The organism is Variovorax paradoxus (assembly GCF_024734665.1).
Lineage (GTDB): Bacteria > Pseudomonadota > Gammaproteobacteria > Burkholderiales > Burkholderiaceae_C > Variovorax.
Window position 1 is genome coordinate 7,153,230 of sequence record NZ_CP102931.1, and the last position, 111,818, is coordinate 7,265,047.

Annotated in this window: 107 protein-coding genes (2 of these 107 cut by a window edge); 75 read left to right on the forward strand and 32 right to left on the reverse strand. The window is 66.6% G+C overall.

What is annotated here, in order from left to right; translation table 11 throughout:
• A protein-coding gene (locus NWF24_RS33470; protein ID WP_258352263.1) for a LysM peptidoglycan-binding domain-containing protein crosses the window boundary here: on the reverse strand, positions 1-742 show its 5' portion. 476 nt of this gene lie to the left of the window's left edge; the window shows 742 of its 1,218 coding nt (coding positions 1-742); the start codon lies at positions 740-742; its stop codon lies beyond the left edge, outside the window.
• Between the two features lie 159 nt (positions 743-901).
• On the opposite strand from NWF24_RS33470, the gene def reads away from it, so the two are divergent.
• From def to NWF24_RS33495, 5 genes are read left to right on the forward strand one after another with little or no spacing between them, the layout of a single operon-like run.
• On the forward strand, positions 902-1,420 hold the full coding sequence (gene def, locus NWF24_RS33475; protein WP_093055375.1) for a peptide deformylase: 519 nt from the start codon (positions 902-904) through the stop codon (positions 1,418-1,420).
• 5 nt (positions 1,421-1,425) lie between these two features.
• Positions 1,426-1,929, forward strand: coding sequence for a hypothetical protein (locus NWF24_RS33480; RefSeq protein ID WP_258352264.1), 504 nt, complete (start codon positions 1,426-1,428; stop codon positions 1,927-1,929).
• Entirely contained in the window at positions 1,926-2,885 is a 960-nt protein-coding gene (gene fmt, locus NWF24_RS33485) for a methionyl-tRNA formyltransferase (protein WP_258352265.1), read from the forward strand. Before NWF24_RS33480 ends, fmt begins: the two co-directional genes overlap by 4 nt.
• Complete coding sequence (locus NWF24_RS33490; RefSeq protein WP_258352266.1) at positions 2,885-3,625, forward strand: AzlC family ABC transporter permease; 741 nt, start codon at positions 2,885-2,887, stop codon at positions 3,623-3,625. The genes fmt and NWF24_RS33490 overlap by 1 nt, the downstream gene beginning before the upstream one ends.
• Positions 3,622-3,969, forward strand: coding sequence for an AzlD domain-containing protein (locus tag NWF24_RS33495; protein ID WP_258352267.1), 348 nt, complete (start codon positions 3,622-3,624; stop codon positions 3,967-3,969). The genes NWF24_RS33490 and NWF24_RS33495 overlap by 4 nt, the downstream gene beginning before the upstream one ends.
• 4 nt (positions 3,970-3,973) lie before the next feature.
• On the opposite strand, the gene NWF24_RS33500 is transcribed toward NWF24_RS33495, so the two are convergent.
• Genes NWF24_RS33500 through NWF24_RS33525 form a run of 6 tightly spaced genes read right to left on the reverse strand, consistent with a single transcriptional unit; the run spans position 3,974 to position 9,469 of the window.
• A complete protein-coding gene (locus NWF24_RS33500) occupies positions 3,974-4,948 on the reverse strand; it encodes a Bug family tripartite tricarboxylate transporter substrate binding protein (RefSeq protein WP_258352268.1) in 975 nt (324 codons plus the stop codon).
• A gap of 40 nt (positions 4,949-4,988) precedes the next feature.
• A complete protein-coding gene (locus NWF24_RS33505) occupies positions 4,989-5,954 on the reverse strand; it encodes an MBL fold metallo-hydrolase (RefSeq protein ID WP_258352269.1) in 966 nt (321 codons plus the stop codon).
• Positions 5,951-6,154 (reverse strand): DUF2783 domain-containing protein, encoded by a 204-nt coding sequence (locus NWF24_RS33510; RefSeq protein ID WP_258352270.1) that lies wholly within the window; start codon positions 6,152-6,154, stop codon positions 5,951-5,953. The genes NWF24_RS33505 and NWF24_RS33510 overlap by 4 nt, the downstream gene beginning before the upstream one ends.
• Complete coding sequence (locus NWF24_RS33515; RefSeq protein WP_258352271.1) at positions 6,151-7,800, reverse strand: FAD-dependent oxidoreductase; 1,650 nt, start codon at positions 7,798-7,800, stop codon at positions 6,151-6,153. Before NWF24_RS33515 ends, NWF24_RS33510 begins: the two co-directional genes overlap by 4 nt.
• A 12-nt stretch (positions 7,801-7,812) precedes the next feature.
• A complete protein-coding gene (locus NWF24_RS33520) occupies positions 7,813-8,934 on the reverse strand; it encodes an alpha/beta hydrolase family protein (protein WP_258352272.1) in 1,122 nt (373 codons plus the stop codon).
• Positions 8,927-9,469 carry a VOC family protein gene (locus NWF24_RS33525; protein ID WP_258352273.1) on the reverse strand — a complete coding sequence of 181 codons (543 nt, stop codon included), beginning with the start codon at positions 9,467-9,469 and terminating at the stop codon, positions 8,927-8,929. The genes NWF24_RS33520 and NWF24_RS33525 overlap by 8 nt, the downstream gene beginning before the upstream one ends.
• Before the next feature lie 91 nt (positions 9,470-9,560).
• On the opposite strand from NWF24_RS33525, the gene NWF24_RS33530 reads away from it, so the two are divergent.
• The 3 genes from NWF24_RS33530 (at position 9,561) to pyk (ending at position 13,298) form a co-directional block, all read left to right on the forward strand.
• Positions 9,561-10,466: a LysR family transcriptional regulator gene (locus NWF24_RS33530; protein ID WP_258352274.1), complete on the forward strand. Its 906-nt coding sequence runs from the start codon at positions 9,561-9,563 to the stop codon at positions 10,464-10,466.
• 91 nt (positions 10,467-10,557) lie between these two features.
• Positions 10,558-11,763: a phosphoglycerate kinase gene (locus tag NWF24_RS33535; protein WP_258352275.1), complete on the forward strand. Its 1,206-nt coding sequence runs from the start codon at positions 10,558-10,560 to the stop codon at positions 11,761-11,763.
• Positions 11,764-11,849: 86 nt separating this feature from the next.
• Positions 11,850-13,298, forward strand: a complete 1,449-nt coding sequence (gene pyk, locus NWF24_RS33540; protein ID WP_093055398.1) for a pyruvate kinase — start codon at positions 11,850-11,852, stop codon at positions 13,296-13,298.
• Positions 13,299-13,311: 13 nt separating this feature from the next.
• Here the strand turns inward: pyk and NWF24_RS33545 are convergent, their stop codons facing one another.
• Positions 13,312-14,328 carry a 1-aminocyclopropane-1-carboxylate deaminase gene (locus tag NWF24_RS33545; protein WP_258352276.1) on the reverse strand — a complete coding sequence of 339 codons (1,017 nt, stop codon included), beginning with the start codon at positions 14,326-14,328 and terminating at the stop codon, positions 13,312-13,314.
• Positions 14,329-14,464: 136 nt separating this feature from the next.
• Between NWF24_RS33545 and NWF24_RS33550 the strand changes: the two genes are divergently transcribed.
• From NWF24_RS33550 to NWF24_RS33570, 5 genes are all read left to right on the forward strand, one after another.
• A complete protein-coding gene (locus NWF24_RS33550; RefSeq protein ID WP_258352277.1) occupies positions 14,465-14,950 on the forward strand; it encodes an Lrp/AsnC family transcriptional regulator in 486 nt (161 codons plus the stop codon).
• A 35-nt stretch (positions 14,951-14,985) separates the two neighbouring features.
• Entirely contained in the window at positions 14,986-15,915 is a 930-nt protein-coding gene (locus NWF24_RS33555; protein ID WP_258352278.1) for an alpha/beta hydrolase, read from the forward strand.
• Between the two features lie 64 nt (positions 15,916-15,979).
• Positions 15,980-17,044 (forward strand): class II fructose-bisphosphate aldolase, encoded by a 1,065-nt coding sequence (gene fba, locus NWF24_RS33560; RefSeq protein ID WP_013544161.1) that lies wholly within the window; start codon positions 15,980-15,982, stop codon positions 17,042-17,044.
• A 99-nt stretch (positions 17,045-17,143) separates the two neighbouring features.
• Entirely contained in the window at positions 17,144-18,049 is a 906-nt protein-coding gene (locus NWF24_RS33565; protein WP_258352279.1) for a phosphoribosylaminoimidazolesuccinocarboxamide synthase, read from the forward strand.
• A 117-nt stretch (positions 18,050-18,166) separates the two neighbouring features.
• Positions 18,167-19,687 carry a hypothetical protein gene (locus NWF24_RS33570; RefSeq protein WP_258352280.1) on the forward strand — a complete coding sequence of 507 codons (1,521 nt, stop codon included), beginning with the start codon at positions 18,167-18,169 and terminating at the stop codon, positions 19,685-19,687.
• An 18-nt stretch (positions 19,688-19,705) separates the two neighbouring features.
• Here NWF24_RS33570 and NWF24_RS33575 read toward each other — a convergent pair whose 3' ends face one another.
• Together NWF24_RS33575 and NWF24_RS33580 are read right to left on the reverse strand one after the other, a co-directional pair.
• A complete protein-coding gene (locus NWF24_RS33575; RefSeq protein ID WP_258352281.1) occupies positions 19,706-20,149 on the reverse strand; it encodes an META domain-containing protein in 444 nt (147 codons plus the stop codon).
• A gap of 108 nt (positions 20,150-20,257) precedes the next feature.
• On the reverse strand, positions 20,258-21,178 hold the full coding sequence (locus NWF24_RS33580; protein WP_258352282.1) for a tetratricopeptide repeat protein: 921 nt from the start codon (positions 21,176-21,178) through the stop codon (positions 20,258-20,260).
• 36 nt (positions 21,179-21,214) lie between these two features.
• Here NWF24_RS33580 and purE point away from each other — a divergent pair, with 36 nt between their 5' ends.
• The 3 genes from purE to NWF24_RS33595 are packed head-to-tail and all read left to right on the forward strand — an operon-like array spanning position 21,215 to position 23,969.
• Entirely contained in the window at positions 21,215-21,775 is a 561-nt protein-coding gene (purE, locus tag NWF24_RS33585; RefSeq protein WP_258352283.1) for a 5-(carboxyamino)imidazole ribonucleotide mutase, read from the forward strand.
• Positions 21,772-22,971 (forward strand): 5-(carboxyamino)imidazole ribonucleotide synthase, encoded by a 1,200-nt coding sequence (locus NWF24_RS33590; RefSeq protein WP_258352284.1) that lies wholly within the window; start codon positions 21,772-21,774, stop codon positions 22,969-22,971. The genes purE and NWF24_RS33590 overlap by 4 nt, the downstream gene beginning before the upstream one ends.
• Positions 22,968-23,969, forward strand: a complete 1,002-nt coding sequence (locus tag NWF24_RS33595) for an L-threonylcarbamoyladenylate synthase (protein ID WP_258352285.1) — start codon at positions 22,968-22,970, stop codon at positions 23,967-23,969. Before NWF24_RS33590 ends, NWF24_RS33595 begins: the two co-directional genes overlap by 4 nt.
• Here NWF24_RS33595 and NWF24_RS33600 read toward each other — a convergent pair whose 3' ends face one another.
• From NWF24_RS33600 to NWF24_RS33610, 3 genes are all read right to left on the reverse strand, one after another.
• A complete protein-coding gene (locus NWF24_RS33600) occupies positions 23,970-25,571 on the reverse strand; it encodes an alpha/beta hydrolase family protein (protein ID WP_258352286.1) in 1,602 nt (533 codons plus the stop codon). It abuts the gene before it with no gap.
• 156 nt (positions 25,572-25,727) lie between these two features.
• Positions 25,728-27,149 (reverse strand): D-alanyl-D-alanine carboxypeptidase/D-alanyl-D-alanine endopeptidase, encoded by a 1,422-nt coding sequence (gene dacB, locus NWF24_RS33605; RefSeq protein ID WP_258352287.1) that lies wholly within the window; start codon positions 27,147-27,149, stop codon positions 25,728-25,730.
• Between the two features lie 7 nt (positions 27,150-27,156).
• The gene (locus NWF24_RS33610; protein ID WP_258352288.1) at positions 27,157-27,744 is read right to left on the reverse strand and encodes a GDP-mannose pyrophosphatase; all 588 of its coding nucleotides are present in this window, start codon (positions 27,742-27,744) and stop codon (positions 27,157-27,159) included.
• Between the two features lie 79 nt (positions 27,745-27,823).
• Here NWF24_RS33610 and NWF24_RS33615 point away from each other — a divergent pair, with 79 nt between their 5' ends.
• From NWF24_RS33615 to pyrF, 5 genes are read left to right on the forward strand one after another with little or no spacing between them, the layout of a single operon-like run.
• Positions 27,824-28,591, forward strand: coding sequence for a DeoR/GlpR family DNA-binding transcription regulator (locus NWF24_RS33615; RefSeq protein WP_258352289.1), 768 nt, complete (start codon positions 27,824-27,826; stop codon positions 28,589-28,591).
• A gap of 35 nt (positions 28,592-28,626) precedes the next feature.
• Positions 28,627-29,337 (forward strand): tRNA (adenosine(37)-N6)-threonylcarbamoyltransferase complex dimerization subunit type 1 TsaB, encoded by a 711-nt coding sequence (gene tsaB, locus NWF24_RS33620; protein WP_258352290.1) that lies wholly within the window; start codon positions 28,627-28,629, stop codon positions 29,335-29,337.
• A gap of 5 nt (positions 29,338-29,342) precedes the next feature.
• A complete protein-coding gene (gene rimI / locus NWF24_RS33625) occupies positions 29,343-29,885 on the forward strand; it encodes a ribosomal protein S18-alanine N-acetyltransferase (protein ID WP_258352291.1) in 543 nt (180 codons plus the stop codon).
• Positions 29,882-30,667, forward strand: coding sequence for a uracil-DNA glycosylase family protein (locus NWF24_RS33630; RefSeq protein ID WP_258352292.1), 786 nt, complete (start codon positions 29,882-29,884; stop codon positions 30,665-30,667). The genes rimI and NWF24_RS33630 overlap by 4 nt, the downstream gene beginning before the upstream one ends.
• Before the next feature lie 33 nt (positions 30,668-30,700).
• Positions 30,701-31,525, forward strand: a complete 825-nt coding sequence (pyrF, locus tag NWF24_RS33635; protein WP_258352293.1) for an orotidine-5'-phosphate decarboxylase — start codon at positions 30,701-30,703, stop codon at positions 31,523-31,525.
• 3 nt (positions 31,526-31,528) lie between these two features.
• Here pyrF and NWF24_RS33640 read toward each other — a convergent pair whose 3' ends face one another.
• Positions 31,529-32,263 (reverse strand): helix-turn-helix domain-containing protein, encoded by a 735-nt coding sequence (locus NWF24_RS33640; protein WP_258352294.1) that lies wholly within the window; start codon positions 32,261-32,263, stop codon positions 31,529-31,531.
• 149 nt (positions 32,264-32,412) lie between these two features.
• Here NWF24_RS33640 and NWF24_RS33645 point away from each other — a divergent pair, with 149 nt between their 5' ends.
• The 7 genes from NWF24_RS33645 (at position 32,413) to NWF24_RS33675 (ending at position 38,781) form a co-directional block, all read left to right on the forward strand.
• Complete coding sequence (locus tag NWF24_RS33645) at positions 32,413-33,267, forward strand: hypothetical protein (protein ID WP_258352295.1); 855 nt, start codon at positions 32,413-32,415, stop codon at positions 33,265-33,267.
• 14 nt (positions 33,268-33,281) lie between these two features.
• The gene (locus NWF24_RS33650; RefSeq protein WP_258352296.1) at positions 33,282-35,237 is read left to right on the forward strand and encodes an MFS transporter; all 1,956 of its coding nucleotides are present in this window, start codon (positions 33,282-33,284) and stop codon (positions 35,235-35,237) included.
• A gap of 126 nt (positions 35,238-35,363) precedes the next feature.
• Complete coding sequence (locus NWF24_RS33655; protein ID WP_258352297.1) at positions 35,364-35,870, forward strand: YiaA/YiaB family inner membrane protein; 507 nt, start codon at positions 35,364-35,366, stop codon at positions 35,868-35,870.
• 27 nt (positions 35,871-35,897) lie between these two features.
• On the forward strand, positions 35,898-36,356 hold the full coding sequence (locus NWF24_RS33660) for a hypothetical protein (RefSeq protein WP_258352298.1): 459 nt from the start codon (positions 35,898-35,900) through the stop codon (positions 36,354-36,356).
• Complete coding sequence (locus tag NWF24_RS33665) at positions 36,353-37,171, forward strand: DUF2145 domain-containing protein (protein WP_375338431.1); 819 nt, start codon at positions 36,353-36,355, stop codon at positions 37,169-37,171. The genes NWF24_RS33660 and NWF24_RS33665 overlap by 4 nt, the downstream gene beginning before the upstream one ends.
• Positions 37,172-37,192: 21 nt before the next feature.
• On the forward strand, positions 37,193-38,263 hold the full coding sequence (locus tag NWF24_RS33670) for a zinc ribbon domain-containing protein (protein ID WP_258352299.1): 1,071 nt from the start codon (positions 37,193-37,195) through the stop codon (positions 38,261-38,263).
• 137 nt (positions 38,264-38,400) lie between these two features.
• Positions 38,401-38,781 carry a DUF3597 domain-containing protein gene (locus NWF24_RS33675; RefSeq protein ID WP_093055446.1) on the forward strand — a complete coding sequence of 127 codons (381 nt, stop codon included), beginning with the start codon at positions 38,401-38,403 and terminating at the stop codon, positions 38,779-38,781.
• A 72-nt stretch (positions 38,782-38,853) separates the two neighbouring features.
• Here the strand turns inward: NWF24_RS33675 and NWF24_RS33680 are convergent, their stop codons facing one another.
• Entirely contained in the window at positions 38,854-39,636 is a 783-nt protein-coding gene (locus NWF24_RS33680) for an SDR family NAD(P)-dependent oxidoreductase (protein ID WP_258352300.1), read from the reverse strand.
• 136 nt (positions 39,637-39,772) lie between these two features.
• Here NWF24_RS33680 and NWF24_RS33685 point away from each other — a divergent pair, with 136 nt between their 5' ends.
• Entirely contained in the window at positions 39,773-40,141 is a 369-nt protein-coding gene (locus NWF24_RS33685) for a hypothetical protein (protein WP_258352301.1), read from the forward strand.
• Between the two features lie 21 nt (positions 40,142-40,162).
• Here the strand turns inward: NWF24_RS33685 and tgt are convergent, their stop codons facing one another.
• Both tgt and queA read right to left on the reverse strand, forming a co-directional pair.
• Positions 40,163-41,335 carry a tRNA guanosine(34) transglycosylase Tgt gene (gene tgt, locus NWF24_RS33690; protein ID WP_258352302.1) on the reverse strand — a complete coding sequence of 391 codons (1,173 nt, stop codon included), beginning with the start codon at positions 41,333-41,335 and terminating at the stop codon, positions 40,163-40,165.
• Between the two features lie 34 nt (positions 41,336-41,369).
• On the reverse strand, positions 41,370-42,482 hold the full coding sequence (gene queA, locus NWF24_RS33695; protein ID WP_258352303.1) for a tRNA preQ1(34) S-adenosylmethionine ribosyltransferase-isomerase QueA: 1,113 nt from the start codon (positions 42,480-42,482) through the stop codon (positions 41,370-41,372).
• 81 nt (positions 42,483-42,563) lie between these two features.
• Between queA and recG the strand changes: the two genes are divergently transcribed.
• Positions 42,564-44,690, forward strand: a complete 2,127-nt coding sequence (recG, locus tag NWF24_RS33700) for an ATP-dependent DNA helicase RecG (protein ID WP_258352304.1) — start codon at positions 42,564-42,566, stop codon at positions 44,688-44,690.
• A gap of 6 nt (positions 44,691-44,696) precedes the next feature.
• On the opposite strand, the gene NWF24_RS33705 is transcribed toward recG, so the two are convergent.
• Complete coding sequence (locus tag NWF24_RS33705; RefSeq protein WP_258352305.1) at positions 44,697-45,329, reverse strand: LysE family translocator; 633 nt, start codon at positions 45,327-45,329, stop codon at positions 44,697-44,699.
• A 74-nt stretch (positions 45,330-45,403) separates the two neighbouring features.
• Between NWF24_RS33705 and NWF24_RS33710 the strand changes: the two genes are divergently transcribed.
• Positions 45,404-45,874, forward strand: coding sequence for a GNAT family N-acetyltransferase (locus NWF24_RS33710; protein ID WP_258352306.1), 471 nt, complete (start codon positions 45,404-45,406; stop codon positions 45,872-45,874).
• On the opposite strand, the gene NWF24_RS33715 is transcribed toward NWF24_RS33710, so the two are convergent.
• Positions 45,871-46,575 carry a GntR family transcriptional regulator gene (locus NWF24_RS33715; RefSeq protein ID WP_258352307.1) on the reverse strand — a complete coding sequence of 235 codons (705 nt, stop codon included), beginning with the start codon at positions 46,573-46,575 and terminating at the stop codon, positions 45,871-45,873. The genes NWF24_RS33710 and NWF24_RS33715 overlap by 4 nt on opposite strands.
• Positions 46,576-46,879: 304 nt before the next feature.
• Between NWF24_RS33715 and NWF24_RS33720 the strand changes: the two genes are divergently transcribed.
• From NWF24_RS33720 to NWF24_RS33770, 11 genes are all read left to right on the forward strand, one after another.
• Positions 46,880-47,629 carry a DUF969 domain-containing protein gene (locus NWF24_RS33720; protein ID WP_258352308.1) on the forward strand — a complete coding sequence of 250 codons (750 nt, stop codon included), beginning with the start codon at positions 46,880-46,882 and terminating at the stop codon, positions 47,627-47,629.
• A 2-nt stretch (positions 47,630-47,631) separates the two neighbouring features.
• On the forward strand, positions 47,632-48,588 hold the full coding sequence (locus tag NWF24_RS33725) for a DUF979 domain-containing protein (protein WP_258352309.1): 957 nt from the start codon (positions 47,632-47,634) through the stop codon (positions 48,586-48,588).
• 10 nt (positions 48,589-48,598) lie between these two features.
• Positions 48,599-49,282 carry a pyroglutamyl-peptidase I gene (gene pcp, locus NWF24_RS33730; RefSeq protein WP_258352310.1) on the forward strand — a complete coding sequence of 228 codons (684 nt, stop codon included), beginning with the start codon at positions 48,599-48,601 and terminating at the stop codon, positions 49,280-49,282.
• 17 nt (positions 49,283-49,299) lie between these two features.
• Positions 49,300-50,067, forward strand: coding sequence for a LamB/YcsF family protein (locus NWF24_RS33735; protein ID WP_258352311.1), 768 nt, complete (start codon positions 49,300-49,302; stop codon positions 50,065-50,067).
• 2 nt (positions 50,068-50,069) lie between these two features.
• Positions 50,070-51,635, forward strand: coding sequence for a 5-oxoprolinase subunit B/C family protein (locus tag NWF24_RS33740; RefSeq protein ID WP_258355401.1), 1,566 nt, complete (start codon positions 50,070-50,072; stop codon positions 51,633-51,635).
• Positions 51,636-51,645: 10 nt separating this feature from the next.
• Positions 51,646-53,376, forward strand: coding sequence for an acetyl/propionyl/methylcrotonyl-CoA carboxylase subunit alpha (locus NWF24_RS33745; RefSeq protein ID WP_258352312.1), 1,731 nt, complete (start codon positions 51,646-51,648; stop codon positions 53,374-53,376).
• A gap of 4 nt (positions 53,377-53,380) precedes the next feature.
• The gene (locus tag NWF24_RS33750; RefSeq protein ID WP_258352313.1) at positions 53,381-54,382 is read left to right on the forward strand and encodes a TRAP transporter substrate-binding protein; all 1,002 of its coding nucleotides are present in this window, start codon (positions 53,381-53,383) and stop codon (positions 54,380-54,382) included.
• Positions 54,383-54,675: 293 nt separating this feature from the next.
• On the forward strand, positions 54,676-62,181 hold the full coding sequence (locus NWF24_RS33755; protein WP_258352314.1) for a non-ribosomal peptide synthetase: 7,506 nt from the start codon (positions 54,676-54,678) through the stop codon (positions 62,179-62,181).
• A gap of 10 nt (positions 62,182-62,191) precedes the next feature.
• Entirely contained in the window at positions 62,192-63,511 is a 1,320-nt protein-coding gene (locus NWF24_RS33760) for a glycosyltransferase (protein WP_258352315.1), read from the forward strand.
• A 29-nt stretch (positions 63,512-63,540) separates the two neighbouring features.
• Positions 63,541-63,762 carry an MbtH family protein gene (locus NWF24_RS33765; RefSeq protein WP_258352316.1) on the forward strand — a complete coding sequence of 74 codons (222 nt, stop codon included), beginning with the start codon at positions 63,541-63,543 and terminating at the stop codon, positions 63,760-63,762.
• 172 nt (positions 63,763-63,934) lie between these two features.
• Positions 63,935-65,194: an acyltransferase family protein gene (locus NWF24_RS33770; RefSeq protein ID WP_258352317.1), complete on the forward strand. Its 1,260-nt coding sequence runs from the start codon at positions 63,935-63,937 to the stop codon at positions 65,192-65,194.
• Between the two features lie 93 nt (positions 65,195-65,287).
• Here NWF24_RS33770 and NWF24_RS33780 read toward each other — a convergent pair whose 3' ends face one another.
• A complete protein-coding gene (locus NWF24_RS33780; RefSeq protein WP_258352318.1) occupies positions 65,288-66,088 on the reverse strand; it encodes an IclR family transcriptional regulator in 801 nt (266 codons plus the stop codon).
• A gap of 192 nt (positions 66,089-66,280) precedes the next feature.
• On the opposite strand from NWF24_RS33780, the gene NWF24_RS33785 reads away from it, so the two are divergent.
• From NWF24_RS33785 to NWF24_RS33800, 4 genes are read left to right on the forward strand one after another with little or no spacing between them, the layout of a single operon-like run.
• Positions 66,281-67,252, forward strand: a complete 972-nt coding sequence (locus tag NWF24_RS33785; protein WP_258352319.1) for a tripartite tricarboxylate transporter substrate binding protein — start codon at positions 66,281-66,283, stop codon at positions 67,250-67,252.
• A gap of 32 nt (positions 67,253-67,284) precedes the next feature.
• The gene (locus tag NWF24_RS33790; RefSeq protein WP_258352320.1) at positions 67,285-68,076 is read left to right on the forward strand and encodes an enoyl-CoA hydratase/isomerase family protein; all 792 of its coding nucleotides are present in this window, start codon (positions 67,285-67,287) and stop codon (positions 68,074-68,076) included.
• Between the two features lie 4 nt (positions 68,077-68,080).
• Complete coding sequence (locus NWF24_RS33795; protein ID WP_258352321.1) at positions 68,081-70,180, forward strand: acetate--CoA ligase family protein; 2,100 nt, start codon at positions 68,081-68,083, stop codon at positions 70,178-70,180.
• A 10-nt stretch (positions 70,181-70,190) separates the two neighbouring features.
• Positions 70,191-71,528 carry an MmgE/PrpD family protein gene (locus tag NWF24_RS33800; protein ID WP_258352322.1) on the forward strand — a complete coding sequence of 446 codons (1,338 nt, stop codon included), beginning with the start codon at positions 70,191-70,193 and terminating at the stop codon, positions 71,526-71,528.
• Between the two features lie 98 nt (positions 71,529-71,626).
• On the opposite strand, the gene NWF24_RS33805 is transcribed toward NWF24_RS33800, so the two are convergent.
• From NWF24_RS33805 to NWF24_RS33815, 3 genes are all read right to left on the reverse strand, one after another.
• On the reverse strand, positions 71,627-72,952 hold the full coding sequence (locus NWF24_RS33805; RefSeq protein ID WP_258352323.1) for an NAD(P)/FAD-dependent oxidoreductase: 1,326 nt from the start codon (positions 72,950-72,952) through the stop codon (positions 71,627-71,629).
• Positions 72,953-72,972: 20 nt separating this feature from the next.
• The gene (locus NWF24_RS33810; protein ID WP_258352324.1) at positions 72,973-73,692 is read right to left on the reverse strand and encodes a cupin domain-containing protein; all 720 of its coding nucleotides are present in this window, start codon (positions 73,690-73,692) and stop codon (positions 72,973-72,975) included.
• A gap of 256 nt (positions 73,693-73,948) precedes the next feature.
• Positions 73,949-75,337, reverse strand: a complete 1,389-nt coding sequence (locus tag NWF24_RS33815; RefSeq protein WP_258352325.1) for an efflux transporter outer membrane subunit — start codon at positions 75,335-75,337, stop codon at positions 73,949-73,951.
• A 77-nt stretch (positions 75,338-75,414) separates the two neighbouring features.
• Between NWF24_RS33815 and NWF24_RS33820 the strand changes: the two genes are divergently transcribed.
• The 4 genes from NWF24_RS33820 to NWF24_RS33835 all read left to right on the forward strand — a co-directional run bounded on the left by NWF24_RS33820 (position 75,415) and on the right by NWF24_RS33835 (position 82,204).
• Positions 75,415-75,969, forward strand: a complete 555-nt coding sequence (locus NWF24_RS33820; RefSeq protein WP_258352326.1) for a TetR/AcrR family transcriptional regulator — start codon at positions 75,415-75,417, stop codon at positions 75,967-75,969.
• Between the two features lie 19 nt (positions 75,970-75,988).
• Positions 75,989-77,101 carry an efflux RND transporter periplasmic adaptor subunit gene (locus NWF24_RS33825; protein ID WP_258352327.1) on the forward strand — a complete coding sequence of 371 codons (1,113 nt, stop codon included), beginning with the start codon at positions 75,989-75,991 and terminating at the stop codon, positions 77,099-77,101.
• The gene (locus NWF24_RS33830) at positions 77,098-80,238 is read left to right on the forward strand and encodes an efflux RND transporter permease subunit (RefSeq protein ID WP_258352328.1); all 3,141 of its coding nucleotides are present in this window, start codon (positions 77,098-77,100) and stop codon (positions 80,236-80,238) included. The genes NWF24_RS33825 and NWF24_RS33830 overlap by 4 nt, the downstream gene beginning before the upstream one ends.
• Before the next feature lie 772 nt (positions 80,239-81,010).
• On the forward strand, positions 81,011-82,204 hold the full coding sequence (locus NWF24_RS33835; protein WP_258352329.1) for a carbohydrate porin: 1,194 nt from the start codon (positions 81,011-81,013) through the stop codon (positions 82,202-82,204).
• A 120-nt stretch (positions 82,205-82,324) separates the two neighbouring features.
• On the opposite strand, the gene NWF24_RS33840 is transcribed toward NWF24_RS33835, so the two are convergent.
• Complete coding sequence (locus tag NWF24_RS33840) at positions 82,325-83,923, reverse strand: tetratricopeptide repeat protein (protein ID WP_258352330.1); 1,599 nt, start codon at positions 83,921-83,923, stop codon at positions 82,325-82,327.
• A 229-nt stretch (positions 83,924-84,152) separates the two neighbouring features.
• Here NWF24_RS33840 and NWF24_RS33845 point away from each other — a divergent pair, with 229 nt between their 5' ends.
• The 10 genes from NWF24_RS33845 (at position 84,153) to NWF24_RS33890 (ending at position 94,914) form a co-directional block, all read left to right on the forward strand.
• Positions 84,153-85,421, forward strand: a complete 1,269-nt coding sequence (locus tag NWF24_RS33845; protein WP_258352331.1) for an acyl-CoA dehydrogenase family protein — start codon at positions 84,153-84,155, stop codon at positions 85,419-85,421.
• A gap of 24 nt (positions 85,422-85,445) precedes the next feature.
• Entirely contained in the window at positions 85,446-86,048 is a 603-nt protein-coding gene (locus NWF24_RS33850) for a nitroreductase family protein (RefSeq protein ID WP_258352332.1), read from the forward strand.
• The gene (locus NWF24_RS33855; protein ID WP_258352333.1) at positions 86,045-86,656 is read left to right on the forward strand and encodes an NADPH-dependent FMN reductase; all 612 of its coding nucleotides are present in this window, start codon (positions 86,045-86,047) and stop codon (positions 86,654-86,656) included. The genes NWF24_RS33850 and NWF24_RS33855 overlap by 4 nt, the downstream gene beginning before the upstream one ends.
• Before the next feature lie 50 nt (positions 86,657-86,706).
• Positions 86,707-87,993, forward strand: a complete 1,287-nt coding sequence (locus NWF24_RS33860) for an acyl-CoA dehydrogenase family protein (protein ID WP_258352334.1) — start codon at positions 86,707-86,709, stop codon at positions 87,991-87,993.
• A complete protein-coding gene (locus tag NWF24_RS33865; RefSeq protein ID WP_258352335.1) occupies positions 87,990-88,511 on the forward strand; it encodes a nuclear transport factor 2 family protein in 522 nt (173 codons plus the stop codon). The genes NWF24_RS33860 and NWF24_RS33865 overlap by 4 nt, the downstream gene beginning before the upstream one ends.
• Positions 88,512-88,519: 8 nt before the next feature.
• Positions 88,520-89,833: an acyl-CoA dehydrogenase family protein gene (locus NWF24_RS33870; protein ID WP_258352336.1), complete on the forward strand. Its 1,314-nt coding sequence runs from the start codon at positions 88,520-88,522 to the stop codon at positions 89,831-89,833.
• An 80-nt stretch (positions 89,834-89,913) separates the two neighbouring features.
• Complete coding sequence (locus tag NWF24_RS33875) at positions 89,914-91,314, forward strand: MFS transporter (RefSeq protein ID WP_258352337.1); 1,401 nt, start codon at positions 89,914-89,916, stop codon at positions 91,312-91,314.
• Between the two features lie 96 nt (positions 91,315-91,410).
• On the forward strand, positions 91,411-92,835 hold the full coding sequence (locus tag NWF24_RS33880; protein ID WP_258352338.1) for a FadR/GntR family transcriptional regulator: 1,425 nt from the start codon (positions 91,411-91,413) through the stop codon (positions 92,833-92,835).
• Positions 92,832-94,361: a DHA2 family efflux MFS transporter permease subunit gene (locus NWF24_RS33885; protein WP_258352339.1), complete on the forward strand. Its 1,530-nt coding sequence runs from the start codon at positions 92,832-92,834 to the stop codon at positions 94,359-94,361. The genes NWF24_RS33880 and NWF24_RS33885 overlap by 4 nt, the downstream gene beginning before the upstream one ends.
• 130 nt (positions 94,362-94,491) lie before the next feature.
• Positions 94,492-94,914, forward strand: a complete 423-nt coding sequence (locus NWF24_RS33890) for a nuclear transport factor 2 family protein (RefSeq protein WP_258352340.1) — start codon at positions 94,492-94,494, stop codon at positions 94,912-94,914.
• 95 nt (positions 94,915-95,009) lie between these two features.
• Here NWF24_RS33890 and NWF24_RS33895 read toward each other — a convergent pair whose 3' ends face one another.
• From NWF24_RS33895 to NWF24_RS33920, 6 genes are read right to left on the reverse strand one after another with little or no spacing between them, the layout of a single operon-like run.
• Entirely contained in the window at positions 95,010-95,996 is a 987-nt protein-coding gene (locus NWF24_RS33895; protein WP_258352341.1) for a Bug family tripartite tricarboxylate transporter substrate binding protein, read from the reverse strand.
• 46 nt (positions 95,997-96,042) lie between these two features.
• Complete coding sequence (locus NWF24_RS33900; protein ID WP_258352342.1) at positions 96,043-96,933, reverse strand: acetoacetate decarboxylase family protein; 891 nt, start codon at positions 96,931-96,933, stop codon at positions 96,043-96,045.
• 15 nt (positions 96,934-96,948) lie between these two features.
• Complete coding sequence (locus NWF24_RS33905) at positions 96,949-98,403, reverse strand: aldehyde dehydrogenase (protein ID WP_258352343.1); 1,455 nt, start codon at positions 98,401-98,403, stop codon at positions 96,949-96,951.
• Between the two features lie 30 nt (positions 98,404-98,433).
• Entirely contained in the window at positions 98,434-98,667 is a 234-nt protein-coding gene (locus tag NWF24_RS33910; RefSeq protein WP_258352344.1) for a hypothetical protein, read from the reverse strand.
• Between the two features lie 55 nt (positions 98,668-98,722).
• Complete coding sequence (locus tag NWF24_RS33915; RefSeq protein ID WP_258352345.1) at positions 98,723-99,595, reverse strand: fumarylacetoacetate hydrolase family protein; 873 nt, start codon at positions 99,593-99,595, stop codon at positions 98,723-98,725.
• A 40-nt stretch (positions 99,596-99,635) separates the two neighbouring features.
• Positions 99,636-100,568: a VOC family protein gene (locus NWF24_RS33920; protein ID WP_258352346.1), complete on the reverse strand. Its 933-nt coding sequence runs from the start codon at positions 100,566-100,568 to the stop codon at positions 99,636-99,638.
• A 211-nt stretch (positions 100,569-100,779) separates the two neighbouring features.
• Between NWF24_RS33920 and NWF24_RS33925 the strand changes: the two genes are divergently transcribed.
• The 6 genes from NWF24_RS33925 to NWF24_RS33950 all read left to right on the forward strand — a co-directional run bounded on the left by NWF24_RS33925 (position 100,780) and on the right by NWF24_RS33950 (position 106,061).
• On the forward strand, positions 100,780-101,508 hold the full coding sequence (locus NWF24_RS33925; RefSeq protein WP_258352347.1) for a GntR family transcriptional regulator: 729 nt from the start codon (positions 100,780-100,782) through the stop codon (positions 101,506-101,508).
• 384 nt (positions 101,509-101,892) lie between these two features.
• Complete coding sequence (locus NWF24_RS33930) at positions 101,893-102,474, forward strand: TetR/AcrR family transcriptional regulator (protein WP_258352348.1); 582 nt, start codon at positions 101,893-101,895, stop codon at positions 102,472-102,474.
• Between the two features lie 584 nt (positions 102,475-103,058).
• The gene (locus NWF24_RS33935) at positions 103,059-104,024 is read left to right on the forward strand and encodes a LysR substrate-binding domain-containing protein (RefSeq protein WP_093059408.1); all 966 of its coding nucleotides are present in this window, start codon (positions 103,059-103,061) and stop codon (positions 104,022-104,024) included.
• Between the two features lie 93 nt (positions 104,025-104,117).
• Positions 104,118-104,693 (forward strand): Dps family protein, encoded by a 576-nt coding sequence (locus NWF24_RS33940; protein WP_309148853.1) that lies wholly within the window; start codon positions 104,118-104,120, stop codon positions 104,691-104,693.
• Complete coding sequence (ubiA, locus tag NWF24_RS33945) at positions 104,683-105,582, forward strand: 4-hydroxybenzoate octaprenyltransferase (protein ID WP_258352349.1); 900 nt, start codon at positions 104,683-104,685, stop codon at positions 105,580-105,582. Before NWF24_RS33940 ends, ubiA begins: the two co-directional genes overlap by 11 nt.
• 8 nt (positions 105,583-105,590) lie before the next feature.
• Complete coding sequence (locus tag NWF24_RS33950; RefSeq protein WP_258352350.1) at positions 105,591-106,061, forward strand: MaoC/PaaZ C-terminal domain-containing protein; 471 nt, start codon at positions 105,591-105,593, stop codon at positions 106,059-106,061.
• Between the two features lie 2 nt (positions 106,062-106,063).
• On the opposite strand, the gene proC is transcribed toward NWF24_RS33950, so the two are convergent.
• Positions 106,064-106,921 (reverse strand): pyrroline-5-carboxylate reductase, encoded by an 858-nt coding sequence (gene proC, locus NWF24_RS33955; protein WP_258352351.1) that lies wholly within the window; start codon positions 106,919-106,921, stop codon positions 106,064-106,066.
• Entirely contained in the window at positions 106,918-108,054 is a 1,137-nt protein-coding gene (locus tag NWF24_RS33960; RefSeq protein ID WP_258352352.1) for an esterase-like activity of phytase family protein, read from the reverse strand. Before NWF24_RS33960 ends, proC begins: the two co-directional genes overlap by 4 nt.
• Positions 108,055-108,305: 251 nt before the next feature.
• On the opposite strand from NWF24_RS33960, the gene rplN reads away from it, so the two are divergent.
• The 9 genes in view from rplN to rpmD are tightly spaced (at most 25 nt apart) and all read left to right on the forward strand, a layout consistent with a single transcriptional unit that may run on beyond the window.
• Entirely contained in the window at positions 108,306-108,674 is a 369-nt protein-coding gene (gene rplN / locus NWF24_RS33965; RefSeq protein WP_009124801.1) for a 50S ribosomal protein L14, read from the forward strand.
• 13 nt (positions 108,675-108,687) lie between these two features.
• On the forward strand, positions 108,688-109,020 hold the full coding sequence (gene rplX / locus NWF24_RS33970) for a 50S ribosomal protein L24 (RefSeq protein WP_093059397.1): 333 nt from the start codon (positions 108,688-108,690) through the stop codon (positions 109,018-109,020).
• Between the two features lie 11 nt (positions 109,021-109,031).
• Complete coding sequence (rplE, locus tag NWF24_RS33975; RefSeq protein ID WP_013544114.1) at positions 109,032-109,571, forward strand: 50S ribosomal protein L5; 540 nt, start codon at positions 109,032-109,034, stop codon at positions 109,569-109,571.
• A gap of 8 nt (positions 109,572-109,579) precedes the next feature.
• The gene (gene rpsN / locus NWF24_RS33980; protein WP_258352353.1) at positions 109,580-109,885 is read left to right on the forward strand and encodes a 30S ribosomal protein S14; all 306 of its coding nucleotides are present in this window, start codon (positions 109,580-109,582) and stop codon (positions 109,883-109,885) included.
• Between the two features lie 20 nt (positions 109,886-109,905).
• On the forward strand, positions 109,906-110,301 hold the full coding sequence (gene rpsH, locus NWF24_RS33985) for a 30S ribosomal protein S8 (RefSeq protein WP_093059395.1): 396 nt from the start codon (positions 109,906-109,908) through the stop codon (positions 110,299-110,301).
• A 24-nt stretch (positions 110,302-110,325) separates the two neighbouring features.
• Complete coding sequence (gene rplF / locus NWF24_RS33990; RefSeq protein ID WP_258352354.1) at positions 110,326-110,859, forward strand: 50S ribosomal protein L6; 534 nt, start codon at positions 110,326-110,328, stop codon at positions 110,857-110,859.
• A 14-nt stretch (positions 110,860-110,873) separates the two neighbouring features.
• A complete protein-coding gene (gene rplR, locus NWF24_RS33995) occupies positions 110,874-111,239 on the forward strand; it encodes a 50S ribosomal protein L18 (protein ID WP_042672913.1) in 366 nt (121 codons plus the stop codon).
• An 18-nt stretch (positions 111,240-111,257) separates the two neighbouring features.
• Positions 111,258-111,776 carry a 30S ribosomal protein S5 gene (gene rpsE / locus NWF24_RS34000; protein ID WP_013544109.1) on the forward strand — a complete coding sequence of 173 codons (519 nt, stop codon included), beginning with the start codon at positions 111,258-111,260 and terminating at the stop codon, positions 111,774-111,776.
• A gap of 25 nt (positions 111,777-111,801) precedes the next feature.
• A protein-coding gene (gene rpmD / locus NWF24_RS34005; RefSeq protein ID WP_009124818.1) for a 50S ribosomal protein L30 crosses the window boundary here: on the forward strand, positions 111,802-111,818 show its beginning. 169 nt of this gene lie beyond the right edge of the window; only the first 17 of its 186 coding nucleotides appear in the window; it begins with the start codon at positions 111,802-111,804; the stop codon falls past the right edge of the window.

Below are 111,818 nucleotides of genomic sequence, written 5' to 3' on the forward strand. Positions count from 1 at the left end.
GGGCCTTGCCCAGGTACTGCGCCTCGTAGCCGAGGATTTCGCCCGTGCCCGGGTCCTTCAGCGGCGTGGCGTTGCGGAAGATGCGGAAGTTCTGCACCGGGCCCGGTGTCTCGACCAGCGGTGATTCGGCGTTGCCGCGGGCATAGGCCCGGTCGCCGCGCGACAGCAGCACGCGGCTGTCGTTGCCCGCAACGATGCGCGGGGCGCTTTCCAGCGTGCCGGCGTCCACCACGATGGGTTCGCTGAGGAAGGGCTCGATGATGCTCGGGTTGAGCGTGGGCAGTGCCATGCCGGCCAGCGAGTCGAAACGGGTGCGAGGTGACAGCTTGATGGTTCCGCCGTCGCCACTGAAGCCGCCGCGGCGGGTGGTCAGGCGGGCGCGGCCACCGCTCTTGTCCAGGTAGAGCACCTGGCCCGGATAGATCCGGTGCGGGTTGGCGATTTCATTGATGTTCATGCCCCACAGCTCCGGCCAGCGCCAGGGGTGCAGCAGGTAGAGGCGGGAGATGGCCCAGAGCGTGTCGCCGGACTTGACGGTGTATTCGTCGGGCGCCTTGGGCGACAGTTCGTTCAGCGGCACGCCGGCCTGGGCGGTCTGCTGGGCGGTGGCGCGCTGCTGCGGCGTGACGGGGTAGTTCTGAGCCCAGGCTGTCGTGGCGCCGCAACTGCCGATCACCGCCAGGGCTGTCAGCGTGGCAAGGAGGGAGGGGCGCTGGCGGTCGGTGAGTCTGAGCTTTTTCATGTCTGGATGGGTGAGCGCGCGACGTATCGCTGCGCATACGAATCTCACAATTTGCTACGAATTCTGCGCTGAACCCCTTGGGAGGGCAACGTTTTCGGGGCCAGATGGCGCGTCACGTCGCGGAATTGGCGAAAATAGCCACAACTTTCCCCCGATTTCATGGCCAAACGAATCATTCTGAGTTACCCGGACAAACGCCTGCACACCGTGGCCAAGCCGGTGCAGGGCGTCGACGCACGCATCAAGACCCTGGTCGCCGACATGCTGGAAACCATGTACGACGCCAACGGCATCGGTCTGGCAGCGACCCAGGTCGACGTGCACGAGCGCCTCGTCGTCATCGACGTGTCCGAGGAGCGTAACCAGCCGATCGTGCTGATCAACCCCGAAATCACCTGGGCCAGCGACGAAAAGGTGCTGAACGAAGAAGGCTGCCTCTCGGTGCCCGGCATCTACGACGGCGTGATGCGCTCCACTTCGGTCAAGGTGCAGGCGCTCGACGAGAACGGCGAATCGCGCAGCATCGAGGCTGACGGCCTGCTGGCCGTGTGCATCCAGCACGAGCTCGACCACCTGCTGGGCAAGGTGTTCGTCGAATACCTCTCCCCCCTGAAGCGCAACCGCATCAAGAGCAAGCTGCTGAAGCAGCAGCGCGAAGACATGCGGGAACGGGCTTGAACGCCATGGCGGCACGGCGCCTCGGCTGCCTTGCGGCACTGGCGGTCGCCGGGCTGGGGCTCATTGCCGGCTGCGCCAACGAACCCACGCGCGTGCAACCCGGTGCCACCGCCGCCGACACCCTGCAGCGTTTGGGCGCCCCCACCGGCCGCTACCCGCTCACTGGTGGTGGCGAGCGGCTGCAGTACTCGCGCATGCCGGCCGGCTTCGAGGTCACCGACATCGACGTCGACGCCTCGGGCAAGGTCGTCTCGGTGACGCAGGTGCTCAGCGAAGCGCGCTTCGGCTACGACATCAAGGTCAACCAGTGGCGCCAGAACGACGTGATGGCCTTCTACGGCCGTCCTTATGAAATCACCCGCGTCAGCTCCTTCGACGGTGCGGTCTGGACCTGGCGCTACAAGGCCGTGAACGAGCGCCGCATGCTGTACATCTACATCGATCCGACCGGCGTGGTCCGGCGCTATCACACGGGGGACGATCTCGATTTCGATCGGATCCGGGATTGAGCCGCCTCAGAGTCGTTTTTGCGGGCACGCCGGAGTTCGCGCGCGTCGCCCTCGAAGCCATTGCCGCCGCCGGCCATGACATCGTGCTGGTGATGAGCCAGCCCGACCGCCCCGCCGGCCGCGGCATGAAGCTGCAGGCCTCCCCCGTCAAGCAATGCGCCGTTGCCAACAACTGGCCCGTGGCTCAGCCGCGCAGCCTGCGACTGGACGGCAAGTACCCCGACGAAGCTTCGGCCGCGCGCGACACCCTGCTGGCCGCCAGGCCCGACGTGATGGTGGTCGCCGCCTACGGCCTGATCCTGCCCCAGTGGGTGCTCGACCTGCCGACGCACGGCTGCCTCAACATCCACGCGAGCCTGCTGCCACGCTGGCGCGGCGCCGCGCCCATCCACCGCGCCATCGAGGCGGGCGACGCGCAGACCGGCATCACCATCATGCAGATGGATGCCGGCCTCGACACTGGCGACATGCTGTTGCGCGAGGCAGTCGACATCGGCAGCGAAGACAACACCGCCCGCCTGCACGACCGCCTGGCTGATCTGGGCGGAAAGATGATCGTCGAGGCGCTGGCGCGCATTGGCACCCTTACCCGCACGCCGCAGCCCGCCGAAGGCGTCACCTACGCCAACAAGGTCGAGAAGCACGAAGCGCTGATCGACTGGGCCCAGCCGGCCGACGCCATCGTGCGCCGCATTCGCGCCTTCGATCCGTTCCCGGGCGCCAACAGCCCGCTCGACGGCGAGACCGTCAAGCTCTGGGCCGCCCATGCCGCGGGTTCGCCCGAGGCGTCCGCCGCGCCGGGCACGATCCTGGCCGTCAGCGATGCCGGCGTGGCCGTCGCGGCAGCCGACTCGGTCGTGAACGTCACCGAACTCCAGCGTCCGGGCGGCAAGCGCCTGCCCGTGGCCGATTTCCTGCGCGGCTTCGACCTGAAGCCCGGGCAGGTGTTCGGCTGATGTTTCTCTCGAAAAGCATCCGCAGCCGCCCTGAATTCCGCGTCGGCATGCGCGACATGTCCCCGGTGGCGATGGGCATCGGCGCCTGGGGGCTCATGACCGGCGTGGCCATGGTCAAGTCGAACATGAGCGTGATCGAGGCGCTGGCGATGACGCTGCTGGTGTACGCCGGCAGCTCGCAGCTCGCCGCCATTCCGCTGCTGTTCGCAGGCGCCCCTGCCTGGGTCATCCTGGCCACGGGCTTCTGCGTCAACCTGCGCTTCGTGGTGTTCAGCCTGCACCTGCGGCCCTACCTCATGCACATGCCGCGCTGGCGCCGCATGACGCATGGCTACCTCACGGCGGACATGAGCTACGCGCTCTTCACCAGGAAGTACCCGAAGCCGCCGCTGACCATCGCCGAGCAGGAAGCGCAAGAGGCCTACCTCACCGGCAACTATTTCGTGACCTGGGGCGCCTGGATGGGCATGAGCCTGCTGGGCGTGGCGCTGGCCAACTTCATTCCGCAGACCTGGGGCCTGAGCTTCGCGGGCGTGCTGAGCCTGGTCGCCATCGTCTGCTCGATGGCAACGACGCGCCTGCGCGTGCTGGCCGCGCTCATTGCCGGCGCCACTGCCGTCGCGGCTTACTCGCTGCCCCTGAAGCTCAACATCGTGGTCGCCATCGGCGTGGCCGTGCTGCTGTGCTTCTGGCTCGAAAAGCAGTTCGGCCTCGACCCCACGGCGGAGGACGACAAATGAGCGGCGCGAGCGCGACCACCGACTGGTGGACCATGGGCGTGATCGTCGGGCTGGCGCTCGTCACCGTGCTCACGCGCTGCTTCTTCTTCATCCTCGACCGGCCCTGGGGCCTGCCCGAGTGGGCGCACCGCGCGCTGCACTACGCGCCGGCCGCCGCGCTCGCAGGCGTGATCGCGCCCGAGATCGTCATGACGCAGGGCCACCTCATCACCACGCTGCATGACGCCCGCCTGTATGCGGCGGTCGTTGGCGCGGCGTATTTCTACTGGCGGCGTGGCGTGCTCGGCACCATGCTGGCCGGCATGGCGGTGTACTTGCCGTTGCACCTCGGCCTGGGCTGGTAGCGGGTCAATCCAGCTTCACGCCGGCGGCCGCAATGATCTTGCCCCAGCGCTCGCTCTCGGTCCGCGAGAGCTTGTAGAAATCCTGCGGTGTTCCGGGCAGCGCCTCGAAGCCGAAGTCCGCGAACAGCTTCACCACCTTCGGCGCCTTCATCGCCTTGTGCAGTTCGCCGTTGAGCCGCGCCACCGTTTCGGCCGGCATGCCGGCCGGGCCGATCAGGCCGTGGAAGGCGTAGGCGTTGACGTCGCTGAAACCGGCCTCGACGAAGGTCGGCACATCCGGCAGGGCGCCCGCGCGCTGCGGCAGCGCAATGGCCAGCACCCGCACCTTGCCCGACCTGATGATCGGCAGGCCCGAGGCCAGGTCCAGCATCATCACCGGCACCTGGCCGCCCATCACGTCGGTCATGGCGGGCGCGGCGCCCTTGTACGGCACGTGCGTGATCGTCAGGCCGGCCTTCTGCTTGAAGAGCTCCATCGCCATGTGGTGCGGCGAGCCGTTGCCGGGCGAGGCGTAGCTCACCTTGTCGGGGTTGGCCTTCACGTAGCGCACGAACTCCGCCACGTTCTTCGCGGGAAAGTCCGGGTGCACCACCAGCGCCACCGGAAAGCGGCCGATGGTGCCGATGTAGGTGAAGTCGCTCGCGGGCTTGTACGGCAGCTTGGCGAACATGTGCTCGTTGAAGAGCAGCGCCGCGTTCTCGGCCTGCATGATCGTGTAGCCATCAGGCTTGGCCTGCATCATCACGGACACGCCGATGTTGGTGGACGCGCCGGGCCGGTTGTCGATGATGAGCGGTTGCCCCAGCGAAGGCTGCATTGCCTCGGCCAGCGTGCGGGCCAGGTTGTCGGTGCCGCCGCCGGCCACGTAGGGCACGATCCATTTGACGGGCTGGCTGGGATAGGCGGCCGGCTGCGCCGATGCAAGGCTGCTGGCCAGCGTGAGGGCGGCGCCCAGCAGGGGCAGAAGGAATCGCTTCATCGTCTCTTGTCTCCGTTGCTTGTTTTGAAATCGGTTCAGGTCATTCGCCGCGCAGCGTCTGCCACAGCTCGCGGTCGCGCTCGGCGGTCCACACCACGGGGTGTTCGATGCCGCGCAGTTCGTCGTACGCGCGCGAGACGTCGAAGGGCAGCACGTGCTGGAACACGGGCCAGTTGCCGAAGCGCGGCGTCATCGCCGCCTCGGCGCGCGCGTAGCAGCCGCGCAGCGTGTCGCCCGCCGCGATGCCGGCCTTCACGCTGTCGAGCAGCGTCGAGAGAAATGCTTTGGTGAGCCCGATGGCCTCGGCGCATGCGGCTTCGTCCTGCAGCACCGCGCCACGCCCGGGCACCAGCACGCGCGGCTTCAGCGCCGCCACCGCGTCGAGCGTGCCGGCCCAGTCGCCGATGTAGGCGTCGCCCGCGTACACCCCGCAGCGGTTCTCGACCACATCGCCGGAAAACAGCACGCCGCAGTCGGGCAGCCATGCGACGGTGTCGCCGCCCGAGTGACCGCGGCCCAGCGCCTTCAGATGCAATTCACGGCCACCGCCGAGCTGCAGCGTCATCTCGCGCTCGAAGACCTTCGTCGGAAGGGTCAGGCCCGGAATCTCCTCGACGCCGACGAACAGGCGCGGAAAGCGGCCGACTTCCGAATCGAAATCCGCCTGGCCGCGCGTGCGGATCCAGTAGAGCGTGCCGTTGCTCGCGATGATGTCCTTCACTTCGTCGAAGGCGCTTGCGCCCATCACGCGCACTGCGTGGTAGTGCGTGAGCACGATGGTGCGGACGGGCTTGTCGGTCACCGTGCGGATGGCCGCGAGAAAGTCGCGCGCCATGCGTGGCGTGGGGCGCGTGTCGATCAGCACCACCTGCTCGTCGCCGACGACGAAGCCGCAGTTGGGATCAAAGTCGCTGATGTAGCCGTAGACATCGGGTGCGAGTTCGTGCAGTTGCGGCTTCTGCTCGCGGGTGTCGGAAGCAGAGGCGAAAGAGACGGAAGTGGTCATGGGGCGGTTGTTGTCGTGGTGTCTTCAGCGGCTGCGCGGATGCAGGCGAGCAGCACGTCCTGGTCTGCGCACTGGTTGGCCAGCAGCAGCACGAGGCGGGCGTTGAGGTCGGCGCTCTGTGCGTCGCTGTGGCCTTCGTGCGCGGCGAGGAGGGCCGCGTAGAAGCCGTCGGGGTCGGGGATGCGAGGCTCGGTGATCATGGTTGGCTGTTGTGGGCCAGCGCGGTGCGCAAGGCGGAGGCGATGGTTTTCGGCGCGGCGTTCGCCAGCAAGGCGGCGCGATAGGCGTCGGGCCGCACGAGAGCAAAGCTGCCCGCGTCGCCGATGCCGAGATGGCTCGCGAGCCTGTCGTCGGCCTGCAGCGTGGGCAGGCCGCTGTCTCCTCCCACGGCCAGCAGCTGCAGCGGCAGCGACGCCGTGGCATCGAGAGCCGCCTTTGCTTGCTCGCGCGTCGGCGCGAACCAGAGGCCGATGCAGTGCGTGCCCTCGGACAGCAGCTGCATCAGCGTCGTCTCGCGGCCATCGGCCCAGTGCAGCGGCAGGTTCTGCACCGAGTGCCCGCCCTCGGGGAGTTGCGGCGCGGCCGGGTAGTCGTTGGCGACCGACATGCGCCCGGTGTTCACCAGCGCCCGCGCAAACGGATGGCGCGCAGCCAGCGCCACCACGGCGCGGCGCAGCGTGTGCTCGGCTGGCGAGCGCGGCGCCAGGAAGCGTGCTGACCGGCTCGTCACCTGCAGGTTCTGCTTCGCGGCGGGTTGGCGCTCCGCGTCGTAGCTGTCGAGTAACGCATCGTCCGCTTTGCCTTGAGCGACGAGCGCGAGCTTCCAGCCAAGATTCGCCGCATCCTGGATGCCGCTGTTGCCACCGCGCGCGCCGAAAGGGCTCACCACGTGCGCCGCATCGCCGATGAAGAACATGCGGCCGTGGCGGAAGCTGTCGAGCAGGTGGTCGCGGTAGCCGTACGGCCCGATCCACACGAACTCGAACTCCACGTCGGGCCCGAGCTGCTCGTGCAATCGCGCGCCCGCCACCTCGGGCTGGCTGATGTAGGCCGTGTCGCAGTCTTCGGGCATCTGGTAGTCGATGCGCCATACGCCGTCTGCCATCAGGTGCTGCCACACGCCGCGGCCTTCGTTGAACGGCGCGTCGACCCAGGTCCAGCGCTCGGTCGGCAGCGGTTTCTTGAAGCGCACGTCGCTGATGCACCAGCGGTCGGTGCTGCGCGACGCGTGCGCCTCGATGCCGAGCTGCGTGCGGATCGGGCTGTTGGCGCCCGTCGCGTCGATCAGCCGGTCGGCTTCGATGGTGTAGCTGCCGGCGGGCGTTTCGATGTCCAGGCGCACGCCGTCGGCCAGTTGCTCGACGCGGGTCACGCGGCTCTTCCAGCGCACGTCGGTCAGCCCGAGTTCGAGGATGCGCTCGACCAGGAACCACTCGACGTAGAACTGCTGCAGGTTGATGAAGGGCGGCTGCCGCGAAACGCTGTTGGCCTGCAGGTTGAAGTTGTAGACCTCCTGCTCGCCCGAGAAGGTGCGCCCGAACGACCAGGTAATGCCCTTGGCCGCGATGCGTTCGTAGATGCCCAGTCGCTCGAAGATCTCCAGGCTCTTTTGCGCGTAGCAGATGCCGCGCGACGATGCACCGCGCACGCCGACGGTGTCGTCCTCGTCGATCAGCACGGCGCGCACGCCGCGTTGCGCGAGGTCGCAGGCCAGCGTGAGGCCCGAGGGGCCGGCGCCGACGATCACGATGGGGTGGCGCACGACCTTCGTGCTGCCCAGTTCGGGCGGTGGCATGAAGGGCCAGACCGGCAGCTCGTAGGCCGGCGCGAAAGCAAAGTTTTCCATGTCTCTACGGGGCTACAGCGCGTGCGCGAACTCGGCGATGGCATCCGCCGCCTTGGGAATCAGCTCTGGCTGCCCCGCGAGGTAGTGGTTGCCGCCGACGATGTTGACATTGCGAATGCGCGATCCGCCCGCTGCCATCCACGCATCGCGCGTGCTCGGAAAGGTCGACTGGTCGCCCGTGTAGGTCAGCAGCAGCTTCGGCACCGTGGTGCGCGCGAGGTTCGTCGGCCCGTCGGCCTGCGAGCGCGACGACCATTGCGACAGGAAGGCGGTCAGCGAGGTGGTGCGCCCCATCGCATTGGCCGAGTAGTTCACCTGCCGTGCGTCGCCCCACACGCTGCCGGGCTGGCGGTCGTTCGCATCGAGCGAGAGGTCCACGCAGCGCGGATCGGCATGCGTGCGATAGACGATGAAGGTTTGGTCGCGCGGCACGCCCGGCGTGCTGCGCAGCAGCGCGAGGCGCTCGATGGCCCATTGCTCGATGCGGTCCAGCCGCGCCTTTTGCGCCGCGCTGAAGCGTGCGAGAAAGTCGCTGCCGTAGGGCACGCGGTGGCGCGGGTCGTACATGTCGAGCTCGGGGTTCACCGAGAGCGGGTCGTGCTCGTCGGTGACCGACGGGTCGATCCAGTCGCGCATCAGCCGCGTGCGGCCCAGGTGCGCGGCGCACAGCGCGATGCCGTCCACGGGCGGCAGGTCGCTCGGGTGCAGGTGTGTGGGGTCGCCGTCGGGCAGGTGCGTGGCCGTGAGCTTCTCGGCCTGCGCCTGGTAGAAGCTCGCGAGCGCGGCGCCGCCCGAGTTGCCGACGAGGAACACCTTCTCGTAGCCCGCCGCATGCAGGTACTGCACGCCGGCGCCCAGGTCTTGGATGGCTCGCTCCATCAGCAGCACCGTGTCGTTGCCCACGAAGCGCGAGTTGAGCCCCATGCAGCAGATGCCGCGCTCGGCCAGCGGGCCGATCAGGTAGTGGCCCATGAAGTTGCTGGTCGGGTGCATCACGATGGCGGCGACCTTCTTTGGGCCTTGCGGTGCGCGGAAGGCGCCGTAGATACGCGGGCGCAGCATCTGCAGGCCCGACTGGCTTTCCATCGCGGCGCCCGGCTTCACGTCGATGACGGCGAGTTGCAGCTCAGACATTCGGCGCACCCTTTGCTGCTGCGGCACGAAGCTCGGCCTTGCGCACGGTCCACGCATCGAGGTCGGCACGGGCGCGCAGCGCGTGCGCGTCCATCTCGGCCTGCGGCACGGTCGGCGTGGTCAGCTCCACGCGGATGCCGTTGGGGTCGAAGAAGTAGATCGATTCGATGATGTGATGGTCGGTCACGCCCAGCACCTCGACGCCCGCGCCTTCGAGCCGCGCCTTGGCGGCCAGCAGGTCGGCCACCGAATCGACGCGCAGCGCGATGTGGTTCACCCACGAGGGCGTGTTGGGCGAGGGCAGTGCGGCAATGTCGTCGCCCAGGTCGAAGAAGGCGATGTACGAGCCGTCGCGCATCTGGAAAAAGATGTGCACGTAGGGGCAGTACTCGCCCGTGCTCGGCACGTGGTCGCTCTTGATGACGTGGGCCAGCGGCAGGCCCAGCAGGTCTTCGTAGAAGCGGCGGGTTTCTTCGCTGTCGCGGCAGCGCCAAGCGAAGTGGTGCAGCCCGCGCACGGGTGGTGGGGTCGGCATGGCTCGTGTCTCCGGTGAGCCGGTATTGGGCGACGCCGGGTCTTATGATGCAATCGAAATTAATTCATCGATTGATGAAATAACCATATATATGAACCTCACCCTGCGCCAGTTGCGCGCCTTCGCCGCCGTGGCCGAAAGCGGCAGCTTCACCGCCGCAGCGCAGCAGCTGCACCTCACGCAGTCGGCGCTCAGCGTGCTGGTGCGCGAGCTCGAACGCGAAATGGGCGTGCAACTGCTCGACCGCAACACCCGCAGCGTGCAGCTGTCGGAGGCGGGGCGCGAGTTCTTGCCGTCGGTGCATCGCCTGCTCGGCGACCTGACGAGTGCGGTGGCCGACGTCACGGATTTGCGTGACAAGAAGAAAGGCTTGCTACGGCTTGCGGCGCCGCAGCTCATGGCCTGCACGTTGATGCCGCGCGTGATCGCGCTCTACCGCGAGCAGTACCCCGACGTGGACGTGCGCCTGACCGACACGCTGCCCGAGCACCTGCTCGCAGGGGTGATGGCCGGCGACGTGGAGCTGGCCGTGGGGCAGGACGTGGCCGTCGACGGCGCCATCGAGCGCCGCACTCTGCTGCGCGACCGGCACTGGCTGATCTGCCCGCCCGGCCACGCGTTTGCCAACCGCCGCAAGGTGCGCTGGCACGAGCTCGAGCCCTACACCTTCATCGCCCCCACGCGCGACTTTCGCCAGCGGGTGCTGCCCGAGCTGGCCCCGGCAGAGCGCGACTACATGCTGCGCCCCGGCACGCAGGAGGTGTCGTACATGACCACCGCCCTCGGCATGGTGGCCTCGGGGCTGGGGCTCACGGTGTGCCCGACCTATTCCGCGCCGCTGGTGCGCGCCCACGGCCTGCAGATGGTGCGGCTCGAATCGCCAGACTTTCACCGCGAGGTGTGCGTCTACAGCGCGGCGCGGCGCTCGCTGTCGCCGGCGGCCGCGAGCTTTGTCGGCATTCTCGAAAGCTTTGCCAAGGCGCAGCAAAAGGGCTGAAAAGCATCGAAGCGCGGCAAGAGGCGCGTAGAGCGGCAGTGGGGCCAAACCTACAATGCAGGCCGACCCGTCTTCTACCTCCTCCAGATCCATGAACGTCATTCGATTCACCGACCTCTGCGCACAGGGCAAAGCCGCCGGCCAGCGCGTCTTCATCCGTGCCGACCTCAATGTGCCGCAGGACGACGCAGGCAACATCACCGAAGACACGCGGGTGCGCGCCTCGGTGCCATGCATCCAGCTGGCGCTCGACGCAGGCGCCGCCGTGATGGTCACGTCGCACCTGGGCCGCCCGACCGAAGGCGAGTTCAAGCCCGAAGACTCGCTGGCCCCTGTCGCCAAGCGCCTGGGCGAGCTGCTCGGCCACCCCTACGAAAATGGGGTGCCGCTGATCGCCAACTGGGTCGACGGCGTCGACGTCAAGCCCGGCCAGGTCGTGCTGCTCGAGAACTGCCGCGTCAACAAGGGCGAGAAGAAGAACGACGAGGCGCTGGCCCGCAAGCTGGCTGCCCTCACCGACATCTACGTGAATGACGCCTTCGGCACTGCCCACCGCGCCGAGGCCACCACCTACGGCATCGCGCAGTTCGCGAAGATCGCCGCGGCCGGCCCGCTGCTGGCGGCCGAGATCGACGCCATCACCAAGGCGCTGGCGCAGCCCAAGCGGCCGCTGGTGGCCATCGTGGCGGGCTCCAAGGTCAGCACCAAGCTGACCATCCTCAAGAGCCTGTCGGCCAACGTCGACCAGTTGATCGTGGGCGGCGGCATCGCCAACACCTTCATGCTGGCCGCCGGCCTGAAGATCGGCAAGTCGCTGGCCGAGCCCGACCTTGTCGACCAGGCCAAGGCGGTGATCGACGCCATGCGCGCGCGCGGCGCCGACGTGCCGATTCCGGTGGACGTGGTCACGGCCAAGACCTTCGCGGCCGATGCGGCTGCCACCGTCAAGGACGCGAGCGACGTGGACGACGACGACCTGATCCTCGACATCGGCCCCAAGACGGCCGCGATCCTGGCCGCGCAGCTGCGCGAAGCCGGCACCATCGTCTGGAACGGCCCGGTGGGCGTGTTCGAGTTCGACGCTTTCGCCAATGGCACCAAGGCCATCGCGCAAGCCATTGCCGACAGCAGCGCCTTCTCGATCGCCGGTGGCGGCGACACGCTGGCTGCCATCGCCAAGTACGGCATCGAAAAGCAGGTCGGCTACATCTCGACTGGCGGCGGCGCCTTCCTGGAAGTGCTGGAAGGCAAGACCCTGCCGGCCTTCGAGATCCTGTCGAAGCGCGCGGCTGGTTGATCCGGCTGGCGGGAAATCTCATGGAGTGACTTCCGTTCGACACACAAAGTGTATACAGTAGCGAATACAAAACGGAGACTACCCTCATGAGCACGGACCGCATCCCCCGCCACGCCACCAAGATCGTTGCCACGCTCGGTCCGGCGTCCAGCACCCCCGAATTGCTGGAAAAGATGATCCAGGCCAAGGTCAGCGTGGTGCGGCTGAACTTCAGCCACGGCACAGCGCAAGACCACATCGACCGCGCCGCCATGGTGCGCGAAGCCGCCCGCAAGGCCGGCCGCGAAGTGGCCATCATGGCCGACCTGCAGGGCCCCAAGATCCGCGTCGGCAAGTTCGCGCAGGGCAAGGTCTGGCTGGAGCCGGGCGCCAAGTTCGTGCTCGACGCCTCGCGCACCGAGCTCGGCGACGCCGACGCCGTGGGCCTCGACTACAAGGACCTGCCGCGCGACGTGAAGCCCGGCGACAGGCTGCTGCTGAACGACGGCCTCATCGTGCTGACCGTCGACGCCGTCAAGGGCGAGGCCGTGCACACCACCGTCAAGCTGGGCGGCGAGCTGTCGAACAACAAGGGCATCAACAAGCAGGGCGGCGGCCTCACGGCGCCCGCGTTGACCGCCAAGGACATGGAAGACATCAAGACCGCGATGAGCTTCCAGGCCGACTACGTGGCCGTGAGCTTCCCGAAGAACGCCACCGACATGGAAATGGCGCGCCAGCTGTGCAACGTGGCCGCGGCCGAGTACGGCCACAAGCCCGGCATGATCGCCAAGATCGAACGCGCAGAGGCCATTCCGAAGCTGGAAGAAATCCTGCGCGCCAGCGACGGCATCATGGTTGCGCGCGGTGATCTCGCGGTCGAGGTGGGCAACGCGGCCGTGCCGGCGCTGCAGAAAAAGATGATCCGCATGGCGCGCGACATGGACAAGGTGGTGATCACCGCGACCCAGATGATGGAGTCGATGATCACCAACCCCGTGCCCACGCGCGCCGAAGTGAGCGACGTGGCCAACGCCGTGCTCGACGGCACCGACGCCGTGATGCTCTCGGCCGAAACCGCCTCGGGCCGCTACCCGCTCGAGACCGTGCAGGAGATGAGCCGCATCTGCGAAGCCGCCGAAGCGGCAGAAGACAAGACGCTCGACGCCGATTTCAGCGGCAAGACCTACAGCCGCATCGACCAGTCGATCGCCATGGGCGCGCTGTTCACGGCCCACCACCTGGGCGCCAAGGCCATCGTGGCGCTGACCGAATCGGGCTCCACCATCCTGTGGATGAGCCGCCACCGCGCGCACATTCCCATGTACGCGCTGACCTCGCGGCTGGCCACGCAGCGCAAGCTGGCGCTGTACCGCAACGTGCGTCCGCTGCTGATGGATTCGGAAAGCGACCGCGACACCGCGCTGCAGCAGGCTGAAAACCACCTGAAGAAGCGCGGCATCGTGCAAAGCGGCGACGTCTACGCCATTACCTGCGGCGAGCCGATGGGTGCCCCCGGCGGCACCAATATGCTCAAGATTTGCCGCGCTAGCTGAGCCCGAAGGCGGCTCAACCGTTCCTGAACAGGAAGCTGTAGGCGTTCAGCGCGGGCACGCCGCCCAGATGCGCATACAGCACCTTCGAGCCGGCCGGGAATTCCCCGAGCCGCACTTTTTCGATCATCCCGTGCATCGACTTGCCCTCGTACACGGGGTCGGTCAGCATGCCCTCGAAGCGCGCGCACAGGCGAATCGCTTCCAGCGTGCCGTCGTTCGGCAGCCCGTACTCGGGGCCGCCGAAGCGGCGGTCGAGCACCACGTCTTTCTCGGTGATGTCGCGGCCCAGTTCCACCAGCTCGGCGGTGTTCTTCGCAATGCGCAGGATCTGGTCGAAGGTCTGCTGCGGCTTGGCCGAGGCGTCGATGCCGATCACGCGGTCGGCCCGGCCGTCGGCCGCGAAGCCCACCACCATGCCGGCCTGCGTGCTGCCGGTGACCGCGCAGACCACGATGTAGTCGAACTTGAAGCCCAGCTCGGCCTCCTGCTGGCGCACTTCTTCGGCAAAGGCCACGAAGCCGAGCCCGCCGCGCGGATGCTCCGAGCAGCCTGCCGGAATCGGGAACGGCTTGCCGCCGGCCTTGCGAACGCTCTCCATGGCGTCTTCCCAGCTCTTGCGGATGCCGATGTCGAAACCCGCTGCGTCCAGCCGCACGTCGGCGCCCATGATGCGTGACATCTCGATGTTGCCGACCCGGTCGTACACCGCGTCGGAGTAGTTGACCCAGTTCTCCTGCACCAGCACGCACTTCAGCCCGAGGTGCGCGGCCACTGCGGCCACCTGCCGCGTCTGGTTCGACTGGATGCCGCCGATGGACACCAGCGTGTCGTAGCCGCCCTCGAGCGCCTCGGGGATCAGGTATTCGAGCTTGCGTGTCTTGTTGCCGCCGAAGGCCAGGCCGCTGTTGCAGTCCTCGCGCTTGGCATAGAGCTCGACCTTGCCGCCGAGGTGCGCGCTCAGGCGCTTGAGCGGGTGGATCGGCGTGGGGCCGAAGGTCAGGGCGTAGCGGGGAAACTTCTTCAGATTCATGGGTGCGGCTCCAGGGAGTTGAAGCCTTAGATCGTAGGAAGAAGCGAACGCAACGTGCTTGCGAAGTTTTCTGGATTCGTTCGAGAAAAAAAGGCACTATGGCCAGATCAAAAACTTTCAGGCCGAAAAACAAGGCATGAGCACAACAAAATTGCGTATCGCTCCGGAGCTCGATCGGACCGACCGCGCCATCCTGCGCGCCCTTCAGCGTGACGCCTCGCTGTCGAACGTGGCGCTGGCCGCCAAGGTCAATCTCAGCGCCGCCGCCTGCCTGCGCCGTGTCGAGCGGCTCAAGGCAGAGGGGTTCATCAAGGGCATCGTCGCCCTGCTCGATGCCGATGCGCTCGACGTCGGCATGCTCGTGATGATCGGCGTGGTGCTTGACCGCTCCACGCCCGACTCGTTCGCCGACTTCGAGAAGGCCGCGCAGAAGGTGTCGGGCTGCCTCGAATGCCACGTGGTCACGGGCGAGTTCGACTACTTCATGCTCGTGCGCACGCGCGACAACGACAGCTTCAATCACCTGCATGCCGAACAGCTGTTGTACCTGCCGGGGGTGCGGCAGATCAGGACTTTCATCGTGCTCAAGCAGGTGCTGTCGACCACGCAGTTGCCGATCTGACGAAACCGGCGCCCGCCCGCGTGCGTACTGTTGCGATGAGTCTTCCCACCTTCGCGTCACTCCGCCGGCGCCGCGGCGCTTTCTTCATCGCCCTCTGCGTCATCGCCGCCGCAGTGCTCCCGGCCTGCTCGCCGGTCAAGGTGCTCAACGGCCTGGTGCCCACCGACACTTACCGGTTCCAGGGCGGCATCGCCTACGGCCAGGCGCCCCGCCAGTTGCTCGACGTGTACCAGCCGTTGCCGGCCACCCGGCCGGCCCAGGGTGCGCGGCCGCTGGTCGTGTTCTTCTATGGCGGCACCTGGACGACCGGCGACCGCGCCAGCTACAGGTTCGTCGGCGAGGCGCTGGCCGCGCGCGGCGCGGTGGTTGTGGTGCCCGACTACGGGCTGTCGCCGGCCTTCACCTACCCGGCGTTCGTGCGCGACAGCGCGCTGGCCGTCAAATGGGCGCTCGATAACGCGGCCCGGCTGGGTGCCGACCCGAAGCAGGTGTTCGTGATGGGCCACAGCTCGGGCGGCTACAACGCCGCGATGGTGGCACTCGACGAGCGCTGGCTCGGCGAGGTGGGCGCCAGCCCGAAGCAGCTCGCGGGCTGGATCGGCCTGGCCGGCCCCTACGACTTCCTGCCTATCGGCGACCCGCAAGCGCAGGTCGCTTTCAACTGGCCGGACACGCCGGGCGACTCGCAACCGCTGGCGCATGTCACGCCAGCCTCGCCGCGCGCGCTGCTCATGGCTGCATCGAAAGACGACCTGGTCTACCCCGACCGCAACACCGGGCAGATGGCCACGGCGCTACGCGCGGCGGGCGTGCCGGTGCAGGTCAGGCTGTTCGACAACCTGAGCCACGTGACGCTGATCGGCGCTTTCGCCAAGCCCATCCAGTGGCTGGGCGGACCGGTGCTGCCGCCTGTCATGAATTTCCTCGGGCTGGCGTCAGTGCCGTCCCACAAGGGGGCTCGGTAGAATTGCGGCAGTTTTCTCCTGTCTTTCCGCCTTCTTCTTTCCCTAATTTCCGCGAGGTATTTCCATGGCACTCGTCTCGATGCGCGAACTGCTCGACCATGCTGCAGCCAATGGCTACGGCATTCCGGCCTTCAACGTCAACAACCTCGAACAGGTCCAGGCCGTGATGGAGGCCGCCAAGGAAACCGGCGCGCCCGTCATCCTGCAAGCCAGCGCAGGCGCCCGCAAATACGCCGGCGAAGCCTTCATCAAGCACCTGATCCAGGCCGCTATCGAGCAGTACCCGAACATCCCGCTGGTCATGCACCAGGACCACGGCCAGAACCCCGACGTCTGCAAGGGCGCCATCGACCTGGGCTTCAGCTCGGTCATGATGGACGGCTCGCTCGAGGCCGACGGCAAGACCATCGCCAGCTACGACTACAACGTCGACGTCACCAAGAAGGTGTCGGACATGGCCCACCGCCTGGGCGTGACCGTCGAAGGCGAGCTCGGCTGCCTCGGATCGCTCGAGACCATGAAGGGCGACAAGGAAGACGGCCACGGCACCGACGACACCATGACGCGCGAACAGCTGCTCACCGACCCCGAGCAGGCCGCCGACTTCGTCAAGCGCACCCAGATCGACGCGCTGGCCATCGCCATCGGCACCAGCCACGGCGCCTACAAGTTCACGCGCGAGCCCACCGGCGACATCCTGGCGATCGACCGCATCAAGGAAATCCACCGCCGCATTCCCAACACCCACCTGGTGATGCACGGCTCGTCGAGCGTGCCGCAGGAGCTGCTGGCCATCATTCGCCAGTACGGCGGCAACATGAAGGAAACCTACGGCGTGCCCGTCAAGGAAATCCAGGAAGCCATCAAGCACGGCGTGCGCAAGATCAACATCGACACCGACATCCGCCTGGCCATGACCGGCGCCGTGCGCAAGTTCCTGGCCGAGAACCCCGAGAAGTTCGACGCCCGCGAGTGGCTCAAGCCCGCGCGCGAAGCCGCAAAGCTGATCTGCAAGCAGCGCTACATCGAATTCGGCTGCGAAGGCCAGGGCGCCAAGATCAAGGGCGACACGCTGCAAGTGGTCGCTGCCAAGTACGCCAAGGGCGAACTGGCTCAGGAAGTCGTCTAAAAACTTCCCTGCGATTCGAAGGCCACCGTTCGCGGTGGCTTTTTTCTGCGCGCACAATCCGCTTTCCCGTCATCAGTTCCCCCCAAAGCATCTGTTCCCATGACCACCGTCCACACCTCCTCCATCCAGAGCCTGCCCCTGCTTGCGCGCGGCAAGGTGCGCGACAACTACGCCGTCGGCGAAGACCGCATCCTGATGGTCGCGAGCGACCGGCTCAGCGCCTTCGACGTGATCATGGGCGAGCCCATTCCCGGCAAGGGCGAGATCCTCACGCAGATGGCGCTGTGGTGGTTCGAGCGGCTGGGCCAGATCTGCCCCAACCACCTGACCGGCGATGCGCCCGAAAGCGCCGTGACGCCAGACGAAGTGCCGCAGGTCACGGGCCGCTCGATGCTGGTCAAGCGCCTGAAGCCGATTCCGGTCGAGGCCGTGGTGCGCGGCTACCTGGCCGGCAGCGGCTGGAAGGAATACCAGGAAAGCCGCTCGGTCTGCGGCGTGCCGCTGCCCGAGGGCCTGACCAACGCCAGCAAGCTGCCGCGCCCGATCTTCACGCCCGCCGCCAAGGCTGCGGCCGGCGAGCACGACGAGAACATCAGCTACGACCGCGTGGTCGAGATCGTCGGCCCCAAGCTGGCCCAGCAGATCCGCGAAACCAGCATCGCCATCTACGAAACCGCCGCGCAGATCGCCCTGACCAAGGGAATGATCATTGCCGACACCAAGTTCGAGTTCGGCCTGGACGAAGCCGGCACGCTGGTGCTGATGGACGAAGTGCTCACGCCCGACAGCTCGCGCTACTGGCCGGTCGAGGGCTACCAGGCCGCGCTGGCCGCTGGCGCTAACCCGCCGAGCTACGACAAGCAGTTCGTGCGCGACTGGCTCGAAGCCACCAAGATCAATGGCAAGCCCTGGGACAAGACGCCCCCGGCGCCGCGCCTGCCGGCTGAAGTCATCGAGAAGACAGCGGCCAAGTACCGTGAGGCGCTGGAGCGGCTCACGGGTTGAGGCCTGCCGTTTCGCAGCAGTAGTTCATCCCGGGCGCCTTGTCGCCACGGGAACAGGGGATGTCCGAACGTCCTCGCTCCGCCATCATGTGTGCCCAAGACATGAGGGGTGGGGAATATGGAAGGCAGAAACGTCCTGCGCTGGCAGCGCTGTGTGGCAACAGGGCTTGCCGTGGCCATTGCGGGCTGCAGCAGCACCAATCCCTACCAGCGCAGCGAGCGCGTCGACCGGCCCATCAGCCAGCTCGGCCGGGAGGAAGTCCGCTATGCCCATGCCGAGAGGCTGGCGGGCAACCTGCATGGCGCGCTCGGCGTGCTGAAGGACCAGCGCCGCGAGTGGTACGACTCCCTTTCGACGCAGGCGCGTGTTCGCGCCCTCACGCAGCTCGGACTGCTCGGCGTCACGGCGGCGGCGCTCTACAGCGGCCTGAAGTCGGGCGTGACGAGCGACCACGACAAGAAGCGCCTGGCCCTGGCCGGCGCGGTCGGTTTCGCGGCGTATTCGGGCAGCACATGGTTCGTCAATCCCGCCCAGGAGCAGGCCTACGTGGAAGGCATCCGCGAGTTGACCTGCGCGATGATGAACATCGAGCCGCTGCGCATGAGCGCTGTCGGTTTCTCCGTGATGAAGGAAGAGCGTCGGCTCCTGACGGAAGCCATCAACGCGCTCGACAAGGATTTGCTCGTCGCTGACGCCGCGGATCGCTATCCCCCAGACAGCAGGCGTGCCGTGGCGCGAGTTCGCGTGGAAGCACGGGATGCACTATGGCGCGCCCGCAAGACGCTGGCCTCCAGCGGGCAGTTGGCCGACCAGTTGAACAACAGCGGCGTCATCCTGATGCGCGAGGGTGATCTGGTTTTTGCCCGTATGGCCGCCCGCATCAATGCCGCCCACAAGGACATCACCCCGCCGGACACCATGGCTTCGCAGGCGGCGGGAATCATCGGCAAGTTCAGAGCGGTGAAGATCGATGTGCCAAGCGAGAGCAAAGGCACCGGTACGACGCCTCCCTCATCACCAGGCGCTGGCGACGGTGCTGCGCAGACGCGCGCGCCAGCCCCTTCCACAGCTGCGGCGAAGCCGCTGGGGACCGCGAGCATGCAGGAACTGCTCGCGCAGGTCGCCGCGCTGAACCAACAACAGACCGCGGCTGCATTGGCGGCGACAGAGCAAAAGCGGGACGACAAGCTCGAAGCGGAAGCCAGGAGGCAGCCGAAGACAACGACGTCTGAAGCCGAGACGGCGCGGGAGCTGGCCGAGAAGACGGCCGACCTCTATGCCGCCCGCCGCCCATTGAGCATGCGCCTGCTCAGCTTTGCTGAACAACGCAAGTCCGTGGAGCGGAACGGCAGTTGCGTCGGCGGCGTCAGCGCCATGAGCATCTCGCCGGCCGCCGACGCGAAGGTCGGCCAGGGCGATGCCTACGAGATCACCGTGAGCGGTGTGACCGTCTCGCCGCAGGTGTCGGTCAAGGGCCCGGCAGCCTTCGAAGTATTGGTCAGCGCGACAGCGAACCAGTATGTGGTGCGCATCAAGGTGGCGTCCGACGCCAAGGGCATGGTGGAAGTCACCATCTCCGACCGTGGACTGGCTACCGAGGAAATCGAGCTGACCGTCGCTGCGCCGGCCGCCAAATGAGCACGAGACCGGCGACCCTCAGCGCCCCCCGCCGCTGTTCAACAACGCCACCGTCCGCCCGCCACCATCCAGCAACGCCAGCCGGCTCGGCCCCGCCAGCCGGTAGCTCGCAGTGCTCTGCAGCGCGGAAATGAACTGCGCTTCATTGGCCCCGCGCACCGGGTCCGCGCAGGCCATGCGGGTCGAGGCCAGTTGGCCGATCCTCAGCGTGATACCGCTGCGCGTGAAGGTGCCCGAGATGCGGTTGCAGCCGCCCGAGCCGCTGACGCGGCCACTGCTGCGATCGAACTGAACTTGTGCTTCGCTCTGCCCGACCGGCTCGTCACCCAGTTGAGCAAGGCGCCAGACCGGCCCTTCGATCGGTTCATCGAGGCTGATGCCGCTCCCGCAACCGGTCAGCGCGGTCAGCAGCGCCGTCGTGGCAAGAAGGGGAAACACGATACGGCGGGCGAAGGAGCGCATGGCCAGTCTTCCTTTTCAATCTGCAACAAGTTGAATCGGGCGTGATCGTATTCGAGGCGGCCACGAAAAAGCGACCCCGAGGGTCGCTTTATGGATCCGCTTTCCGGATCAGCTCAGCACGATGCTGCTGAGGCGGCGGCGGTAGGTGGCCACCACCGGATCGTCTGGCGGGATCTGCCCGTCGGCCACCTTCACCTTTGGCGGCTCGATCAGGTCGAGGATCGCGATGTAGGTCTTGCGCGCCAGGTCTTCGCTCCAGGTCTTGTCGCGCATCAGGATGTCGAGCAGCTCGTCCATCGCGTCGGTCCAGCGCTGTGCGGCCATCAGCAGGCGGGCGCGGGCGAAGCGGGCGTCGAAGTCGCGCTTGTTGGCGGCGATTTTCGCTTCGAAGTCGGCGATCGCAGGCGCTGCACCTGCCACCGGTGCTGCGAAATCGATAGCATCCATCCAGCGCTGCAGCGCATCGAAGCGGCGCACCAGCGTGGTCTTGGCGATCACCGGGGCGAAGGCAACCTTGGCGTCATCGACGCGGCCTTCCTGCAGCAGCAGCTTGATGTAGTCGAAGCGGGCGTCGTCGTTGGCGGGGTCGGTGGCCACGGCGTGCTGCAGCCGTTCGAGCGCGCCCTGGGTGTCGCCTTCGGCCAGCGCTTCCTGCGCGGCGGCTTCTTCCGAGGCGGCTTCGGCCTCGTCGGCGCCTGGCACGTGCTTGTCGAGGAATTCGCGGATCTTGTCGGCCGGAATGGCGCCGACAAAGCCGTCCACCGGCTGGCCGTCCTTGAACATCACGCAGAACGGGATGCTGCGCACGCCGAACATTTCGGACAGCTGCGACGAAATCTGCGGCACCTTGTCGGCGTCGAGCTTGGCCAGCGTGAAGCGGCCGGCGTACTCGACTTCGAGCTTTTCGAGCACCGGGCCCAGCTGTTTGCAGGGGCCGCACCATTCGGCCCAGATGTCCAGCAGCACCGGCGTAGCCACTGAGCCTTCGATCAGTTCGGCCTGGAAATTTTCGAGAGTGATGTCGATCATCGGAACCAGCTGAGGGTGAAACGTAAAATTGAAACCATGAACGAAACCATTCAGGTCGGTGTAGTGATGGGCTCGAACTCCGATTGGGAGACGATGCGCAACGCGGTCGAGATTCTCCAGCAATTCGGAATCAGTCACGAAGCAAAGGTGGTCTCGGCCCACCGGATGCCCGATGCGCTCTTCGCGTATGCCGAAAGCGCCGCCGGGCGCGGGCTCACCGCGATCATCGCGGGCGCGGGCGGCGCGGCCCATCTGCCGGGCATGCTGGCCTCGAAAACCACGGTGCCGGTGCTGGGCGTTCCGGTGGCCAGCCGCCACCTGCAGGGCGTCGATTCGCTCTACAGCATCGTGCAGATGCCCAAGGGCGTGCCGGTGGCCACTTTTGCCATCGGCAACGCGGGCGCGGCCAATGCGGCGCTGTTCGCGGTGGCGATGCTGGCGGTGAACGATCCGGCGCTGCGCGCGAAGCTCGACGCCTTCCGCACGGCGCAGACCGCTGCCGCCGAAGCCATGACGCTGCCGCCGGCTGCCGCCGGCGACGCTGGCAAGGCGCCCCCCGTGTCCCCTTTCTCGCCGCAAGGCGGAGGTGCCCTGTGAGCAGCAGCAAGAACGGTGACCTGCCCATCCTCCCGGGCGCCACGCTCGGCGTGCTCGGCGGTGGCCAGCTGGGGCGCATGTTTGCCCACGCGGCCCAGCGCATGGGCTACTTCACGGCGGTGCTCGACCCCGACACCGACAGCCCCGCCGGCCGCGTGAGCCACCACCACATCCACACCGACTACGACGACGTCGACGGCCTGGCCCGCCTCGCCGGCCTGGCCGATGCGGTGACGACCGAGTTCGAGAACGTGCCCGCGCCTTCGCTGGAGCACCTGGCGGTCGCGCGGCCGGTGTCGCCCGGCGCCTCGGCTATCGCCATCGCGCAGGATCGCATCGCCGAAAAGGCCCACTTCACCCGCTGCGGCGTGCCCTGCGCGCCCTACGCGGTCATCGAGACCGCAGCGCAGCTCGCCGCCGTTGAAGACAGCCTGCTGCCCGGCATCCTGAAGACCGCGCGGCTGGGCTACGACGGCAAGGGCCAGCAGCGCGTGAAGACGCGCGCCGAGCTGGTCGATGCCTGGCAGGCCACGGGCTGCGTGCCCTGCGTGCTCGAGAAGATGCTGCCGCTGGAGTTCGAATGCTCGGTCATCCTGGCGCGCAGCCGCGACGGGCAGATCGTGCACTTCCCGCCGCAGCGCAACCTGCACCGCGACGGCATCCTGGCCATCACCGAGGTGCATCCGCAGAACATGCCGAAGACGGTGGCGCAGGGTGCGGTCAATTCGGCCAAGAGCATCGCCAACGGCCTGGGCTACGTGGGCGTGTTGTGCGTCGAGTTCTTCGCGCTGGCCGACGGCTCGCTGGTCGTCAACGAGATGGCGCCGCGCCCGCACAACAGCGGCCACTACACGATGGAAGCCTGCGACGTGTCGCAGTTCGAGCTGCAGGTGCGCACGCTCGCCGGCCTGCCGCTGGCCGCGCCGCGCCAGCACAGCCCCGCGATCATGCTCAACCTGCTGGGCGACCTGTGGTTCACCGAGGGCGGCGACAAGCCGGTTTCGCCGCGCTGGAGCGAAGTGCTCGCGCTGCCGGGCGTGCACCTGCACCTCTACGGAAAGATCGACCCGCGGCGCGGCCGCAAGATGGGCCACCTCACGCTCACCGGCGCCACGCTCGAAGCCGTGCGCGCCACCGCCTCGCAGGCCGCGCTGCTGCTGGGCCTGCCGGCGGTGACCACCGCCGATCTCGCATGATCCTCGACGGCCGCTCCCCCGAGGCCATTGCCGAAGCCGCGCGTGTGCTGCGCGCGGGCGGGCTGGTCGCCTTTCCGACCGAGACTGTCTACGGCCTGGGGGCCGACGCGAGCAGCGACATGGCCGTGGCCGGCATCTTCAAGGCCAAGGGGCGGCCCGCCGATCACCCGCTGATCGTCCACATGGCGGCCGGCATCAAGGGCACCGAGTCGCTGTCGCGCTTCGCCCAGCCGCTGCCGCTCTTCGCGCAGAAGCTCGTGCAGGCCTTCTGGCCCGGGCCGCTCACGCTGATCGTCACGCGCCAGCCCGGCGTGGGCGCGGCGGCCGCCGGCGGACAGGACACTATCGGCCTGCGGTGCCCTTCGCATCCCGTGGCGCAGGCGCTGCTCGAAGCCTGCGCCCAGCAGGGCGTGCCCGGCCTCGCGGGGCCCAGCGCCAACCGCTTCGGCCGCGTCAGCCCGACCACGGCGCAGCACGTGCACGACGAGTTCGGCGACGCGCTGCTGGTGGTCGACGGCGGAGCGTGCGAGGTCGGCATCGAGTCGACCATCGTCGACTGCAGCCGCGGCGCCCCCGTGCTGCTGCGGCCCGGCCTGATCACGCGTGCGCAGATCGAGGCTGCCTGCGGCGAGAAGCTCAGCGACCGCGAAGTGCTCGAAACACCCGACCCGCGCGCCTCGGGCACGCTGGAAGCGCACTACGCCCCGGACGCCAAGGTGCGGCTGATGGACGCCAAGGCGATCCAGACCGGCCTCGACGTGCTGGGCGCGAATGCCGCGCACATCGCCGTGTGGTCGCGCACCGTGGTGCGCAGCCGATCGCAGCGCGTGCTGCAGCGGCGCATGCCCGACGACGCGGTGGCCAGCGCGCAGCAGCTGTTCGCGGTGCTGCGCGAGTTCGACGCGCAGGGCGTCAAGCTGATCTGGGTCGAGATGCCGCCCGACACGCCCGATTGGGAAGGCGTGCGGGATCGGCTGCAGCGCGCGTCGGCTGCCTGATCAGCCCCCAGCGGCCAGCACGCCCTGGAAGAAGCCACGGGCCGAGGCCAGGCAGAACGGCGGCGCCAGCGTGCCGTGGTACGCCAGCGTGACCGCCTGCGCCTTGTCAGATGCACTGCCCGTCGTGTTCTGTGCCAGCAGGGCCTTGGCCTGCGCGAAGCCGGCACGGGCCGTCGAATAGGCATCGATCGCGGCCGAATCTTCCAGATCGACCACCGCCAGCGCGGCAGCCGGCACGCCCTTGGCGCGGAAGTAGCCTGACGTGGCGCGGGTGCTCACGAAGTTCACCGTCGGGTCGTTGGCGCCACCGCACATCAGCATCGGGCGGGTCGGCGTCCAGTTGCGCAGGTCGTTGGCGAGCGCCGCCTTGCGGAAGCCCGTGGACGGCTTGCAGTCCAGCGGCGAGGCCGTGCTGAGCGACGCCGACGTGGCCGGCAAGGCGTTGCCGGGGCAGGGCGTGGCCTGGATGTCGCCGGCCGCCTGCGTCAGGAAGCTCTGCTTGATGAGGTTGTTGGCGCCGTAGAAGATCGACAGCGAGGGGCTCACCGGCCCTGGCGTGGCATTGGCCGGGAACAGCGCCAGCTGCGGCAGCTTGCCGCTGGAGAACAGCGTGCCGGGCGAGGTGCTCGGCAGCAGGGTGTCGATGCCGGTGGCGTACTGCGCTTCATAGACGTCGCTGGTGGAGCTGTAGACGTTGCCGAACTGCTGCTGCCAGCTGGTCGACAGCAGCGGCACGAACAGCGTGGCGCCCAGCGCCGGCCAGCCCTGGTAGGTGTAGTCCGTCAGCAGGCTGATGGCCGAGGGTGCCGACAGCGGCGCCGACGCCGTCACCGTCTTGCCCGTGGCCTGCATCTCGCGGTGCGCCGCCATTGCCACATAGCCGCCCTGCGAGTAGCCGGTGATGAACAGCGAGCCGGCGTCGTTCGCGCCGATACCCGAGAAGGTCTTGCGCGCGGCGGTGAGCGCATCGACCATGTCCTTGCCCTGCTGGTCGCCATTGAGATACGGGTGGTAGGGCAGCGTCGACTTGTCGTAGCCCGCGTAGTTGGGCGCCACCACGATGTAGCCCTGTGCCGCGAACATGGCGGCGACCATCAGGCCCTCGCCGGCTGCCGCCTGCGTGCTGTCGGTCCACTTGGCCAGGTTGTAGGCCTTGGCGGCTGTGGTGCCGTGCGCGTAGAGCACCACCGGACGCTGGCCGCCGCAGGCCACATCGGAGCCGGTGGGCACCATGATCGCGGCGGTGGCGTTGGTGGCCTCGCTCTTTGCGCCGATGGTGCGGTATTCGAGGTAGCGCAGGTCGATGTCGCACTTGGGCGTGCCCGCCACCTGGAGCAGCGCCTTGCCCTGGTCGCTGGCCTGCAGGCTGGCGGTGAACTGGGTGGCCGTCAGATTCGCCGTCTGCTCGGGCGGGTTGGTGACCACCGAGCCCCGGCCGTTGTCGACGGCGGGCGGCGGAACGCCCACCCCGATGCCGATACCCCCGCCACCACCACCGCCTCCGCAGGCGGCGAGCAGCAGCAAGGTTGCGCCTGCGAGCGCCGTCAGGGCTGCTGTCTTGCGCAAAGGAGGGACGGACGAGTGGGGGTGCGGCTTTGTCAAGGCATGTCTCCTGCGTTGGTTTTGTACGGAAAAGAACGACCGAAAAGAACGACCGTCCGATTCTGTGCAGGGGCATGCCCGCGCGCAAGCGGGCGTTTGCCCTCAGAAGATTTCAGTACACGGCCGATGGCCGTGCGCCTTGTCGAGCCGTCGGCCTCAGTTGTCCTGCGAGGCCCAGTCGACCAGCGCGTCGAAGGCCGCGCGCGCGGCGCTTGCGTTCTCGCCGTTGGCGATGGCCACCAGCACGTAGCGGCGCCCGCTTGCGCCGTCCACGTAGCCGGCCACGCCGGAGGCGTCGCGCAGCGTGCCCGTCTTCAGGTGGGCCGAGCCGCCCGAGCGCAGCGTGCGCTTCTTCAACGTGCCGTCCACGCCCATGGCCGGTAGCGAGGACATCAGCTCAGGCATTACCGGCGAGCGCCATGCCACCTGCAGCATCTTGCCGAGTGCGGCGGCGCTGATGCGCTCGTCACGCGACAGGCCGGAGCCGTTCTCGAACACCGGCTGTGCCTCGCCCGTGCCGATGCGCTCGCGCCACCACTGGCCCAGCGCGGAGCGCGAGGCCTCGAAGGTGCCGCGGTTCTTCTGCGTGAGCCCGATCGTGAGGAACAGCTGCTGCGCCATCACGTTGTTGCTGTACTTGTTGATGTCGCGGATCACCTCGGCCAGCGGCGGCGACTCGAACTCGAAGGCCGGCTTCAGCCCCGCCGGCACGCGCCCCTCGCGCATCTGTCCGCCGACGCGCCCGCCCATCTCGGCCCACATGCCGCCGATGGCGCGCATGGCGTAGGTGCGCGGGTCGCCGTAGGCCACGGCCCAGCTCTTCTCGCCGCAGCCGGCCGGGAAGCCGCCGTTGAAGCGGATGCGGTTCACGTCGCTGAAGTCGGTGCGCAGCGCGGCGCGCCAGTCGCCGCATTCGCCGGGCACGATCGCCACGGTTGGCGGCATGGCCACGCTCGCCAGCGGGGGCTCGTAGCTCACCCGCGCGATCTGGCCGGCGCGGTCGGGCGCGAAAGTCATGTTGACCGACTTGAAGTTGACGAGCAGCGCGTCGGGCGAGGCGTTGTAGGGCCGCAGCGGTTCGCCATCGAAAGCGGCGGGGTCGCCCTCGACCGTGGTCTCGAAGGCGCTGCGGTCGATGACGATGTCGCCGCTCACCGTGGTGATGCCCAGCCCCTGCACGTGGCGCAGCAGCAGCCATACGCGCTCCAGCACCAGTTTCGGGTCGCCCTGGCCCTTGATGTACAGGTTGCCGTTGAGCACGCCGTTGTTCACCGTACCTTCGACGTAGACAGGCGTGGTCCAGTTGTAGGCCGCGCCGAGCAGGTCGAGCGCGGCGTAGGTGGTGACCAGCTTCATGATCGACGCCGGGTTCACCGGCGCCTGCGTGCGCCAGGCCAGGCGCGGCTGGCGCGTGCCGTCGGCCTCGGCCACCAGCATGGTCACGGACTCGCGCGGCACCTTGGCGCGGGCGAGGGCGGCATCGACCTGGGTCGGGAGTGCTTGCTGGGCGAAGGCGCCAGCCGAGGCCAGCAAGGAGAGAGTCAGTGCGCAGGCCGCGCGGCGGAAGGCAAGAGGCATCCGCCGATTATCCCGGCGCAAACACGTGCAGCTTCGCGTGATACAGCAGCATCACCGTCTTGGCATCGGCGATGCGGCCGTCGGCCACCATGGCCAGCGCCTCGTCGATGGCCAGCTCCAGCACCTCGATGTCCTCGCCCTCCTCGGGCAGCCCGCCGCCCGCGCCGATGCGCATCGAGGGCTCGTAGGGCGCGACGAAGAAGTGCAGCTTCTCGGTAACGGAACCCGGGCTCATGAAGCTCTCGAAGATCTTCTGCACCGTGCCGAGCCGGTAGCCCAGTTCTTCCTCGACCTCGGCGCGGATGCGCTCCTCGGGCTCCGCGTCGTCGAGCAGGCCGGCCGCGGCCTCGATCAGCAGGTCGTCGTGGCCGTTGACGAAGGCTGGGTAGCGGAACTGGCGCGTCAGCAGCACAGTGCGCTGCGCGAGGTTGTAGGGCAGCAAGGTGGCGCCGTTGCCGCGGTCGTAGGTTTCGCGGTGCATGCGCTGCCACTGGCCGTCGTTGCGCCGCCAGTCGAAGGCGGTGGTGCGCAGCGTGTACCAGTTGTCGGAAAGCAGGGTGACTTCGTGCACCCGGACGCGGTCTTGGATGGTCATGGCGGCGAGCATATGAGCGTATTCGTGCAAAAACAAGAAAAAACGTGCAATAAACGGCGCGCGCCGATACCATCGGCCGATGCTCACCAGTCAGCGCAAGCAACACATCCTCTCGGTCCTGCGGCGCGACGGCAACGTCGTTGCGAAGTCGCTCAGCGAAGAACTGGGCCTGTCGGAAGACACCATCCGCCGCGACCTGCGCGAGCTGGCCGCCGAGGGCCTGCTGCTGCGCGTGCATGGCGGCGCACTGCCGGTCGCGGCAGCCGAAGCCGACTTCGCAGGGCGCCAGCAGCTGGCCCCCGACGAAAAGGTGGCCATCGGCCGCGCCGCCGCTCGCCTCGTGAAGCCGGGGCAGGTGGTGTTCATCGATGGCGGCACCACCGCCGTGCAGCTTGCGCGCCACCTGCCGGCGAACCTGCAGGCTACGGTGGTCACGCACAGCCCGTCGGTGGCCATCGAACTGGTGGCGCATGCCGGCATCGAGGTGGTGCTGATCGGCGGGCGCCTCTTCAAGCACTCTGTGGTGGCGGTCGGCTCGGCGGCGATGGCGGCCATTGCGCGCATCCATGCCGACACGTATTTCATGGGCGTCACCGGCGTGCACGCCGAGGCGGGGCTGACCACTGGTGACCTGGAAGAGGCCGAGATCAAGCGCGCACTGATGGCTGCGGCGGCCGAGACGGTCGTGCTGGCCTCGTCGGAAAAGCTCGGTGCGGCGTCGGCGTGGGTGGTGAACCCCGTGACCTCGGCCACCAGCCTGCTGGTATCGCCGGACGCTCCGCCCAAGGCGCTGGCGCCGCTGCGCAAGGCGGGGCTGGCGATTTTGCGCAGCGATAACGGCGCGTGACCCTGGGGATTGGCCGCCCCCTCGATAATCGGCGGATGCCCCTCGCCCTGCCCAAGCTGCTCGCCTTCGACACCAGCACCGAGCACCTGTCCGTGGCCGTGCTGCACGGCGACAGGCTGCTCGCGCACAACGGCGTGGGCGGCGCGCAAGCCTCGACCACGCTGCTCCCGCTGATCCAGCAACTGCTGGGCGACGCCGGGCTGGTGCTGTCCGAGCTCGACGCCATCGTCTTCGGCCGCGGCCCCGGTTCGTTCACCGGGCTGCGCACCGCCTGCTCGGTGGCGCAGGGACTGGCCTTCGGCGCCAAGGTGCCGCTGCTGCCGGTCGACACGCTGCTCGCCGTGGCAGAAGAAGCGCGCCATGCCTTCGGCGTGCAGCAGGTGGTGGCCGTGCTGGACGCCCGCATGGACCAGATCTATGCCGCGCGCTACGACTTCGCGGCCAACGGCCCGCTTGGTGGCGACGACGAGCCCCTGCTGCTGTCGCCCGAAGACCTCGAAGTGCCCACCGGCTGGGCGCTTGCCGGCAATGCCTTTGCCGCCTACGGCCTTCGCCTCGCCCCGGCCGCTGCCCGCCACGAGGCGCTGCCGACCGCTACCGCCATGCTGCGGCTGGCCCCCGCGCTGCTCGCGGCCGGGCGCACGGTGCCGGCCGCGCAGGCCTGGCCGCTCTATGTTCGAGATAAAGTGGCGCAAACCACCGAAGAGCGCGCCGCCATCAAGGCGGCCGCAGCCGCCGCCAACTGACCCGCATGAGCGCCGTCCTCCAGCCCGTCGAAGCCCGCCTCGAACCGCTCACTGTCGAGCGGATCGATGCCGTCTGCGCGGTCGAGCAGACGGCCTACAGCCACCCCTGGACGCGCGCCAACTTCACCGATTCCATGGCCGTGGGCTACCACTGCCAGTGCCTGCTGGCGCCCGGCGTGGCACAGGGCGCGAGCTCGCCGGTCACCCTGCTGGGCGAAACGCTGATCGGCTACTACGTCGCCATGAAGGGCGTCGACGAGGTGCACCTGCTGAACATCACCGTCGCGCCGGCCTTCCAGCGCCAGGGCTGGGCGCCGCTCATGCTCGAGGCGCTGGGCGGCTGGTCGCGCGCCGAGGGGGCGCAGTGGCTGTGGCTCGAAGTGCGCCAGAGCAACCAGCGCGCGCTCGACATCTACATGCGCCAGGGCTTTCGCAGCGTCGGGGTGCGCAAGGGCTACTACCCGGCGCACGACGGCAAGCGCGAGGACGCCGTCGTCATGAGCCTGCGTTTGAACGAATCAGGCTCCGCCTGGGGAGCCTTGCGATGAGTGCGGTACAGACATTGAAGCTCGACGCGCGTCAGCGCGCGATGCTCGACGAGATGGGCGTGAAGGTCTGGTGGCCCGTGCCCGAGGCGGTGGAAGCGGCGGCGCCTGAGACGGCTGCTGTTGCCGAAGAAGAGGTAGCCGTGGTCGAAGAACGCGTGCAGGTCGAAGCACCCGTTGCCGCGCCGGCACCGGCCGCCCGGCCTGCTGCGGCACCCGCACCGGCTGCCCGCCCGGCGGCTGCGCCGCTGTCCCAGGGCGCTGCCGTGCTGGTCGAGGCGCCCTGCCGTCTCTATGCCGACGCTGGCGCACCGGAATCCACGCAGGGCGGCTGGCTGGTCGTGGCCGACATGCCGCCCGAAGCCGACGGCCGCCACGGCGAGCCCTTCGAGGGCGACGCCGGCCGCCTGCTCGACAACATGCTGCGCGCACTGAAGCTGCACGACGGCCAGACGCCAGTGCACCTCATGCGCACCCACCGCGGCGTGGCCGCCGGCCAGCCCGGCAGCCCGCGCGCAATCGACGAGGCCTTCGACGAGCACGCCGCGGCGCTCGCCCCCCGCATCGTGCTGGCGATGGGCCCGTTGGCGGCGCAAAGCCTGATGCGCAGCGGCGACCCGTTGGGCAAGCTGCGCGGCCGCGTTGTGCCGCTGGATTCCGTCGGTGGCGCGGCGGTGGTGGCGACCTACCACCCCGCGTATTTGCTGCGCAATCCCGCCGACAAGGCCCGCGCCTGGGCCGACCTCTGCCTGGCCGCCGAACAGCACACGCCCGCTCCAAGCTGAGGGCCGAAAGCGGGCCGCCTAAAATCAGGCCCCATGACTTTCCTCGACAAGCTGGCCGCCGCACAGCAAAAAAACGGCTCCCTGCTCTGCGTGGGGCTCGATCCGGAGCCAGCCAGATTTCCGGGGCAATTCAAGGGCGACGCCAGCCGCATCTATGACTTCTGCGCGCGCATCGTCGACGCGACGGCCGACCTGGTCATCGCCTTCAAGCCGCAGATCGCCTACTTCGCGGCCCACCGCGCCGAAGCCCAGCTCGAACAGCTGATGGAGCACATGCGCCGCAACGCGCCCCACGTGCCCACGATCCTCGACGCCAAGCGCGGCGACATCGGCTCCACCGCCGAGCAATACGCCCTGGAAGCCTTCGAGCGCTACGGCGCCGACGCGGTGACGCTGTCGCCCTTCATGGGCTTCGACTCGGTCGCGCCGTACCTCAAGCACGAGGGCAAGGGCGCCTTCCTGCTGTGCCGCACCAGCAACCCTGGCGGATCTGACCTGCAGGGGCAGCGGCTGGCGGATGTCGAGGGGCAGCCCTTTTTGTACGAACACGTCGCCAGGCTGGCGCAGGGGCCGTGGAACCTGAATGGCCAGCTTGGCCTGGTGGTGGGCGCGACCTACCCGGCAGAGATCGAACGCGTGCGCGAACTCGCGCCGACGGTGCCGCTGCTGATTCCAGGCGTCGGCGCCCAGGGCGGCGATGCGGTCGCCACGGTGCGCGCCGGCTGGCGTGCCGATGCGCCGATCGTCGTGAACTCGTCGCGAGCGATCATTTATGCGTCGTCGGGCGACGACTTTGCCGAAGCGGCGAAAAAGGCCGCGCGCACCACGCGCGACGCGTTGGAAGCCGCCAAACCCTGAGTTTCAGGCCCGCCGCAGGCGGGTGAAGAGCTCGAATTCCCAGTTGCGCATGCCCAGCAGCAGCGTGTAGCCCTCGCGGTCCTTGGCTGACAGCTTCTGGTCAGTCTGGTGCTGCTGCGCAAAGTCCTGCGCCACGCGCTGCAGGCGCTCCAGGAAGGCCGGCGCCAGCGAGCGGCTGATCGAGCCGTGCACCAGCAGCAGCCCCTCGGCCGGGCCGTCGAAGCCACCGCGGTAGTAGTCGAGCACCACGTTCTCGCGGAAAAACTCCATCACCGGGCCGTGCGGCCGCCAGCGGAAGGTCTTGGCGAGCTTCAGGCGATACCGATTGAGTGGGCGCAGCTCGATGATGCCGATGCGGTCCAGCTGCGCCAGGCAGCCGATGCACTCGGCCTCGCTCACGCGGTAGGCCGTCACGATCTGCTCCAGCGTCCACTGGCTCAGCACGCTGATGGCCACCAGCAGCAGCTTCTTGTCCTTGACCACGGCCTTTTCCTGCTCGTGCGTCAGCTCCTTCAGCAGCGGCTGGGCGTCGGCCACGCGGCGCGCCAGCTCGGCGAAATCGATCTTCAGCGCCCGGCAGATGGCGTCCACGCGCGACAGCGGCATGTCGCTCTTGGCCAGCATCCGCTTGACGCTGGATTCGGCCATATCGAGCGACCGCGCCAGGTCGGCGTAGGTCATGCGCGCGCTTTTGAGTTCGTTCTTGAGGGCCTGGACGAGATCGACGGTGGTGCTCATGGCCCGGAAGCGTACACGGGCGCCGGCAAGTATCGATTGAAGATACCGTCAGGTGTGAATTAGTGCCACGTATCGATTCTCGATGCCTGTGGAGCGGCCCGCCACTAAATTCCGCGGCTCGTACCGACCCACCCCCACCGAGGACCGCCATGCTTCTGCCCTCTCTCAGCCGCCGCGAACGCGGGTTGCTTTTCACTTTCGCGCTGCTTACGCTGATCGCCTTCTTCGGCCCCGATCTGCCGGCCGCCGAAGTCGCCATCGCCTCGGTGTTCGCCGACGACCGCGCCTGGCACGGCCTGCCCAACGCGATGGACGTGCTGAGCAACATTCCCTTCGTGGTGATCGGCCTGTGGGGCCTGTACCGGCTCAACCGCATCGACCGCTCGCACCAGGAAGCGCTGTCGCAATTCCCCCTGGCCCCGCCCGCCAGCGACCCGCCAGACAACACGCTGGACTGCGCCTGGCTCTTCTTCGCCGGCCTGATCGCCACCGCCGCGGGCTCGGCCTTCTTCCACCTCGTGCCCGACGCCCCCCGGCTCGCTGCCGACCGCGCCGGCATGGCGGTGGCCTTCGCAGGGCTGATCGGGGTGGCGGTCTGCGAGCGGGTGAGCCAGCGCGCCGGCTGGCCCGCCGCCTGGTTCGTGCTGACGGCCGGCCTGCTCTCGGCCGAGGTGTTCCAGGAAACCGGCAACGTCATGCCCTGGGCGCTGGTGCAGTTCGGCGGCATGGCGCTGGTGGTGACGCTGGCGCTGGCCACGCCGATGCGCAAGTCGCTCGGGCTGAAGCTGGGCTGGGTCATCTTCTTCTACGTGCTGGCCAAGGCCTTCGAGATGGCCGACCACCAGATCTACGAATTCACGCGGCACACGGTTTCAGGCCATACGCTGAAGCATCTGACGGCCTCGCTCGCCGGGCTGCCCGTGGTGCTTGCGCTCCACAAGCTCGAAATGCGCTGGGAAGCCGCACTACGGCACAATCCGGGCGCCGCCGCCGTGGCCGCCTGAGGAGCACTCTTCGAATGACAAATCCCGCCGCTGCCGCAGCCACACCCGTGGCCCATGAAGCGAACGCCCACGCCAACCAGTTCGCCCTCCTCAAGCAGCGGCGCTTCGCGCCTTTCTTCTGGACCCAGTTCGCTGGCGCGGCGAACGACAACCTCTTCAAGTTCGCCTTCACCGTCATGGTGACCTACCAGCTCCAGCTGAGCTGGATGCCGCCTGCCATGGCGGGGCTGGTGATCGGTGCGCTGTTCATCCTGCCGTTTTTGCTGTTCTCGGCCACGTCCGGCCAGCTCACCGACAAGTTCGACAAGACGAAGATGATCCGCTTCGTCAAGAACCTCGAGATCGTCATCATGCTGATTGCGGCCTGGGGCTTCGTCACGGCCAATGCCGTGGTGCTGCTGGGTTGCGTGTTCCTCATGGGGCTGCATTCCACGCTGTTCGGGCCGGTCAAGTTCGCCTACCTGCCGCAGGTGCTCGATGCGCGCGAGCTCACGGGCGGCAACGGCATGGTCGAGATGGGCACCTTCGTTGCCATCCTGCTCGGGCAGGTCGCGGGCGGGCTGCTGGTGGCGGTGCCGCAGATCGGCCACATGAGCGTGGCCGTGGGCTGCGTGCTGCTGGCGCTGGTGGGGCGGGGCGTGGCGCAGGCCATTCCGCAGGCGCCGGCCACCGACCCGGGGCTGGTCATCAACTGGAACCCCATCAGCGAAACCTGGCGCAACCTGAAGCTCGCGAACGAGAACGTGGTGGTGTTCCGCTCGCTGCTGGGCATTTCGTGGATGTGGTTCTTCGGCGCGGTGTTCCTGAGCCAGTTTCCGAGCTTCGCCAAGGAAGTGCTGCACGGCGACGAGCAGGTGGCCTCGCTGTTGCTGGTGGTGTTCTCGGTGGGCATCGGCGTCGGCTCGCTGCTGTGCGAGACGCTGAGCCGCCGGCAGGTGGAAATCGGCCTGGTGCCGCTGGGCGCCATCGGCATGAGCGTGTTCGCCATCGACCTGTACTTTGCTTCGCGCGGGCTGCCCAAGGTGCCCGAGATGGGCATCGGCGCCTTCGTGCACCAGGGCGCGCACTGGCGCGTGATGGCCGACCTGGCACTGCTGTCGCTGTTCGCGGGGCTCTACAGCGTGCCGATGTACGCGCTGATCCAGTTGCGCAGCCAGCCCACGCACCGCGCGCGCATCATCGCGGCGAACAACATCCTCAACGCGCTGTTCATGATCGGCAGCTCGGTCATCGCCGGTGCGCTGCTGGGGGCGGGCTTCACCATTCCGCAGATCTTTTTGTTCACCGGCATCGCCAACGCGGTGGTGGCGTTCTACATCTTCATGCTGGTGCCCGAGTACCTGCTGCGCTTCGTGGCCTGGGTGCTGTCGCGCTTTGTCTACCGTTTCGACATCAAGGGCGAGTCGCACATTCCCACCGAGGGCGCGGCGGTGCTGGTGTGCAACCACGTGAGCTTCATCGATGCGGTGCTGCTGATGGCGGCGAGCCCGCGGCCGATCCGCTTCATCATGGACCACCGCATCTTCAAGGTGCCGGTGCTCGGCTGGCTGTTCAAGCTGGCCAAGGCCATTCCCATCGCGCCACAGAAGGAAGACCCGGCAGCGTACGAAGCGGCCTTTGCCAAGGCGCTGGGCGTGCTGCGCGAGGGTGACCTGCTCGCAATCTTCCCGGAGGGTGCGATCACGCGCGACGGCACGCTGCAGCCCTTCAAGGGCGGCGTGATGAAGATCGTCGAGAGCGCGCGCGCCGAAGGCCTGGAGCCGCCGGTGATCCCGATGGCGCTGATCAACCTCTGGGGCTCGTACTTCAGCCGCATCGAGCTGCGTGGCGGCGAGCAGGTGGCCATGGCCAAGCCCTTCCGCCGCGGCTTCTTCAGCCGCGTGGGCCTGAACGTCGGCGGCCCCGTGCCGCCGGCCGAGGTGCAGCCCGAGTCGCTGCGCCAGCGCGTTGGCGCCCTGCTGGGCGCCTGAGACACCGCAAAAGTATCAGTTGCAGATACCGGTGGCGCTGAAAGCCGCCACTGGTGCAAGCATTCAAGCCTCGCGGTGCGGGGGCGAACCATCATTCGCTCACCTTCACTACGCCGCGAGGCACACATGCAACCCCTCTCATCCACCTCGACCGTTTTCATCCAGCGCGACACGCGGGCCTGGCAGTTCCAGGCCTGGGCTTCGTTCGCGATCGCCGTCTTCCTGTGCGCCACCGGCCTGAGCTGGCTGCCAGGGGAGGCGCTGGACCGGGCGTTCATGGTGATGGGCTACGTGTTCTGCCTGAGCACCGCCTTCATGCTGGCCAAGTTCGTGCGCGACAGCCAGCAGGCCGCCGAGCGCGGCGCCGATGCGGGCCGTGACGTGCCTATGTGGAAGCTGGTCGTCTGGGGCAGCTTCTTCACCGCGATGGGCCTGACCGGCTGGGGCCTCGTGCGCATGGAGATCAACGAGGCCTACAAGGCCTTCCTGGGCGTGAGCTGGCTGTTCCTCATCAGCTCGGCCTTCACGCTGGCCAAGACGCTGCGCGACCGCCATGAAGCCGACATGGCCGAAGCCCGCCTGCAGGGCCGCCGCCAGGCCCGCGCCGAAGCCGCTGCTTCCTCTGCCGAATAACCCATGTCCGATCAACGAAAGCCCATCATGAAAAAGTCGATTGCCGCTGTCCTCGTCGCCGCCTGCACCGCCTTCGCCGGCGTCACGGTTCCCCTGCATGCCCAGGCGCAGAGCGAGGCTTCGATTGCCCTCTCGCTGATGCCGGTGGCATCGGTGGTGGTCACCGCCTCCGCTGTCGGGGCTTCGGCCACCGCGGCGGTCGCGCTGCCTGCCGCGCTGTCGGTGGCGGGCTCGACGCTCACTGTGGTCGCGGTCGAAGCCTCTGCCGACGGCACGGTGTACGTGCTCGAACGCGCCTCGGACGGCGCGCGCGCCAGCATCAAGGTGGCAGGGCGCGCCGCCAACGGCGTATCGAACGCGGTTGGCACCAGCGTCGTCGTCAGCGTGATCGGCACGGGCGTCGTGCTGTCGGCCGCCGGTGAAGTGCTGGCCTTTGTGCCCAACGCCATCGGCCGCGCGCTGCTCTACAACGAGAGGCTGTCATGAAGCGCGGCGCGCTGCCCGTGTTCTGCGGGCTCGCCACCGTCGTCGTCTTCGCCGCGATGGCCTTGCTGCCGATGCAGGCGCGGGCCGGCCGCTCGTGCGAGCAGGTCAGGCCGACGCCCGACGTGATCGTCAAGGGCATGCAAATGGCCGAGCGCACCTCGCAGGCGCTCGACGCCAGCGGCGCGCGCGTCGTGATCCTCGCGCGCGCCGGGCAAGACCTGAGCAAGTACGGCCTGCGCTATTCGCACCTGGGCTTCGCCTACAAGACCGATGCCGGCCCGTGGCGCGTGGTGCACAAGCTCAACCAGTGCGGCACCGCGGTGGCGGCCATCTACCGCCAGGGGCTGGGCGAGTTCTTCCTCGACGACCCGTGGCGCTACGAGGCGGCCTGGGTCGTGCCCACGCCCGACGTGCAGACGCATCTGCTGGCCGTGCTGAACGAATCGCCCGCGCGCATCGTGCGGCTGCACATCGCGCCGTACAGCATCGTGAGCTACGTCTGGGGCCAGAAGTACCAGCAGTCGAACCAGTGGGCGGTGGAGACGCTGGCCGCCGCCATGGAACCCGCCACCATCGTCAACCGCACGCAGGCGCAGGCCTGGATGCAGTTCAAGGGCTACGAGCCGACCACGCTGAAGCTCGGGCCACTCACCCGGCTGGGCGGCCGCGTAGGCTCGGCAAACGTGGCCTTCGACGATCATCCGAACGACAAGCGGTTCTCGGACCGCATCGAGACGGTGACGGTCGATTCGGTGTTCGCGTGGCTGCCGCGTGCCGGGCTGGGCGCGGCGCCGGTGACACTCAGGCTTCAATAACGAGAACGAGGAGAAAACAACATGAGCAAATCCCTGCGCCTTTCCGAAAAATGGTTCCGCCGCGGCCTCTGGCTGGTGGCGCTGGTGTTCGCGAGCTTCCTCATCGGGCTCGGCAGCACCGTCGTGAGCGACCTGCCGCAAGTGGAGCGCGTGCGCCAGCTCGACGACTTCATCGACAAGCCCAAGGCCGAGCCGCTGCGCGCCACCATCAAGGCCTCTGAAGCCGCTGAGCTGGAGGCCGCGCGCGACCTGGATCAGATCCGCCTGCAGCTCAACGCCGCGCAGCAGGCCAGCGCCAATGCGCGCGAGACTTTCGGCAACTGGATCGCCACGCGCCGCGCCACCGCGCAGCCCGACCAGGACACCGAGCTCATCGCGCGCACCAAGACGCTCGACGCCTTCAAGCAGAAAGAAAACGAGCTGCAGCGCAAGGTCAACGCGCAGCAGCAGATCGCGCTCGATGCGCGCCAGGCCGAGCAGCGCGCCCGTACGGCGCTTGCCGACCTGGAGCGCGACGCGCAGATCAAGCTCGACGCCGAATACCGCCGCATCGAGCTGCGCGTGTTCGCCTACCGGCTGGCGCTTACGCTGCCGCTGCTGCTAGTAGCCGGCTGGCTGTTTGTGAAGAAGCGCAAGAGCACCTACTGGCCGTTCGTGTGGGGCTTCATCTTCTTCGCGCTGTTCGCCTTCTTCGTCGAGCTGGTGCCCTATCTGCCGAGCTATGGCGGCTATGTGCGCTACGTGGTGGGCATCGTGCTCACGGTGCTGGTGGGGCGCTATGCCATCGTCGCGCTCAACCGCTACCTGGCGCGGCAGAAGCTGGCCGAGCAGCAGCCCGACCAGGTGCGGCGCGAAGAGCTCAGCTACGACACAGCGCTCGCGCGCCTGGGCAAGAGCGTGTGCCCCGGCTGCGAGCGGCCGGTGGACCTGAAGAACAACGAGATCGACTTCTGCCCGCACTGCGGCATTGGCCTGTTCGACCACTGCGGCAATTGCGAGACGCGCAAGAGCGCGTTCTCGAAGTTCTGCCATGCCTGCGGAACCTCGGCCGCGCCGCGCGTGTTGCCGCCCATTGCATCGCCTGCCGCGTAGTCTGCGAATTCGGTCACAGGAGGCGGCCCGATCGACACACCGTGTAGCTGGTATGCCGCACGGTCGTGCTACAACCGCCGACTGCGACACAAACGTTGCCGCAGATTTTCAGCCAACCCCTTCGACGGAGCACCAGCATGAGCATTTTCGGCAGCATCCTTTCCAAGATTTTCCCGTCCGCAAACGCCGCGCCCGCACCTGCTGCGCCGGCCCCTGACGCACCCGCAGGCGCCCCCGCCGCGGCAGCGCCGCCGCCCGCCATCACCGTGGTGGACGTCGAGGCTCTGCTCGACGGCATGCCCGGCGCGAGCAGCCTGAACTGGCGCACCTCCATCGTCGACCTGATGAAGCTCCTGGGCCTGGACAGCAGCCTCGACGCACGCAAGCAACTGGCCGCCGAACTGAGCTACGGCTCGGACACCAGCGACAGCGCCAAGATGAACATCTGGCTGCATCGCCAGGTGATGACCAAGCTGGCCGCCAACGGTGGCAAGGTGCCCGCAGAACTGCGCGACTGACCTGCTCGCAACGCACATCAAAAAGCCCGGCATGCCGGGCTTTTTGCTTGGTGGAGGAGGCGAAGAAAGGCTTCAGGTCCAGCCTGCGTCCACCACATAGTCCTGCGCTGTGCACATGCGCGAATCGTCCGCCGCCAGGAACAGCGCCATCGCCGCAATGTCTTCCGCCATCACGCGCCCCGGCAGGCATTGCGCCGCATCGATCTCCGCGCCCGATTCGGGCTTGACCCATAGCTTGATCTGCCGCTCGGTCATCACCCAGCCCGGCACGATCGAATTCACGCGGATGTTCTGCTTGCCCAGGTCGCGCGCCAGCGAACGTGTGAGGCCGCGCGCCGCCGCCTTGCAGGCCTGGTACACCGGGTAGCCCTTGCCCTTGATCATCCAGCTGATGGAGCCGAAGTTGACGATCGAGCCGCCGCCCAGCGCGCGCATGTCGTCGGCCACCGCCTGCGCGGCGAAGAACTGGTGCTTGAAGTTGACGGCCACGAGGCGGTCGAAGTCTTCGCTGGTCACGTCGGCCATTTCGTGGCGGCGGTCGTTGGCTGCGTTGTTCAGCAGCACGGCAATCGGTCCGAAGCGCTGGCGGACCGCGTCGATGGCGGCGGCGAGCGCGACTGTATCGGTCACGTCGCACGGTACGAACAGCGCCGGGTGCTCGCCTTGCAGCTGGGCCGCGAGCGCGTTGCCGGCAGCAGCATCGAGGTCGCAGAAACCGACCTTCGCGCCCTGCGCATGAAAGGCCCGCACCAGCGATTCGCCGATGCCACTGGCGCCGCCGGAGATGAACACGGTGCGCCCGGCCAGCGAGGGATAGCGGGCGGTGTAGGGCGAAAGTTGTGATGCGTCGGTCATGTGAATGCGGCAACAGCGGTGAGGAGAGTCGGCAAGCGTACCGGATGCATGTGCCCCTGCCGGGCGCGGGGCCGCCGGCCGGCGTATGGCTTACGGCGAATGGGCAGCGCGGGCCTGCGTGACTACGCTTGCCTGCATGACGAAGACCTTTCCCCGCCGCGCCCTCCTTGCGCTCTCGCTTCTCCCTGCCGCCCTGGCTGTGCGCTCAGTTCGCGCCCAGGCGCCGGCAGCGCCTGTGCAGCTTTTCAAGGTGGTCTCGCCGCGCGACGAGGTTGTCGTGGGCGTCGATGCGGCGCAGCTCGGCGCGGGTTCCAACCCCGCCGTGGAGCGGCTGGCTGCGCAGCTCGCCGCGAAGGGCCAGCTCACGCTCTGGCAGTACGCCTCGCACAAGGACGCGGGCGGCGCGTTGGTGCAGGCGCCGCTCAAGCAGATCGTCGTCTTCAAGAACGAGCTGCTGCGCATCGAGCCCTATGCGACGCCGCTGCCGATCCAACCTTTGAAGTAGCGGTTGGCAGCCCCGGGGGCGTCAGACGCCGCGTGCGCGCTCCGACTTGAAGCGCGCGCGAAACTCCGTGAACGTGCCCGCGTCCAGCGCTTCGCGGATCTCGCTCATCAGGTTCAGGTAGTAGTGCAGGTTGTGAACGGTCGTGAGCATCGGCCCCAGCATTTCGCCGCAGCGGTCCAGGTGATGCAGGTAGGCGCGGCTGAAGCCCTCGCGCCCGCCGTCGTTCCAGCTCACGCCCGAGGTGCCCGCGCAGGCGTGGCAGGTGCAGCTCGGGTCGATGGGCTGCGGGTCGCTCTTGTGGCGCGCGTTGCGCATCTTCAGGTCGCCGAAACGCGTGAAGAGGGTGCCGTTGCGTGCATTGCGCGTGGGCATCACGCAGTCGAACATGTCGACGCCGTCGGCCACGCCCTGCAGCAGGTCTTCCGGCGTGCCCACGCCCATCAGGTAGCGCGGCTTGTTCGCGGGCAGCCGGTGCGGCGTGTGGCCCATGATGTGCAGCATCTCTTCCTTGGGCTCGCCCACGCTCACGCCGCCGATGGCATAGCCCGGAAAGTCCATGTCGACCAGCGCCGCCAGCGACTCTTCGCGCAGGTTCTCGAACATGCCGCCTTGCACGATGCCGAAGAGGGCGTTCGGGTTCTCGAGCCGCGCGAACTCGCTCTGGCAGCGCTTGGCCCAGCGCAGGCTCAGCTCCATCGAGATGCGCGCCTCGGCCTCGGTCGTGATGTGGCCCTTGGTGTCGTAGGGCGTGCACTCGTCGAACTGCATCACGATGTCGCTGTTGAGGATGGTCTGGATCTGCATCGAGACCTCGGGCGTGAGGAACAGCTTGTCGCCGTTGACGGGCGACGCGAACTTCACGCCCTCTTCGCTGATCTTGCGCATTGCGCCCAGCGACCACACCTGGAAGCCGCCCGAGTCGGTGAGGATGGGCTTGTCCCACTTCTCGAACTGATGCAGCCCGCCGAAGCTCGCCATCACGTCGAGGCCGGGGCGCATCCACAGGTGGAAGGTGTTGCCCAGGATGATCTGCGCACCCATCTCTTCCAGGCTGCGCGGCATCACGCCCTTGACGGTGCCGTACGTGCCCACGGGCATGAAGATCGGCGTCTGCACCTTGCCGTGGTTGAGCGTGAGCGTGGCGCGGCGCGCGTGGCTGTCGGGGTCGGTCTTGAGGAGTTCGAAGGAGAGCATCGGAATTCGGGGTGTGGTTGATCGAGGCACGCAATCAAAAACGCTCGGCGTCATCGAGGATGCTTGTGGGGATGCCGCGCAATTCGGCCTGCAATTCCGCGAGCGTCGCTGTCTCGCGCTCCAATAGCATGGCATCGCCATAGCTGAAGAAGCGGTAGCCCTGGGCAATGGCGTGGGCATACAGCGCCATCACCCGCTCGTAGCCCGCGAAGGCCGAGACCAGCATCATCAGCGTGCTCTTGGGCAAATGAAAGTTCGTCACCAACAGGTCGACGTGTTCGAAGGCGAAGCCCGGGGTGATGAAGATGCGCGTGTCGCCCGTGGCCTCGCCGCTCTTGGCCCACGATTCGAGCGTGCGCACGGTGGTCGTGCCGACCGCGACGATGCGACCGCCGCGTGCCTTGCACCCGGCAATGGCGCGCTGCGTGGCCTCGGGCACTTCGTAGCGCTCGGCGTGCATCGTGTGTTCGGCGATGTTCTCGGTCTTCACCGGCTGGAAGGTGCCGGCGCCCACGTGCAGCGTGACGTTGGCGCGCTGCGCACCGCGCGCTTCGAGTTCGGCCAGCAGGCCTTCGTCGAAGTGCAGCGCGGCGGTGGGTGCGGCCACCGCGCCGGGCACGCGCGCGAACACGGTCTGGTAGCGGCTTTCGTCGTCGGCCGAATCTGTGTGCGTGATGTAGGGCGGCAGCGGCACGTGGCCGCAGCGGGCCATCAGCGCATACGGATCTTCGCCCGCGTCGCTCTCGAAGCCGAAGCGGAACAGCGCGCCCTGCTCGTCGGGCCAGCGACCTAGCAAGGTGGCGCGGAAGCCGCCGACCATCTCGAGCGTGGTGCCTACAGGCGGCTTCTTGCTGACCTTCATGTGCGCCACGACCTCGTGGCCCTGCAGCACGCGCTCGACCAGCAGTTCGAGCTTGCCGCCGGTGGGCTTCTCGCCGAACAGGCGCGCCTTGACTACGCGCGTGTCGTTGAAGACCAGCAGGTCGCCCGCGCGCAGCAGCGAGGGCAGGTGCTTGAAGATGCGGTCGACCGGGGCGGGCCCTGTGCCGTCGAGCAGACGGGAGGATGTGCGTTCGGTGGCCGGGTGTTGCGCCACCAGTTCGGGTGGCAATGCGAAATCGAAATCGGAGAGCGTGAAGGCGCGCATGGTGCTTGAGGGCCGGACGGGCCCGTGCCAAGGAGGCATGGGGAAAAGAAAAACAGGGCGGGAGCCGGGCAGAATTGTCCCATGCCCGCCGCGTCCAAGCCCGAACCGCCCGAAAAGACCGCAGCCGCGCCTGCGGCACCGGTTGCACCAGGTTCGGGCCTGAGCCTCGTGCAGCGCGCGCTGCGCAAGCTCGGCCTCGTGCGCGACATCGACTTCGCGCTCTACCTGCCGATGCGCTACGAGGACGAGACGCGCATCGTGCGGCTGGCCGACACGCGCGATGGCGACATGGCGCAGGTCGAAGGCGTTGTTACCGAATGCGAGGTGGTGTACCGTCCGCGCCGCCAGTTGCTGGCCACCATCGACGACGGCAGCGACACCTGCCAGCTGCGCTTTTTCAACTTCTATCCCTCGCAGCAGAAGCAGCTGGCGATCGGCGCGCGGGTGCGCGTGCGGGGCGAGATGCGCGGCGGTTTTGTGGGGCGGCAGATGATGCACCCGACCGTGAAGGCGGCCGGCACCGCGCTGCCGAATGCGCTCACGCCGGTGTATTCGACCGTGGCAGGGCTCGCGCAGCCGGTGCTGCGGCGCGAGGTGCGTTCGGGCCTTGCGCGCGCGGTGCTCGACGAGACGATTCCCGTGCAGATCGGCCTGCGCGGTGCGTGGGACTTGCGCGCCTCGCTGAGCTTTCTGCACTACCCGACGCCCGACGTGGCTATGGCCACGCTCGAAGACCACAGCCATCCGGCCTGGCAGCGCATCAAGGCCGAGGAACTGCTCGCTCAGCAGCTGTCGCAGCTGCAGGCCCGGCTGGAGCGCGCAGCACAGCGCGCGCCGGTGCTGCCCGCGCCTGCCGAGCCGGTCGCAAGCTCGCTGCATGCGCAGTTGCTCGCGGTGTTGCCCTTCGGCCTTACCGGCGCGCAGCAACGCGTCGGCGAAGAAATCACGCGCGACCTGGGCCGCGAGATACCGATGCACCGGCTGCTGCAGGGCGACGTGGGTTCGGGCAAGACCGTGGTGGCGGCGCTCGCGGCGGCGCGCTGCATCGACGCGGGTTTCCAGTGCGCGCTGATGGCCCCCACCGAAATCCTCGCGGCCCAGCATTTCGGCAAGCTGGTCGGCTGGCTTGATCCGCTGCTGGCCGAGCGCGGCCTGCGCGTGGCATGGCTCACGGGCAGCCAGAAGAAGAAGGAGCGCGATGCGATGTCGGCCGCCGTTGAAAGCGGCGAGGCGGCTCTGGTCATCGGCACGCACGCGGTCATCTCGGAGAAGGTGCGCTTCAAGAACCTCGCGCTCGCCATCATCGACGAGCAGCATCGCTTCGGTGTCGCGCAGCGGCTGGCCTTGCGCGGCAAGGCCGGTGGGCATCTGGAGCCGCATCTGCTGATGATGAGCGCCACGCCCATCCCCCGCACGCTCGCGATGAGCTACTACGCCGACCTCGACGTCTCGACGCTCGACGAGCTTCCGCCGGGCCGCACGCCCATCGTCACAAAGCTGGTGGCCGACCACCGGCGCGACGAAGTCATCGACCGCATCCACGCGCAGATCGCGCAGGGCCGGCAGGTGTACTGGGTGTGTCCGCTGATCGAGGAGAGCGAAGCGGTCGACCTGCGCAACGCGACCGAAACGCGCGACGAGTTGGCCGAGACGCTGGGCGAGCCCATTCAGGTCGGCCTGCTGCATTCGCGCATGCCCACGGCCGAGAAGCAGGCGGTGATGGCCGCGTTCACCGCCAATGAGATCCAGGTGCTGGTGAGCACGACCGTGATCGAAGTGGGCGTCGACGTGCCCAATGCCTCGCTGATGGTGATCGAGCATGCCGAGCGCTTCGGCCTCTCGCAGCTGCACCAGCTGCGCGGCCGCGTGGGGCGCGGCGCGGCGGCCTCGGCCTGCGTGCTGCTCTATGCGCCGGGCGACAGTGGCCGCGTCGGCGAGGCGGCGCGTGCGCGGCTCAAGGCGATGGCGGAGACCAGCGACGGCTTCGAGATCGCACGGCGCGACCTGGAGATTCGAGGGCCCGGCGAATTCCTTGGCGCGCGGCAGTCGGGCGCACCGCTGCTGCGTTTTGCCGACCTCACGACCGACACGCTGCTGCTCGACTGGGCCCGTGAACTCGCGCCGGTCATGCTCCGCAAGCACCCCGACCTGGCCCAGCGCCACATCGACCGCTGGCTCGGCACCAAGGCCGAGTACCTGAAAGCCTGAGGAAGATCAGGCCGCAGGGCGGCGCGTGAAGGCCAGGATGAGCCCGAAGCCGACCATCATGCTGCCGCTCACCCGGTTGAACCAGCGCATCGCGCGGCTGCCGTCGGCCAGCCGGCGCATGCGCGCACCGAGCATCGCGTAGAGCGCGATCGCGACCAGCTCGAACACCAGGAAGGTCACGCCCAGCAGCATGTAGCTGGAGGCATAGGCACCGGGCACCACGAACTGCGGAAAAAAGGCGGTGAACACCAGGATGGCCTTCGGGTTGCCCGCCGCCACGGTGAACTCCTGCCGCGCCAGCGCGCGCATGGAGGGCGGTGCGCTGGCATCGCGCGCCTGCACCTCAGCCGTTGGCGCCGGGGCGCGCAGCAGGCGGATGCCGATCCACACGAGATACGCCGCGCCCATGTACTTGATGACGTCGAAGGCCAGCTCCGACGCCACCAGCACTGCACCCATGCCCAGCCCCGCGATGGCGATCATGATCGCGAAGGCCACGAGCCGGCCGCTGGCCGCGATCACTGCCGGCGAGACGCCATGCTTCGCGCCGTTGGTCACCGACAGCAGGTTGTTGGGGCCGAATGCCATGTTGATGGCGAAGCAGGCCGGCAGGAAGAGCAGGTAGGCAGACAGGGTCATGGCGGGTCCGTCGGCGGGGCGTTGCAGGGGCTGCCATTATTTCAGCTCATCCCGAGAAAGCTGCGGCGAATGCCATGACACAAGATTCCCCCCTGAAGATACGCAAGGCCGTGCAGGCCGATCTCCCCGCCATCACCGCGATGCTGGCCGACGACGTGCTCGGCGCGACGCGCGAGCACCCGGGCGATGCCGCTCTCTACGAAACCGCCTGGCGGCAGATCGAGGCGCAGAGCGGCAACGGCGTGCTGGTGGCCGAGCTGCCCGAGGGCGTGGTCGGCTGCCTGCAGCTCATCGTCATTCCCGGGCTGGCCCGGCAGGGCGCGCTGCGGGCGCAGATCGAGGGCGTGCGCGTGGCGTCCACCCACCGCGGGCAGGACATCGGCGAGCACATGATCGCTTTTGCCTTCGACGCCGCCCGGGCCGCGGGTTGCCGCCTCGTGCAACTCACCACCGACAAGCGCCGCACCGACGCGCACCGCTTCTACGAGCGACTGGGGTTCGAGGCCACGCACGAGGGCATGAAGCTCGAACTGGCGGCTGCCTAGTTGTCGATGCCGCTTTCCGGCATCTGCCGCGCGTAGACCGCGAGCACGATGCGCTCGGAGTGAATGAGGTAGTCGTTGAGGGACGCCGAGCCCTCGGCGAACTTGCCGGCCTCGATGAGTTCGAGCAGCTTCGTGTTCATGTCCACATAAGGCGCGTGCAGGAACTCCGGGTCCTTGAGCAGGCCGAAGGCCAGCCGCAGCTCGACCAGGATGTGCGCGAACAGGATGTTCAGCCGTTCGCTGTCGGCCAGTTCCACGATGCCCTTGTGGAACTCCATGTTGGCCGTGCCCACGCCCAGCCAGTCGCCGGCGTCGCGGCACTTCAGGGCCATTTCCACCGCCTCGCGCATGTGCTTCTTGGCCGGGTGGCGCGGGTAGGCCTGTGCCAGCGCCTGGCATTCGATGAGGCGGCGCACCCGGTAGATGTCGATGATCGACGCGATGCTCGGCACCGCCACGAACACGCCGCGGTTCGGCGCGTGCTTGAGCAGCCCTTCCTTGGTCAGCGTGCGGAACACCTCGCGCAGGGTGTTGCGTGAAATCTCGAAGCTGTCGGCCAGCGCGGCCTCCGACAGCCGCTGCCCCGGCGAGAACTCGCCCTTCACGATCTTCTGGCGGATGAGCTCCGCGACCCGGTCGTTGAGCGTCTGCGCGCCGGCGGCCGGCGAGGCGGGTGAAGTCGGGGAGGCCGGTGGAGTCATGCCAGGAGGGGGTGAGGGGAGCGGGGAAGGGGGCGGGGAGTCCGGGCGTTTGTAGCAGGTTTTCCCCGCCGGACGGCACCCGCCCGGCCACCGCCCGATGCACCAAGTGTTGACACGCTCAGGGTTTTCATGGGTTCAGTCAGGCACTGTTGTTGGGCACACTCGCATAAATTGTTCAACAATTTATGAGAAATGAGTGATTCAGATGATTTGAATTGCTCATTCATTGGCACGCAGTTTGCATGAAGCGGCTTGCCGGCGCCCCCGCGCAAGGTGTCTCCGAATCCAGAACCGAAAGACCAACATGACTCCTGACATCCCTCATCTGTGGCCGCTGATCGGCGTTGCCGTGATCATTGCGGGCTTCATCCTGCGCTTCAATCCGATGCTGGTGGTGATCGTCACGGCCATCGCCACGGCGATTGCCGCGGGCTTCGGCCCGATGGCGATCCTCACGGCCATCGGCACCGGGTTCATCAAGACCCGCAACCTGCCGCTGATCATTCTTCTGCCACTGGCGGTGATCGGGCTGCTCGAGCGGCACGGCTTGCGCCAGCATGCGCAGAACTGGATCAGCCGCATCAAGTCGGCCACAGCCGGGCGTCTGCTGATCGTCTACCTCGCAGCGCGCGAACTCACGGCGGCCGTTGGCCTCACCAGCCTGGGCGGCCACCCGCAGATGGTTCGCCCGCTGCTGGCGCCCATGGCCGAAGGCGCCACTGAAACCCGCTACGGCAAGCTGCCCGACCGCATCCGCCACAAGCTGCGCGCCTATGCGGCGGCCACCGACAACGTGGGCCTGTTCTTCGGCGAAGACATCTTCGTGGCCTTCGGCGCCATCGTGCTGATGAGCACCTTCCTGCACGAGGCCGGCATCGACGTCGAGCCGCTGCACATCGCGCTGTGGGGCATCCCGACGGCGATTGCCGCCTTCATCATCCACGCCTGGCGCCTGCGCCGGCTCGACCAGTCGCTGGCACGTGAACTGGGCGGCGCACCGGCGTCCGATGCGCCCGCCGTTCCCTCCGTTTCCGCTGCGCAGGAAGGCCGCTGATCATGATTCTCTCGATCCAGCACCTGTACATCCTGGTCGGCCTGATCCTCGCGATCACGGCAGTCATGACGCTGGCCGACCGCCAGCACCCCAAGCGCTACACGAGCGCGCTGTTCTGGGGGCTCTATTCGCTGGTCTTCCTGGTCGGCGACAAGCTGCCGCCCGCCTGGGTCGGCGTGGGCGCGATCGGCATGGCCGTCATTGCCGGCCTGCGCGGCGTCGGCGCGGGCAAGCACAAGGAACCCACGCCGGCCGAGTACGAAACCAGCGCCAAGCGCCTGGGCAACAAGCTCTTCATGCCGGCGCTGGCGATTCCGCTGGTCACGGTGATCGGCACCGTGCTGATGAGCAAGGTGAAGATCGGCGACGCCTTCCTGCTCGACCCCAAGAACACCACGCTGGTGAGCCTGGGCGTGGGCTGCGTGGTGGCGCTGGCGCTGGCCTGCTGGCTGACGCGCGAGACGCCGGTGCAGGGCATGCGCGAGTCGCGCCGACTGACCGACGCGCTGGGCTGGGCCGTGGTGCTGCCGCAGATGCTGGGCATGCTGGGCCTGGTGTTCTCCGACGCGGGCGTGGGCAAGGCGGTGGCGTACATCACCACGAGCTACATCAACATGGACATCCGCTTTGTCGCGGTCGTTGTGTACGTGCTGGGCATGGCGCTCTTCACCATCATCATGGGCAACGGCTTCGCGGCCTTCCCGGTGATGACGGGCGGCGTCGGCGTGCCGGTGCTGGTGGGCGTGTACCACGGCGACCCGGCGGTGATGGCGGCCATCGGCATGTTCTCGGGCTACTGCGGGACGCTGATGACGCCGATGGCGGCCAACTTCAACATCGTGCCGGCGGCGCTGCTGGAGCTGCCCGACAAGAACGCGGTGATCAAGGTGCAGATACCGACCGCGGCCGCGCTGCTGGTGGTCAACATCTTCCTGATGTACTTCCTGATGTTCCGTTGAGGCGCCGAGCATGACGAAGACGAAGACCACCGATGGCGCGGCGCCCCGCGTGCTGCTCGCGGGCTTCGAGCCTTTCGAGAACGATCCCGTCAACCCGGCGTGGGAAATCGCGCGATCGCTCGACGGCTGGGCCTGCGAAGGCGCCATGGTGCAGGCGGTGCAGTTGCCCTGCGTGTTCGGCCGCGCCATCGACACGCTCGACGAAGCGCTGGTGGGGCCGGCGCCACGGCTGGTGCTGTGCATCGGTGCGGCAGGCGGGCGCAGCGAGATCTCGCTGGAGCGCGCCGCGCTGAACCTCGACGACGCGCGCATTCCCGATAACGCCGGCTACCAGCCCATCGACACCGAGGTGGTCGCGGGTGGGCCGGCGGCCTACTTCTCGACGCTGCCGATCAAGGCCATGGTGCGCGACATGCGCGCAGCAGGGCTGCCATCGGCGGTTTCCAATACTGCCGGCACCTTCGTGTGCAACCACATCTTCTATGCGCTGATGCACCGCATCGCGACGAGCCCGGCGCTCGCACACACGCGCGGCGGATTCATCCACGTGCCCTACCTGCCCGAGCAGGCGGCCTCCAAGCCGGGCGTGGCCAGCATGGCACTGGCCACGCAGGTCGAAGCCTTCCGCGTGGCGATACGCACCGCGCTCACCGTGCGCGACGACGTGCGCGAGACCGCCGGCCGCCTGCATTGATGACCCTGAGACCAACGATGAACATCGACTTGAACAGCGACCTCGGCGAGAGCCTTGGCGTTTGGCGCATGGGCGACGACGCCGCCATGCTTTCCCTCGTGAGCAGCGCCAATGTGGCTTGCGGCTTCCATGCGGGCGACCCGGCGGGCATTTTGCGCACGCTGCGGCAGGCGAAGGAGCGGGGCGTCGCGGTCGGCGCCCACGTGGCCTACCGCGACCTCGTGGGCTTCGGGCGCCGCAACATGGACGTCGACAGCGCCGACCTGCGCGCCGACGTGATCTACCAGATCGGCGCACTGAAAGGCCTTGCCGCCGCCGCCGGCACTACCGTGCGCTACGTGAAGCCGCATGGCGCGCTCTACAACACCATCGCCCACGACGAGCGTCAGGCGCGCGACGTGATCGCCGCCATCCGCGAGATCGACTCCGGCCTGTGCCTGGTGGCGCTGGCGGGCTCGCCGCTGCTGGGCTGGGCGCGCGGCGAAGGCCTGCGCGCCGTGGCCGAAGCCTTTGCCGACCGCGCCTACACGCCGCAGGGCACGCTGGTGTCGCGCCGCGAACCCGGCGCCGTGCTGCACGACGCCGACGAAGTGGCCGAGCGCATGCTGAGGCTGGCCACCGACGGCGTGGTCACGGCCATCGACGGCAGCACGGTGCGCATCGAGGCCGAATCGGTCTGCGTGCACGGCGACAGCCCGGGCGCGGTCGAGATGGCCCGCCAGGTGCGCGTGCGGCTGGAGCAGGCGGGCGTGACGATCCGCTCCTTCGTGGATTCAGCCGCATGACGATGCGCTTCCTGCCGGTCAATTTGAACGCCGTGCTGGTCGAACTCGACGACCTGCCGCAAACCCTCGCGCTGCTGGCCTCGCTGCGCGCCGAACCCATTGCAGGCATCGAAGAGCTGGTGCCCGCTGCGCGCACGCTGCTGATCACTTTCCGCCCGGCTGCGATTTCGACTGACGAACTCGTGCGGCAGATCGGCAAGCGCAGCCTCGACGCGCGCGAGACGCGCATCGACAAGCGCATCGAGATTCCCGTGCGCTACGACGGCGAAGACCTGACCGAGGTTGCCGGCCTGCTCGGCATCACGCCCGATGAGGTGGTGCGCCGCCACACCGGCAGCGACTACACCGTCGCCTTCACCGGCTTCGCGCCGGGCTTTGCTTATCTTTCAGGCGGGCACCCGAGCCTGAACGTGCCGCGCCGCACGGTGCCGCGCACGCGCATTCCGGCGGGCGCGGTCGGCCTTGCGGGCAGCTTCAGCGGCGTCTACCCGCAGGCCAGCCCCGGCGGCTGGCAGATCATCGGCATCACCGATGCGCCGATGTGGGACCTGGCGCGCGAGACGCCCGCGCTGCTGCAGCCGGGCGACACGGTGCGCTTCGTGGATGTCACCGGATTGCCGCAGGCAGTGCCTGTGGCAGTGGCGTCCTTGCCTTCTCAAGCCGCTGCTGTGGATGGCGGCTGCGCCTTCGAGATTCGCGCTGCGGGCCTGCAAGCGCTGCTGCAGGACGGCGGCCGGCATGGCCAGGCCGGGCAGGGCGTATCGGCCTCCGGCGCGATGGACCAGCGCTCGCTGCAGGCGGCCAACCGGCTGGTCGGCAACGCATCGGACATGGCCTGCATGGAGATTGCCTATGGCGGCTTCCAGCTCGCCTGCCGTGGCGACGCGGTGGTGGCGATCACAGGCGCTGACGGCCCCGTCATGCTGACCCGCGCCGATGGCGCGAAGTGGCCGCTGCCGCGCTACCAGCCCATCGCGCTGGCCGACGGCGACATGCTTGCGCTCGGCGAGCCGCAGGCCGGCATCCGCAGCTACATCGCCGTGCGCGGCGGTTTCGACATCGCGCCCGTGCTGGGCAGTCTCTCGACCGACACGCTGGCCCGCGTTGGCCCACCAGCCATCGCCACGGGCGACGTGCTGCCCGTGCGCGCGGTCGCCACCGGCGCCGTGGTCGGTGCGCCCGAAACGCCACCGGCGGACCTGCCCACCGTGCAGGAAGAAGTCGTGCTCGACATCGTGTTCGGCCCGCGCACCGACTGGTTCACGCCCGATGCGGTCGAGCTTCTGTGCAGCCAGCCGTGGGTAGTCACGCCGCAATCGAACCGCGTCGGCATCCGGCTCGCGGGCGAGGTACCGCTGGCACGCGCCAATCACGCAGAGCTGCCCAGCGAGGGCACGGCGCGCGGCTCGATCCAGGTGCCGCCCAGCGGCCAGCCCGTGCTGTTCCTGGCCGACCATCCGCTGACCGGCGGCTATCCCGTGATCGCCTCTGTCGCCACCCACCACCTCGACCGCGCAGGGCAGATCCCCGTGAATGCGCGCGTTCGCTTCAAGCCCATGGCCCAGTGAAAGCCTTCCGATGAAAAAACTCCTGATCGCCAACCGCGGCGAGATCGCCGTGCGCATCGCGCGCGCCTGTGCCGACCACGGCGTGCAATCGGTCGCGGTGTATGCCGATGCCGACCTGAATGCGCTGCACGTGCGCATGGCCGACGAGGCCTACGGGCTCGATGGCAACAAGCCCGCCGACACCTACCTGAACATCGCCAAGCTGCTCGCGGTGGCCGCGCGCAGCGGCGCCGACGCGGTGCACCCGGGCTACGGCTTTCTCTCTGAGAGCGCTGCGTTCGCGCAGGCCGTCATCGATGCCGGCCTCACGTGGGTCGGCCCGTCGCCGGCTGCGATTGCGATGCTGGGCGACAAGGTGCAGGCCCGCAAGCTCGCGATGAAGGTCGGCGCGCCGCTGGTCGCGGGCACGGCCGATCCAGTGAAGAACGCTGGCGAGGTGCTCGCCTTCGCCGAGAAGCACGGCCTGCCGGTCGCGATCAAGGCCGCGTTCGGCGGCGGTGGCCGCGGCATCAAGGTGGCGTGGCGGCTCGACGAGGTTGAAGGCCTCTACGAATCGGCGGTGCGCGAGGCCGTGACGGCCTTTGGCCGCGGCGAGTGCTATGTCGAGCAGTTCCTCGACCGCCCGCGCCACGTCGAGGCGCAGGTGCTGGCCGACACGCACGGAAACGTGGTGGTGCTCGGCACGCGCGACTGCTCGCTGCAGCGGCGCAACCAGAAGCTGGTGGAAGAGGCGCCCGCGCCCTTCCTGAGTGACGAGCAGCGCGAACGCATTCACCAGTCGGCACGCGACATCTGCGCGGAAGCCGGCTACACGGGCGCCGGCACGGTCGAGTTCATGCTGAGCGCGAGCGGTGCGATCTCTTTTCTCGAAGTGAACACGCGGCTGCAGGTGGAGCACCCGGTGACCGAGGAAACCACGGGCATCGATCTCGTGATCGAGCAGCTGCGCATTGCCGAGGGCCTGCCCTTGTCGATCAAGCAGACGCCGGTGCCGCGCGGCCATGCCTTCGAGTTCCGCATCAATGCTGAAGACGTGGGGCGCGGCTTCATGCCTTCGCCCGGGCCGGTCAAGGTGTTCGATGCGCCTTCGGGGCCCGGCGTGCGCGTCGATGCCGGCGTGGATGCCGGCTCGCAGGTGCCGGGCACTTTTGATTCGCTGATGGCCAAGCTCATCGTCACCGGCGCAACGCGCGAGCAGGCCATTGCGCGGGCGCGTCGTGCGCTCAAGGAATTCCGCATCGAGGGCCTGCCCACGGTGCTGCCGTTTCATCGTGCCGTGATGGCGCACCCGGACTTCGTGTCCGGCGATGCATTCAAGGTGCACACGCGCTGGATCGAAACAGACTTCGCCAACGGCGAAGCTGCGGCAATGCGTCCGGACCCGTTGCCTGACACGGCTCTGCTGCGCACGTCGATCGAAGTGGATGGACGCCGCATGTCGCTGGGTCTGCCTGCCGTGCTGCTGAGCGGGCTGTCGTCTGCGGCCGCTGGTGCGGGCGCTGCACCGGTTGAAGCGGCAGCAGTGGTGGACGCCGCAGCGGTGGTCGCGCCGGTCTCCGGCACGGTGCAGGGCTGGAAGGTCGCCGATGGTGACGAGGTCGCGGCGGGCAGCGTCATCGCCGTGATGGAGGCGATGAAGATGGAAATGCAGGTGCTCGCGCATCGCGCCGGACGCATCGCCCTCTCGGTCGCCGCAGGCGGCTACGTGGCGGCCGGTGCCGCCATCGCGACCATCGGCTGAGGCCATGAGCCAGCCCCTCATCACCCGCCGGACCTTCGCACTGCTGGTGGGCGGTGCAGGGGCCTTTTCTTCCGCTGCATCTGCCGCTCCCGGGGCGACGGTGTGGCGGCTGGCCACCGGCTATCCGGCGGAAAACTTCCACACGGTCAGCCTGCTGGCCATGGCGAAGGAGGTCGAGCGCTCGACTGCAGGGCAATTGCGCATCGAGGTCCACGCCGGCAACTCGCTGTTCGCGCTGAACGCGATCCGTGCGGCGGTGCAGGACGGCAGGATCGAGGCCGGCGAAGCCATCATGAGCAGCCTTGCCGCCGACGTGCCGCTGGCCGGCGCCGATTCCGTCCCGTTCATCACCAGCAGCTATGCCGACGCGCAGCGGCTCTGGCGCATTCAGCGCCCGCTGATCGAACAGGCCTTCGCCGAGCGCAGGCTGCGTGTGCTCTACGCCGTCGCGTGGCCGCCGCAGGGCCTGTACTCGACCAAGCCGCTCGCCGCGATGAGCGACCTGCGTGGCATGCGCATGCGTGCCTACAACGCAACCACCGCGCGCATCGCAACGCTGATGGGCGCGGTGCCCGTCGACGTGCCGGCCACCGAGCTCGACAGGGCGCTGGCGGACGGCCGCATCGACTGCATGATGACCTCCGCCGTCACGGGCGTGGAGAGCCGGGTGTGGCAATCCATGCGCTTCTTCTACGAGATCAATGCCTGGTTTCCCAAGAACCTCGTGTTCGTCAACGACAAGGCCTGGAGCGCTCTCGAGGCGACCTCGCGCGATGCGTTGAAGGCCGCCGCTGCAGCCGCCGAACTGCGCGGATGGGCGAACAGCGCCGCCGCAGCAGCACGCTCCATGGATGAATTGCGGCGCAACGGCATGAAGATCGAGCAGGTGTCCTTCCTGTTCAGCCGTGACCTGCAGCGCCTTGGCGAGCACTTCTCGCTGGACTGGGTCAAGCAGGTTGGCGTGGCCGCCAACGGCGTTTTCATTCCGTATTTCGACAAGCGCTGAGGCGGCGAACAGAGGGAAGACCCTACTCGTCGCTGAAGAAGTTGCTGCACCGCAACATGCTTTTGTAGCGGTTTTTTTCCGCAATACGACTAAAGATTCTCAATTCCGGAAACCGCGAATTGGGTGATCGCTTTGCGATGAAATCTTTCGCGCTCAAAGCTCCACGTGAAATGTTTTCACCCGGAAAGCTGTCTCTGAAATTGTTGAAACAGCTTGTACATTGATTCGGAGTTTGCGATTGTTTCCTGAGGGATTCGATCGCTGCCGATTCAATTCAAGACGTGGAGAAGTTCATGAGCACGGTCGATCCCAAGGGCGCCGCATCTGCCCTCACCTCGGGTCAGATGGCGATGTGGCTCGGCGCGAAATTCGCCTCGCCCGACACCAACTTCAATCTCGCCGAAGCCATAGAAATCGACGGCTGGATCGATCCCGCCGTCTTCATGGCCGCCATGCGGCAGGTGACCGAAGAAGCCGAGGCCACGCGCCTGAGCTTTGCCGATACCCCGCAGGGGCCGCGCCAGATTGTCGCGCCGGCTTTCATGCGCGAAATGCCTTACCTGGACTTCAGCGGCGCAGAGGACCCGGCCGCCGCCGCGCAGTCGTGGATGCATGCCGACTTCAGCCGCAAGGATGACCTGGCGCGGGACCAGCTCTGGATGTCCGCGCTGATCCGCATCGCGCCCGAGCGCCACATCTGGTACCACCGCAGCCACCACATCGTGCTCGACGGCTTCGGCGGTGGGCTGATTGCTCGGCGCTTCGCCGACGTCTACACCGCGCGCATCAACGGCACCGAGGTGCCCGAGGCTTCGCGCATCGCGCCCATCTCGCAACTGGCCGAGGAAGAGAAGGCCTATCGCGAGTCCGGCCGCTTCCCGCGCGACCGCCAGTACTGGACGGAACGCTTCGGCGACGCGCCCGACCCGTTGAGCCTTGCATCGCATCGCTCGGTCAACGTCGGCGGCCTGCTGCGCCAGACGGCGCACCTGCCGGCCGCCAGCGTGCGGGCCCTGGCGGACATCGCGCAGCAGCTGGGCACCACGCTGCCGCAGATCCTGATCGCCACCACCGCGGCCTACCTGTACCGCGCCACCGGCATCGAGGACATGGTGATCGGCATTCCCGTTACCGCGCGCCACAACGACCGCATGCGGCGCGTGCCCGCGATGGTGGCGAACGCACTGCCGTTGCGGCTTTCGATGCGCCCGGACCTGCCGGTGCCGGAGCTCATCAACGAAGTGGGCCGGCAGATGCGGCAGATATTGCGACATCAGTCGTACCGCTACGAGCACCTGCGCAGCGACCTGAACATGCTGGTCAACAACCGGCAGCTGTTCACCACCGTGGTCAACGTCGAGCCCTTCGACTACGACTTCCGCTTTGCCGGGCATGCCGCGAAGCCGCGCAACCTGTCCAACGGCACGGCCGAGGATCTGGGCATCTTCCTGTACGAACGCGGCAACGGGCAGGACCTGCAGATCGACTTCGACGCCAATCCGGCGGTCTACACCGCGCAGGAACTGGCTGACCATCAGCGCCGGCTGCTCGCCTTCATGACGGCGGTGATCCGCCAGCCCGACCAGGCCATCGGCCACATCGACCTGCTGCAAGCCAGCGAGCGCGAGCAACTGCTGGTGACGTGGAACGACACGGCCCATGCGGTGCCCGACACCCATCTCACCGCGCTGATCGAGGCGCAGCTTGCCGCCAATCCGCAAGGCATCGCATTGCGCTTCGCCGGCGAGGACATGCGCAACGACGAGCTCAACCGGCGCGCCAACCGCCTCGCGCACCTGCTGCGCGCGCGCGGTGCGGGCCCGGAGCGCACCGTGGCGCTGGCCATTCCGCGTTCGCTGGACCTGATGGTGGCCTTGCTTGCCACGCTGAAGACCGGCGCCGCCTACCTGCCCGTCGACCCCGACTTTCCGCAGGACCGCATCGCTTTCATGCTCGGCGACGCGCAGCCGGTGTGCCTGGTCACCACCGCGGCGCTTGCGGAGTCGCTGCCGGCAGACGCTCCGAAACTTCTGCTCGATGTAGCGCAAACGTTTGCGGATCTGGCGAATTGCGCCGAGACCGACCCCGCCGTCGCGATCGATCCCTCGCGCCCGGCCTATGTGATCTACACCTCGGGCTCGACCGGGAAGCCGAAGGGCGCGGTCGTGTCGCACCGCGCCATCGTCAACCGCCTGCGCTGGATGCAGGACCGCTACGGCCTGCAGGCCGATGACCGCGTGCTGCAGAAAACGCCGTCGAGCTTCGACGTGTCGGTCTGGGAATTCTTCTGGCCGCTGATCGACGGCGCCACGCTGGTGCTGGCAAAGCCGGGCGGCCACAAGGACGCGGCGTACCTCGCGGGGCTGATTGCGGACGAAGGCATCACCACGATCCACTTCGTTCCGTCGATGCTGGAGGTTTTCCTGCTCGAACCCATGGCCGCCAACTGCACCTCGCTGCGTCGCGTGATCTGCAGCGGCGAGGCCTTGTCGCCCGCACTGCAATCGCAGTTCCAGCAGATCCTGCCGTGCGAACTGCACAACCTCTACGGGCCGACCGAGGCCGCAGTCGACGTCACTTCGTGGGAATGCCCGCGCACGCCTGAAGACGAGCCGTCGTCGAAGAGCGTTCCCGCCGTTCCCACCGTTCCGATCGGCCGTCCGATCTGGAACACGCAGATGCACGTGCTGGACAGCGGCCTGCAACCAGTGCCGCCCGGCACGACCGGCGAGCTGTACATCGCAGGCGTCGGCCTGGCGCGCGGCTACCTGAACCGCCCGCTGCTGAGCGCCGAGCGCTTCATTGCCAACCCGTACGGCGAACCCGGCAGCCGCATGTACCGCACCGGCGACCTCGCGCGCTGGCGCAGCGACGGCAGCCTCGACTTTCTCGGCCGTGCCGACCAGCAGGTGAAGATCCGCGGCCTGCGCATCGAGCCGGGCGAGATCGAATCGGCGTTGCTGCAGCATCCGCAAGTGGCGCAGGCCGCGGTGATCGCGCGCGAAGACGTACCGGGCGAGAAGCGGCTGGTGGCCTACGTCGTGGCGGCGGATGCGGCCGACCCGCAGGCAGCCGAACTGCGCACCCATCTCGCGCAAACACTGCCCGAATACATGGTGCCCTCGGCCTTCGTAGGCATGCCGGCCTTGCCGCTGGGCCCCAGCGGCAAGCTCGACCGCAAGGCGCTGCCGCCGCCCGAGCTGCAGGCGGCCACGCCCTATGCCGCGCCTCGCACGCCCACCGAACGCATCCTCGCGGGGCTCTGGGCCGAGACGCTGCACCTGCCGCGCGTCGGCATCAACGACAACTTCTTCGAGCTCGGCGGGCACTCGCTGATGATCGTGCAGCTGATCTCGATGATCCGGCAGCAGTTCATGATCGACCTGCCGCTGGACACGCTGTTCCAGGTTTCCACCATCGCCGGCCTCGCGGAACTGCTGGACCAGGCCTCGCAGTCGCGGCCCAGCCTCACGCCGATGCCGCGCCCGGCGCGCATTCCGCTGTCTTTCGCGCAGCGCCGCCTTTGGCTGATGAACCAGCTCGAAAACGCGAACCCGGCCTACAACATGCCGCTGGCCCTGCGCCTTTCGGGTGTGCTCGACCGCGATGCGCTGCAGGCCGCACTGGACGACCTGGTGCAGCGCCACGAAAGCCTGCGCACCATCTACCCGAACGAAGACGGGCTGCCGTACCAGCAGATTCTCGACGGTGCGCAAGCGCGTGCGTTGCTGATCGAAGCCGACAGCAGCGAAGAAGAAATCGCCGCCCAGCTGCACGCCGCGGCACGCCTCGGCTTCGACCTCGGCAACACGGCTCCCTTGCGCCCCCATCTGTTCAGGCTGGCTGCCGACGAGCACGTGCTGCTGCTGCTGACGCATCACATCGTCGGCGATGGCGCCTCGCTGCTGCCGCTGGCGCGCGACCTGAGCATCGGCTATGCCGCGCGCAGCGAAGGCAAGGCGCCCGGCTGGGCACCGCTGCCGCTGCAATACGCCGACTACGCGCTGTGGCAGCAGGAACTGCTCGGCAGCGAAGACGACGCCGACAGCATGGCCGGCCGCCAGCGCGAGTTCTGGCGCGAGACCCTGCGCGACCTGCCCGAGCGGTTGAGCCTGCCGGTCGACCGCCCGCACCCAGCCGTTCCCAGCTACCAGGGCGACGTGGTGCCGATGCAGATACCGGCGCACGTTCACGAGCGCATGCTGCAGCTGGCGCGCGACGGCCAGGCCAGCGTCTTCATGGTGCTGCAGGCCGCGCTCGCAGGCTTGCTGAACCGGCTGGGCGCGGGAGACGACATCGTCATCGGCACGCCGGTTGCAGGCCGCAGCGATCACGCGCTGGACGACCTGATTGGCTGCTTCGTCAACCCGCTGGTGCTGCGCACCGACACCTCGGGACAACCGGGTCTGCGCGACCTGATCGCGCGGGTGCGGGCCACCAACCTTGCCGCGTATGCGAACCAGGAGTTCCCGTACGACCGCATCGTGGAGCTGCTGCGGCCGCAGCGCTCGGGCGCCAACCTGCCGCTGTTCCAGGTCATGCTGGGGTTCCAGCAGGGCGGCAACCGGCTGTCTTTCAGCCTGCCCGGCTTGTCGATCACGCCGCAGCCGGTGGCCGTGGACACCGCCAAGTTCGACCTGTCCTTCATCCTCGACGAGCTGCGCGGCGCCGATGGCTTGCCGGGCGGCATTGCCGGCGGCATCCAGTACAGCACCGACCTGTTCGACCGCAGCACCGTCGAAGCCATCGCGGCGCGACTGGTGCGCCTGCTGGAGCAGGCCTGCGATGCGCCCGACGCTGCGCTGGGCAGCCTGGACATCCTGAGCAATGAAGAAAGCCAACGCCTGCTTGCCGACTGGAGCGGCAGCACACTCGACATCGCGCCGCTCTCGCTGGCCGCCATGGTGCAGGCGCACGCGGCCGCGCGTCCGAACGCACCGGCGGTGGTGCTCGACGACGCGACGGTCAGCTACGCCGCGCTCGACGTGCGGGCCAACCGGCTTGCGCACCTGCTGCGGGGCCGGGGCATCGGCGCCGGCGCCATCGTCGCGACGGTGCTGCCGCGTTCGCTCGACCTCGTCGTGGCGCACCTGGCCATCGTGAAGGCAGGCGCGGCCTACCTGCCCCTCGACCCGAACCACATGGCCGGGCGCAGTGCCTTCGTGTTCGGCGAGGCGGCGCCCGCGAGCGTGTTGACCCATGCATCGCTGCTGCCGGAGCTGGCCGGCATTGCGCATTGCCTGGCGCTCGACAGCGACGAGACGGTCGCCGCACTGGCGATCCAGTCTGACGACCCCGTGGTGCACTCGCGCACGGTCGATGCGCGCGATGCCGCCTACGTCATCTACACCTCCGGCTCCACCGGTCTGCCCAAGGGCGTGGTGGTGCCGCATGCCGGCCTGAGCAGTCTCGGCGCTTCAATGGCGCAGCGCTTTGCCATTGGCCACGACTCGCGCGTGCTGCAGTTCTCTTCCAGCGGCTTCGACGCTTCGGTGATGGACCTGCTGATGGCCTTTCACGCCGGCGCCGCGCTGGTGGTGCCGTCGCCGCAGCAACTGCTCGGCACGGAGCTGGCCGAGCTGCTCGACAGGCAGGCCGTGAGCCATGCGCTGATTCCGCCGGCCGCGCTGGCAACCCTGCCGCACGGCGAATTCCCGCATCTGCAGACGCTGGTGGTGGGCGGCGATGCCTGCCCCGCCGCGCTGGCCGCGCGCTGGTCGCAAGGCCGCCGCATGATCAATGCGTACGGCCCGACGGAAATCACCATCTGCGCGAGCACGAGCGCGCCGATGAATGCCGAAGAGCTGCCGTCCATCGGCAAGCCAGTCTGGAACACGCGGGTGTACGTGCTCGACGACAGCCTGCAGCCGGTGCCGCCCGGTGTCGCGGGTGAGCTCTACATCGCCGGCAGCGGGGTGGCGCGCGGTTATCTGAACCGCCCGCTGCTCAGCGCCGAACGCTTCATCGCCAACCCCTTCGGCGAACCCGGCAGCCGCATGTACCGCAGCGGCGACCTGGTGCGCTGGCGCAGCGACGGCAGCCTCGACTTTCTCGGTCGTGCCGACCAGCAGGTGAAGATCCGCGGCTTCCGCATCGAGCTGGGCGAAATCGAATCGGTGCTGCTGCAGCACCCGCTGGTGACGCAGGCGGCCGTGATCGTCCGCGAGGACGTGCCGGGCGAGAAGCGCCTCGTGGCCTACGTGGTCGCCGCGGCCGATCCGCAGCCGATCGAGTTGCGCGCCCACATGGCGAAGGCGCTGCCCGATTACATGGTGCCCTCGGCCTTCGTCCACCTGCCGTTCCTGCCGCTGACCCAGAGCGGCAAGCTCGACCGCAAGACATTGCCCGCACCCGAGCAGCAGGCCGCCGCACCGTATGCCGAACCCCGCACGCCCACCGAGAGGCAACTGGCCGCGCTCTGGGCTGAGACGCTGCATCTGGAGCGTGTCGGCATCCACGACAACTTCTTCGAGCTTGGCGGTCATTCGCTGATGGCCATCCAGCTCGGCATGCGCATCCGCCAGCAGGTGCGCGCGGACTTTCCGCACGCCGAGGTCTACAACCGCCCAACTGTCGCCGAACTGGCCGCGTGGCTCGACGACTCGGCCGGCACTGCCGAGGCGCTCGACCTGTCGCGCGAACTCGATCTGCCCGCGCACATCCGCAGCCAGGATGCTGCACCGCCGCTGGCTGCGAAGCGCGTGTTCCTGACCGGCGCCAGCGGCTTTGTCGGCAGCCATCTGCTGGCTGCGCTGCTGCGCGACTCATCGGCCTGCGTGGTTTGCCACGTGCGCGCCGCCGACGAAGAGGCGGGCAAGCGCCGCCTGAAGCTCACGCTGGCCCAGCGCCAGCTCGGCGCGATCTGGGACGACGCGCGCATCAAGGTCGTCACCGGCGACCTCGGCAAGCCGCTGCTCGGCCTCGACGACAGCGCCGTGCAACTGGTGCGCGATGGCTGCGACGCCATCTACCACTGCGCCGCGCAGGTCGACTTTTTGCATCCCTACGCCAGCCTGAAGCCCGCCAACGTCGACAGCGTGGTCACGCTGCTCGAGTGGACCTCGCAGGGCCGGCCCAAGAGCATGCATTACGTCTCGACGCTGGCGGTGATCGACCAGAACAACAAGGACGGCACGGTCACCGAGCAGTCGGCTCTTGCTTCGTGGAGCGGGCTGGTCGACGGCTACAGCCAGAGCAAGTGGGTCGGCGATGCGCTGGCCCGCGTGGCGCAGGCGCGCGGCATGCCGGTCGCGATCTACCGGCTGGGGGCAGTCACCGGCGACCACACCCACGCGATCTGCAATGCCGACGACCTGATCTGGCGCGTGGCGCATCTCTATGCCGACCTGGAAGCGATTCCCGACATGGACCTGCCACTCAACCTGACGCCGGTGGACGACGTGGCGCGCGCCATCCTCGGCCTTGCGGGCCAGCAGGCGTCGTGGGGCCAGGTGTTCCACCTGATGAGCCAGGCGGCGCTGCGGGTGCGCGACATTCCGCCAGTGTTCGAACGGCTCGGCATGCGGCTCGAACCGGTGGGGCTCGAGCCCTGGCTGGAGCGCGCGCATGCACGGCTCGCCGTGGGGCAGGACCGCGACCTTGCGGCGGTGCTGGCGATTCTCGATCGCTACGACACCTCGGCCACGCCGCCGCAGGTCAGCGGCGCGGCCACGCATGCGCAGCTCGAAGCCATCGGCGCGGCAATCCGCCCGGTGGACCGCGAGCTGCTGCAGCGCTACTTCGTCGACCTCGGCATCGACACCAAGGCACGCCGTGCCCTGGAAACCAGCGCTTCATAGGAGACCCGACATGGCACGCTATCTCATCGCGGCAACCGCATTGCCGGGACACGTGTTGCCGATGCTGGCCATCGCCCAGCATCTGGTGAACCTCGGGCACGAGGTGCGGGTGCACACCGCGAGCCGGTTCCGGGCGCAGGCCGAGGCCACCGGCGCGAGCTTCACCGCCTTCGACGCCGCGATCGACTACGACTACCGCGAGCTCGACCAGCGCTTTCCGCAGCGCCAGCGCCTGCCGTCTGCGCACGCGCAGCTGTGCTTCGGCCTGAAGCACTTCTTTGCCGATGCCATGGCCGCGCAACGGGCTGGCCTGGGCGCGATCCTGCAAGACTTCGAGGCCGACGCCATCGTGGTCGACACGATGTTCTGCGGCACCTTCCCGCTGTTGCTGGGGCCGCGCGAGCATCGCCCGGCGATTGTTGCCGTCGGCATCTCGGCGCTGCCTCTGTCCAGCTGCGACACGGCCTTCTTCGGCACCGCGCTGCCGCCGTCGTCCACGCCGGAAGGGCGCGTGCGCAACAGGGCGATGAACGCCAACCTCAAGCAGGCGATGTTCGGCGAGGTGCAGCGCTACTTCGATGCGTTGCTGACGTGCGCAGGCCTGCCCGCGCTGCCGGACTTCTTCATCGATGCCATGGTCAAGCTGCCGGACCTCTACCTGCAGTTGACGGCGGCGTCCTTCGAATACCCGCGCAGCGACCTGCCCGCCTCGGTGCGTTTTGTCGGCCCGCTGCTCGCGCCTGCCAGCCAGGACTTCACGCTGCCCGACTGGTGGCGCGAGCTGGACGACGGCCGCTCGGTGGTGCTGGTCACGCAGGGCACGCTGGCCAACCAGAACCCGGCGCAGCTGATCGGCCCGACATTGCAGGCGCTGGCCGGGGCGAAGGACATCCAGGTCATCGCCACCACCGGCGGCCCGTTGCCGGCCGCGCTGAACATGGCGGTTCCGGCCAATGCCCGTGTGCTGCCGTTTTTGCCGTACGACCGGCTGCTGCCCAAGGTGCATGCGATGGTGACCAACGGCGGCTACGGCTCGGTCAACCACGCGCTGAGCCTCGGCGTGCCGCTGGTGGTGGCCGGAGCCACAGAGGAAAAGCCCGAGATCGCCGCGCGCGTGGCGTGGTCGGGTGTTGGCATCAACCTCGGCAACGGGCAGCCGAGCGCACGCCAGATCGGCGACGCCGTGCGCAGGCTGTTGAGCGAACCCAGCTACCGCCAGCGAGCGGGCGTGCTGCGCGAGGACTTCGCGCGCCATCACGCATTGACCGAAATCACCACGGCCCTCACGGCGCTGCGCGAGGCAGCGCCCGAGTCCGTGGAAATGGCTTGAACGCCTGAACCCCTTCAAGGAAATCGACCATGAGCAATCCGTTTGACGACAAGAACGCCACCTTCCTGGTGCTGGTGAATGAAGAAGGCCAGCACTCGTTGTGGCCGAGCTTCATCGAGGTACCTGCCGGCTGGCAGGTCGCGCTGGCCGCGACCGACAGGGCGGCCTGCAGCTCTTTCATCGAAGCGAACTGGACCGACATGCGGCCGCGATCCCTTGCGGCCACGGACCTCGATGCCGCCAAGGCATGAGGGTGTTTGCCCTGCATCGGCGTGGTGCCGCCTGGGCGTATGCGTCGCGGTTCCGGTCGCCTGCTGCCGATGACTTGAACAAGGAACGCACCGAGCCGACGGGGGGAGAGGCCGGCGTTCTTGCGAAGGCGCCTGGAGCAAGAAAGCAGCAACAGAGCAGGCCGCGCCAGCGATGAGCGTCCTCTCCGTCTGGCCGTATTTCGTGCTCGTACTGGTCGTGCTCGGTGCGCTGGCGCTGCCGGTTTTCCGCGCGGCCGACGAGCCACCGCAGCGCGACCATCGCACCGCAACGCTCGACGGGCTGCGCGGCTTTCTCGCGCTGAGCGTGTTCGTGCACCACCTGACGGTGACCCCCGGCTACATCGAGCGAGGCGAATGGACGTTTCCACACTCGGGCTTCCACACCCTGCTCGGACAGGTCGGCGTGACGGTCTTCTTCATGATCACCGGCTTCCTGTTCTGGGGGAAATTGCTCGACGCCAAGGGCCGGCCGGACTGGACGAGTCTCTACATCGGCAGGCTCTGGCGCATCGGGCCGATGTACCTGGTGGCGGTGGGCCTGATGCTTCTCATCGTCGCCTGGAGAACCGGGTTCGAGCTCCGGGAGCCGGCCTGGTCCGTGCTGGGCGAGATGCTGCAGTGGCTGGCCCTCGGCATCGTGCCGATGCAGCCCGACATCAACGGCTATGACGGGACAAGGTTCATCCTCGCGGGCGTGACGTGGACGGTCTTCGTGGAATGGCTGTTCTACGGATCGCTCCGGCTGATGGCGCCGCTCGCGCGCGGCGGGCGAACGCCGCGCTTCGTTGCCGGTGCCTTGCTGCTGTGCCTGCTGGTGCTGACGTTCTCCGCGCTTTCGCCGGACGGTTCGCTTTGGCAGCCGACGCTCTTGCTTGTGGTCGGCGCCCTGGCGTGGGTGCTGGCGTCGTTCCTCATGGGCATGCTGTCGGCTTGGTTGATCCGGTGCGATGGTGCGAGCACGTTGAAGCTGCGGCTGCCGGAATGGGCGGCTTCGCTGCTCGCCCTGGTCTGCCTCGGCGCCGTGTTCCTCTGGTTCGAGCACATGGTGGGGCCTATCCAGGCCTTGCTGCTCTGGGTCTTCTTCCACCTGGTCTGCCGCGGCAGCACGCTGTTCGGCCTGCTGGCCACGCGCGCGGCCCGGCGCATGAGCACGGTGAGCTACAGCATCTACCTGCTGCAGGGGCTTGTTCTGACGATCGTCTTCGCTGTACAGCCGGTGCGGGAGTTCGCGATGGCTGCCGCAATGCAGTACTGGCTGGTGGGCATTCTTTGTGCGCTGCTGCTCGTGGCGGCCTCGGTCGTCAGCTACCGCCTGGTCGAGAAGCCGGGCATCGCGCAAGGCAAGCGCGCGCGATCGGGCCTGCGCAGGCCGCGCGGATTGCACACGACCCGGCAAGAGCGGGCGCGATAGTCGAACTGCTGATGCGTGTGACCATGCACCCAGAGCACTGGCACATCGAAGAAGGCATCCGGAAGCTCGGCGACGAAGGCGCCCGAAGCCCAGTCAACCGCCTCGCGGTTCCTGCACGTTCAGCGCGTGACGTATCTTCTGCGCCAGTTCGAGCAGGGCGGGGGCCAGCTCCCGCGATATGACGGCGATCGATTCCTCGGTCGATACGCTGACATTCAGCACGTAGATGACGTCGTCCACCAGCAGCGGTGTGGCCAGCGCCACCACCTCGGGTTGCCAGGCCGCGGCGCAGTACCCCTTGGCATGCACGTCCGCCCACGCCTGCTTGATCTCTGTCTCCATCTTGCGCCAGTGCCTGCGGCGTTGCGCGAACAGTTCCATCAGCCTGGCGCGGCGAGGTTGCGAAGCGACCGCCAGGTAAGCCCTGCCCAGCGACGTGAGTTCCATCGGCACACGCTGGCCCGAAACCACGTGCCGGAGCGCTACGCGCTTCGCATAGCGAATGGATTCAAGGTAAACCATCTCGTCCCGGTCCGGCGCGGCAAGTCCGACGTTGATGCGCTTTTGCAGCGCCAACTCGCGCATGTGCGGTGTTGCTGCCTGTAGAACACGCGAGCCGGTGCGCATCGCGTGCGACAAACTCAGCACGGCGGGCGCCAGGCGATAGGCGCGTTCGACGCTGTCCAGCTGCAGCATGCCCGCACCCACCAGCGTCTGCGTGAGCCTGCTGACCGTGGACTTGGAAAGTCCGGTGCGCTCGGCCAGTTCACCATTGCCCAACAGCTCGGAGCCTGGCCGGAATGCACGCAGGATTTCGATGCCTCGCTCCAGCGATCGATTGGCGGGCGATCGTCCGGGTTTGTGGTCGAGATTGAAGTTGGGAAGTTCGGTCATGGGAGCCTTGCGGACAGGCGACGCGTGGATTCACCGTGAATGGATCGAATCGAAGTATCCACTGCCTGTGTTCCAACCAGTGGAATTGCAATCACCTTTGCGAGCCGCTTGATCCTAGAGTTCAGCTGTCACGCGCTGCAGCTTGGGCATGTGACGGACTTTCAAATCAAACAGTTCTGGAGACATCAGACCATGGCAGCCCCTTCCACCGGGCGAGCACGCGCGCTCGCCTTCCTTCTTGCAGGCCTCACCGCCGTCGGCACGGCCTTCGCATATCCCGACAAGCCCATCCGTTTCGTCGTGCCCTTCGCGCCGGGCGGAGGCACCGACCTCATCGCCCGCACGCTGGGCGCGGAGATGTCCAAGGACCTCGGGCAACCGGTCATCATCGACAACAAGCCGGGAGCAGGAACGTTGATCGGCACGGACAACGTGGCCAAGAGCGCGCCCGACGGCTACAGCGTCGTGGTCGCCTCGTTCGCCCACGCCGTCAATCCATCGCTGCAGCCCAGGCTTTCGTATGGCAGCAACAAGGCCTTTGCGCCGGTCATCCTCGTCGGGCGCGGACCCAACGTCCTGGTGGTGCGCCCCGACAGTCCCTACAAATCGGTGGCCGATGTGCTGGCCAGCGCCAAGGCCAATCCCGGCAAGCTGACTTTCGCATCGCAAGGTGCGGGTACCTCCGCTCATCTGGCCGGTGAGATGTTCGCCAATCTCGCGAAGGTAAAGCTCACGCACATACCTTACCGGGGCGCCGGCCCGGCGCTGACCGATCTGCTGGGCGGGCAGGTCGACATGATGTTCGCCACCGCGGCGGCCGTGTCCACCTTCGTCGACAGCGGCAAGCTGCGTGCGCTGGGCGTGACCACTGCCGAGCCCTCGCCGGCATTCAAGGGTGTGCCGGCCATCGCGGCCAGCGTGCCGGGCTATCTGGTGGAGAGCTGGTATGGCTTGTTCGTGCCGGCCGGCACCCCGCCTGCCGTTATCGACCGCCTCAACGCCGCCGGACGCAAGGCCGCGCGAGCGCCGGACTTCGTGCGAAAGATCGAGCATGAAGGCCTCGTGATCAATGCCGGCGCGCCTGCCGAACTCGACGACTACGTTCGCGCGGAAGAAGCGCGGTGGGCGCGCGTCATCAAGGAAAACGGCATCAAGGCCGACTGAACGGCCGCCCTCGACTTCAGCCAGAAAAACTCATGACCTACACCCTCATCGACTTCCAGGTGACGGACGCGATCGCGACCGTCACCTTCAATCGCCCCGACAAGCGCAACGCCATGAGCGACGACATGCGCGCGGAGTTCGCCGACGCGCTGGAGCGCGTGGCCGCGGACAAGACCATCAAGGCGCTGGTGCTGACCGGTGCCGGCAAGGGGTTTTGCGCGGGCGGCGACATCAGTGGCATGCAGAAGCGCATGAACGCGCCGGCTGGCGAAGTGGGCTTCAACGGATGGCATCGCCAGCAGCGCGTGCACCACGTGCAGGCGCTGCTGCACACCATGCCTAAGCCGGTGATCGCCGCTGTCAATGGCGCGGCCTCGGGGCTGGGCGCGGACACGGCGTTGGCCTGCGATTTCATCATCGCCAGCGAATGGGCCAGCTTTGCCTGGAGCTATGTCTTGCGCGGCATCATTCCCGATGGCGGCGGCATGTACTTCCTGCCGCGCCGGGTGGGCCTGCCCAAGGCCAAGGAGCTGATCTTCACTGGCCGCCAGGTCAAGGTGGATGAAGCCCTCTCGCTGGGCATCGTGGACCGCAAGACCGGCGCGGACACGCTGCTCGCCGACGCGCAGGCGTGGGCGGTCGAGCTCTCGTCTGCGTCTTCCACTGCGCTCGCGCTGACCAAGACCATCCTTAACCAGAGCTTCGAGCTGACCTCGCACGATGTGTTCGCACAGGGCAGCCAGGCACAGGGGATCTGCTACACCAGCAGCGAGCACCGTGCCTCGGTGGAAGCGTTTCTCGCCAAGACCACCGCGAAGGACTGACGCCATGAACCACGCCATCGCCAAGCTGCTCTCGCCACGCAGCGTCGCCGTCATCGGCGCCTCGGCAGACCCGAAGAAGACCACCGGTCGCCCCGTGGCCTATCTGCAGAAGCACGGTTTTGCGGGCCGCATCATGCCGGTGAACCCGAAGGTCGATCGCATCGGCGATCTGCAGTGCTACGCCGATATTGCATCGCTGCCGGAGGTGCCCGACGTTGCCGTCGTGCTGCTGGGTGCCGAGCGCGCGCATCTGGCGGTGAAGGAGCTGTCGGCACGCGGCTGTGCCGCGGCCATCGTGCTGGCCAGCGGCTATACCGAAACCGGGGAAGACGGTGCGCGGCGCCAGCAGCAGCTGATCGAGGCGGCCGGCGCGATGCGCATCCTGGGCCCCAACACCATCGGGCTTGTCAATCTCACGGACAACATCGTCCTGTCGCCGTCGGGCGCGCTGGAGATGGACGAGTTTCAGGCCGGAGGCATCGGCGTGGTCTCGCAAAGCGGCGGCATCCTGGGCTCGCTGCTGTCCCGCGCCGCGGCGCGCGGCATCGGCCTGTCGAAGCTGATTTCCACCAGCAACGAGGTCGATCTGGAACTGCCCGACTTCATCGACCACCTGGCCGATGACCCGGCCACCAAGGTGATTGCGCTGTACGTCGAAACCGTGCGCAACCCTGCGAAGTTCCGCGCGGCCTGCCTGAAGGCCGCGCGCCTGGGCAAGCCTGTCGTCGCCTTCAAGATCGGCCGGTCGGAGGCGGGGGCCAAGGCCGCGGTTTCGCACACCGGTGCCATGGCGGGCGCCGACAGCATGTACGACGCGCTGTTCAAGCAGGTGGGGGTGATTCGTGCCCGGAGCTTTTCCGATCTGCTGGATATTCCCTCAGCGCTGACCACGGGCCGCAAGTTGCTTGGCAGGCGCGTCGCCGTCCTGACTTCCACGGGCGGAGCCGGCACGCTGGTTTCCGATGATCTGGGCGTGGCAGGCTTCGACACGCCTGCCCCCGATGCTGCCACTGCCGATGCGCTGCGTGCGTTGCAGACGGGGACCGAGGCCGTGCTGGACCGCAACCCGATCGACGTGACTCTGGCGGGGCTTCGCCCCGACCTGCTGCGAGGTGCCATCAACGCGCTGCTGGCGAGCGCTAGCTACGACGCGCTGGTGATCATCGTCGGCTCTTCCAGCCTGGCCATGCCCGAACTGCTGGCCGGCGCCATCCAGGACTGCCTGCCCAGTTCCGACAAGCCGGTGATGGCGTACGTGAGCCCGCATGCGCCCGAAGTGGGGGCACTTCTCACGCGATGCGGCGTGCCGGCATTCACCGCCGCCGAGAGCTGCACCGCCGCGCTGGCGGGCATGCTGCGCGTGCAAGGGTTCGCCGCGCCCGAGGAAGGCGACACGTCCTTGTCGCTGATCGAGGTTGGCGAGCTGGCTGGCGGTTCGCTGGACGAGGCACAGGCCAAGCAGTTGTTCTCGCGCTTCGGCGTGCCGTGTGTCGCCGAGCGGATCGTTGGTTCCCCGGCCGAGGCCGAAGCAGCCGCGCGTGAACTGGGCGGGCGCGTCGTGCTCAAGATCCTGTCGTCTGAAATCACGCACAAGAGCGATGTGGGCGGCGTCGCCGTCGGGCTGGGCAGCGAAGCTATTGGCGAACGCATTGGCCGCATGGCGGCCGATGTGAAGGCTCGCAGCGGCGTGCATCCCGAGCGTTTTCTTGTGCAGGAGATGGTGTCGGGCGGGACGGAGCTGATCCTCGGAATGCACCGCGATGCGCTCGGCACGGCCATCCTGCTGGGCATGGGAGGTGTGACGGCGGAGCTCTTCAAGGACACGACCATGCGGCTGCTGGCGCAGGACGCGCAGGGTCTGAAGCCGCTCGGCCGCGCCGAGGCACTGTCGATGGCGCAGGACCTCAAGACCTGGCCGCTGCTGGATGGTTTCCGGGGACGGCCCAAGGCTGACGTCGAGGCATTGGCCGACGCGATCGTCGCCTTCTCGAGGATGGCGGCCCAGCTCGGAGAACGGTTGGTCGAGGCCGAAATCAATCCGGTCTTCGTGCTGTCGCAAGGTCAGGGCGTGCGCGCCGCCGACGGCGTGGTCGTTCTGGCCTGAGCGACTCGCCATGTACGCCACTGAAGTATTTGCCCGCTATGCCGCCGAATTCCGCCATGCCCGGCTGGACGACGACGTGCTGCACCACGCGAAGCGCGCAGTGATCGACTGGTACGCCGCGCTGTTTCCGGGGCTGTCGGTAGCGCCGATGCCGCAACTGCACGCGCTGCTGGCGGAAGATCTGGACCGCGGTCGTGCACGCCTGCCTGACGGCCGTTGCGCAACGCCGCGCGTTGCCGCGCTGCTCAACGGAACGGCCGCCCATGCGGCGGAAGTGGATGACAGCTTTCGCGACGCGATGTACCACCCGGGCGCGGCCACGGTGGCGGCGGCGCTGGCTACCGCGCAGGACAGCGGCGCGACCGGCCTGGGCTTCCTGCGCGGCGTGGTGCTCGGCTATGAGGTTTCGACCCGCATCGGGGTGGTGATGGGACGGCCGCACTATCACCACTGGCACAACACGGGCACCGTGGGCACTTTCGGGGCTGCCTCTGCCGCCGCCGGACTGCTTGGATTGCAGGAGGAGCCCTTTGCCCATGCGCTGGCCACGGCCGCGACCTTTGCTGCCGGCCTGCAACAGGCCTTCCGCATGGACTCGATGTCCAAGCCTCTGCATGCGGGCCGCGCCGCCGAGAGCGGCGTGTTCGCCGCCCAACTGGCCGCGCGAGGCGTGACGGGCTCGCTGGATGTGCTCGATGGCGAGGCCGGCTTCGGTCGCGCCATGAGCGACGGGCCGGACTGGTCGAAGGTGGGCGATACGTTGGGACGCGAATTCAACATCACGCGGCTGACCTTCAAGAACCACATCGGCTGCGGTCATACCTTCGCCGCCATCGACGGCGTTCTGGAGCTGGCGCGCCAGCACGGATTGCGCGCACCGGACATCCGCCGCGTCCACGTGGCGACCTATGGCCCCGCGCTGGACATCGCCTGCCACGAAGACCCGCACACCGAAAACGAAGCCCGCTTCAGCCTGCGCTTCGTGGTGGCCACGGCATTGGTGCATGGCAGCGTACGGCTCGCGGCCTACACGCCCGAGCGGCTGGCGGATGCCGACACGCACGCCATGATGGCGCGCATCACGGCTGTGGTCGATCCGGAACTCGATGCGACTTTCCCTGGCCGCCGCTCGGCCCGTGTGGAGATCGAGACCGCCGACGGCCAGCGCCACGCCTGGCTGCAGCCCGACCGCAAGGGCGACCCCGAACTGCCGCTGTCGGACGCCGAACTGGAGGACAAGTTTCTCGAACTGGCGGCACCGGTGGTCGGTGCCGAGCGCGCGCAGACGCTGCTGCAGCGCATCTGGGGCCTGGATCGAGCGGGGGACCTGCAGGGGCTCGCGGTCTGAGCCTGCATGCGAGGGGGCTGGCCCAACCCATAGGCCACCGCCGTGCCGACGAGGCCGCCACCGATCGCGATCACGTCACTCGGAAACATGTGCCCGGCCTAGAAATCGGCGACCTTGCCCCATGCGGTACCGCTGAACCGCTCCGGTCGGTACGGCGCGGGGTCCACGATCGGTTCGGCACCGGTGGCAAGGTCTGCGATCAGGTGGCCCGCACCGGGGCCGATGCCGAAGCCGTGCCCGGAAAAGCCTGCGGCCAGGATGAACCCCGGCATGCCCGGCACTTCGCCGATGCCGGGAACACCGTCGGGCGTGCTGTCGATGTAGCCAGCCCAGGCGTGCGTGATCTTCGCTTCGCGAAGTTGAGGCAGCAGTTCGACGGCGCGGCGTTGTGTCTCCCTGATCGCGGACATGTCGGGCTTGGGATCGAGGATGCGCACCCGCTCCATCGGCGTCGGCGCATCGAGCCGCCACCTCGCCAGCGTTTCATGGCCACCCCGAATGCCTTCCAGCCCGCCCGGACGAAGGTTGCGCCAGCGTTTGGCGAACATGGGCACGAACTGCGGCGCGAAGCGCATGAACTGCGGCGTCACGTCCACACGCGCGCGGCCGCTGATGGCCAGCGCGTAGCGTCCGTCGTTGCGGCGCGTGGCCGACACGTTCCCGCTGACCAGCGCCGCCGGCAAGCGATGCGCCACAGGCGACACGCTCATGATGGATTGACGGACCGAGGCCTGCGGAAAACGGATGCCCAGTTGGCGGCAGAACGATGATGCCCAGGCGCCGCCCGCCATCACGACCGTCCGTGTCTTGATGACGCCGGCTTCCGTGACAACGCCGCTGACCCGTCCGCCTTCCGTCTCGATACCGCGGGCCGCGCAGTTCTGGTGGACGCTGCCGCCGAGCTTGATGAGCGCAGCGGCCACGGCGGGCGCGGCCTTGGCGGGATCGGCGATACCGTCGCTGGGCGAGAAGACCCCGCCTTTCCAGGCGCGGCCGGTCGCATGTCCGCGCTGGGCGGCTTCGCGGCTGCTCAGTACGTGGGTCGTCACGCCGGCGGTCTTCGCAAAATCACGCCAGCCGGCCCAGCGGGACAGCTCGGCTTCGTCGTTGCTGAGGTACAGCAGCCCGCAGCGATGGAAGCCCGTGTCTTCGCCGCTCTCGGCGGCAAAGCGTTCCCAGAGATCGAGGCTCTTGCTCGCCAGCGGCAGCTCGCGGGCGTCGCGGTTCTGCTGCCGGCACCAGCCCCAGTTGCGGCTCGATTGCTCGGCGCCGATCCGGCCCTTTTCCACCAGGGCCACTGAAACTCCGCGCTGGGCCAGGTAGTAGGCGGTGAAGACGCCGATGATGCCGCCGCCGATCACGACGACATCGGCGCAGGCCGGCAGCTGGGTGGACGTGTGGATGTGATTCAGCGGAGGAGACATGGTGCAGCTCGCTCGATGGTTCAGGCTGGCACGCTCTGGACCACATAGAACTTCGCCACGCGGTCGTTGCTTTCCCATCCGATCGGCGCGCCCTGGGGCACGAAGAGCGAATCACCGGTGCCTACCGACAGCACGCTGCCATCGGGGGCTGCGAATCCCACGCTGCCGGCCACGAGGTGCATGAACTCGTTCACGCGATGCGGGCGAACGACCCGGTGGTAGGGGGTCGAGTCCCATGTGCCGGCGCTGTACTGCGCGCCGTCGTCGATGAAGACGTTGTCGCTGCGGCACGTCGGCGCGGGGCTCAGCAGCACTTCCGCGGGCAGCGTGCCGGTGGGCTTGAAGTTGGCGTCGGCACGCAGGGGAAAGAGACCGCGTCGGGTCGGTCGCTCGCAAGCGGCCGCGCAAAACACGAAGCGCACGCGGGAGCGGGCCTCGACGCGAAGCGAGGTACCGCATCCGATGACGGCGCCCGCCTGGGGGCCGACGACGAGCGGCGCCGCGCCGGCCGCCGTCAAGGTCAGCTCGCCCTCGACCACGACGATGGTTTCGATGTGGGGATAGCTTGCGACTTCGAGCTCGCCGATGAAGCTGGTGCGGCCCGCGCTCATCGAGCCCGGCCCTTCCCACGCGATCTCGCGATGCCGTGCAAACGGGTCGTCCTTGCCGAACGCCGCTCTCCGGAAAGCGGTTGAAACGGGCGCGCCGTCGGCACGATGCAGTACTAGGGCCATGGTCATTGATTGCTCCTGCGCGATGCGCAATGTCTTCACTGAAAGCTGTCAGTCGGTGATGCAGTCCGAGGGGGGCTGCGGTCGGGCTTTTGGATGTCCAAAAGCTTAGGCTGCGTGCCCCTTGCGCCGGTGCTTCAATGAGGGTCTTGCACAGAGCAGGCTGCCGTTATGCCGGTCGTTACCGCAGATCCTGCCGCCCGTCGAAGCGCGGCTCGAGAACGCGCTCATCGGGGGAACCGCTTCACCCGACAGTTCGTCAGTCTCACACTCTCCCTGCAAAGGCTCTTCTCACGGCCACGGCCGCTGTCCATTGGGCTCCTTGCCCTTGCAGCAGGCCATCACGCGCCTTCAAGTAGCTGCGGCGCGTATCAAGGACTGTGTTCAGATCCACCAAGCCCGAGGTGAACATCTGCTCACTCCTGGAGGCGGCATTGGCTCCCGCTGACTGAGCTTGTTCCAACGCAGAAACGCCAGCTCGCGCCGCCTCGAGTTGTACGGCCGCAGTTTCGGCGTCCGCCAGCGCGACCAGGATCGCCTTCTCATGCGCGAGCATTGCTTCCTTTGCCTTGGCTTCGTGAATCTCGATGTTGGCCCTGATGCGGCCACCATCGAAGATAGGCAACGAGAGTGCAACGCCGTACCCAACCACGGTCGTTGGCGATGCACTTGCTCCTCCAGCACGCAGGCGCTCCCTGCTTCCCGACCAATCGAGCGCGATGCGCGGGTACAAGTCGCGCTTGGCAACCCCCAGGCGCGCGACTGCGGCCTCTACGGCACGCGCCGGTCCTCGAACATCAGGACGGCGCTCGAGCAATTCGATCGGCAGCAGGACGGCCGGCATGCCGGCAGCTGTGCTGGCGGCGGCGGGGAAAGTCAATCTCGAAGGTGGCTGCGCAGAGCCCAGAAGAACGGCCATCTGCCGCAGCCTCGCATCCCGCGCCCCTCGCAACTGCGCCGCATTGGCGCGCTCCTGCCCAAGCTCGGCCGTCAGTCTGTCGATGTCGAGCTTGCCGACCTGGCCCGCCTCGAACCGCCGCCGGGCCACTTCAATCTGACGCTCCAACGTAGCAGCGGCTTCGCGCGCAACCGCGTCTCGCTGCGTCAGGGTCTGCGCGTCGAAATACGCTGTCATCACCTCGCCCGCAATCGCGACGCGCAAGGCTTGGCGCACAAGCTCCGCACTTTCGAAATCCTTTTCGGCCGCAAGACTCGCCAGCTCCTGGTCCCCGAAGAAGTCCGGCTCCCAGCTCGCTCGGAAGCCACCGCGAGCGAGATTGGCCTTGGGGTCCGCACTGGACTCACGGCCACGCCGCAGGCCGGCATTCAGGCTCATTTGCGGGTAGCGATCGGCATCGGCCGTGTCTACGAGCGCGCGAGCCTGTGCAACCCGGGCAGCAGCCATGCGGAGGTCGGCATTGGCAAGCAATGCGGATTCGACGAGCGCGCTGAGTTCGGGGTTGTCGAAGTCGCGCCACCATGCGCTGGCGGACATCCGGTTCCTCTCGGTGCCGGTTCCGGTGTCAAAACTCCACGCCGCCGGCACGGCGTCGTAGGAGGGTGGGGTGGATGTGGGCGTTGCGCATCCGGCCAGCATTACGAGCGCAAGCGCCGATGCTGCAATTCTGGATATGTGGGTTCTGGCAAGGGTCATGGGAGTCTTCGGTGTTGACGTGTGGTGTCTCTAACTGTACTATACGTACAGTACAGTATCAACCAGGCCAACAGACCATGACCAGTTCGTCACCGCGCACCAGTGCCAAGCAGCGACTCATCGATGTCGCCTCCGAGATCGTCTCTGCCCGGGGGGTTCAGGAACTCACACTTGAAGCCGTTGCCGCTGCGGCTGGGGTCACCAAGGGGGGCCTGATCTATCACTTCAAGACCAGGGACGAACTCCTGGCGGCGGTCGTCCAGGCCATCCTCGACGAATGGGACCAACGCAGCCGAGTCAAGGCGGCACAGGCAGGCAGCTCCAGCGGCGCCCTGCTGCGGGCCCTGATCGACGACACCTTCGACATGGAGCCCAGGGAAAAGCAGTTGATCAGCAACCTGCTCGCAGCCGCGTCCAGCTATCCCCATCTGCTCGGACCAGTGCGCGACTTCTACAGCCGCCTGTACGGCGACTTTGCCAAGTCTGGCTCCCGGAGTGGCACCGCATTGGTCATCGCTGCGGCGCTGGACGGCATGTCGGTGATGGAACTCCTGAGCTTTCACCAGTTCAGCGACCGCCAGCGCAAGGCAATGCGCCAGGCGCTCCACGCCCTGGCCAAAGAACTCCCCTGAACCCTTCCCACACACGCTCATGTCATTCTCGATCTCCACGGCCGTGGCCGCCGCATTGCTGACCGCGCTGATCGCAGGCTGCGCCCGCACGTCCCCACCGCCCCTCACCCTGCCTCGCCCCGTCAAGGTGGAGGCCATCTCCGCCAGCGCGATGCAAGCCAGTGAGACCTTTGTCGGCACCGTGCGCGCGCATCAGCGCTCCGACCTCGGTTTCGAATCGTCGGGCCGCATCAGTGCCATTCTTGTGGATGTCGGAGACCGTGTGCGCGCGGGACAGGTGCTTGCCCGCCTTGACGAAGCGCCTGCGCTGCGCCGCATCGACAAGGCTGAAGCGGACCGCCTCGCCGCGGTCGCCTCCCTCGCGGAGCGGACCACCCAGCTGCGGCAGAACGAGTCGCTGGCCAAAGACCAGATCGTCTCCCCCGTCACGCTGGAGTCCGTCCAGACGCAGCATCGCATCGCGCAGAGCCAACTCCGGGCTGCCGAGGCGGCATCGGCACTTGCGCGGCGGGAGCTGGCCCTGTCGCGGATCACCGCCCCCTTCGACGGTGTGATCGTGGCGCGCAACGTCCAGCCTTACTCCGACATCGGCTCGGGCGTGGCCGTGTTCCAGATCGAGGCTGGTCAGACTCTGGAAGTGGTCGCCATGCTGCCGGAGGCCGTGGCAGCGCGCATTGCCCCCGGCGAGCCCGCCCAGGCATCCATCTCTCGACCGGCGCAGCCCGCCGCCGTCCTGCCGCTGAAGCTGGAGCGCATCTCCAGCCGCAACGACAGCGGCTCGCTGGTGCAGGCCATCTTTCGGGTTGACGGGGCGGCGCCGGCATTGCGCAGCGGTGCCATGGTGTCGCTGGAACTTCCAGGCGAGGCAAGCAAGGTTCCTTCGGTGCCTGCTGCGGCGCTCTTGCTCGATACCGAGCCCGGCCGCGGCAAAGTCTTCGTGCTCGAAAATTCCCGGCTCGTGGGGCGCTCCGTCCAACTGGGATCGGGATTTCTTCCCGACGGGCGCATCCCAGTGACGTCCGGGCTGAACGCCGGTGACCAGGTGGTGGTTGCCGGAGCGGCCTTCCTGAACGAAGGGCAAGCTGCCGTTGCCCACGCATCCACGACGCTGCTTCACGGAGCCAAGCCATGAAGCTCACCGAATCTGCGCTGGGCTCAAGCCGGCTGACCTTGTTCGTTGCGGCGCTGGTGCTTCTTGCAGGCGTCTTCGCGTTCCTGCGCTTCCCCTCTCAGGAGGAGCCATCGACCACGATTCGTGACGCGATGATCTTCGTCTACAACCCCGGGCTGCCGGTCGAGCGGATGGAACAGCTCGTCGCCCGCCCGCTCGAGGCGCGCTTGCGCGAACTGCCTGAACTCAAGCACGTGGTCAGCACCGTGCGCAACGGGTCGGTCATCGTGCAGGCCACGATCCTCGAGGGCTACGCCGACCTGGCGCCGATCTGGCAAAAGGTCCGGGCCAAGGTAGCGGAGGTGGCGCCGCAGTTCCCCACCGGCACCTTGCCCCCGGTCGTCAACGACGACTTCGGGCGCGTCGCGGTTGCCTCGATCGCAGTGACCGCGCCAGGCTTCGCCATGAGCGAGATGCGTGAGCCGCTCAAGCGGGTCCGCGATCGGCTCTACCAGCTGCCGGGTGTGCAGAACATCAGCTTCCACGGACTGCAGGACGAGCGCGTCTACATCGAATTCGATCAGGCGCGCCTGGGCGGATTGGGGCTTGCAGCGCCTGCCGTGCTCCAGCAGCTGCAGCAGCAGAACGTGGTGCTGTCAGGTGGTCAGATGGTGATGAGCGGTCTCAACAGCGCGGTGGTCGCCTCCGGCGAGATCCGCTCGCTTCAGGCCCTGCGCGAATTCGTGCTCGGCGTGCCGGACCGCAACGGCCGCCTGGAGAACACGATCCGCCTGGGCGACATCGCGCAGATCAAGGTCCTGCCTGCCGATCCTCCGGATTCCGCGGCGATCTACAAGGGCGAACCGGCCGTGGTGCTTGGCGTGTCGATGCGCGCCGGCCAGAACATCAAGGCCTTCGGCCGCAGCCTGAAGGGGCTCATGGGTGAGCTTCAGCAACTGTTGCCCGCCGGCTTCACGCTCGACTACGTCACCTTCCAGGCCGACGTGGTGGAGCGCGAGATGGGCAAGATGAACCAGGTGATGGGCGAGACCATTGTGATCGTCATGACGGTGGTCGTGCTTTTCCTGGGCTGGCGAGCGGGTGTGATCGTGGGCAGCATCGTGCCCTTGACCATCCTCGGTACCTTGATCGCGATGCAGTTTCTCCACATCGAGCTGCACAGCGTATCGATGGCCGCCATCATCATCGCGCTGGGGCTGCTGGTGGACAACGGCATCGTGATCGTGGAAGACGTCGAACGCCGGCTCGCGGCCGGCGAGGCGCGGCGCGAGGCGTGCATCCAGGCGGGAAGATCGCTCGCGATTCCCTTGCTCACGTCATCGCTCGTGATCATCTTCGCGTTCTCTCCCTTTTTCTTCGGCGACACCTCGATCAACGAATACCTCCGGCCGCTGGTGGTGGTGCTGGCGATCGCCTTGCTGGGCTCCTGGCTGCTGTGCCTGACAGTGACACCGCTGCTGTGCTATTACTTCCTCAAGGCGTCGTCTCACACCGTGCACGCTGCCGCTGGCAACGCCGACACAGAAGCCAAATCCGAGGCCCGCTTCTACCGTGTCTATCGACGAGCCATCCACGCCGTGCTGGATCACAAGCTGGTTTTCTTCGGCGCGATGGCGGTCCTGTTCACGCTTGCCATGCTGCTGCTGTCGACGGTTCCGTCCGGCTTCCTGCCGAAGTCGGACCGACCCCAGTACCAGGTCTCGATCGAGTTGCAGCCTGGCACCGATTCGCGCACCACGCTCGCCAAGGTGCAAGCCGTCAGTCGCTGGCTTTCCGACAAGAAAATCAACCCCGAGGTCACGACCAGCATCGGCTACGTCGCTGATGGCGGACCGCGCATCATCCTGGGGCTGAACCCGCCACTGCCGGCTTCGCACATCGGCTATTTCACAGTCGGCGTCAGCTCCAAGAATGAGCTCGACGCGATGATTGCGCGCACGCGCGCCTACCTGTCGCAGACCTATCCCGAGATCCGCGGCGAGGTCAAGCGCTTCTCGCTGGGTTCCAGCGACTCGGGTGCGGTGGCGTACCGGATTTCCGGTCCCGACGAGACGGTGCTCAAACGCCTGGGCGAGCAGATCAAGGGAGAGCTGCGCAAGGTGCCGGGCGTCGTCGGCGTGCGAGACGACTGGAACAACCGCATTCCGCGCATCGATGTGCAGATCGACCAGGCCAAGGCCCGCCGCCTCGGCGTCACGAGCGAAGACGTCGCCACCTCGCTGGCCGCCCGGTTCTCCGGGGTCGATGTCTCCATGCTGCGCGACGGCGACACACTGGTGCCTGTGGTGGTGCGCGGCACCCCTGCGCAACGTCAACACACCGAGGATGTGGTCAACACATTGGTGTATCCATCGGGCGCTGCGCCAGTACCGATTTCGGCCATCGCCCATGTCTCGCTGGGTTCCGAGCCTTCTGTTGTCCGGCGCCGCGATCTCTCTCGCACGCTGACGGTGGAGGGGCACAGCGAAACCGAAACCGCGCAGCAGGTCGTGACCCGACTGGCTCCCGCCGTCTCGGCACTGGCGTTGCCACCGGGCTATGCCATCGAACTGGGCGCCGAGATCGAAGAGGCCGCGGAAGCCAACGCTGCGTTGAGCGAGTACCTTCCACATGCGGCGATCGCGATGCTGGTGCTGTTCATCTGGCAGTTCGGCTCCTTCCGGAAGCTGCTGCTGATCCTGGCCATCATCCCGTTCACGTTGATCGGCGTGGCACCCGCGCTGAAGCTGATGGGCGAGCCTCTGGGCTTCATGGCGAACTTCGGACTGCTCTCCCTGGCCGGCATCATCGTCAACAACGCCGTGTTGCTGCTCGAGCGCATCGAAGCGGAAATTCATGCGGGCCGCACCCCCAGGGATGCCGTCGTCACCTCGGCCGTTCAGCGCCTGCGTCCCATCGTGATGACCAAGCTGACCTGCGTGGCCGGGCTGGTGCCGTTGCTGCTGTTCGGCGGCCCGCTCTGGTCGGGCATGGCCGTCACCATCATCGGCGGGCTCGCGCTGGGCACGCTGGTCACGCTGGGGATGGTTCCGGCGCTCTATGAGCTGTTGTTCGACAGTCGACTGTCACGGTGGTTGGCGCGCACAGCGACGGCCCAAGAAGACGGGCCGTCCGAGCTGGCGACGAGGCAGATCTGATTTTCGGAAATGTGCAAGGTGAACGAAAGTCAGCCACCTTCATGTGCCTGTAGCTGGACGGAGTGGGTCCTCGGCACTAGTCAACGCCGGCGCGATAGCGTGCCGTGTAGGTCTGTGCCTCGATCGCGCTATTGAGCGAATCGACAAGCATGAATTCGGCGCTGGAACGCAAGATGTACTGGTCAACATACCGGCTTTCGATGCACCAGACATCGTCGTAGATCTGGGTCAGAGGAGGTGGCCGGTGGCGACCTACAACCTCACGCGGCTGTGTACCGCGGCACAACTGCGTCCGCAGCGCGGCTGATGAGCCCCCAGAACGTCGACATGGCCCCATCCAACCATATGAATGACCGCGCAAAGAGCCATCTGCAGTCTGCAAGGGGGCCGCACAGGGTGCATGCTCACGCTATGGCGTTTCCCTGAGGTATGCGCGGCGATAGATGCACCTATTTTTCCTCCAGTGGCTGGCTGAAGATGCCTTTAGCAGTACTTGCTGCTCTGGTGCATTTTTAATCTCTAGGAGGAGACTGTGCTTCGTAATCTGTCTGCAGCGACCGTGTCGCCGCGAGTTGTCAATTTCATTTCGGTGGTGTCATTGTTCGCAGTCTTCGGGGCATCGAAAAGCCTGGCTCAGGAGCGGGAGAACACACCCGAGATCCCTCGCGCGCAGCCCACGCAATCGGGTCCGGAATCCGCCCCAAATGGCCCGTCCGGCTTGCCCTTCCTGGATCCTGCTTGCCAGAAGTTCGATCAGTACAACACCCGCATCATGAGCACCATCGACCAGCCATCGGTGTGCGAAACGGTTTACCCAAGCCTGTTCGGTGTTCGAGATTGGCTTGCCAACTCAGGGTGGGGTATCCAGGGAACAATTTCTCCAGTGATCGACCGCGATATTAAAAACAAGAATGACGGCGGAACTCAGAAATATGCTGGGCACAACGGCGCCAGCGGTTACATCATCGGCAACGTCTATGCCACCTACGACCTGTCTCGAATCGGTTTTCCGGCCGGCGGCCAATTTACCGGCAGTGTTTCCACGATGTATTCCCACAATCGCGCGGGGGAAGCACCCGTCATGCACCCTGCCGTGACCACACTCGGAATTACGCAGCCGCTTCTTGACAATACAGTTGAACTCAAAGCGGGCTATCTGCTGACGATCCAGGATTTCGTGGGGATGAATCTCACCGGAAACGCAGGGTCCGTGGCACAGAGCTTGTCCAGTGTGATTCCATCGCTGGCCGGCCTTAGCGTCTACACGCCGACCCCCACAGCGGAAATCACAGTCAAGGATCCCTGGACAAAGAGTTTCTACAACCGTTTCGGGATATCACGCAGCATCAGCTCCTCCGGTGCCACGGAGGAATTGGCGCAAAACCGCTACGGCCTTCGCTGGCGCACCCCCGGGACTTCGGCGCTGTTCGTCAACGAGTTTGGCTACAAGACTGGGCTGTCGCAGGAGGGACGCTCCGTTTGGGCGAGAGCCGGCCTTATTTACAACACGACGGACTACACGAAGTATGACGGGCAAACGGCCAGCAACAACTATGCAGCCTATGCCGGACTGACGATGCAGCTGACGAAAAGCGCCCACGGTCCCGGCGGGCTGAATCTGGACGTCAAGGTCAACTACGCTCCCGCCGATCGAAACATGTACACCAGGGATTACTCTGTCGCCCTGTTCTATATCGGGCCGTTCGCGAGCAGGCCTTTCGATATGGTCTCGCTTGCCTACAGTCAAACGTTCGGCAGCCGTGACCTGCAGAAGATGGTCACGAAACTCGGCGTTCAGAACTCGGTGACGCTCTCCACCGCAGGGATGCTCTCTTATTCTTATCGGCTGACCAACGGCGTGTACTTGGTATCGACCGCATCCGTGGTTACCAATCCCGGAACCGTGTGGAACTCGAAGCTACCAACGGCAGTGATACTTGATCAAAAGCTGCTTATTTCTTTTTGAATTACGCAGATCTGCTGCTCACAGGCTGCTGCCGATGAGCAGCATTTCCATTGGCGCTTCAAGCCTCAGCGGCCACCACCCGATGCGGCTTGTCTCCAGACAGTGAATCAGCGTCGGCCCCTACGGCGCGTTCAGACGCGTGGCCAGGGAATCGAAATGCGGGTGGGCACGCAGGCCGTCGTAGGCGGGCGACGTTAGCAGCAACAATCCTTGCGTATGGATTCGCGACATCAGCGCGCGATCAAGCCACTCGAAAGCCTGGTCGATTTCTTCCAGTCCGGCATGAATCAGCGTCATCGCGGCGGAGTCGGGCCCATGGTCGTCATCCTTGCCGTCTTGCAGGACGCCGAGAATGCGCCGTGCTTCGTCCTCCTGGCCCGCTCTGGCATAGGCATAGCCGAGATGCGCCAAGGCCGCGGGATGTTCGTCCATCAGGCGGCACGCCTCCTCCAATTGGGAAATGGCGGTTTTGTGAAATCCTGCGTAAAGAAAACAGTCGCCCAGCAGCAGTTGGGCCGCGTCGAATTCCGGCGCCAATGCGACCGACCGCTGAGCGAACATGATGGCGCCATCGAAGTCACGCATGTGCATGCAAACTGCCGCCAGCGAGGAGTGCGCGAATGCCGACCGCGGAGCCAGCGCCACACCGCGCTCAGCCGATGCGAATGCTTCTTCCAGGCGGCCTGATTGAAGGTATCCCAATCCCAGCGCGGTGTGTGGCAAACCTTCCCTCGGGCTGGCACCGATCGCCCGGCGGAACATCATGACTGCCTCGTCAATATGGCCGGACGTGAGACGGCTGAGGCCTAGCGCCACCTGGTCACCTGTCGCCTGGTCCCGGATTGCACCGCGCAGATACTCGCGCAGCAATACGTTGTCGCGCAACAGATACCGTGGCGCCATGTCGTCTTCGACAGTGATGCACGATGGCCTGGAGCTGACCCAGGAATGGACAGAGGCCGCGACCTCGGTGGCCACCCTTTTCTGAAAGGCGATCATGTCATCCACTTCCTGCTCGTGGCGGCCAGACCAGACGGTCACGTCCCGAAGCGGGTCGATGATTCGCAGATTCAGTCGGTAGACCTTCCCCTGGCGGAAAAGGCTTCCTTCCATGACATAGGACGCCTGTGATTCCCGCACAACCTGCTGCAGGTTACTTGCCATCGCAGCGAACTTCTCGCTGGAACCACGCGAGAGTATGGCGACGATCGGCAGATTTGCCAGGTAGAGGCTGATCTCGTCATGAAATGCCGTCACCGTGTCCGAGTCGTCGATATTCAGACCCGAGAAGGGGAGGATCAATAGTCGCGGCGCAGACTCGCTGCGTGCGAGCGACCGTGCCTCCTGCGGTGCGACATTCCCGTTCATGAACTGGAACGCCGGCATGAAGCCGCCTTTGGGCAATGAGATGCGCACTTGGTCGAGGATGCCTTCGGTCTGGTAATAGAACTCGAGCCGCGACCTCAACCGCCATGCTTCGGTCCGCACGCTCGTCTGGAACTGCGGATAGAAATCTCCACCATGGCCGAATGCGTCAACGGCAATATTGAATTGTTTCAGCCGTTCGCCACGCCCGGCCAGGGTTTCGGATACGAGATATTGAAGCAACTGACGCAAGCGCTTCGCGCGTCGGAAAGTTTCACTCTGCAACACGGCATGCAATGCCGCATGGATGGCGCCTTTCTGCAGTTCAAAGGCGGCGATCAGGCCTGAAACCATGTCTGCTCCACGTGCACTGTGATCGCGCCATTCTGTTTGAGTTCAGCGCCGCGCGACACAGGGTTTGACCAGCTTCAGGGTCACATCAGGTCACGGAATCACCACCGAAGCCGCGACGCCCGATGAGACGGGAACCAGCAAGAGTCGTGACCCTTTGAGACTTCGTTTTCCATGCTGCGCTGACGACACTGCATCGGCCAGGTCAACCCAACGAAAACGAGACAGAGACATGAACCATCTCAGCAAGCCGGCGGCTTTCGGCGCCGGCACCGATGCCCGGGGTCCGAGCCCCGAGGCCGCCAAGATGCGCGACGCGATCAAGGCGCTGACACCGCTGCTTCGCGAAACCGCATGGGAAAGCGAGAAAGCCACCGCCCTTGTTCCGCAAGCTTTGCGGGCGCTGGACGAAACCGGCTTCTTTCGCATCACCTTGCCGCAGAAATACGGAGGCTCGGCTTTCGGCGCCCGGGATCTCGTGGAGGTGATCGCGGCCGCATCCTACGCTGACGGATCTGCAGGCTGGAGCGGCTTTGCTGCGTCCGGCATCCGCATGGTCCTGGCCTTCAGCCCACAGGCGGTCGACGAAGTCGGTGCCAAGCTCGGGGATTGGGTCGGGCCAGCGGCGGTGGGCGCCTCGATCTTTTCCAACATCGTCGGCCAGGCCGAGCGCACCGGCGATGGCTTCCGGGTCACGGGCAAGTGGATGTACGGCAGCGGTTGCAGCTATGCCGCGTGGGCGGTTGTCGGCATCGAATGGCAGGAGGACGGAAAACCCGTCCGCGGCCTGGCACTGCTTTCTCGCGATCAGTACGAGCTCCTGGACGACTGGCACGTCATGGGCATGGCGGCAAGCTCGAGCAACAGCATCGTCGCCCGCAGTGCGGTATTCGTCCCGGCGCATCGCGTGGTGCGCCACGCCGACCTGCCCGCGGCGCTGGGAGCCCTGTCGCAGAAGTACGAAGGCCTCACCTATCGGATGGGGCCCTTGTCGACGATGCTGTCGACGGCTCTGGCCAATATCGCCATCGCGCTCGGCATGGCCAGAGGTTGCCTTGACTCCTTTGTCGAGCAGGCCAACAAGCGCGTGCCGTTCAACCTGCCTTACGAGACGGTGGCCACGATGCCTTCGACCCAGGTCATTGCGGGACGGGTCTATGCCATGGTGCAGGCCGCCGAGGCACTGATCCTGCAGACGGCCGAGGAGGTCGATGCGCGCACCCGTCGCGGCGAGGACTTCGAGCCTCGCGAGGAATCGCTCGCCACGATGACCCTTGTCTACGCCGCGAACCTCTGCGGCGAAGCGATCGACGAGATGCAGCTTTGCATCGGGTCATCGTCGGTCAGTCTGCGCAACCCCATACAGCGCTTTGCACGCGACGTGCGAGTGATGCTGACCCACGGCGCCATCCGTCGGGACCCGGCTGCGGAAATCGCCGGGCGACACGTCCTGGGCATTCCCCCTTTCAACATGTTTGCCGGCGGCTTGGCTCAGCGCTGACGACTTCACAAAGAGAAATTCGATATGTCCACTTCCCTCAACACCCGTTCTTCGGCCTACGCCATCGACCCGATCTTCCTGAAGCGCTGGTCTCCGCGCGCCCTGGACGAGAAGGCCATCATTTCCGATCAGGAACTGATGACGCTCTTCGAGGCCGCGCACTGGGCGCCGTCCTCCTTCAACTCGCAGCCATGGCGCTTCATCTACGCCCGACGGGATACGCCGCAATGGTCGCGACTGTTCGATCTTCTGGTCCCCATGAACCAGGGCTGGGCGGTACGGGCGTCGGCGCTGGTCGTGCTGGTCTCCGCGACCACGGCACAGCCGCCGGGTGCTCCCGGGCCCATCCCGTCCTACAGCCATTCGCTGGACGCCGGCGCGGCGTGGGCGCATCTCGCGCTGCAAGCGACCCAGCTCGGATGGCACGCGCACGCGATGGCGGGATTCGATGTCGCGCGTGCCGCGCAAGTGCTGAACGTGCCCGACAACTTTCGCGTCGAAACAGTCATCGCCATCGGCCGCATCGGGGACAAGAGCGTGTTGCCCCCTCCCATGCAGGAGCGCGAACAGCCCAATACGCGGCGGCCGGTCGAAGAGCTGGTCATGGAGGGGGAGTTCCGCTCATGAAAACCTCATCGACCAAGAAGCCGTTCATCGTCGGGATCGGCGGCACGGCCTCCAAGACCTCATCCACCGAGCAGGCATTGGTCCTCGCGCTGTCGGCGGCCGAAGCGGCGGGCGGGCGGACGCAACTGTTTGGCAGCGAGGACCTGATGGCCCTGCCGCACTATGTTCCCGGCAGCATCGAGCGCAACGGTGACGGACAGGCGCTGATCGATGCCATTCGCGCTGCGGATGGCCTGATCATCGCGAGCCCCGGATATCACGGGACCATCTCCGGCCTGGTCAAGAACGCTATCGATTATTTCGAGGAGATGGCGAAAGACGGGCGGGTCTATCTGGACGGCATGCCCGTCGGACTGATCGCCACTGCGTATGGCTGGCAGGCCACCGGAGGAACGCTCGGTGCGCTGCGCTCGATCGTCCACGCGCTGCGCGGTTGGCCAACCCCGATGGGGGCCGCGATCAACACGTCGGAAAAGGTTTTCCACGAAGGCGCCTGCCAGAACCTGGCCGCTGCCAACCAACTGAATCTCGTCGGGCGCCAGGTCGCCGAATTCGCGGCTCGTTCGGCTCATTACGCGGCCGGCACAACCATTGAAATGTCTGTTTAGGAAATCTTGGAATGTCAGTACCCGATATCAAACTACCACCGATGCCGCCCATGGTCCCGACCGGCGCCATCGAATCACCCTGGCTCACCGACACCGGCCGAGCCATCACAGCCAAGGTGCGCGCATTAATCCCGCTGATCCGTGAACAGGCGCGCGAGGGCGAGAAGATCGGCTCGCTCACGCCCGACGTACTGCAGGCGGTCACGGACGCCGGCATCTTCAAGATGGGGATGCCCATCGAATGGGGCGGATATGCACTCGGCGCGCGCGATCTCGTCGAAGTCATCAGCGCCCTCGGGGAAGGCGATGGCTCCGCCGGCTGGGCGGCCTTCGTCGGCGTCGGCCTGAAGAATCTGTTGGCGCTGGGCCCCGAGATCATCGAAGAGGTACGTGCCGACACCGAAGGGTGGGCCGGCCCCGCCATCGTCGGTGCGTCCGTCTATGCGACGAAGGTCGGCGACGCTCGCAAGGTCGCCGGTGGGTGGATGGTCAAGGGACGCTGGGCGTTCGGAAGCGGATGCAAGCATGCCAAATGGGCGCTGCTCGGCGTCGAATACGACCCGGCAACGGCTGGCGGTTCCGGACGCGGCGTCGTTGTGGTCCAGCGGCATCAGTACGAGATCGTCGACGACTGGCATGTGATGGGACTGTCGGGAACGGCCAGCAACAGCCTCGAGATCACCGCCGAGCAGTTCGTTCCCGCGCACCGGTTCCTGGATCTGGCCGAGTTTCCGCTGCGCATGCAGCTGATTCGCAAGAACTTCCAGGGCGCCGGGCTTCGGCAACGTGGCGTGGCCCAGCTCCTTACCGTCACGCTCACCAACATGGCCATCGCGCTGGGCATGGCGCGAGGGACTCTGGAGTGCTTCGCGGAGCAGTCGCAGACGCGCAAGCCGTTCAGCTTGCCCTATCCGACCATCGCTGACATGGCGTCGGTCCAGGTCGCCGCGGGCAAGGCGCTTGCCATGATCAAGGTGGCCGCGGCCACGATCGAAGGCTGCGCCGATCAATTGGACGCACGGACGGCGGCGGAACTGGACTTCACGTTCGAGGAGGAGTCCGAATACAGCCTCAGCCTGGCCTACGCCGGCAATCTCTGCGAAGACGCGATCACGCTCCTGCAAAAGACGATTGGTTCGTCGAGCATGTCGCTGAAGAACCCCATCCAGCGTTTCGCACGAGACATCCGGGTCCTCACGTCGCACGGTGCGATTCGCGTCGACCCGCAGGCCGAACAGAACGGCCGCCGCATTCTTGGCCGGGAACCGTTCCCGATGTTCGGCGGCGCTGTGCCCACGCGCGGCAATCCCCCCCAATTGGAGCTCGTAAACCGATGAATGATTTTTCGATTGTCGATGGCGTGGCCCAGATCCACAACCCGGAGCTGTACCGGACCTGGATCGACCGTCCGGACTACATGGAGGCGGTGGCCGCCTCCTCTTCGCCGGAGGTCACGGCGACAAAGCGGCTGCTCATCGAGTTCGAGGCCGAACTCGCTCGCATGGTGCGGGACGGCAGCGTGCAGGAGAAGGTCCAGGAGGTGATGACCCGGTTCATCGCCGAAGACTACATCCAGCATGACCCGAACGCGCCCGGCAACGGTCGAGACCTGCTCATCGAGCACTTCCGCCGCGTTCCGCTTAGTGGCGTAACGCCGCCTCCGGTGGTGAGTGTGGTCGTCGAGGGCGAGCTCGGTTGCATCATGATGAAGGAGCCGACGCCGGATCCCACCGCGCCTGGAAAGACCTACGACTGGTACATGATCACCATTTTCCGGGTCCGTGGCGGCAAGCTCACCGAGCACTGGAGCACTTTCAGAAAAATGGCGGACCCGTTCCCGCCTCAAAAGACCTGAGGCGCGCCATGAAGATGAAAGAGTTTTCCATGCCGCCCGGCGCGGCTGCGAAGTTTGCGCAGTCGCCCTATCTGAGTGAAGCCGGTCAGCGAATCCGCGACGACTTGTCAGGCAAGCTCGACCTCCTGCGTACCCATGCCCGCGAGGGCGAGGAGCTCGGGGTGCTTGCGCCGGCGACGCTGCAGGCACTGCACGACGCCGGTGCCTTCAAGATCACGCTTCCCATCGAACTTGGCGGCTACGCGCTCGGCGCGCGCGACACCGCCGAGATCGTCAACGTCCTGGGCCGTGCAGATGCTTCGGCCGGCTGGACGGTGATCGTCTCCAGTGCTGCCCGCAATACGCTGGCCTTCTCGCAGCGCGCGCGCGACGAGGTCTTCAGCGAGGTCGACAGCTGGGTCGGTCCGCTGATGTTCGGTGCAACGATCCTGGCGCCGCACGTCGGCGAAGGTCGCAAGGTCGAGGGCGGCTTCATGGTCAAGGGCAAATGGCCTTTCGGCAGCGGCTGCCGCATCGCAGCCTGGGGCTCCGTGGGCATCGGGTATGTCGATCCGGAGACCGGCGCCCATCGTCGCGCAATGGGAATCGTGTCTCGGGATCAGTACGAGATTCTCGATGACTGGAAGGTCATGGGCCTGATGGCGACATCGAGCAACAGCGTGCGCGCGGCCGAAGAGGTGTTTGTCCCGGAATACCGCGTCGTTCACATGGACCAGCTGATCGGGCTCATCGATGGGCTGCGCGGCAAGTACCACGGGCTCGGCTTCATGCACAGCCCCATCGGTTCGATGGTGGCGATGACGATTGCCTTTGCATCGCTCGCCTGCGGCATGGCAAGGGGCGCGCTGGCGGCGTTCGTCGAGCAGGCGAAGAAACGGCCTCCGTTCAACGTCCCCTACGCCACGATGTCGGAGATGGCCTCCATCCAGGTGGTCGCCGGCAAGGCACGCGCGATCGTGAATGCCGCCGAAGCGGTGATCTACCGCCACGCGGACGAAGTCGACCGACGTGCGCTGGCTGGCGAGGATTTCCTGCCCCCGGACGAGCCGGAGATCACCATGGACCTGGTCCACCAGATCCACGAATGCCTGAAGGCCATTGATGGATTCCAGCTCGCGCTCGGCTCGTCGACGGTCAGCCTGACCAACCCGATCCAGCGCTTCGTGCGCGACATCCATGTGCTGGCGACGCATGGCGCGTTCCGCATCGATCCGATGGCTGAGATCAATGGCCGAGACATGCTCGGGCTGCCACCATTTCCGATGCTGGCGGCACTGGCGCCGCCGTCCGGCATGCCACCCGGACCACCACCGAAAGGCTGATATCGACGGATCGCAAGGCCGCTTGGCGGCCACCTAGATGGGGCTGAAGCTCCACTCAAAACCGTAATGGAGACAAAACAATGGCACAGACCTTAGATCAAACCTCGTTCACCAGAGGCGAGCCGTCCGCAACCCCTTGGAAAGACTATTTCCTCGACCTGGTTCAAGCGCCTGGCCGGGCGAAAGCCGCGCTGATCGGCTGCTTCATCCTGATGACGCTCAGCCCGGCAGGCCTTTCGGCAATGATGCCCTTCGTCACCGCGTCGTTCGCGGCCAAGACCGGCCGGTCGATGCCGGAGGCGCTGTTGCTGTTCGTCGCCATTCCGTTGCTGATCGCGCCGTTCGTCCTGCCGATCGCGGGCGCCTGGGTGGACAGATGGGGCGCCAGGAAGGTTGCGGTCCCTGCCACCATCCTGTACGCAGCGGCGACCGCGCTCGTGCCACTGAGCAGTGGGATCCTCTGGCTCTTCGGCCTGGTCATCGTGCTGGCCTCGATATTCGGGTTCATGGCGAGTCTGGCCGTTGTCTTCAAGGTGATCACGGGCTGGTTTCCTCGCCACCGCGGTATCGGCTTCGCCCTGATCGGTACGGTTTCAAGTCTCGCGAGCGCTTTCCTCTCGCCGGTGTTCTTTGCGTTGATTGGCAGTCCGACCGCGCCTGCGTCCGGACTTGGCTGGAATGGTGCCTACTATGTGGTCGCCGCCTGGATCGCAGCTCTGGCGATTCCGTCCGCCTTCTTCCTCCTGTCGGAGCCCGATGACGGGGTGGCACGTATCAAGTCTCCGGTGTCTGCCAAGCCTCCGACGGCGGCGGACATGCGGGACGTTCCGGGTGTTGCGTTGCGCAAGGCGCTTCGAACTCGCACGTGGATTTTCATCGCTGTGTCCCTGGCGCTGGCAGCCGCCGGACCGATGTCGGTGCGCCAGAACGCCGTCGGCTTCTTCGGCGAGCGGGGCTTCGATGCGGCGACTGTCGCAGTGTCGCAGTCGGTTCTGTTCATTGCGTCGATCGTAGGCCTGCTGTCTGGCGGATTGATGATGGACCGGGCGCGTCGCCCCTGGATCATCGTCCCGATCTTTGCAGCCGTGCCCCTCGGCCTCGTTCTCTCCTATGTCAATCATGGCAACTTGGCGGTCCTGTTCGTCGCCAACGCGCTTCTTGGCTTCGCGACAGGCGCCGAGTCTTCCCTGGGCCCATTCCTCATCGCGCGCTATTTCGGGCTGAAGTGCTTCGCGCAAATCCAGGGTCTCACCTTGGCGATCTCGACGCTGTTCCTCGGGCTCTCGCCTTTCCTGGTGAGCGCAATGCAGATGGCCACGGGCAGCTATCTGGTTCCGTTCGCCGCGCTGACCGTGTTGACCGCTCTGGCCGCGGTTCTCGCGATCTTCCTGCCAGCCTATCCGAGCGAATGGATTCATCCTGGCCGGCCGTATCGACCGACTGTTCCCGCCGCACCCGAGGACTTTGTCAGGGGACACTGAATACCGCTGGCACCAGCCAGGCGATCCGAAGAGAACCTGGCGATTCATCGATGCCGCGCAAGAGCGCCGGCACAAACAAGATCCTGGAGACATGCCATGAATATTCCTGGTCCTGGCAATGACGTCCGGCGGCAATTCAGCGATCGGATCGTCGGTCCGGACAGCAGGCCATACACGCTGACGCACCACACCGTGGCAGCGATGGCGCAGGACCTTTCCGTTCGCGGCTGGCCAGAGGGCCACCTGATCGGGTCGGTGTCGGAACTCAGGCAGCGATTCGGCGTCGGGCGCAAGGCCTGCCAGGAGGCCATCGCCATCCTGCAGACGCGACGGCTCATCCATGTGCGGCGAGGCGCGGGCGGTGGGCTCTACGTCTGCCGTCCGGGACTGCACGACACCGCTGAAGCGCTCATCCTGCACTTGCTCCTCAGTCGCACCTCGCCCCGTGCGCTGCATGACGCGCGCCTCATCCTTTGTCAGCTGACCATCCGCGCAATCATCGGACGCGGTCGGACGCACCCCAGCCGGAGTGCATCTGCGATTCCTTGCAACCTGCCCGGCTCGGAGTTCCGGCGCCGACTGTCACAAGTCTCGGGCAACGCGCCGATTGCCTTCCTGACGGATATCCTGGAAGAGGTGCAGCAGCGCTGCAATGCCGCCAATGTGAAAGTCGGGGCCAACCAGCCCCAGGTCCACGCCGGTCCATTGGAGGACGCGCTCCTGGCGGCCATCCGATCCGGCAACGTGGAGAGAGCGGACGTGCTCATGCGCGAGCATGTGCAGACGTTCGATGGCCCTGCGGCGAACGCGCCGACCGACATGGCGAACCTCGTCCCATCGATCGCCTTCTTCAACTCGAAGAGGTCGTGCGCGCGACTGGCGGGCCTGATCGTGGGAGAAATCCTGGCCCGCCCCTCCGGCGCGTCGATCAAGCTGGGGGCGGAGTGGGATGTAGGTGCCCGCCATGGCTACACCAGTGACATCGTGCGCCCGGCCTTGCGCATGCTTGAGGATCTCGGCATCGTTGCCTGCTGCCGGGGGCGCGCCGGCGGCGTGATCAGCACGCCGCCCAGCATCGCAACGGTCGTGCGCCTGGTCAGCTCGGGGATCGCAAGCTGCGGCATCTCGCCTGTGCAGAACTTCGAACTGGCAAGCCAACTCATGGTGGAGGGAGCCCGATTGGCCGCCCAACGCAACGAGGGTGCTGCGCCGACTTCGACGGGAGACGTCCCGCCGGGTCGGCTCGACACCCTGATGGATCTCATCGATGTTGAAAATGGACTTCTGGAGCTGATCGACAACCCGATCCTCAGCATCTTCGTGCGCAGCTTGGCACTGCAATCGTTCTCGAGCAACGGAGCCGGGCATCCGCCATCGCTCTCGGCCAAGGTGGGCTCGGCGATACGCGCCTGCAGCCTGCAGGTTTCACGCGCCATTCGCCATGGCGAGGCGACGGTCGCAGTGGATGCGGCCAAGCGCAAAAGCGAATTGATGCGCCCCGAAGTGGGAGGTGGTTCGTGAACATCGTCAACGACCCTTCTCAAGACATCGAGCCGGCTCGGCCGTCACCCGAAGCGCTGGATCCCTCTTTGCTGCGCGTCGCGGGAGTCGTCGTTCTCGGCGCGTTGATGTCGATTCTCGACACGACCGTCATCAATGTGGCGATCCGCGGTTTGACAACGGCATTCGACTCGCCGTTGGAAACGGTGCAATGGGTATCGACGGGCTACCTGCTGGCTCTGACCACGATCATCCCGCTCGCGGGCTGGGCGGCTGACCGGTTTGGCACCAAGCGCGTCTACATGACATCGATTCTTCTGTTCGTGACCGGGTCTGTCTTGTCGGGCGCAGCCTGGTCGATCTCGAGCCTCATCCTGTTTCGTGTGTTTCAAGGACTGGGTGGCGGCATGATCTTGCCAACGGGCATGACGATCCTGAGCCAGGTCGCAGGTCCTCGGCGGATGGGGCGGGTGATGGGCTTCGTCGGCGTTCCTGTCGTTCTGGGACCCGTGCTCGGCCCTACATTGGGGGGATGGCTGGTCGACGACGTCTCCTGGCGCTGGATCTTCTTCATCAATCTGCCGATTGGCGCCATTGCGCTGTACGCCGCGCACCGCGTATTCGTGGCCGACGAACCGAAGCTCGGGCACCCCTTGGATGGGCTCGGCCTGCTGTTGCTCTCCCCCGGGTTGGCCCTGTTCGTCTATGGCCTGGCCAAAGCCACAGGGACGGGGAGTCTGAACTCCATCGAAGCGGATGCCTGCGCGTTGACTGGTCTTGCGATGATCGTGGCCTTCGTGCTTCACGCCCGGCGCAGAGACGATGCGCTGATCGATGTTCGGCTGTTTGGCCGGCGCACTATCGCAGCCGCAGCGCTCACCAGCTTTCTACTGGGAGCGGCCTTCTTCGGTCTGTCGCTTTTGGTTCCCCTGTATTTCCAGATGCTGCGGGGCTATTCGGCCTTTGATACCGGGATGTTGATCGCGGCGGAGGGCCTTGGCGCGATGTTGGCAATGCCGCTTGCGAGCCATCTGACGGACAGGATCGGCGCCGGCAAGGTCGTCCTGGTTGGCATCACCTGCATCGTGATCTCTGTTCTGCTCCTGGGCACGACCCGGGCGACGACACCACTCTGGATCATCGAGGTCGCGCTGTTCATCGCGGGCCTGGGAAAGGGATCGACCATGATGCCGGCGACGAGCGCCGCGCTCAGTACATTGCGAAGACATGAGATCGCCAGAGCGACCAGTGGCTTGAACGTGCTGCAGCGCTCAGGCGGCGCCATCGGGACGGCGCTGTTCTCGGTCATCCTCACGCACGGAATCTCTCGCTTCGATCCGACTGGCGATGGCTCGTACGCCGGTGTCACGCCCCACGGTTACCAAGACGCCCCGCTCTGGCTCGTGCAAGTGTTCAGTCACACCTTTCTCTGGTCGCTCGTCATCGTCGCATTGGCTGGATGTGCCGCGCTGTTCTTGCTGGGCGACAAGGCAAAGGCCAAGAGAGATGGTGCCATGGCCGACGCAGCAGACGGCGACACCAGTTGAACGGTACGCCGAACCGCGTTCGAGTTCGCGCGTCGGCAGATCTTGTCACCCTCCTGAGACGTGACGCGACCTGCTGTGACTTCCAAGGCTCTTTTCGATAACTCACACTCTGTAAACAACGATCAAAACCATGACCCACCCAACCCAATCGACAGACCAAGAGGCTCGCAATCGTCAACTCGTGATGGACTTCTACAGGCATGTCTTCGACGCCCGCAATCCTGCGGCAGTCAAGGACTTCGTGGCCGAAGACTATCGCCAGCATGCCTCTCATTTGCCCGGCGGCCGCGCCGGCCTGGAGGCTCTGGTCGCAGAGACGTTTCGTGGCTTGCCGCCGCTTGCGGTCAAGCCGGACCTCATGATTCCTCCGACGTTGCTCGTCGCTGAGGGCGACATGGTGGTCATCGCAGGCGAATTTCCCCAGCCCGAGCCGGAGGATCCGACGCGCACCTATCCATTCTTCGTTTTCGATGCCTATCGCGTGCGCGATGGGAAACTCGCAGAGCATTGGAGCGGCATCAACAAGATCGCGCCCCCCAAGCATCCCGGGTGAGCGAGTGCGTCACTGCGTGCATCCACAGACGCAGTGGCCTGCCGGCGTCTTTCTGAAAAGTACTTGCCTATTGATGAATGGCCGCTGGCCTGCGCTCATTGCGGCTGCAGGTCCAATTCGCGCGCCATGGCCTGATACAGGCGGGCCTGGTTCGCGTAGAAATGTCCCAGCTGTTCCAGCGACATCGGTTCGGCGACCTCGACGCCATTGCTCTGCGAATAGCCGACGACCTCGGGGTCGCGCAGCGCGGACGCCACGGCCGCATGCAGCCGGCGCGTCGGGGCGTCCGGCAGCGCGCGCGCCACGAACACCGCAGCCCAGGCGCTGTAGACGAAATCTGCCAGGCGCTTGTCGCCCTGTTCCAGCGTCGGCACGCGGGGCAACCGGGGCGAGGCCGCCGCGGCGGTCAGGCCGTAGGCCTTGACCTTGCCCATCTCGATCAGGCTGGGAATATTGCCGCCCAAGGGCAGGAAGCTCAGATCGATCTGATCGCCCATCAGGTCCTGCAGCATCGGCGGCAGCCCTTTGTAGGGCACTGGCGTGATGGTCACGGCACTCTTGCGCGCCCACCGCTCGCCCATCAGATGGATCAGCGAACCGTAGCCGATATGCCCCAGGGTCAGCTCCTTGCCCGCCGGCTGACGTGCCAGGGCCAGCAGTTCGCTCAGGCTTGCCGCCGGCAGACCTGGCCGGCCGACCAGTACATAGGGTGTGGTGCCGACCAGCCCGACCATGCGCAGGTCTTCGGGCTTGTAGCGCGCACCGAGCATCGCCAGCGGCGTGAGGATGGGTTCCGTCTGGGAGGCAATCAGCAAGGGCGACGTCTCCGGCGCCGCGGTCAGCAGCCGGCGCACGCCCAGCGATCCACCCGCCCCCGGCAGGTTCTCGACGATCAGCGTGGCGCCCAGTTCTTTCTGCATCGCCGGCTGCATCTTGCGCGCCTGTGCGTCGGTGGGGTTGCCGGCCGGCTGGGGCACGATGAAGCTGATGGTCCCGCCAGGCTGCGCGCCGGCCAGGCGCGGCAACGAGGCCCATGTCGCCGCGCCGATCATCAGGTCTCTTCTGCGAATCGATACTGTCATGTCACACCATCCGATCAGGCAAAGACAGGAAAGCGCCCCCGGCCGCTCAGGCCGGTTCCAGCACGCGCAGGCCGTTGGTGGCGACCGCCACGCCCGGTGCGCTGAACTCGATCATCTCGGCGCTCAGGTACTCGAGGATCGGCAGCCCGGCGACGCCGTTGACCACGTGGTGGGTGGTGGGCAGTTGCTCGAAGCTGGCCGGGTTCCATTGGACCGAGCCACCGGTGGCGCGCCACTTGCGATACGTGGCATCGCCGAACCTGATGGTCTGGGCGCTGCTTTCCTCGCCAGCTCGAGGATGGGAGCAGGTCACGTAGGACACGTCGCTGCCGCCGGAGCCGAACGGCCCGGTGCGCGGCATGTACTTGTAGAAGATCGGCCCGCCCTTGGGACCGAGCAGACGCTTCTCCTGCACTTCCACCTCTTCCAGGCCATGCATTTCCAGCTCGAAGAACGTGTGATCGAACCAGGAGGCCTGGCCGGACAGCCTGCCCGTCTCGGGCCGCAGGCGGACATCGGGGATGTCGGCAAAGAGCTTCGGAAAGCCCAGTTCCTCGCGGCCCGTCGTGATCGCGTCGGGGCGGCCTTCCCAAAGCACCAGGCACAGCGCACCTTCGATGCGCTGGTCCTTGCCGTCATAGGTGACCGGCACTTCGACATTGACGATGCCGTAGCCGCGGCCGGCGAGCCAGTACAGATCGCGAAAGAAGCCCAGCGTGACGTGAACTTCCGGTGCTGTCAGCTGGAAGCCCGCAGGCAGCAGTGCCTCCAGCCTGGCACGGTCCGAACGGTAGGCGATGGTCGCCCATTGCACGTTGGCGGTGCCGCTTTCCTCGGCGGTCCAGGGCGTGCCATCCGTTTTTTGCCGCGGACCTGGCGCCGGGCCGAAGACCACGGGCATGCGATAGCGCACATTGGATTTGAATTCGAACGTCATGAGGGCTCCTGGTATTCAGAACGGGTAGTGGCGCGTTGTCGTCTGCACGGTCAGCCAACGCAGTTCGGTGAATTCATGCACGCCGGCGCGGCCGCCGAAGCGGCCGACGCCGCTGGCCTTGACGCCGCCAAACGGCATCTGGGCCTCGTCATGCACCGTCGGTCCGTTGATGTGGCAGATGCCGGACTCGATGCGCTTGGCGACCTCCAGTGCGCGCGCGGTGTCGCGGCCGAAGACGGCCGATGCGAGGCCGTACTCGTTGTCGTTGGCGCAGGCGATGGCCGCCTCGACGCCGTCGACGCGCACGATGGCCTTGACCGGGCCGAACGATTCCTCGCCATAGATCTTCATCGCCGGTGTCACATGGTCGAGTAAGGTGGCGGGGAACAAGGTGTCGCTGGCCTTGCCGCCGCAGACCAGGGTCGCGCCCTTGGCCAGCGCGTCGTCGATCAGGTCGTTGCAGCGCGCCACGGCGTTCATGTCGACCACCGAGCCCAGCACCACCGGCGCCGGTCCACGCGGATCGCCGTGCGGCAGGGATTTCGCCTTGACGGCCAGCTTGGCCACGAACTCGTCTGCCACCTTGGCGTCGACGATGATGCGTTCGGTCGACATGCAGATCTGGCCCGAATTCGCGAAGGCCCCGAACGCGGTGCCGCTGACTGCGGCGTCCAGGTCGGCATCATCCAGCACCAGCAGCGGCGCCTTGCCGCCCAGCTCGAGCACGACCGGCTTGAGATGCGTCGCGCACAGCTGCGCGATGATGCGGCCGACGCGGGTCGAGCCGGTGAAGTTCACGCGACGCACGGCCGGGTGGGCAATCATCGCCTCCACCACCGCGCCCGCATCGGCGGGCGCATTCGTCACGAAGTTCACGACACCGTCGGGCAGGCCAGCTTCCTGCAACACCTCGATGATCAGCTGGTGGGTGCGTGGGCACAGCTCCGAGCCTTTCAGCACCACCGTATTGCCGCAGGCCAGCGGGGTGGCGATCGCGCGCACGCCCAGGATCACCGGCGCGTTCCAGGGGGCCATGCCCAGCACCACGCCGGCCGGCTGCCGCACCGCGAGGGCCAGGCTTCCGGGCACATCCGAAGGGATGACCTCGCCGCTGATCTGCGAGGTCAGCGCCGCGGCCTCCTGCAGCATGCCCACGGCCAGCTGCGCATTGAAGCCGCCCCACAGGCCGGTGGCGCCGGTCTCGGCGGACATCGCCTCGATGAACTGGGGCGTCTTGGCTTGCAGCACCGCAGCCGCCTTCAGCAGCAGCCCACGGCGTTCGCTCGGGCCCATGGCGGCCCAAGCGGGGAAGGCAGCGGCGGCGGCCTCGACGGCGGCCGTCGCATCCGCCACGGTGGCGGCGGCGGCGCGCGAGACGACTTGCTCCGATATCGGGTTGCGCCGCTCGAAGGAGGCGCCGCCGGTCGCCGCGCGGGACTGGCCGCCGATCAGCAGTTGAACATCAAACATGAGTCATTCCTTGGATGAAAAAGGGGAAATTCATTGCGCCACCAACCTGACCACCTGGGCCAGGCGCCGGTAGCGGGCCGTCTGCTCGGTCAACATGCGCTCGGCTTCGTCCAGCGTCATTGGCCTGCCGGGCACTGAGCCGCCCGACGCGATCTGTCGGCGAAACTCCGTGTCCTGCACGGCCTGACCGATCGCACCGTTCAGGCGCTGCGCGACCTCCAGTGGCACGGTGCGTGGCACGAACAGCTCACTCGCCAGGGGCATGGCAGGCTCCAATCGGTAGGGGTTCGGCGATGGCCGTTGCGGTCGGTCGCTTTTTTCAGGCGAAGTCCGGCTCGGGCAGCACGCGGTTCTCGATATGGCCGAGTCCCTCGATGGCCACCTTGACCACATCGCCCGGCTGCAGGAACTTGCCCAGCGCAATGCCGACGTTGGCGCAGGTGCCGGTGGCGATGAGGTCGCCCGGCTCCAGGGTCATCACCTGCGACAGCTCGTGGATCTGCTGCCAGATGTTGTAGATCATCCCGCCGGTGCTCGAACTCTGTCGCTGCTCGCCGTTGACCCACAGCGTCATCTGCAGGGCATGCGGATCGGCGATCTCATCGGCCGTCGTGATCCACGGGCCGATCGGTCCGTGGCTGTCGAAGGACTTGCCGAGGGTGAAGGTGGGGCTCTTGAACTGCCAGTCGCGCGCCGTCACGTCGTTGCAGACGAAGTAACCGCCGACCACGCTGGGCGCATCTTCCACGCTCACATAGCGGCAGCGCTTGCCGATGACGACGCCCATTTCCGCCTCGTAGTCCATCTGCTCGGAGACGCGCGGCTTGAAGATCGGATCGAAGGGACCGGTGATGCAGCTGACCTGCTTGTTGAACCAGAGCTGGTTCTTGGGCACCGGCACGCCGGCGCGCGCGGCCTCCTGCGCATGGTCGTGGTAGTTCATGCCGATGGCCATGTACTTCTGCGCATCGGGAATCGGCGCCTCGAGCTTGACGTCGACCAGCGCAATGCCGACGTGCTGCTGGCGCACCAGCGCCTCGCTCAGCCGCTGGATCAGCGCAGGGCCGGCCGCCAGGATCTGGCGGATGCTTGCCGGCGCGGCGGGGTCCAACGTGGCGAGCGGGACGATGCGATCGTCGAGGACGGCACCGATGCCGGTGCGGTTGTCGAAGGTGTAACGGGCGAGTTTCATGGCGTGCTGCTGGAGTTGCGGCTCAGGTGGTGAAGGAGGCTCAGGCGAAAAATTCCGGGGACAAGGCCGGCGCCCATTGCCGCAGCTCGTCGTTGTTGATCTGCGCAGTGCCCACGGGTGTGTGGTCGTTGACCAGGTCGCCGTCGGTCCAATGCTCGACCTTGTTGCCGAAGGGATCGCGCCAGTAGTCGAAGATCTGGCTGCCTTGCACATGGCGCCCGACGCCCCATGAGTGCTGCCAGCCGCCAGCCTTGAGGTGCTCGCCGCCCAGGACCACATCGTCCAGGTCCAGCACCTCGAAGGCGCTGTGATCGAAGCGCGCGGGGCCATCGGGTGAAGCGATCAGTGCCACGGTGTGGTGGTCGGTCCACTGCTCGCCGAGCCCGCAATGCATGAAGGCGGCAATGACGTTGCCCTCCTGGCCCGCCCAGTACGTGTCGGACACGCGCAGGCCCAGCACATCGCGGTAGAAGGCCAGGGTCTTGGCAAAGTCGGGCACCAGCAGGACCAGATGACCCAGCCGCATCACCGAGCAGGGGCCGGGCTTCAGGCGTATCGCCTTGCCGAGTCGGCGGCGCTCGCCCGGCGAGTTCATCGTGATCGGCGCGCGCGTGGGCAGCGGCGGGTGCTGTGCCTGCCCATGGATCACATCGACCAGAAAACCGGCGGGATCGGTGATGCGCACCCGCTGGCCGCCGCCCGGCTCGGGGTTGTCTTCGACTGCAACGCCCAGCTTCTCGGCCAGGCGCGCGAGATCGCTCGCGCTGCCGGCGCGCAGCCCGAAGCCGACGCTCGCGTTCTCGGCGCCAAGTTCGCTCACATGCACATGGTGGGCCGAGCCAGCCGCCCGCATGTACAGGGCGGTGGACGTGCGAGCGGCGAGTTGCAGACCGAACTCGTTGAGAAAGCATTCCATCTTGTCCAGATCCGGAACCTGGTACCGGACAAAGGCGATGTCCTGCACAGCAATCATGGGTGAAAACTCCTTGGGGAAGCGACGAAACAGGCAGGCGCTTTTGCACCGAGTCGCGCTGCTCGACTGCCAGAAGATTAAATCCAAAATTATCGATAAAACATAGGAATAACCATTATTTTGAAAGATGGACGCCAAGCCTTGTTTCAACGATCATTCGTTCATTACGATGGAGGAGCGCTTCTTCTGAAGCGCGGCGTCGACAAAACGAATGGAATTCGTCACCCCCGCTCCCAGTGCCAAGAGCCTGGCAACCCAGGCCTTCGAGCGCCTGCGCGCCGATATCCTCGGAGGCCAGTTGCGACCCGAGATGCGGTTGCGCATCCAGGCGCTGTCCGAGCGTTATGGCATCGGCCCCACGGCCATCCGCGAGGCCCTGTCCCGCCTCGTGACCGATGGCCTTGTCGAGGTGCAAGACCAGCGGGGCTTCTGCGTCGCCAGCGTGTCGCGCGAGGAGCTGACAGACCTCACGCGCACCCGCATCGAGGTGGAATCACTCGCACTGCACGGCGCGATCGCGGACGGCGATCTGGAATGGGAGTCCGGCATCCTGTCCGCCTTTCACCGGCTGTCGAAGACGCCCGTGCCCTCCTCACCCGAGCTGCATGCCCCATGGGCGGCGGCGCATCGACAGTTCCACGAAGCCTTGGTTGCAGGCTGCTCATCGCAATGGACACTGCGCCTGTGCCGCCTGCTCTACGACCAGTCCGAGCGCTACCGCAATCTGGCCGAACGCTACACCTCGCGGCAGAAACGCGACCCGATCGCCGAACACCGCGAAATGATGGACGCAGCCATTTCCCGACAGCCCGACAAGGCGGTGCAACTGCTGCATGCGCATTTCTGGGAAACCACGGAAATCATCCTGCAGGCGGTCTTCGGCGATGGCGGCAAGAACCAGGCAAAGCCAGCACACGCGCGGAAAGAGCGCGGCAGTTGAAGAAGAAAGGCGCTGCAGCCCGAAGTCGAGGCGTAGATCCTCGACTCTGGCAAACCCAGTAGGTGCGGCCGCCTACGCTGGCACCACCTGGCCAAGGTGGTCACCGCGCGACCCCTTCTTGCGGAGTGCGACGTGCCTGGCACCTTCGTGGCGGCGATTGATTTCACATTAACCTGGCCCGAACGCCCATCTCGTGCACAGGTGACACCGCATCCAAGCTGGCAGCGGCCAGGAACGCGACAACGGCGATTAAATATACAGTAATGTACCGAAATGAATTTCAGTCATAGTGAATTTTCAATTAAAACAGTCAGAGTTGTATAAAAATAAGGACGCCCGCAGATGCGAGTAAAGACCGAAGCAAAGCGCGATGCCATCGTCCAGGTGGCATCGGAAGTCTTCAGGGAACTGGGGTTCAAGGGGGCCTCCATCGTGGAGATCGCCGCGCGCGTGGGCGGCTCCAGGGCAACGCTCTACGGCTATTTCAGCTCCAAGGAGGAGTTGTTCGTTGCCGTGATCCACGCCTCTGCAAGCAAACACTTCGGCCCCATCTTCACGGCGCTGGCGCAGGAGGGCGAGGACGACCTTGCGCAGGTGCTACAGCGCTTCGGCGAGAAGGTCCTGGCCGTGGTGTGCTCGCAAGAGGTCATCCAGGCGCACAGGGCGGTGATCGCCGAATCCGGCCGCAGCGACATCGGGCGGCTTTTCTACGAGGGCGGGCCCAAGAAGGGCGTGACCGCGATGGCAGACTTCCTGGCCCAGCAGATGCACAAGGGCCGGCTGCGGCCGGCCGACCCTGTCTTGGCGGCACACGATCTGATGAGCCTTCTCGATTCGCAGACCGTCAAGCCGAGCCTGTTTGGCATCCAGGGGCCGTTGACCCGCAAGGAACTTCGTGAGGCGACGCGGCACGCCGTGCAGGTGTTTCTTGGCGGATACGCTGCAGGAGGCAAGACCGCCGAGTGAAAAGCCTGCAGCCCGCTCGGGCTGCTCTTTCGTTGAATGAGCTATGCATTGCGACCGAGACTGCCGCCTGCGGTATCAAGTAAGCCGAGGTTTTTTGGGGATGCTGTGGTTTGATGAAATCTCCACGCGCATTGTTCCAAGGTGCTTGCCTCAGGCCTTCGCCAGCGCAGCAATCTCCGTCGCGCCGAGCGCGCCGCTGTAGAGGCGCAAATCGTCCAAGCGCCCTTGCAGATCGGGTTCGCTGGAATACTGCGATGCGTATTCCGGTCCGATCTGGGCACCTGTTCCGGTTCAATCTGAGCATCTGTTTCGATTCGACCTGAGCCCCAGCTCCAGGCTGTCCGATGAGGGTGCGTGAGGTGATCTTCTCCAAGGAGTACGTTTCCGGAAAGCAATCCCACCAGCTTTGCAGGCGGCTCTACTACTTCGAACCACCGGTATCGCGAGCACTTGCTGGGTTGGGGACTTTCGAAGCCCTGACTGTTGATTTCCATCCAGAAGTGACCCATTTGACACTCTGTTAGGAGCCTTTAAGACCCCAAGCCCGCCCGGTCACACACCCTTGCGCATAATTGACGCAAGCTATGACTCTCACCGAACTCAAATACATCGTCGCAGTAGCCCGCGAACGGCACTTCGGCAAGGCGGCCGAGGCCTGCTACGTTTCACAGCCGACCCTCTCGGTCGCTATCAAGAAGCTCGAGGACGAACTCGAAGTCAAGCTCTTCGAGCGCAGCGCCGGCGAAGTGACCGTCACGCCGCTGGGCGAGCAGATCGTGCAGCAGGCGCAGAGCGTGCTCGACCAGGCGGCCAGCATCAAGGAAATTGCCAAGCGCGGCAAAGATCCGCTGGCAGGCCCGCTGAACCTGGGCGTGATCTACACCATCGGGCCGTACCTGCTGCCCGACCTCGTGCGCCAGGTGATCGCGCGCACGCCGCAGATGCCACTGGTGCTGCAGGAGAACTTCACCGCCAAGCTGCTCGAGATGCTGCGCGCCGGCGAGATCGACTGTGCCATCATGGCCGAGCCCTTTCCCGACACCGGCCTCGCGATGGCGCCGCTGTACGACGAGCCCTTCATGGCGGCGCTGCCCAACAAGCACAAGTTCGCCGACCGCGAATCGATCACCTCCGAAGAGCTGCAGAGCGAAACCATGCTGCTGCTGGGCACCGGCCACTGCTTCCGCGACCACGTGCTGGAAGTGTGCCCGGAGTTCGCGCGTTTCTCCAGCAATGCCGAAGGCATCCGCAAGAGCTTCGAAGGCTCGTCGCTCGAAACCATCAAGCACATGGTGGCCTCGGGCATGGGCGTGACGCTGGTGCCGCGCCTGTCGGTGCCGGCCGAGGCGATCAAGCCCAAGGTCAAGGGCCGCAAGGAGCCCGAGCAGATGGTGCGCTACCTGCCGGTGCGCGATGCGCACGACCGCGACCCGCCAACGCGCCGCGTGGTGCTCGCATGGCGGCGCACCTTCACACGCTACGAGGCGATTGCGGCGCTGCGCAACGCGATCTATGCGTGCGAGCTGCCGGGCGTCAAGCGCCTGTCGTAGATCGCTGGGATAGAGTCACGCTGTTGCGAAGCTGCTTGCCGGCTTTCAGAATCCAGGTGTTCTCCCCTCCAAATTGAAGAAAGACCTTCCGCCATGGCCAAAGCCTCGAAGAAATCATCGTCTACTTCCTCTGCCGGCAAGGTGCCCAAGAAGGGCGGCGCGGTGGTCGCGCAGGAGTCGGGCAGCCGCAATGCGCCGATCATCAACATCGGCATCGAGCGCCAGGACCGCGCCGCCATCGCCGAAGGCCTGAGCCGCGTGCTGGCCGACACCTACACGCTCTACCTCACCACGCACAACTTCCACTGGAACGTGACGGGCCCGCATTTCAATTCGCTGCATGCGATGTTCATGGGCCAGTACACCGAGCTGTGGGGCGCCACCGACGTACTGGCCGAGCGCATCCGCGCCCTCGGCCACTACGCGCCGGGCTCGTACGCCGAGTTCAGCAAGATCGCCACCGTGCCCGACGTGCCGCAGACCCCGCCCAAGGCAATGGAGATGGTGCGCATCCTGGTGAAGGGCCACGAAACCGTGTCGCGCATCGCGCGCGAATTCATTCCGGTCGCCGAAGAAGCCGGCGACGACCCGACGGCTGACATGCTGACCGCGCGCTGCACGGTGCACGATCAAACGGCCTGGATGCTGCGTTCGCTCCTTGAAGACTGAATCCGCTCCCCCCGTCACTGCGCCCGCGCCTCCTCGCGGGCGTTTTGCGTTGTACCTCGACCTGATCCGCTGGAACCGTCCGGCGGGCTGGCTGCTGCTGCTGTGGCCCACTCTTGGCGCGCTCTGGTTCGCGGCGGGCGGCTGGCCGGGCTGGCATTTGCTGATCGTGTTCACGCTCGGCACCTTCCTTATGCGCAGCGCGGGCTGCTGCGTCAACGACGTGGCCGACCGCGACTTCGACCGTCATGTGAAGCGCACGGCGCAACGGCCCGTCACCAGCGGCGCGATGTCGGTCAGGGAAGCGCTTGGGCTGGGCGTGGTGCTGGCACTGGCGGCCTTCGGCCTGGTGCTCACGACCAACCGCACGACGGTGCTGTGGTCGTTCGCGGCGCTGGCCATCACGCTGATCTATCCGTTTGCGAAGCGTTTTGTCTCGGTCCCGCAGGCGGTGCTGGGCATCGCCTTCAGCTTCGGCATTCCGATGGCCTTTGCGGCGGTGCAGTCGACCGTGCCGGTCTTTGCCGCGTGGCTGCTCGCAGGCAATCTGTTCTGGGTGCTGGCCTACGACACCGAGTACGCGATGGTCGATCGCGACGACGACCTCAAGATCGGCATGAAGACTTCGGCCATCACCTTCGGCCGCTTCGACGTGGCGGCAGTGATGGCGAGCTACGCGATCTTTCTCGCGGTCTGGACTTGGGCTGGAGCGAGCCGTTCGCTGGGCGTGCTGTTCTACGTGGGCATTGCCGTGGCCGTGGCGCAGGCGCTGTGGCACTGGCGGTTGATTCGCGACCGCACACGCGAAGGCTGCTTCAAGGCCTTCCGCCTGAACCACTGGTTGGGCTTCACGGTGTTTGCCGGCGTCGTGGCCGGCTACGCCGTTCGCTGAGAGAGCGCATGCTGGAACGACTGAAGCAGAAGATCGGCCAGGAGGGCTTCTCCGAATGGCACCGCATCACGCAGGAGATGGTCGATCGCTACTCGGAGCTGTCGGGCGACGGCGAGGGCGAGTGGATTCACCTCGACCCCGAGCGCGCGGCGCGTGAGGCGGGCTACGGCGGCACCATCGTGCAGGGCTTCTTCCAGGTCTCGCACCTGATCCGGCTGACCGCCGAAGCCATGCGTACGCTGCTGCCCTTCGATTCGAACCATGCGCTCAACTACGGCTTCGACCGTCTGCGCTTCGTGCGGCCGATGCCGGTGGGCGCGCGCTTCAGGGCAAGGGTGCGCATCGCGGAAGTGACGCCCAAGCCCGGCAACAGCTTTCTGCTGAAGGAAGAAGTCTGGCTCGAGCTGGAGGACGGCACGGTCACGCTGGCCGCCGAATGGCTGTTCTTCCTCGGGCCGCGCGCGCTGCCCGAGGCCTGAAATCAGTCGCGGCCGAATTCCTCGCCCAGCTCGGCGGCGCGCTTCTGTGCTGCACGGATCGCGGTCTTGAATTGCGCCTTCACGTCGGCAGCCTGCAGCGAGGTGATGGCCGCGTAGGTCGTGCCGCCCTTGGAGGTCACGCGTTCGCGCAGCACCGATGGTGGCTCGGTTGCACTGTGCGCCAGTGCCGAGGCGCCAGTGAAGGTGCCGATGGCCAGCCGCTGCGCCTGGTCGGGCGTGAGGCCCATCTCGACGCCGGCTTCGGTCATCGCCTCGATGAAATAGAACACGTACGCCGGGCCCGAGCCGGACATGGCGGTCACGGCGTCGAGCGCCGGTTCGGCATCGACCCAGATCAGTTCACCGGTGGGCGCCAGCAACTTCGCGACCGTCGAGCGGTCGGTGCTCTCGACGCCGGGGCGGGCGAAAAGGCCCGTCATGCCCTTGCCCACCAGCGCGGGCGTGTTGGGCATGGCGCGCACCACGCGTTCCGTGCCCAGCCAGCGGGCGATGCTGCCGGACGGAATGCCCGCGGCCACGCTCAGGTGCAGGGCGTCTTCGGCAAAGTCGCGCACCGCGCGGGCGGCTTCGGCAAAGGTCTGGGGCTTGACCGCCCACACCACCACGCCGCAGCGCGACAAGGCCTCGCCCGCCTCGGCCTTCGCGACGATGCCGAAGGACTGGGCCAGCTTCGTGCGGGCCTCCTCGAAGGGCTCGACCACCTCGAACGCATCCGCCGGGGTGCCTTGCTGGATCAGCCCGCCGATGATGGCGCTGGCCATGTTGCCGCCTCCGATGAAGGCGACGGGGGGCAGCGGCGCGGGGCCGGTGCGGGGCAGGAAGGTCACGGCGATGGTCATGGTCGGTCGGCGTATTCGAAGGCTGCGAACTGGGTGATTTGAAGCGGATTGAAATTGTCGTCGCTCACGACCACCAGCATGCGCTTGCCGTTCGGCAGGGGTGGCCCCCAGCACATGCCTTCGGTGTTGTCGAGGCGGGACAGGCCGAGCGCGGCGAAGTCGGCCACCAGCGTCTTGGCCGCCGGCCGGTGGTTGCCAGATGCCAGCGTGTCGACCGCAAGCACGTCGCTGGCGGCGCGGGTGTCGATTTCGTAGAGGCGCAGCGAGTTGCCGGCGCCGGTGGCGTAGGCGCGCTCCAGCACCAGCATGCGGTCGGCGTCGAGCATCAGGATCTCGCTTACGCCGTTGTCGGCGTAGCTGCCGGGAATCAGCGGGCGCAGCGGGATGGCGTCGGGTATGTAGGCGATCTGGCGGTCGGCCTGGCCGGTTTCCAGGTCGATCCGGCTAAAGCGGCAGGGGCCGCCGGGCGCGCTGGTGGTGGGCTCGGGACCGTCCTGGATCAGGGCGTTTTCCATCGCCAGCCAGGCGAAACGGCCGTCGGGGGTGAGGGTGACGCCTTCGAAGGCCAGGTTGTCGCGCGGGCCGCGGCGCTGGGCCGGGTCGGGCTGGAACATTGCCGGCATCGGGAATTCGCGCAGGAAGCGGCCGTCGCGGGCCGATTCGTACAGCGCAGGGCCGAAGCCGCGGGCGATGTCGCCTTCGCTGGTCCAGAGCAAGGTGTTGGTCGTGGGGCGCAGCCGCAGGGCTTCGGGGTCGGGCACGGGAAGCCCGTCGACCGCGTGGCGCCGGTTCGGCCAAGGCCCGCCGCCAGGGCGTTGCAGCTGCACCACGCCTGCCGGCTCGGGCTGTTGCTCGGCTTGCGGATGGGGCCAGCGGGCGATGTAGTAGCGTGCGGGCGCCAGGTCTGACCGGTCATCGCTGATGAGCAGGTACTCACCTCGGATCGGGTCGTAGTCGATGCCGGAGAGGCCGCCGACCACGGTACCTTCTATATGAAGGCGGTGCGGCCAGCGCGCCTCGCCAATGCGGCGCAGCCGGCCAGGGTCCGGATTCGGAGTCGCGCTCTTGCAGCCAGCCAGGCCCAGCGCTGCCAGGGCGGCTCCGCCCGCCAGCAGGTGACGTCGCTGGAGCAATGAGGGCGAAAACGAGGATTTCAGGGGCTGGCGCACGCCCCGGAGTCTAGTGGCAGCGCGAGATGGTGTAATGGGGTTGTTGACATCGGCATTAGTGCGTGCAACAATCGCGGGCTTCGCTTCTAAAAGGCGAAGCTTTCAGCCCAAAGCGGAAGTGTCTCGAGTGGTTCGAGGCATGGACGACGGGCCCAAGACTGACCGCGGTGCCTCCCTCCTGGATGCACATCGGTACAAGTTGGGAATATCAAGAAATGATCCAAACTGAATCCCGGCTCGAAGTGGCCGACAACACAGGCGCGAAATCCGTCCTGTGTATCAAGGTGCTCGGTGGCTCCAAGCGGCGTTATGCCAGCGTGGGCGACGTCATCAAGGTCAGCATCAAGGAAGCCGCTCCGCGTGGTCGCGTCAAAAAGGGCGAGATCTATAGTGCAGTGGTGGTCCGCACCGCCAAGGGCATCCGTCGCGCCGACGGCTCGCTCGTCAAGTTCGACGGCAACGCAGCAGTGTTGCTCAACGCCAAGCTGGAGCCCATCGGCACCCGCATCTTCGGACCGGTCACGCGCGAACTGCGCACCGAGAAGTTCATGAAGATCGTGTCGCTGGCACCTGAAGTTCTGTAAGGACAACAACGCCATGAACAAGATTCGCAAAGGCGACCAGGTCATCGTGTTGGCCGGTCGTGACAAGGGTAAGCGCGGCACCGTGTCGCTCCGCAAGGACGATTCGCACGTGCTCGTCGAAGGCATCAACGTCGTCAAGAAGCACACCAAGCCGAACCCGCTCAAGGGTACGACCGGTGGCATCGTCGAGAAGTCCATGCCCATTCACCAATCCAACGTGGCGATCTTCAATGCTGCGACCGGCAAGGCCGATCGCGTGGGCATCAAGATCACCCAGGGTGCTGACGGCAAGCGCGTGGCTGTTCGCGTCTTCAAGTCCAGCGGCGACGAAATCAAGATCGCCTAAGAGGTACTCACATGGCACGTCTCCAACAACACTATCGCGAAAAGATCGCGAAAGACCTGACGGAAAAGTTCGGCTACAAGTCGCCGATGCAGGTTCCGCGCCTCACCAAGATCACCCTGAACATGGGTGTGGGTGAAGCAGTCGCCGACAAGAAGGTTCTCGACAACGCTGTCGCCGACCTGACCAAGATCGCTGGCCAGAAGCCCGTGGTCACCAAGTCGAAGAAGGCTATCGCCGGTTTCAAGATCCGCGAAAACCAGCCGATCGGCTGCATGGTCACGCTGCGTGGCGTGCAGATGTATGAGTTCCTGGACCGTTTCGTGACCATCGCGCTGCCGCGTGTTCGCGACTTCCGCGGCATTTCCGGCCGTGCGTTCGACGGCCGTGGCAACTACAACATCGGCGTCAAGGAACAGATCATTTTCCCTGAGATCGAGTACGACAAGGTCGATGCCCTGCGCGGTCTCAATATCAGCATCACGACGACGGCCAAGACCGACGAAGAAGCCAAGGCGCTTCTCGCTGGTTTCCGTTTCCCGTTCAAGAACTGAGGTGATCTGTGGCTAAAGCATCTTTGATCCAGCGCGAACTCAAGCGCGACAAGCTGGTTGCCAAGTTCGCTGCGAAGCACGCGGAACTGAAGGCAATCTCCAACGACGTGAAGAAGAGCGACGAAGAGCGCGCTGCAGCCCGCCTGGGCCTGCAAAAGCTCCCGCGCAACGCGAACCCCACGCGTCAGCGCAACCGTTGCGAAATCACTGGTCGCCCGCGTGGCACCTTCCGTCAATTCGGTCTGGCCCGCGCCAAGATCCGTGAACTGGCTTTCGCTGGCGACATCCCCGGTGTCACCAAGGCCAGCTGGTAAGCCAGGCAGGAGCAAACAACATGAGCATGAGTGATCCCATTGCCGACCTGCTGACGCGTATCCGTAACGCGCAGATGGTGGCGAAGCCCACCGTGTCGGTCCCGTCTTCCAAGGTGAAGATCGCGATCGCACAAGTCCTGAAGGACGAGGGCTACATCGACGGCTTCCAGGTCAAGACCGAAGCTGGCAAGAGCGAGCTTGAAATTTCGCTGAAGTACTACGCTGGCCGTCCGGTCATCGAGCGCATTGAGCGTGTGAGCCGCCCCGGCCTGCGCGTCTACAAGGCCAGTGCTTCCATTCCGCAGGTTCAGAACGGCCTCGGCGTTGCGATCGTCACGACCCCCAAGGGCGTGATGACCGACCGCAAGGCTCGCGCCACCGGTGTCGGCGGCGAAGTTCTGTGCTACGTCGCCTAACCGAGACATCGAGGAGTTACTGAAATGTCCCGAGTAGGAAAAATGCCGATCACCATCCCCGCAGGCGTGGATGTGTCGATCAAGGAAGACCAGATCAGCGTCAAGGGCACGGGCGGCACGCTCAGCCTCGCGCGCAACGCGCTGGTGAAGGTCGCCAGCAATGACGGCAAGCTGAGCTTCGAACCCGCCAACGAGTCGCGTGAAGCGAACGCGATGAGCGGCACGATTCGTCAGCTGGTGAACAACATGGTGGTTGGCGTGACCAAGGGCTTCGAGAAGAAGCTCAACCTGGTCGGCGTCGGCTACAAGGCCGCAGCTTCCAACAACAAGTTGAACCTGCAGGTTGGTTATTCGCACCCGGTCAACATCGATATGCCCCAAGGCATCACGGTGGCCACCGCGACCCCGACCGAAATCGTGATCAAGGGTGCTGACCGTCAGCGCGTTGGTCAAATCGCCGCTGAGATCCGCGCTGTTCGTCCGCCTGAGCCTTACAAGGGCAAGGGCATCCGTTATTCGGACGAGAAGATCGTGATCAAAGAGACCAAGAAGAAGTAAGGGGCAGCAAAATGATGTTGACCAAAAAAGCACAGCGTCTTCGCCGCTCGCGCCAGACCCGCATTCGCATCGCGACGCAGGGCGTGGCCCGTCTGACGGTGAACCGCACCAACCTGCACATCTACGCGACCGTCATCTCCGACGACGGTACCAAGGTGATTGCAACCGCATCGACGGCAGAAGCCGAAGTGCGTACCTCGCTCGGCGGTTCGGGCAAGGGCGGCAATGCCGCTGCTGCCACCGCCGTCGGCAAGCGCATCGCTGAAAAGGCGAAGGCTGCCGGCGTCGAGAAGGTCGCCTTCGACCGCGCAGGTTTCGCATACCACGGCCGCGTCAAGGCGCTGGCCGAGGCGGCTCGCGAAGCCGGTCTGCAGTTCTAACCGGACACGAGATTCAAAATGGCAAAGATTCAAGCAAGAACGCAGAACGAAGGCCCTGAAGACGGTTTGCGCGAGAAGATGATCGCGATCAACCGCGTCACCAAGGTGGTGAAGGGTGGTCGTATCCTCGGTTTCGCAGCACTCACCGTGGTGGGCGACGGCGAAGGTCGCGTCGGCATGGGCAAGGGCAAGTCGAAGGAAGTGCCTGCCGCTGTGCAGAAGGCAATGGAAGAAGCCCGTCGCAACCTGGCCAAGATCTCGATCAAGAACGGCACGCTGCATCACCGCGTGACGGGTCACCATGGCGCCGCTTCGGTCGTCATGATCCCCGCCCCGAAGGGTACCGGCATCATCGCTGGCGGCCCGATGCGCGCTGTGTTCGAAGTCATGGGCATCACCGATATCGTGGCCAAGAGCCATGGTTCGTCGAATCCCTACAACATGGTTCGCGCCACGCTCGACGGGTTGAAGAATTCGACGACCGCGTCCGCAGTGGCTGCCAAGCGTGGCCTGACCGTCGAAGAAATCTTCGCTTGAGCGCAAGCCTGAAAGAAGCATTCAAATGACGACGCAACAACA

Coding starts and splice junctions, on each gene's coding strand:
- NWF24_RS33790 (WP_258352320.1), top strand. CDS start 67,285: ATGACCTACACCCTCATCGACTTCCAGGTGACGGACGCGATCGCGACC.
- NWF24_RS33665 (WP_375338431.1), top strand. CDS start 36,353: ATGAAGCGCGGCGCGCTGCCCGTGTTCTGCGGGCTCGCCACCGTCGTC.
- NWF24_RS33615 (WP_258352289.1), top strand. CDS start 27,824: ATGCTCACCAGTCAGCGCAAGCAACACATCCTCTCGGTCCTGCGGCGC.
- NWF24_RS33530 (WP_258352274.1), top strand. CDS start 9,561: ATGAACCTCACCCTGCGCCAGTTGCGCGCCTTCGCCGCCGTGGCCGAA.
- NWF24_RS33785 (WP_258352319.1), top strand. CDS start 66,281: ATGGCAGCCCCTTCCACCGGGCGAGCACGCGCGCTCGCCTTCCTTCTT.
- NWF24_RS33780 (WP_258352318.1), bottom strand. CDS start 66,088: ATGACCGAACTTCCCAACTTCAATCTCGACCACAAACCCGGACGATCG.
- NWF24_RS33655 (WP_258352297.1), top strand. CDS start 35,364: ATGCAACCCCTCTCATCCACCTCGACCGTTTTCATCCAGCGCGACACG.
- NWF24_RS33830 (WP_258352328.1), top strand. CDS start 77,098: ATGAAGCTCACCGAATCTGCGCTGGGCTCAAGCCGGCTGACCTTGTTC.
- tsaB (WP_258352290.1), top strand. CDS start 28,627: ATGCCCCTCGCCCTGCCCAAGCTGCTCGCCTTCGACACCAGCACCGAG.
- pcp (WP_258352310.1), top strand. CDS start 48,599: ATGACGAAGACGAAGACCACCGATGGCGCGGCGCCCCGCGTGCTGCTC.
- NWF24_RS33825 (WP_258352327.1), top strand. CDS start 75,989: ATGTCATTCTCGATCTCCACGGCCGTGGCCGCCGCATTGCTGACCGCG.
- NWF24_RS33660 (WP_258352298.1), top strand. CDS start 35,898: ATGAAAAAGTCGATTGCCGCTGTCCTCGTCGCCGCCTGCACCGCCTTC.
- rpsE (WP_013544109.1), top strand. CDS start 111,258: ATGGCAAAGATTCAAGCAAGAACGCAGAACGAAGGCCCTGAAGACGGT.
- NWF24_RS33630 (WP_258352292.1), top strand. CDS start 29,882: ATGAGTGCGGTACAGACATTGAAGCTCGACGCGCGTCAGCGCGCGATG.
- rimI (WP_258352291.1), top strand. CDS start 29,343: ATGAGCGCCGTCCTCCAGCCCGTCGAAGCCCGCCTCGAACCGCTCACT.
- queA (WP_258352303.1), bottom strand. CDS start 42,482: ATGCGCGCCTTCACGCTCTCCGATTTCGATTTCGCATTGCCACCCGAA.
- dacB (WP_258352287.1), bottom strand. CDS start 27,149: ATGCCTCTTGCCTTCCGCCGCGCGGCCTGCGCACTGACTCTCTCCTTG.
- NWF24_RS33725 (WP_258352309.1), top strand. CDS start 47,632: ATGATTCTCTCGATCCAGCACCTGTACATCCTGGTCGGCCTGATCCTC.
- NWF24_RS33845 (WP_258352331.1), top strand. CDS start 84,153: ATGAACCATCTCAGCAAGCCGGCGGCTTTCGGCGCCGGCACCGATGCC.
- NWF24_RS33905 (WP_258352343.1), bottom strand. CDS start 98,403: ATGTTTGATGTTCAACTGCTGATCGGCGGCCAGTCCCGCGCGGCGACC.
- NWF24_RS33920 (WP_258352346.1), bottom strand. CDS start 100,568: ATGATTGCTGTGCAGGACATCGCCTTTGTCCGGTACCAGGTTCCGGAT.
- NWF24_RS33875 (WP_258352337.1), top strand. CDS start 89,914: ATGGCACAGACCTTAGATCAAACCTCGTTCACCAGAGGCGAGCCGTCC.
- NWF24_RS33765 (WP_258352316.1), top strand. CDS start 63,541: ATGAGCAATCCGTTTGACGACAAGAACGCCACCTTCCTGGTGCTGGTG.
- rplX (WP_093059397.1), top strand. CDS start 108,688: ATGAACAAGATTCGCAAAGGCGACCAGGTCATCGTGTTGGCCGGTCGT.
- tgt (WP_258352302.1), bottom strand. CDS start 41,335: ATGCTCTCCTTCGAACTCCTCAAGACCGACCCCGACAGCCACGCGCGC.
- proC (WP_258352351.1), bottom strand. CDS start 106,921: ATGACCATCGCCGTGACCTTCCTGCCCCGCACCGGCCCCGCGCCGCTG.
- NWF24_RS33850 (WP_258352332.1), top strand. CDS start 85,446: ATGTCCACTTCCCTCAACACCCGTTCTTCGGCCTACGCCATCGACCCG.
- NWF24_RS33840 (WP_258352330.1), bottom strand. CDS start 83,923: ATGGTTTCAGGCCTGATCGCCGCCTTTGAACTGCAGAAAGGCGCCATC.
- purE (WP_258352283.1), top strand. CDS start 21,215: ATGAACGAAACCATTCAGGTCGGTGTAGTGATGGGCTCGAACTCCGAT.
- NWF24_RS33770 (WP_258352317.1), top strand. CDS start 63,935: ATGAGCGTCCTCTCCGTCTGGCCGTATTTCGTGCTCGTACTGGTCGTG.
- NWF24_RS33750 (WP_258352313.1), top strand. CDS start 53,381: ATGAGCCAGCCCCTCATCACCCGCCGGACCTTCGCACTGCTGGTGGGC.
- NWF24_RS33800 (WP_258352322.1), top strand. CDS start 70,191: ATGTACGCCACTGAAGTATTTGCCCGCTATGCCGCCGAATTCCGCCAT.
- NWF24_RS33650 (WP_258352296.1), top strand. CDS start 33,282: ATGACAAATCCCGCCGCTGCCGCAGCCACACCCGTGGCCCATGAAGCG.
- NWF24_RS33910 (WP_258352344.1), bottom strand. CDS start 98,667: ATGCCCCTGGCGAGTGAGCTGTTCGTGCCACGCACCGTGCCACTGGAG.
- NWF24_RS33670 (WP_258352299.1), top strand. CDS start 37,193: ATGAGCAAATCCCTGCGCCTTTCCGAAAAATGGTTCCGCCGCGGCCTC.
- NWF24_RS33890 (WP_258352340.1), top strand. CDS start 94,492: ATGACCCACCCAACCCAATCGACAGACCAAGAGGCTCGCAATCGTCAA.
- fba (WP_013544161.1), top strand. CDS start 15,980: ATGGCACTCGTCTCGATGCGCGAACTGCTCGACCATGCTGCAGCCAAT.
- NWF24_RS33525 (WP_258352273.1), bottom strand. CDS start 9,469: ATGCCGACCCCACCACCCGTGCGCGGGCTGCACCACTTCGCTTGGCGC.
- NWF24_RS33495 (WP_258352267.1), top strand. CDS start 3,622: ATGAGCGGCGCGAGCGCGACCACCGACTGGTGGACCATGGGCGTGATC.
- NWF24_RS33760 (WP_258352315.1), top strand. CDS start 62,192: ATGGCACGCTATCTCATCGCGGCAACCGCATTGCCGGGACACGTGTTG.
- rpsH (WP_093059395.1), top strand. CDS start 109,906: ATGAGCATGAGTGATCCCATTGCCGACCTGCTGACGCGTATCCGTAAC.
- NWF24_RS33940 (WP_309148853.1), top strand. CDS start 104,118: ATGGCCAAAGCCTCGAAGAAATCATCGTCTACTTCCTCTGCCGGCAAG.
- NWF24_RS33595 (WP_258352285.1), top strand. CDS start 22,968: ATGATCCTCGACGGCCGCTCCCCCGAGGCCATTGCCGAAGCCGCGCGT.
- NWF24_RS33645 (WP_258352295.1), top strand. CDS start 32,413: ATGCTTCTGCCCTCTCTCAGCCGCCGCGAACGCGGGTTGCTTTTCACT.
- NWF24_RS33870 (WP_258352336.1), top strand. CDS start 88,520: ATGAAGATGAAAGAGTTTTCCATGCCGCCCGGCGCGGCTGCGAAGTTT.
- NWF24_RS33490 (WP_258352266.1), top strand. CDS start 2,885: ATGTTTCTCTCGAAAAGCATCCGCAGCCGCCCTGAATTCCGCGTCGGC.
- NWF24_RS33680 (WP_258352300.1), bottom strand. CDS start 39,636: ATGACCGACGCATCACAACTTTCGCCCTACACCGCCCGCTATCCCTCG.
- NWF24_RS33515 (WP_258352271.1), bottom strand. CDS start 7,800: ATGGAAAACTTTGCTTTCGCGCCGGCCTACGAGCTGCCGGTCTGGCCC.
- NWF24_RS33895 (WP_258352341.1), bottom strand. CDS start 95,996: ATGACAGTATCGATTCGCAGAAGAGACCTGATGATCGGCGCGGCGACA.
- NWF24_RS33505 (WP_258352269.1), bottom strand. CDS start 5,954: ATGACCACTTCCGTCTCTTTCGCCTCTGCTTCCGACACCCGCGAGCAG.
- NWF24_RS33810 (WP_258352324.1), bottom strand. CDS start 73,692: ATGACCATGGCCCTAGTACTGCATCGTGCCGACGGCGCGCCCGTTTCA.
- rplF (WP_258352354.1), top strand. CDS start 110,326: ATGTCCCGAGTAGGAAAAATGCCGATCACCATCCCCGCAGGCGTGGAT.
- rplE (WP_013544114.1), top strand. CDS start 109,032: ATGGCACGTCTCCAACAACACTATCGCGAAAAGATCGCGAAAGACCTG.
- NWF24_RS33900 (WP_258352342.1), bottom strand. CDS start 96,933: ATGACGTTCGAATTCAAATCCAATGTGCGCTATCGCATGCCCGTGGTC.
- NWF24_RS33510 (WP_258352270.1), bottom strand. CDS start 6,154: ATGATCACCGAGCCTCGCATCCCCGACCCCGACGGCTTCTACGCGGCC.
- pyk (WP_093055398.1), top strand. CDS start 11,850: ATGAGCACGGACCGCATCCCCCGCCACGCCACCAAGATCGTTGCCACG.
- NWF24_RS33520 (WP_258352272.1), bottom strand. CDS start 8,934: ATGTCTGAGCTGCAACTCGCCGTCATCGACGTGAAGCCGGGCGCCGCG.
- NWF24_RS33675 (WP_093055446.1), top strand. CDS start 38,401: ATGAGCATTTTCGGCAGCATCCTTTCCAAGATTTTCCCGTCCGCAAAC.
- NWF24_RS33795 (WP_258352321.1), top strand. CDS start 68,081: ATGAACCACGCCATCGCCAAGCTGCTCTCGCCACGCAGCGTCGCCGTC.
- NWF24_RS33915 (WP_258352345.1), bottom strand. CDS start 99,595: ATGAAACTCGCCCGTTACACCTTCGACAACCGCACCGGCATCGGTGCC.
- NWF24_RS33550 (WP_258352277.1), top strand. CDS start 14,465: ATGAGCACAACAAAATTGCGTATCGCTCCGGAGCTCGATCGGACCGAC.
- NWF24_RS33705 (WP_258352305.1), bottom strand. CDS start 45,329: ATGACCCTGTCTGCCTACCTGCTCTTCCTGCCGGCCTGCTTCGCCATC.
- NWF24_RS33545 (WP_258352276.1), bottom strand. CDS start 14,328: ATGAATCTGAAGAAGTTTCCCCGCTACGCCCTGACCTTCGGCCCCACG.
- NWF24_RS33685 (WP_258352301.1), top strand. CDS start 39,773: ATGACGAAGACCTTTCCCCGCCGCGCCCTCCTTGCGCTCTCGCTTCTC.
- NWF24_RS33565 (WP_258352279.1), top strand. CDS start 17,144: ATGACCACCGTCCACACCTCCTCCATCCAGAGCCTGCCCCTGCTTGCG.
- NWF24_RS33720 (WP_258352308.1), top strand. CDS start 46,880: ATGACTCCTGACATCCCTCATCTGTGGCCGCTGATCGGCGTTGCCGTG.
- NWF24_RS33735 (WP_258352311.1), top strand. CDS start 49,300: ATGAACATCGACTTGAACAGCGACCTCGGCGAGAGCCTTGGCGTTTGG.
- NWF24_RS33500 (WP_258352268.1), bottom strand. CDS start 4,948: ATGAAGCGATTCCTTCTGCCCCTGCTGGGCGCCGCCCTCACGCTGGCC.
- NWF24_RS33715 (WP_258352307.1), bottom strand. CDS start 46,575: ATGACTCCACCGGCCTCCCCGACTTCACCCGCCTCGCCGGCCGCCGGC.
- NWF24_RS33570 (WP_258352280.1), top strand. CDS start 18,167: ATGGAAGGCAGAAACGTCCTGCGCTGGCAGCGCTGTGTGGCAACAGGG.
- recG (WP_258352304.1), top strand. CDS start 42,564: ATGCCCGCCGCGTCCAAGCCCGAACCGCCCGAAAAGACCGCAGCCGCG.
- pyrF (WP_258352293.1), top strand. CDS start 30,701: ATGACTTTCCTCGACAAGCTGGCCGCCGCACAGCAAAAAAACGGCTCC.
- NWF24_RS33555 (WP_258352278.1), top strand. CDS start 14,986: ATGAGTCTTCCCACCTTCGCGTCACTCCGCCGGCGCCGCGGCGCTTTC.
- rplR (WP_042672913.1), top strand. CDS start 110,874: ATGTTGACCAAAAAAGCACAGCGTCTTCGCCGCTCGCGCCAGACCCGC.
- NWF24_RS33880 (WP_258352338.1), top strand. CDS start 91,411: ATGAATATTCCTGGTCCTGGCAATGACGTCCGGCGGCAATTCAGCGAT.
- NWF24_RS33860 (WP_258352334.1), top strand. CDS start 86,707: ATGGTCCCGACCGGCGCCATCGAATCACCCTGGCTCACCGACACCGGC.
- rplN (WP_009124801.1), top strand. CDS start 108,306: ATGATCCAAACTGAATCCCGGCTCGAAGTGGCCGACAACACAGGCGCG.
- NWF24_RS33755 (WP_258352314.1), top strand. CDS start 54,676: ATGAGCACGGTCGATCCCAAGGGCGCCGCATCTGCCCTCACCTCGGGT.
- NWF24_RS33935 (WP_093059408.1), top strand. CDS start 103,059: ATGACTCTCACCGAACTCAAATACATCGTCGCAGTAGCCCGCGAACGG.
- NWF24_RS33855 (WP_258352333.1), top strand. CDS start 86,045: ATGAAAACCTCATCGACCAAGAAGCCGTTCATCGTCGGGATCGGCGGC.
- NWF24_RS33805 (WP_258352323.1), bottom strand. CDS start 72,952: ATGTCTCCTCCGCTGAATCACATCCACACGTCCACCCAGCTGCCGGCC.
- NWF24_RS33535 (WP_258352275.1), top strand. CDS start 10,558: ATGAACGTCATTCGATTCACCGACCTCTGCGCACAGGGCAAAGCCGCC.
- NWF24_RS33740 (WP_258355401.1), top strand. CDS start 50,070: ATGCGCTTCCTGCCGGTCAATTTGAACGCCGTGCTGGTCGAACTCGAC.
- NWF24_RS33820 (WP_258352326.1), top strand. CDS start 75,415: ATGACCAGTTCGTCACCGCGCACCAGTGCCAAGCAGCGACTCATCGAT.
- NWF24_RS33925 (WP_258352347.1), top strand. CDS start 100,780: ATGGAATTCGTCACCCCCGCTCCCAGTGCCAAGAGCCTGGCAACCCAG.
- NWF24_RS33745 (WP_258352312.1), top strand. CDS start 51,646: ATGAAAAAACTCCTGATCGCCAACCGCGGCGAGATCGCCGTGCGCATC.
- def (WP_093055375.1), top strand. CDS start 902: ATGGCCAAACGAATCATTCTGAGTTACCCGGACAAACGCCTGCACACC.
- NWF24_RS33575 (WP_258352281.1), bottom strand. CDS start 20,149: ATGCGCTCCTTCGCCCGCCGTATCGTGTTTCCCCTTCTTGCCACGACG.
- NWF24_RS33835 (WP_258352329.1), top strand. CDS start 81,011: ATGAGCACCATCGACCAGCCATCGGTGTGCGAAACGGTTTACCCAAGC.
- NWF24_RS33610 (WP_258352288.1), bottom strand. CDS start 27,744: ATGACCATCCAAGACCGCGTCCGGGTGCACGAAGTCACCCTGCTTTCC.
- NWF24_RS33640 (WP_258352294.1), bottom strand. CDS start 32,263: ATGAGCACCACCGTCGATCTCGTCCAGGCCCTCAAGAACGAACTCAAA.
- NWF24_RS33580 (WP_258352282.1), bottom strand. CDS start 21,178: ATGATCGACATCACTCTCGAAAATTTCCAGGCCGAACTGATCGAAGGC.
- NWF24_RS33480 (WP_258352264.1), top strand. CDS start 1,426: ATGGCGGCACGGCGCCTCGGCTGCCTTGCGGCACTGGCGGTCGCCGGG.
- NWF24_RS33950 (WP_258352350.1), top strand. CDS start 105,591: ATGCTGGAACGACTGAAGCAGAAGATCGGCCAGGAGGGCTTCTCCGAA.
- NWF24_RS33865 (WP_258352335.1), top strand. CDS start 87,990: ATGAATGATTTTTCGATTGTCGATGGCGTGGCCCAGATCCACAACCCG.
- NWF24_RS33815 (WP_258352325.1), bottom strand. CDS start 75,337: ATGACCCTTGCCAGAACCCACATATCCAGAATTGCAGCATCGGCGCTT.
- NWF24_RS33710 (WP_258352306.1), top strand. CDS start 45,404: ATGACACAAGATTCCCCCCTGAAGATACGCAAGGCCGTGCAGGCCGAT.